Raw genomic sequence first — 89,582 nt, forward strand, 5'->3', positions numbered from 1 at the left:
ACGCCCACCTCCACCACTAAGCATGAACGTTGCAAGCACCGCTTGAGCCCGCCATGTAGTCGCAAGGTGTTCATGATCATGGGAGGGGGTACCGGTGGGGTATGGCGGCGTCGCGGCGACTACGTGAGTACCGGCAACGGCGCTCGTTCGGCACGACGCCCGAACCCCAGGGCGGTGACGAGCGCCACGCCACGACGGAAGCCAGCGGAAACCGGTTCGTCATCCAGGAGCATCACGCCAGCCGGCTGCACTGGGATCTGCGGCTCGAACATGACGGCGTGCTCATGTCGTGGGCGCTGCCGCGCGGCCTGCCCGACGACCCGGACCAGAACCGGCTCGCCATCCACACCGAGGATCATCCCGTCGAATATCTGACGTTCGAAGGCGAGATACCGCGCGGCGAGTACGGCGCCGGCACCATGACCATCTGGGATCGCGGCACGTACGTGGCCGAGAAGTTCGAGGACGACAAGCTCGTGGTCGAGTTGACCGGAGAACGCGTCCACGGCACGTACGCTCTGTTCCAAACCGAGAACAACTGGCTGATCCACCGGATGGACCGCCCGGAAGCGGGATCAGCGCCAGCACCGACGTCAGGAAACGAGCCCGTGCCCGATACCCGAACCGGCACCCGCGCCGACACGCATCCCGGCGCCCGCCCCGGCTCCATCGAGCCGATGAAAGCGGTACCGGCCGAATCATCCCAGCTCCCATCTGACGAGGACGCCTGGGCATTCGAGGTCAAGTGGGATGGTGTCCGGGCACTCGCCTTCCGGGCAGAAGGCTCGTTGCGGCTGATCAGCCGGACGGGCACGGACATCACGAAGCAGTACCCGGAGATCGCTCCACTCGCTCGCCAGCTCGGCGCGCGTCAGGTGGTGCTGGACGGTGAGCTCGTCGCGTTCGACGACAACGGACGGCCCAGCTTTCAGCATCTCCAGCCACGCATGAACGTCACCTCCGACGCCAAGATCCGCCAGCACCAGCGCACCCATCCCGTCACCTACATCATCTTCGATCTTTTGCACCTCGACGGTCGCTCCGTCATGGACCAGCCGTACACCGAGAGGCGGCGCGAGCTCGAAGAACTCGATCTCGACGAAGCGCACTGGCAGGTGCCCGGCTATCACCGCGGTGACGCCCGGGCACTGCTGGAGGCAACCCGCGAGCAAGGCATCGAGGGCCTGATCGCCAAGCGTCTCGACAGCCCCTACCGTCCGGGACGGCGCAGCGGCGACTGGCTGAAGGTGAAGAACGTGTACCGCCAGGAAATGGTGATCGGCGGGTGGACGGCCGGCACCGGCTCCCGCGAGGGGAGCATCGGTGCCCTGCTGATCGGCTACTACGACGATGACGGCACCGGCGACGGCGCTGCGAAGCTGCGCTACGCCGGCAAGGTCGGCACCGGTTTCGACAGCCGGACACTCCGGGACCTGCATCGACGCCTGAAGGGACGGGAACGCTCGGACAGCCCCTTCACCGGGCGCCAGCCACCGAAGGGGGCAGTGTTCGCCGAACCGGAGCTGGTCTGCGAGGTCGAGTTCCGGGAGTGGACTCGCTCCGGCACGGTACGCCAGGCGTCGTACCAGGGCCTGCGCGACGACAAACCGGCCCGCGAGGTGGTGCGCGAAACGCCGGCCGGGGCTGCCAGCGACACCGAGAGCAACAGCGACACGAAGAGCAACAGTGGCGCCGCGAGCAGCAGCGACAACAAGAGCAGCAGCGGCACCGGTCACGACGGCACCCGTGACCGGCTACCCGAAGGCACGGTCACCGTCGAGGGTCGCACGCTCAAGCTCACCAACCTCGACAAGATCTTTTATCCCGATGCCGGTGTGACCAAGGGCGATGTCATCGAGTACTACCGCGCGCTTGCCCCCGCTCTCCTCCCCCACCTGCGTGGCCGGCCGCTCACCATGAAGCGCTACCCCGACGGCGTGCGCGGCGAGAACTTCTTCGAGAAGCGCTGCCCTCAGTGGCGCCCCGATTGGGTCACCACCATCTCGATCTACAGCGACAGCCAGCGCGAGGAGATCGAGTACTGCGTCGTCGAGGATCTTCCCACCCTGCTCTGGACGGCCAATCTCGCCAGCCTGGAGCTGCACACCTTGCTGGCGACAGCGCAGCCGACGGCCCGATCCGGCGGGGGCGGCCGGAAACGATCCGGAACCGGCGACCCCGAGCGGCCCACCATGGTGGTCTTCGATCTCGATCCTGGCCAGGGCAGCGGCCTCGCCGATTGCGCCCGCGTGGCCACCTCGCTGCGTGACCTGTTTGACCATCTCGACCTCGAGGTGCTGGTGAAATCGTCGGGCTCGAAGGGCCTGCACCTCGCCATACCGCTGAACACGGATGTCACCTACGACGACACCAAGCCGTTCGCTCACGCCGTGGCGCAGCTGGCGGAGAAGGAGTGGCCCGACGACGTCGTCTCGCGCATGACCAAGTCCCGGCGCCGGGGCAAGGTCCTGGTGGACTGGAGCCAGAACTCGGGACACAAGACCACCGTCGCCCCCTTCTCGCTGCGGGCACGCGAACACCCGACCGTATCGGTACCGCTCTCGTGGCCGGAAGTCGAGGCCGTCGCCAGCAGCGACGCCGAGCCCGCCAGCCTGCTGCTCGACGTCGATCAGGTTCTCCAGCAGATCGACGAGCGCAGCGCGCTCTTCCAGCCGTTGCTCGAACGCCAGCAAAGCCTGCCGGATCTGTCATAACGTGTCGCAGCGGCCACGTCCGGGCACCATCCGTGATCTTTCTCCATGATCGTCGCATGGTCTGATCCGCCAGCGGGTATGACCGGGATATGCCGGAACTTCCGGATGTCGAAGGATTCCGCCGCGTTCTGGCCAAGGCAGGAGGACATCGCGTCGATCGTGTGGACGTCCTCGATGCCGGTGCAATACGCGGCACGAGCGCCGACACCCTGCGTGATGCCGTGCACGGTCACGCCTTCGGCACCGCCCGCCGGCACGGCAAGTGGCTAATCTGCCCGATTCACGTCCCCGGCAGGAAGCACCGCAAGGCCGACCCCAGCGTGATCTTCCACTTCGGCATGACCGGCGAGCTCACCTGGTCCCAGCACGACGACGGTGAGCGGCACCAGCATGATCGAGTCGCGTTCGTCACCGGCAGCGGCGAGCTGCGCTACCGGGACATGCGCAAGCTACACGGCATCCGCCTGGCCTCCGACGATCACGAGGTCGAGGTTCTCCTCGCCGGGCTGGGCCCGGACGCCGCCGATGCTTCCCGGGATCAGCTACGGGAGCGTGCCGGAAGCGGCCAACGGCGGATCAAGTCTGCCTTGATGGACCAGGCGACGATCGCCGGCCTGGGCAACCTGCTCGTCGACGAGATCCTGTGGCGAGTACACCTGCATCCGAGCACGCTGACCCGGGACCTGTCCGATCGGGATTGGCGCACCCTTCACCGCACCATGCACGCCACGCTGCGCAAGGCCATGTCGGCGGGACGAGTCCCCGATCATTCCTCGTGGCTGACCGGCCATCGCGATGATCGCGACGGCGCGTGTCCCCGGTGCGGTAATGTGCTGCGGCACACGCGGGTAGGGGGCCGCAACACGGCATGGTGCCCGTCCTGCCAGCCACCCGGGGATCACGACTGACGATTCGCCGGGAGGCTGCCAGGACCAGCTAAAGACCGTGACTCACCCCCGCAGAGCAGGTCACGTCCGCAACCGCGAGTGCAGCAGGTACGCTGAGGCGTCCGTCAGCGACGCCACCTGATCGACCACCACCCGCAGCCGGGCATCGTCGTCGGGTGCGTCCTTCCAATCCTCGCGGAACGTCGGCTCCAGGGCCTCGGGAGCACGGCCACGGAGCAACTCGACCAGTTCCTCGACCAGTGCACGCTGATCGCCGTAGGCCTCCGCACGGTCCCGCGCCGTCATGACGTACGTGGCGGCCAAGCCCTTGAGCACCGCCACTTCCAGCCGGGTTCCACGCGGGACGCACAGGTCGGCCGCATACCGGGTCAGCCGGCCGCCTCCGTAGGCTTCGTGCGTGAGCCGCTGGGCGTCCTCGCTGAACCGGCCGATGAGCTGGCTCGTCATGTCCTTCAAGGCCGCCAGCGCCGAGCGCCGTCCGTCGTAGACGTCGACCCAGAACGAGCAATGGCGCAGCCGGTCCAGGGTTTCGAGAATTTCGTCGATCTCGACGTCCGGCACATACCAGGAGCGGGTCAGCTCGGCGAACCGGCGCCGTTCCGAGGGGACGTCCAACACGCGCCACGGCTCCAGCCAGCCCCCGACGATGGCGTCCTCGACATCGTGCACGCAGTACGCGACGTCGTCGGCGAAATCCATGACCTGCGCCTCGAGGCAACGCTGTTCATCCCGTGCGCCGGCCCGCAACCATCCGAAGACGTCGGTGTCGTCCGCATACACGCCGAACTTGCGGGGGTGAGCGGGGCTGCGCGGCCAGGGATACTTGGTCGCCGCATCCAAGCTCGCGCGGGTCAGATTGAGCCCGGCCGGACGGCCATCCGGATGCGCCGCCTTCGCCTCCAGCCTGGTCAGCAGGCGCAAGGTCTGCGCGTTTCCCTCGAAGCCCCCGATGTCCTCGGCTATCTTGTCGAGTGCTTCCTCGCCGTTGTGCCCGAACGGAGGATGGCCGAGATCGTGGGCCAGGCATGCGGCATCCACGACGTCCGGGTCGCAGCCCAGAGCCTTGCCGAGCTCGCGCCCGACCTGGGCCACCTCCAGCGAATGGGTCAGCCGGTTACGCACGAAATCGTCGCTGCCCGGTGAGACGACCTGCGTCTTGGCGGCGAGACGGCGCAGCGACGCGGAGTGGAGCACGCGAGCACGATCACGCTCGAAGTCGGTGCGCGACGAGAGCTTTTCCGGCTCCGCAGCCCACCGTTCCCGGTCGGTGTCCTCATACCCACTCATCGATGCCGAGAGTATAGGCTTCGCCCGCCTGTGACACGTCCGGCCAGCACGCAACTGCGAGAATGTGGCGGTGGTGATCGGGAAATGAACGCGGGCCGCCGATACGGCATCATCGGTGCGGGCATCATCGGCGCGGCCGTGGCCCGCGCGATACTGCGCGACGACGACGCGGCGCAGGTCACCGTTCTCGAGAAGGAAACCGAGCCCGGGTTGCACCAGACCGGCCGCAACAGCGGCGTCGTCCACGCGGGCCTGTACTACACACCCGGCTCGGCCAAGGCCCGCTTCGCTCGCCGCGGCATCCCGATGTTGCGGGAGTACTGCGAGGAGCACGGGCTGGCGTACGACGAATGCGGCAAGGTCCTCGTCGCGCTCGACGAGCGCGACAGCCGCCGCCTCCGCGACATCGAAGCACGCGCCCACGCCAACGGCGTCCCCGGCGTGCGGTGGCTGACCGGTAGCCAGCTACCCGAGGTCGAGCCCCACGTGCGCGGTGTCGCCGGATTGCACTCTCCCACCACGGCCATCGTCGATTTCGCCGCCGTGACCCGGGCGATGCTCGACGAAGCGGTACGGGCGGGCGCGCGGGTTCGGACGGGCGTGGAGGTGACCGGCTTCGACCAGACGCACGACGAGGTACGTGTCCGGGCCGCGGCGGCACCGGCACGTCGCCGCCCGGGTAGCCCGATGCTCCCGAGCCATCCGGGTCGGAGCGGGGGCGACGCCCGGCGAGACGGCAACGACACCATCGCGGCGTTCGATCACGTGATCATCTGCGCCGGCTTGCACGCCGACCGGCTTGCCCGGCTCGCCGGCGACGACGAGTTCCCGCGCATCGTCCCGTTCCGCGGCGAGTTCGCGCTCCTCCGGCCCGAACGGCGGCACCTCGTGAACGCTCTGGTGTATCCGGTGCCCGATCCCCGCTATCCGTTCCTCGGTGTGCACTTCACGCCTCGCGTAGACGGTGAGGTGCTGGTCGGTCCCAACGCCGTGCTCGCCCTGGCTCGGGAGGGCTATCACCGGCGGGATCTCGACGTGCATCAGGCGCGCGAGCTGGTCGCCTGGCCGGGCTTCCGCCGCTTCGCCCGGGCCAACTGGCGCACGGGCGTGCGTGAGGTGTACGGCTCGCTCAACCGGCGGGCCTTCGCCCGAGCAGCGCGGCGCTACGTTCCAGACCTCCGTGCCGGCGATCTCGTCGCCACCCGGCCCGGCATCCGGGCCCAGGCGATGGATGCCGACGGCACGCTGGTCGACGACTTCCGGATCAACCAGCGCGGACGCATCCTGTGCGTGCGCAACGCGCCATCACCGGCGGCCACCGCCTCGCTGGCCATCGCCGACGACATCCTCGCCACCCTCACGCCCCGCTGATCATGAACACTAATCGAACTCATAGGTCGATTAGTGTTCATGATCAGCGAATGTGGAGCGGCGGGCTAGACGTAGTACGCGTATGCGGGAACGGTGAGGAACATCGGGTACTCCGGGCTGAGCGCCACGTACTCGAACAGCTCGCGGGCCTGCTCGATCCGCCGCTGCCGGGCACCATCATCGCCGGCCTCGGCCAGCAGTGCCTCGGTTTCCTCGGCAACGATCTCACCGACGAGGCGCGCCGTCACCAGCGTCCCGTCGTCAAGCGCGGCCTCGGAGTCGATCCACTGCCAGATCTGTGACCGCGAGATCTCCGCCGTCGCCGCGTCCTCCATCAGGCCGAAGATGCCGACGGCGCCCTGTCCGCCCAGCCACGCCTCCAGATAGCGCAGCGCGACGGAAACGTTCGTGCGCAGCCCGCGCTCGGTGATCCGGCCGGGCGTCGCATCCACCCGGAGCAGGTCGGCAGCGCGCACCTGGACGTCGGCCCGCTGGCGATCGAGCTGGTTCGAGCGCGTGCCGAGGACCTCGTCGAACACCTCGCGCACCGTCTCGACCATTCCCGGGTGCGCGACCCACGAGCCGTCGAACCCGTCTTCGGCCTCGCGGCGCTTGTCCTGGCGAACCTTGTCGAAGACCTCCTCGTTGACCTGCGAATCCTTGGAGGGGATGAAGGCGGCCATCCCCCCGATGGCGTGCGCGCCGCGCCGGTGGCAGGTGCGCACGAGCAGCTCGGTGTAGGCGCGCATGAACGGCACGGTCATCGTGACAGCGGCACGGTCGGGCAGCACGAACCGGCCACCACGATGCCGGAAATTCTTGATCAGGCTGAAGATGTAATCCCAGCGCCCCGCGTTCAGCCCGGCCGAGTGTTCGCGCAGTTCGTACAGGATCTCTTCCATCTCGAAGGCGGCAGTGATCGTCTCGATCAGCACGGTCGCGCGGATCGTGCCACGCGGCAGTCCGAGCGCCTCCTGGGCGTAGACGAACACGTCGTTCCACAGCCGGGCCTCGAGGTGGCTCTCCAGCTTGGGCAGGTAGAAGTACGGGCCGCTGCCACGGCGGACGAGCTCGTGCGCGTTGTGGAAGAAGTAGAGCCCGAAATCGACGAGCGCGGCGGCCATCGGGTCATGCGGCTCACGACCGACGGTGAGGTGCTTTTCCGTCAGGTGCCAGCCGCGCGGGCGCACGACGATCGTCGGCGTCTGTTCACCCAGCTCGTACCGCTTACCCTCCGGGCTCGTGTAGTCGATCGTGCGACGTATCGCGTCGTACAGGTTCGCCTGACCACCCACGACGTTGGTGAAGTGCGGCGTGTTGGCGTCCTCGAAATCGGCCAGCCACACCTGGGCCCCGGAGTTCAGCGCATTGATCGTCATCTTGCGGTCGGTCGGACCGGTGATCTCCACGCGCCGGTCCACCAGATCCGGTGCCGGAGCGGCCACCTGCCACCGGGGGTCGTCCCGGATCGCCCGCGTCTCGGGCAAGAAGTCGGGGTCGTGCCCGGACGCGATACGCTCCCGGCGGCGCTGGCGCATGGCCAGCAGGTCGGCCCGGCGCCCTGCGAACCGGGCGTGCAGATCGGCCAGGAACTGCAGCGCTTCGGGAGTGAGGATCTCGTCCTGGCGGGGAACGTCGGAACCACTGATCTGGACCTCGGCGGCCTGCGTCGTCGCCGTCATCTCGTCGTTCATCAATCCAGCGGACATCTCGTCTTCCTCTGAGGCTCGTTGGGGGACTCGGTATTCGTCGTGTTCGTCAGGGCTGTGATCAGCGGAACTGTTCCGACTCGGTCGAACCGCGCAGTGCGACGGTTTCGCCGGCCGGGTTGAGGGCCGTCGACACCATGTCGAAGTAGCCGGTTCCCACCTCACGCTGGTGCTTCACGCCCGTATACCCATATTCCTCGGCGGCGAACTCCTTCTCCTGCAACTCCACGTACGCCGTCATGCCGGACGTGGCGTAACGGCGCGCCAGTTCGAACATCCCGTAGTTCAGCTGGTGGAATCCCGCCAGCGTGATGAACTGGAAGCGATACCCCATGGCACCGAGTTCCCGCTGGAACCGGGCGATCGTGTCGTCGTCAAGATGCGCCTTCCAGTTGAACGATGGCGAGCAGTTGTACGCGAGCATCGTGTCCGGGTAGCGCTCGTGCACGGCCTCGGCCACCTTGCGGGCCAGTTCGAGGTCAGGCGTGCCCGTCTCGACCCAGACGAGATCGGCGTAAGGCGCGTACGCCAGAGCGCGGGCGATCACCGCGTCGGGTCCGGGCGTGACCCGGAAGTATCCCTCCGCACTGCGCTCGCCCGTCAGGAACTCCCGATCGCGCGGGTCGACGTCGCTGGTCAGCAGCTTCGCGGCGAGCGCGTCGGTGCGGGCGATGATGATCGTCGGAACATCCGCGACATCCGCCGCCAGCCGCGCGGCATTGAGCGTGCGGACGTGCTGCGACGTCGGGACCAGGACCTTGCCACCGAGGTGCCCGCACTTCTTCTCCGAAGCGAGCTGGTCCTCGTAGTGCACACCCGCCGCTCCGGCCGCGATGAGCGCCTTGGCCAGTTCGAACGCGTTGAGCGGGCCGCCGAAGCCCGCCTCGGCGTCGGCGACGATCGGAGCCAGCCAGTCGACGCCCGGATCGACACCCTCGGAGAACGTGATCTCGTCGGCGCGCAGCAGCGCGTTGTTGATCCTGCGGACGACTGTGGGGACCGAGTTCACCGGGTACAGGCTCTGGTCCGGATAGGTCTGCCCGGCGGTGTTGCCGTCGGCAGCCACTTGCCATCCGGAAAGGTAGATCGCCTCCAGCCCGGCGCGGACCATCTGCACCGCCTGATTGCCCGTGATGGCACCCAGAGCATGCACGTAGTCGCGGCTGTTCAGCAGCTCCCACAGGCGCTCGGCGCCCCGGCGCGCCAGCGTGTACTCCTCGCGGACAGTGCCCCGCAGCCGGACGACGTCCTCGGCCGTGTACGCGCGCTCCACGCCGCGCCACCGGGGGTTGCTCGCCCATTCCCGTTCAAGCCGGGCCGCTTCGTCGGCGATCCGTTCCGGTACGGTCGCGCCACCCGCGTCGTGACCGGCGTCGTTCGCGCGAGTGCCGCGAGGCGTTCGGGCCGTGCCGCCATCGTCCCTGTCGAGTGCCACCGTCATGTCTACTCCTCGTTCGGGATTGGACTGGATCGCCGGGGTCCGCGTTCTGCATCCCGAGGTTTGCCGACGATCCAGCCATCGAAGATTGCTCTTGATGACACAATGCAGGGGTTGAGAAGAGTTCTTCCACAGCTATAGTTGGTGAATTGTCGTAAAAATTCACTGAGGAGAAAGAATGGGCTTTCCCGACGGCGAGCTCGACCTCGCCACACTGGGCCAACGGATCCGCCACACGCGCAAGTCGAAAGGTATGACCCTCGGCGAACTGGCCACGACCGTCGACCGCGCGCCGTCGCTGCTGTCGCAGATCGAGAACGGCAAGCGCGAGCCCCGGCTCACCCTGATCCAATCACTCGCGTCGGCACTCGGTGTCGACGTCGCGCACCTCATCAAACCCGAGGCACCGTCACACCGGGCAGCACTCGAGATCGCACTCGCACGCGCACAGGAAAGCCCGCTCTATGCCACGCTCGGGCTGCCGCACGTCGGCCTGACCAGCAAGCTGCCCACCGACGCGTTGGAAGCGCTCGTCGGCTTGCACTCCGAACTCGAACGGCGGGCCACCGAGCAGGCGGCCACACCCGAGGAAGCGCGGCGCGCCAACGCCGAGCTCCGCCAGCAGATGCGCGACCGCAACAACTACTTCACCGAGCTCGAACGGACCGCTGCCTCGCTGTCGGAGGCCATCGGGCACAGCAGCGGACCGCTGACCGAACGTGGCATCAACGACCTCACGTCGCACCTGGGCTTCACGCTGCACCGCGCCGCCGATCTCCCGCGCGCCACCCGATCGATCACCGACCTGCGCAACCGGCGTATCTACCTGCCCATGCCCAGCCATACCAGCCACGACCCCCGCACTATCGTGCTGCAGACGCTGGCGCACTTCGCCCTCGGTCACCAGGAACCCGCCAACTACGCCGACTTCCTGCGGCAACGCGTAGAGGTCAACTACGTCGCGGCGGCGCTCCTCATGCCCGAGGTCGCCGCAGTCGACTTCCTGCAGCGCGCGAAGGCGGCGAAGACGCTGGCCATCGAGGACCTCCGGGATGTCTTTGCGGTGTCATACGAGATGGCCGCGCATCGCTTCACCAACCTGGCCACTCATCACCTGGACATTCCCGTGCATTTCATGCGGGTCGGCGAGGACGGCATCATCTACAAGGCGTATGAGAACGACGACGTCACGTTCCCCGCCGACGTCACGGGCGCGATCGAAGGGCAGATGGTGTGCCGATACTGGGCCGCCCGGGCCGTCTTCCACGCCGCCGACCGGTACGCGTCGCACTACCAGTACACGGACATGGGACGGGGCACCTACTGGTGCACGACACACGTGGAGCGCACCACGGCCGGCGATTTCGCGATCGACGTTGGCGTGCCGTACGCGCACGCGAAGTGGTTCCAGGGCCGCGAGACGACGAACCGGGCGACGTCGGCGTGTCCCGACCCGTCGTGCTGCCACCGCCCGCCCGTGAACCTGGCCGAGCGCTGGAGCGAGTACGCCTGGCCAAGCGCGCGGACGCACTCTCACCTGCTGGCCGCCTTACCGCCGGGCACCTTCCCCGGCGTCGACGACACCGACGTCTACACCTTCCTCGACCGCCACTCCCCCTCCTTGTCAGAATGATCATGTTTGGTACGTTTCCTCGGGCCATAACACGTCTGCAGGCGTGTCACGGCCCGAGGAAACGTACCAAACATGATCATTCTGATTGGGTCACATCGGGGTTGCGGTGACGACGACGTTCGACTCGAACGTGTCGCCGTCCCAGTCGTCACATGTCACGATCACGAGCCTGCCCTCACCATCCTGGCCGAAGAGCTCCTCAGCCCGGTCGGCAAGCTCGTCCGGATCGATCGACTCGACGACGCTCACCTGGTACACGAGGGTCGCGTCGCCGCTCACCATGATCGTGTCGCCCTCGTCGAGTCCGGCCACGCCGTCGAACACCGCTTCGCCCTCGTCCAGTGAGTGCCCGACCAGCAGCACCGTACCGTCGTCATCGCCGGGCGCGGCACCTTCGCTCCACCAGCCCGCCACCAGCGGATCATCCGGCGGCTCAAGCACGCGATCCTCGCTCTCGGCCGCGACGACGGGTGCCCGGACGCCCACGCCGGGAATCCACACCTGGTACAGGGGAATCGGGTCGTGATCTGGATCGTCGGGCTCATCGGCAGAACCGTCATCGTCTCGGGGCTCGTCGTCGCCCTGGTCGCGCTCCGATGCGCCGAAGGATCCCGACGACGAGTCGTCCTCGGCCAACATGTCACTGACTGCCCACGTGGTTCCGGTCACGATCGCCGCGGCCACGGCCACGCCTATGCTCAGCTTCACTGGACCGGACAACCTGCCCAGCGGGCCCAGCCGGCCCGACCAGCCCGGCCCGGTCGACCGGTCACCTCCATCCGGTCCACCGGCCTGCTGGCCGGGGCCGCCCCCGGCCTCCGGCTCAGTCATGCCTGCGCTGACGACGGGTGAACGTGGCCGCTCCTATCGCCACGGCGCCGACAGAACCGGCGGCGACCAGCACACCGGCACTGTGGCCACCATCCGTTTCCGCGAGCCCGGCCGGGATCTCGGTGGGTACCGGAACCGCAGACGTCTCCGGGTCCTCGCTCGGGGATTCGGTGGGCTCCGCGCTCTCCGTCGATTCCGGCGAGTCGGACACTTCCGGATCCTCCGGTTCATCCGTGTCGTCCGGCTCATCCGGCTCATCGGTCGGGTCGGGAGGATCGGTCGGGTCCGGAGGTTCTTGGGTCGGCGTGTCCGAACTCGTCGGCGTGGGCTCGGGCGGGCTTGTCGTCGGTTCGGGCGACGAGGTGGGCCCCAACGTCGGCTCGTCGTACGAGCCCAGCTGGCCACACGCGTACCAGTCGGTGATCTGTCGTTTGCCGCCCAGGAAGCCGCGGGGCGCCGTCATGTCCTCGTAGGGTCCACCCTCGTACACCTCGTAGTCCCCGCCGCCGCTCACGCCGACGGCGGAGATTCTCGCTACCTGCTCGCCGGGCGTGACATCGAGCTCTCGCTCGTCCGAAGACAGCCTCCCGTAGACGTGACCGGTGATGTCGCCGCCGTAGTCACCCTCAGCGCAGCTCGATGCCGCCGCCGCGGTGGACCGCCCGGGTATGTCGGTCACCGTGAGTACTGCAGACACGGCGACGACGGCTGCGGCACCGATCGCGGTACGAGCCGTAGCACGCATCGCTCCCTCCGGGGTCGAACAAGATCCCAAACGACGCGTAATGTACCCATGATCGAAACGAGGCGAAACATCCGATTCGGATGTTTCGCCTCGTTTCGAACTCCCGCCACGATCAGCAGCCCCCGGGGCATACGCTCAGACCGGCGAATCGCCAGGTTTTGTTGATCGTCAACGATCGCCGCCATGCACACATGCACGGCCGTCAACGATCACGTGGGCGTGCACCGCTCGCTCGTTCCAGGCGTCCTTCTCATCTAGGCGCCTTCTCGTCTAGGCATCCCTACTGGCTGTGGCTCCTGCGCTTCCGCCAGGTCCCGCGCTTGCCCCGGTTCCGGAGCTTCCGTCGGGTCCCGAGCCGGCCACGCTTGCACGGGCCGCTTCCAGACGCGCCACCGGCACCCGGAACGGTGAACACGACACGTAGTCCAGCAAGATCGACTCGAAGAAGTGGATCGACGCGGGGTCTCCACCGTGCTCCCCACAGATACCCACTTTCAGGTCCGGCCGGGTCTCCTTGCCTTCCCACGCTGCAATCGACACCAACCGGCCCACTCCTTCGGTGTCGATCGACTCGAACGGGCTCACACCGAACACGCCGCTCTCCAAGTAGGTCGGGAAGAACGTGGCCTCGACGTCGTCGCGGGAGAATCCCCACGTCGTCTGGGTCAGGTCGTTCGTGCCGAAGGAGAAGAACTCGGCAGCCTCGGCGATCTGGTGCGCCGTCATCGCCGACCTCGGCAGCTCGATCATGGTCCCGACCGGGATGGTGAGCTCGACACCGGTTTCCTTGCTGACCTGCGCGATCGTCTCCCCGGCCAGGTCACGCACCGCCTCCAGTTCCTGGACGGCAGCGACGAGTGGAACCATGATCTCCGGACGTGGCTCGCGACCCTGCTGGCGAAGCTCGGCCGCAGCCTCGGCGATCGCGCGTACCTGCAGCGTGAAGAGTTCGGGAATCACCAGCCCAAGCCGGACTCCCCGCATGCCCAACATCGGGTTCTGTTCGTGTAGCCGCTGGACTTCGCTCAGGAGTTCCGCCGCTGCGGCGTCCGGTTCACCGGTTGCCTCCGCGACGGCGACGCGCACCGACAGGTCGGTGAGATCGGGCAGGAACTCGTGCAACGGCGGATCCAGCAGCCGGATCGTCACCGGCAATCCGTCCATTGCGGCGAGAATGTCGGTGAAGTCTGCGCGTTGCAGCGGGCGCAGCTCGTCGAGTGCGGCCTGGCGGGTGTCGTCGTCACGAGCCAGGATGAGCCGCTCGACGATCCTGCGACGCGGCCCGAGGAACATGTGCTCGGTCCGGCACAACCCGATACCGCACGCACCGAGGCTGCGGGCACGGGCGGCGTCGTCCGGCGTGTCCGCGTTGGCTCGCACATCGAGCCGGCGACGACGATCGGCCTGGCGCATGACGCGCAAGACGGCGGAGACCACGTCGTCTCCGTCCTCCGTGGTCCGCACCCCATCCTCGGTCACCCCGTCGTCGGTCACCTCGTGCAAGGCGTCCACCACTGCCGACGGCACGACGGGAACCTCGCCGAGGAACACCTCGCCCGTACCGCCGTCGATGGAGATCACGTCACCCTCCTTGACCCGGGTGCCATCCGGCGTCGTGAACTCCTTGCGCCCGGGGTCGACACGCAACGCCTCGACGCCGGTGACGCAGGTGCGTCCCATGCCGCGCGCGACCACGGCGGCATGGCTAGTCTTGCCGCCCCGCGAGGTCAGGACGCCGCGCGCGGCGACCATGCCTCCGAGGTCGTCCGGGTTGGTCTCGCGGCGCACCAGGATCACGTCCTCGCCATCGCGCGCCCAGGCCACCGCCGTGGCCGAATCGAAGGCGGCCTTGCCGACGGCCGCGCCCGGGCTGGCCGCCATCCCTCCGGCCACGACCTCGCGGGGCGCCGCCGGGTCGAACTGCGGGAACATGAGCTGCGCGAGCTGCTCGCCGCGGACCCGTGACAGCATCTCGTCGTCGTCAATCAGCCCTTCGGACGCCAGCTGTGCCGCGATCCGGAACGCCGCGGCAGCGGTGCGCTTGCCGACCCGGGTCTGCAACATCCACAGCTTGCCGCGCTCGATGGTGAACTCGATGTCGCACAGATCCAGGTAATGCCGCTCCAGCGTGGCCATGATGTCCAGCAGCTGGTCGTACGATGCCTTGTCGATCCGTTCCAGTTCGGCCAGCGAGAGCGTGTTGCGGATGCCGGCGACGACGTCCTCACCCTGGGCGTTCGGGAGGTAGTCGCCGTAGACGCCCTGCGCGCCGGTGGCGGGATCGCGGGTGAAGGCGACACCGGTACCCGAGTCGGGGCCGAGGTTGCCGAACACCATCGTGCAGACATTCACCGCCGTACCCAGATCGTCCGGGATGCGCTCCTGGCGCCGGTACAGCCGGGCTCGCTCCGTGTTCCACGAGTCGAAGACGGCCCGGATGGCCAGATCGAGCTGCTGGCGCGGGTCTTGCGGGAAATCCCGCCCGGTCTCGGTGTACACGATGTGCTTGAACTCGTCGACGAGTCCGCGCAGGTCCGCTGCGTCGAGGTCGACGTCGCTATCGACCCGGCGGGACTTCTTGCACGCCTCCAGGCTTTCGTCGAACCGGCCGTCGTCGATACCCAGCACGGTCTTGCCGAACATCTGGACCAACCGCCGGTACGAATCCCAGGCGAACCGCTCGTCTCCGGACCGCGCCGCGAGACCGACGACCGACATGTCGTTCAAGCCGACGTTGAGCACGGTGTCCATCATTCCGGGCATCGAGAACTTGGCACCGGAACGTACCGACACCAGCAGCGGATCCTCCGGGTCACCGAGCCGCTTCCCGGTGCGTTCTTGCAAGTCGGCGAGGTGTGCGCCCACTTGCTGCGCCAGCCCGTCCGGTTCGCGTCCGGTCGTCAGGTAGTGCCGGCACGCGGTGGTAGCGATCGTGAACCCGGGCGGGACGGGCAGCCCGAGCCGGGTCATCTCGGCAAGGTTGGCGCCTTTACCCCCGAGAAGCTCTTTGTCTCTCGTGTTTCCCTCGGCGAAGTCGAATACGTACTGCTGCACGGGCCGGCCCTCCAGTCGTGACGGCGGTCATCCTGGGCTGTCGCATCGGGGACGTACATCGGCGCTGAGTACGAGCTGGTTGCTGGGGAGCCTAACTACCCGTCAGGACTTCGTGTGGCTGCCGAGATGGCAACGACTCGCCTGCTGAACCGGCAGCGGTACCGCTGTGCGAGACGACACCCGCGTGACCCGCGGGAACGCGGATCTGGCCCCGGAGAGTGGAGTGACGTAGAGCACAGAGCTAGGTACGTACTGGTACGTACCTGAGAAGGTGTCGCTTTATGCCTGGCATGCGCCTTGCAACACATACTGATCCCGCGCCACCACCCGTACCAGCCGCGCCCACCTCCCGTACCGGCGCCAGCACCAACTGCACCAGGCAAGCACCAGCCGCACCGGCTCCTCCGACAGCCGCACCAGCTCCCCCACCAGCCGCACCAGCTCCAACCGAACCAGCGAGCCGCCGGCCGTCAGCCGCCCGAGATACCCAACTCGGCCGCAGCCAGGCCAGCGGCGTCGCATTCGGTGTCGTCCAGCCAGCCCTCGGGAAGCACGACCTTGCGCGGGCTGCCCTGACGTCCACGCGCCACCCCGATCTCGGACTCGGGGAACGGCTGGTCCGGCTCCAGCTCCGCGAGCAGCGCGTCCAGCTGCGTCAGGCTCTCCACCATTCCCAGGGCGGCGCGTACCTGGCTGCCGACCACGAACCCCTTGAGATACCAGGACATGTGCTTGCGCATGTCACGCAGGCCACGGTCTTCGCCCATGAGCTCGGCCAGCAGCTCGGCGTGCCGGCGTATCATCGCCGCCACCTCACCCAGTGTTGGCAGCGGCGGCTGGGGCCGGCCGGCGAACAGCGCGGCCAGGTCGCGAAACAGCCACGGACGGCCCAGGCAACCACGCCCGACGACGACGCCATCGGCTCCGGTCGCCTCGACCATGCGCAGCGCGTCCGCCGCCTCCCAGATGTCGCCGTTACCGAGTACCGGGATACCGACGTGCTCGCTGAGGCGCGCGATCGACTCCCAGTCCGCCGAACCGGAATAGTGCTGCGCGGCGGTGCGTCCGTGCAGCGCGATCGCGGCGCAGCCGGCGTTCTCCGCGATCCGCCCAGCATCCAGGTACGTCAGGATGTCGTCGTCGATACCCTTGCGGGTCTTCATCGTCACCGGGATGCCGGAGGGCTCCGCCGCGTCGACGGCGGCACGCAGGATCCGGTCGAGCAGGCCCCGCTTGTACGGAAGCGCCGCTCCACCTCCCTTGCGGGTCACCTTCGGCACCGGGCAGCCGAAGTTGAGGTCCACGTGTGCGATGCCGTACTCGCCGGCCAGGAACCGCACCGCCTCACCCACGTAGTGGGGGTCGACGCCATACAACTGCACCGAGCGCACCGCCTCGGCGTCGGCGAACTCCAGCATGCCGAGGGCTTTATCGTCGCGCTCGACGATCCCGCGAGACGTGATCATCTCGCAGACGTAGAGACCTGCTCCCTGCTCGGCGCACAGCTGGCGAAACGCCGCGTTGGTCACGCCCGCCATGGGGGCGAGTACCACCGGCGGCTCGATGGTCAGGCCACCCAGCCGAAGCGCGTGCACATCCTGCTGCGGGGCAAGCATCACGTCGGTCACAAACCCATTATCCCGGCCGGGAGATGTCAGGTCAGATCCCGGCGGGTGAACACGACCGTTCCGATGATCACGACGGGGATCGTCACCAGCAGCGGCACGCCGATCGCCTCGAACGTCCACCCTTCACGCAGCGGCGACGGCGACAGGAACCAGTACCACGGCGAGATCCATCGCACGCTGTCGAGGAGGTCGACGAAGCTGGACAGGCCGTACACGACGTATGTCGCCGTGGCCAGTCCTGCCCCTGCCGCGATGGCCCACCCCTTGCTTCCGGTCGCCGCACCGCTCGCGTAGGTGATCGCGGTGAACAAGAGCGCGAGCAACAACGCGCCGACACCGGCAGCAATCATTTCTCCGACGCCGAGCTCGTCGAGCTCGAACGGCGAGCGGAACGCCACCAGCAAGGCGGTCGCGATCAGTGCCAGGCCGGCCAGCAACACGGCCGCGCCGGCGAAACGCTCCACACCGACGCGCCACCGATGCACGGGGTTGGCCAGCAACGATTCGAGCGTGCCCTCACGTTCCGACCCGGCGACGGCCCACGCCGCCACCGAAATGCCGAAGATCAGCAAGACGATGGGGAAGATGTTGGAGTGGAACTGGCTGTTGAGATAGCCAGCGGGACTGGTGATTCCATCCGTTGCCCCCATCATCTCCAGGACGCCTTCGGGCATCGACTCCATGAACTGGTCGAGCCCTTCGCCGGCGTCGCGCACGGCGGGGTAGCTGGCACCGGTGATGAGCGTCAGGGCGGCAACAGCCAGGGACCACCACAGCATGCCGCGGCGCCGCTCGCGCAGCATCTGGCGGAACACCAGCGGTCCCATCACGCCACCTCGCTGTCTTGACCATGAGTCGCCGGCCCGCCCGGGACCGCACGATCCGCAGCGGGCTCGTCGTCGGGATCCTGGTAGTAGCCGAAGAAGATGTCTTCGAGATCCTCGTCGTGGGTGACAACGCGCTCCACCCCGTGTCCGGCGACGGTGTCGATCAGTGGCGCGACGCTGCCGTCGACCACGATGTGCGCTGTTCGCCCGGTGATCTCCAGTGACGAGATCCCGTCCACGCCGTCGAACAGGCCCTCGGGAATGTCGTCGGCGAAGCGCAACTCCAGCCGCTGGCGAGCGATCTCGCGGATGTTCGCGATCGTGTCCTCGCGGACCAGAACTCCCCGGCGCAGGATCCCGATACGGTCCGCGATGTCCTCCACCTCCGGCAGCAGGTGAGACGAGAACAGTACGCCCGCGCCGTCCTCGCGCCGCTGCCGGACCAGCCCCAGCACGCTGCGCTGGAGCAGCGGGTCCAGGCCCGACGTCGGCTCGTCGAGCACGAGGACGTCCGGTTCGTGCATGAACGCCTGCACGATGGCGACCTTCTGCCGGTTCCCGGTGGACAGCTGGCCGATCTTGCGGGAGGGATCGAGGCTCAGCTGCTCGCACAGCTCGTTGATCTCGGCCCACGACGGCCCACCGCGCAGCCGCGCATACCAGGTCAACAGGGTCTGTACCCGCAGGTTGCGCTCGAACGTCACGTCACCCCCGACATAACCCACGCGGCGACGGATGTCGAGGTCACGCGGCTGCCCATCGAGCACCCGGACACGGCCGCGGCTCGGGTTGATGAATCCCATGAGCGAACGGATCGCCGTGGTCTTCCCGGCGCCGTTGGGGCCCAGCAGTCCATACACCTCGCCGGCACGCACGTGCAGATCCAGCGCGTCGACTGCCGTCAAGGCTCCGAATCGCTTCGTCAGGTGGTCGATCTCGATCAACGGCACCTCGTTCACGGGGCCTCCTCGATGTGGTCCGTTCCCGAACGATAGATCAACAGACCGGTAGCCGCTCGGCCAGGTACGCCTCTACTCGATCGATTCCTACCCGCTCCTGCTCCATCGAATCTCGCTCGCGGACCGTGACCGCATCATCTTCCAGCGAGTCGAAGTCGACCGTGACGCAGAACGGTGTCCCGACCTCGTCCTGGCGCCGGTACCGCCGGCCGATCGCACCCGCGTCGTCGAAATCCACGTTCCAGCGCGCCCGCAGCGCCGTCGCCAGTTCCAGCGCCCGCGGCGAGAGCTCCGGATTGCGTGAGAGAGGCAGCACCGCCGCCTTCACCGGTGCGAGCCGCGGGTCGAACCGCAGCACCGTACGCCGGTCGACACCACCCTTGGTATTGGGCGCCTGGTCCACCTTGTACGCATCGAGCAGGAATGCCAGCACCGACCGGGTCAGCCCGGCCGCCGGTTCGATGACGAAGGGCGTCCAGCGCGTTCCCTTCTCCTGGTCGTAATAGCTCAAGTCCAGGCCGGAGTGCTCGGCATGGGTGCTCAAATCGAAATCGGTGCGGTTGGCGATCCCCTCCAGCTCGGCGAAGTCCGCGTTGTCGAACTGGAACCGATACTCGATGTCCACCGTGCGCTTGGAATAGTGCGACAGCTTCTCCGCCGGATGCTCGTGAAGGCGCAGGTTCTCGGGAGACAGGCCGAGGTCGACGTACCAATCCCACCGCTGCTGGACCCAGTACTCGTGCCAGTCCTCGTCCGTTCCCGGCTCGACGAAGAACTCCATCTCCATCTGCTCGAACTCGCGCGTCCGGAAGATGAAGTTGCCCGGCGTGATCTCGTTGCGAAAGGACTTGCCGGTCTGTGCGATACCGAACGGGGGCTTCTTGCGAGCCGTCGTCATGACGTTCCCGACATTGGTGAAGATGCCCTGGGCGGTTTCCGGACGCAAGTAGTGCAAGCCTTCACCGGTTTCCACGGGACCGAGGAACGTCTTCAGCAGCCCGTTGAACATGCGCGGCTCGGTCCACGAGCTCTTCGCGCCGCAGACCGGGCACGGCACACTGTCCAGGCCGTTTTCCGGCTCGTGACCGGTGCGCTCGGCGAATTCATCTTCCAGCTCGTCGGCACGGAACCGCCGGTGACACGCCTGACACTCGACCAGGGGGTCGACGAAGGCTTCGACATGCCCCGAGGCGATCCACACGTCACGCGGGAGGATAACCGCGGAGTCGATACCGACGATGTCGCCGCGTTGCTGCACGATGGCCCGCCACCACTGGCGGCGGATGTTCTCCTTGAGCTCCACGCCGAGCGGGCCATAGTCCCAGGCCGATCTCGTGCCCCCGTAGATCTCGCCGGTGGGAAAGACGAAACCGCGCCTCTTGGCAAGAGAGACGACGGCCTCCACGGGCGACTCTGGCACGGGCATGTCACTCCATCTGGATCGCTGTCGACGAACGGGTCGGCCTATGAGGTTATCAACACGGACGCGCTGATCATTGACGATCCAACACATCATCGTGTATGTGATCGGCGGCCGCGGCCGGCGCAGTGCGCTTTCCGGTGGCGCTCGCCCCGGAACGACGCCGCCGGCGACCACCCTGCTGCGCTCCCGCTTCGTTGTGCCGGAACGCCAGCACCGCGAGTCCCGTCGTCACCGGAACGGCGGCGATGATGCCGAGACCCCCGACGAGCGCGCGAATCACCTCTTGCGCCACGGCTTCCGTCGTCAGTGTATCGGTCACGCCCTGACCGGCGACGCTGAACAACATGAGCAACGGCAGCGAGGCACCGACGTAGGCCAGCACCAGCGTGTTCACCGTCGCCGCGACGTGCTCGCGTCCCACCCGCATCCCGGCGGCGAACAGCTCCCTGCGGGTCGCGTCCGGGCGGGCAGCAGCCAGCTCTCCCACGGTCGCCGACTGGGTGACCGTGGTGTCATCCAGCACCCCAAGGGCACCGACAACCAGACCGGCCAGCAAGAGCCCGCGCACGTCGATCTCGGCATCGACCGTTCCCAGATACATCGCGGCGTCGTCGGCTAGGCCGGTGAACTGGCCCGCCGCCGTGAACACGGCGCCGAGCACACCTGTGAGGGTGAGACTGATCAACGTTCCGATCAGCGCCACCGAGGTACCGATCGAGAAGCCGTGCGACAGGTAGAGCGTCACGATCATGATCGCGGACGCGCCGACCACGGCGACCGGCAGCGGTTCCTGACCCTGCAGGAGCGCCGGGAGCAGGAAGAGCACGATGACCACGACGGAGACCGCCAGGCCGCCGAGGGCAGCCAGCCCCTTCCACCTGGACAGGAGGACGACGGCCAGCGCGAACAGGGCACCGAGCCAGACCAGCGGGACGCCGCGCTGGAAGTCGCTGATCTCGTAACGATCCTCCAGGGACAGATCTGGCGTCGCCGACAGCACGACCTGATCGCCGACCTCGAACTCCGGCGCCCCGTCACCGAACCACAACGGCACGACGGTCTCGACGCCCTCGTCCGGACCGGAGGTGATGACGACCTCGGCCTCCTGGCATTCGTTTCCGGGCCGTGCGCCGTCCTCCCCGGAGGATGCGCCGTCGTCTCCGGATTGCGCATCGCCGCCGGATTGCGCATCGCCGCCGCCCGGGGAACCCTGCCGGTCCTCGCACTCCCAGATGTCGATGATCTCCCCGTTGGTCCGCACTCCCGCGTCGATCCGGGCCGCCTCCCCCGACGGCCAGAGGACGATCATCCCGGCGATGGTGAGAACGACCAGCGGGACCAGGACCGACAAGACGGCATTTCGCACCCGGGGACTCGCCGGCGGCCCGCCGTGGTGCAGATGCGCGCCGGTCACCTACCGTCCCCCGCGTCGCGGCCATCGTCGCCGCCCGCTGGCTCCGGCCCGGCTCCCGCGTCAAGGTCGGTCGGCACGACCGGCGCAGCCGCCGACCCCAGGCCCACCTCGTCGGCATCGGCGGCACGGGAGTCGCCGACGTCGACGACGCCGCCGTCGGCGTCGAGCGTGGACACGAGCTCGAAGGCGGTGGGCTCATCGATGGCGCGGGACAACAGCGGGATGGCGTGCAGCTTGACGTCATACGACGACAGCGCGCGCCGGTACGATCCGACGTCGCGCCACTGGCTGCTAAGTACCCAGAGCGAGGGGTCGTCGGTGGCCCGGCCGAGCTGGCCGCCCTTCCAGCCGGGCTGCCCGGCCAAGGCCTGCAATGCCGAACGTGCTTGATCGCGGAAGGTGACGGCCTCCTCGCGTGGGACCCGGTACCGGGTGACGACGAGCATCATGGTCCTTTCACAATGGCGTGGCCGAGCATAGCCACCCACACCGTACGATGCATGAAGGCCGGAAATCACCAGCAGATGATAGGGACCATCGTGTCGAAGAACCGACGCCAGCGAAACAGCGCCCACCACCAACGTCCGGCTACTCCTCGTCCCCAACAGCAGCGGGCACCGCGCCAGAGCGCCTCGCGCCGGCCCGGACCCGCCCCGGTCGCGCACACCGGCTGGCGCGCCAGTCTCGAACGGGTGAGCTACCCCGTGCTGCTCGGGCTCACTCGCCTGCCCAAGTGGCTCCTCGGTGTGGTGACGGCGGGCCTGCTCCTGGGCGGGCTGCTCGCGCCGCCGCCCTGGGCGCCGCTGTTACTGGGATTCGTCATCGCCTTCCTGACGTGGCTGCTGGTCCTGGCCTGGCCTCGCCTGGGGCCGACGCCCAGGCTGATCCGGATGGCCGTCATCGGGGCGCTCGCAGCCGCCGTGATCGCGCAGTCTGCCGGAGTCTTGTGACCTCAGACGCGCTCGGTTCCGACTAGCTCTGGCCCGCACACTTGGGGCAGGTCCCGAAGATTTCCAGCGTGTGCGCGACGTCGACGTAGCCGTGTTCCTTCGCCACCGAGCTCGTCCAACGCTCGACCGCCGGACCGGCGATCTCTACCGTGGCCCCGCACGAGCGGCATACCAGGTGGTGGTGGTGCTCGTCGCGCGCACACTTGCGATACGCCGCCTCGCCTCCGCCGGTACGCAAGACGTCCACCCGGCCGTCGTCGGCGAGTGCCTGCAACGTGCGGTAGACCGTTGCCAGACCGACACTCGCGCCACGCGAGCGCAGGATGGAATGAAGTTCCTGCGCGCTGATGAAGTCGTCGGTTTCGTCGAGCACCTCGTCGACGGCTGCGCGCTGGCGTGTCCGGCGCTGTTCCTTGACCGGTTGTTCCCGTGCCGACACTGGCTGCGCCCGCCTCCCTGCTCGCACATCGTTGGTGTTCGAACTCCAGCCTAGCCTCGACCAGTGTGGTTCCCGTGTCCGACACAGGCAAGGACGCGCAGCCAGACGTCGTGCGGGTGCTTCGCCGGGTCGGAACCGCGCCGGGCTCGTGGGAGAGATATGAGGCCAGTTTTTGACAATGGTTGTCAGTTTACCTGAGAATCTCTCCCATGAGAACTCGCCTACCCGTCCGCTCGCTCGTCGTGCTCGCCGCATCCGGAATGGCCCTCACCGGCTGCGGCACAGATGGTGACTCCGAAGCCGCCTCGACCTCGAACGGTGATCCATTTGTCGTCGCAGGGTTCTACCCGCTGGCCTTCGCGGCCGAGCACGTCGCCGGCGAACACGGCTCCGTCGTGAACCTCACCCAACCCGGCGTCGATTCCCACGACCTCGAACTCACCGCTCAGCAAGTCGGCCACGTGTCCGACGCCGACCTGAACATATACCTCGACGGCTTCCAGCCCGCCGTCGATCAAGCGATCGAGCAGAACAGCTCGGCAGCCGTGATCGACGTCGCCGACCTCGTGGAGCTGCTTCCCGAGGACGGTGCGAGCGGCCACGACAGCCACGCAGATGACCACACGGACGAAGACGACGAGCACGAGCAAGATCATGATCACGACGAGGACGGCCATCACGACGACGAGAGCGACCACGAAGACGAGCAAGGGGATGATCACGGGGATGGCGAGCACGACCACGGCGACAGCCATGACCACAGCCACGACCACGGCGACGGCGACGGCGATCCACACCTGTGGCTGGACCCCACGAACATGGTGACGATCACGCGGTCCATCGCCGACGAGCTCGCCGAGATCGACCCCGACAACGCCGAGGACTACCAGAACAATGCCGACGAACTCGTCCAGGAGCTGGAGACGCTCGACGACGAGTTCCACGAGGGCCTCGCGCAATGCGAGCGCTCTCTCATCGTCGTCAGCCACGAAGCATTCGGCTACCTGACACACCGCTACGAGATGGAGCAGCTCGGCGTGGCAGGGCTAGACCCCGACTCCGAACCGTCTCCCGCCCGGGTGGCCGAGGTGCACGACACGATCGAGTCGAACGACATCACCACCGTCTTCTACGAGCCACTGACCAGCGCGGACATCGTCCAAACCGTCGCCGACGACCTCGGGCTCGAAACGGCCGTACTCGACCCAGTCGAGGGCCTGACCGACGAGACGAGCGACGAGGACTACCTCAGCTTGATGCGGCAGAATCTCGACGCGCTTCGAACCGCGAACGGCTGCACCTGACCGCTCCGCCTCGCAACGAGTAGCGTCTGCTTCTATGGACTGCAACGGCACGGCCACCTCGCGCGCCGAGGGAGACGTTGCGCGGGGAACGGGCATCAGACGATGCTCCGCGAGACGTCGTTTCCATGTGGGGGTGAAGGGCCGATGAACGCACCCGTGGTCGAGGCTCGTCACCTGACCGTCGAGCTGGGCGAGCGGCCCGTCTTGCACGAGGTCGACTTCCACGTGAACGAAGGCGAGGTCGTGACCTTGCTCGGCGCGAACGGTTCCGGCAAGTCGACACTCGTGCGTGCCGTCGCGGGCCTCGTTCCCGTCACCAGCGGCGAGATCACCCTGTTCGGGCAGCCTCAACGATCCTTTCGGGCGTGGAAACGCATCGGCTACGTGCCCCAGCGCCTGACCGCGACCGGAGGCGTCCCGGCCACAGTGCGGGAGGTCGTCAGTTCCGGGAGGCTCGCTCACCGGCGGCCCTTCCTGCCAGCGTCGCGGGCTGACCGCGACGCTGTCGAGTGGGCGATCGACCTGGTCGGGCTCAGCGACCGCATCAACGACGGCATCCAGACCCTGTCGGGCGGCCAGCAGCAGCGCGTGCTCATCGCACGGGCCGCCGCCGGCACCCCTGACCTCCTGGTGCTCGACGAGCCCAACGCGGGGCTCGACTGGCGCAGCCAGGAAGCGTTCGCGCGGTCACTGCGCACCTTCGTCGCCTCGGGCCGCACGGTCCTGGTGGTACTCCATGACATGGGCCCACTCGCACCGCTCGTGGACCGTGGCGTGGTACTGGACGCCGGACGCGTCACCCACGATGGGCCCCTACCGGTACCCGCCGGGGCGGCTGGCATGCCCGACGACCACCGCCACACCACGGGCGAGCAGACCGGTCCCTTCGGATGGATCTCGTGATCATGAATATCGTCACCGAGCTGTTGAGCTACGACTTCATGCGACGGGCCCTCATCGCGGCGCTGCTGACCGGCCTCGCCGCGCCCGCCGTCGGCGCCTACCTCGTCCATCGCAGGCTCGCGCTGATGGGCGACGGGATCGGGCACGTGGCACTCACCGGTGTCGCTGTCGGCCTGCTCACCGGATGGGCACCGGTCTGGACGGCGGTCGTGGTGGCGATCGCCGGGTCCATCACCATCGAGCTTGTCCGGGCGTACGGCAAGGCATCGGCCGACGTCGCCCTGGCCATGCTCTTCTACGGTGGGATCGCCGGCGGGGTCCTGCTGACCGGATTGGCCGGAAGCACCGCGGCGACACTCAACACGTACCTGTTCGGCTCGATCACCACCGTGTCACCCGCGGACCTGTGGGTCATCGGCATCCTCGCGGCGGTCGTCGCCGCGCTGGCCGTCGGTCTCGCGCCACAACTGTTCGCCATCTGCCAGGACGAGGAGTTCGCCCGGGCCACCGGCATGCCGGCTCGCCTCTACAGCATCCTCATCGCGGTCATGGCGGCCGTCACCGTTGCCGTGGCGATGCGCACCGTGGGACTCCTTCTGGTCAGCGCGCTCATGGTCGTTCCCGTCGCGACGGCGATGCAGCTCACCCGCGGCTTTCGCACCACGTTCCTCCTGGCGCTGACCTTGGGCGTGGTTCCATCACTGAGTGGCGTGGTGTTCGCGTTCCACGTCGACGTCGCGCCCGGCGCCAGCATCGTCGTGCTCGCGCTCGCGGGCTTCGTCCTGTCCTGGCCACTGGGCACGCTCGTACGCCGGATGCGCGCGAGGGAGGACGTCGCCGGGGAGGATCCACGCATCACCGGCGAGCACATACCGACCGAGGACCATCCGCACGAGCACGACGACGAATGCGGCCATCCGGCCGTGGTCCACGGCGACCACACCGACTACCTGCACGACGGGCATCTGCACGCGCCACACGGCAGGCACTACGACGAGCACTGACCTCGGCGCCTCGGTGGGATGCCGGCATCCGCGTCAACCATGTGGACGCCCGTTTGGCACATGATTCAGCTTGCGCTGTATAGTTCAGTCCATGCTGACGCTTGCTTCCCGGCTCGACGCCATGAACCGGCTCGGGCGGGCCCTGGCCGATCCCACCCGGTGTCAGATACTGCTCTCGCTGCTCGACGGCCCAGCCTATCCGGGTCAGTTGGCCAAAGACCTGGAACTGAGCCGCAGCAACGTGTCCAATCACCTGACCTGCCTGCGCGGATGCGGGATCGTCGTCGGCGTCCCGGAAGGACGCCAGATGCGCTACGAGATCGCCGATGCACACCTCTCCTCGGCACTTGCCGAACTGCTCGGCGTCGTCCTGGCAGTCGACACCGGTGACGAGTGCGCCGACGACCACGCACCGGACAGCATGACGGCGGTGGAGATTCCATGACCACCGACGGAGTCGTGACACCACAACGCGCCACGGTGCTGCGTCGCCGGGTCCGGCTGGTCGTCGCCGCCACCATCACGTACAACGTGATCGAGGCCGTTATCGCTATCACCGCCGGCAGCCTCGCGTCGTCGGGTGCCCTGATCGCCTTCGGGCTGGACTCCACCGTGGAAGTGGTCTCGGCCGGTGCCGTCGCCTGGCAGTTCTCCGGGCGAGACCACGAAGCGCGCGAGCGCGTCGCGCTTCGGATCGTGGCGTTCTCGTTCTTCGCCCTGGCCGCCTACGTGACGTTCGACACGCTGCGTGCTCTGATCGGCGCGAACGAGGCCGACCACAGCAGCATCGGCATCACGCTGGCCACCGTGAGCCTGCTCGTCATGCCGTTGCTCTCCTGGATCGAACGCCGCACCGGGCGCGAACTCGGCTCGGCCAGCGTCGTCGCCGACTCGAAACAGACCCTGATCTGCTCCTATCTTTCGGCTGTCCTGCTCGCCGGCCTGGTGCTGAACTCGACGCTCGGCTGGTGGTGGGCCGATCCGCTGGCCGCCCTCGTCATCGCCGGCTTCGCCGTCCGCGAAGGCATGGAAGCCTGGCGCGGCGACACCTGCGCAGCCCCGGTCGGGGCGCTCCTCACCGACCCGGAGACCGACCTCGACGACGAGTGCGGCGACGGATGCACCGGAGCGTGCTGCTCCACTACCACCGAGAACTGATCGTACCCGTAGCACCCCTAGCCTCCTCGACCACGGCCGCGACCGCCAGCAGGCGCTCTTCCGCGAACCAGGAGCCGACGAGCTGCAACGACGCGGGAAGCTCCCCATCGGCGCGCGGCACCGGAAGTGCCGCCGCCGGAAGGCCAGCGAGATTCAACGGCACGGTCAGGTACGTCATCCTCGGGTGCTCGTCGGCGCGTGGCGGAGCCGTGCGCAGGGTCGGCAGCGCCAGGACGTGGTGTTCGTCGAGCAGCCTGCCCAGGCGCTCGCGCACCACCCGGCCCACGCGGCGACTCCGCACGACATCGGCCGCCGCCAGAGCCTCACCCGCGGTGATGCTGCGCACGTGACGCTCCTCGATCCGGTCGGAACGTTCGAGCAGGTGGCGATGGGCCCAGTAGCCTTCCGCCGTCATGATGTCGTTGGCCGCGCCGATCCAGTCGTCCCACTCGCGAATGAACACGTCGACATACGTCACTCCCGCGGCCGCGAGAGCGGCGTCGATCGCGTCGTCGACGGCGGGGTCGATGTCGGGGATCCGCAGCCGCGCCGCCGTCCGCGGGACCTCACTCCGGGACGCGATCTGGAAACCGGGCTCCATCAGGCTCATGCCCAGCGCGAGCCCGGCGACGTCGCGCGCCAGCGGTCCCACGGTATCGAGAGTCCTGGAGAATTCGACGACACCGTGCGTGGGAATCCGGCCAGCCGTGGTCTTCAGACCGGCAATACCGCAGCACGCCGCCGGCACCCGGACCGATCCCCCGGTGTCCGTACCGTAGGCGACATCCGCCTCGCCCCGCGCCACCGCAACCGCCGAGCCGCTGGATGAACCACCAGGCAGCCGCTCGGGATCGAGCGGGTTCACGGGCGTGCCAGTCCACGCGTTGGTGCCGTCGATGCGCCGGCAGAGCTCGACGAGGTTGGTCTTGCCGACGATCCGCGCTCCCTGCTGGCGAGCCGTGGCCACCACGGGCGCGTCGAGGACGGCGGGTTGTGCGTCCTCCGCGACGGCCCGGCATCCCGCCGTCGTCGGCGTGCCGGCCACGTCGATGCAATCCTTCACGGCCAGGCGCGGCCCGATCCCGTGCCCGTGCCCGGCGGCATCGGCATCGGCATCGGCATCGGCATCGAGCCGCAGTATCCACGTCGCGTCTGTCATCACGCGCTCGATCCTGCCGCACGACCGAAACAGCCCACAACGGACGCCCTGGGCTCAACTTGTTGGGTCTGCGGAACGTCCAGAAGGCTATTCAGGGCTCTGGACGTTCCGCAGACCCAACAAGTGAGTCCCCGCGCACAGAAGGCGACCCGACCCGGAAGCTCAGACCGCAGGAGCGGCCGGATCGGCGCCGCCGTAGCGGCGGTCGCGCCGTGCGTAAGATTCGATGGCGCGCCAGAAGTCCCGGCGGTCGAAGTCCGGCCACAAGGTGTCGAGAAACACCATCTCGGCATAGGCCGACTGCCACAGCATGAAGTTCGACGTGCGCTGCTCCCCCGACGAACGGACGAACAGGTCGACGTCGGGAAGATCGGGATTGTAGAGATACTTCGCCAGCGTGCGATCACTCACCCGGTTCGGCTTGACCTTTCCGGCAGCGACATCGGCCGCCAGCGCGGCGGCAGCGTCACCGAGTTCAGCCCGGCCGCCATAGTTCACGCAAAACTGCAAGGTGATGACGTCGTTGTGCCGGGTACGCCGCTCGGCGTCGGCCAGCTCGTCGATCACACTCTTCCACAAGCGCGGCCTCCGGCCCGCCCACCGGACCCGCACACCCAACCCGTCGAGCTCGTCGCGACGCCGGTGGATCACATCGCGGTTGAAACCCATGAGGAAACGGACCTCGTCAGGCGAACGCCGCCAGTTCTCCGTCGAGAACGCGTACGCGGACAAACACGAGATCCCGAGCTCGATGGCGCCGTGGATGACATCCAGCAGCGCCGCCTCGCCTGCCTCGTGACCCTTCGTGCGAGGCAATCCACGGCTGTTAGCCCAGCGGCCATTGCCGTCCATCACCAGCGCCACGTGCCTCGGGAGCAGCTCCGCGGGAATCTCCGGCGGTCTCGCGCCCGACGGGTGCGGCGTCGGCACGTCATACTGCCGGCGACGGGTCATGCCTGTTCCACCTCCGCATCACCGATCTCGCGATACAGCCGCTCCACTTCGCTGGTCGCGCTCGGCTCCTCACGCACTCCGCCGCCACCCCTCGTCCCTCGAGCCACCGACTCCGCTTGCTCGTCGCCTCGCCGCTCCACGAACTGGAGGGACCGCAATCCCCGCTCCAGATGCCACTGCAAGAACGCGGCCGTGATCCCGCTCGCGTCGCGCCGCGCCCGCGCATCGCTGGCGTCGGCAACGGGCCAATCACCCGTCAACAACGCGCTCAGCAACGCCACCGCCTCCGGCGACGGGACGACCGTACCGGGCGGGCGGCACGCGGTGCACACCATGCCGCCCGCCTGGACGGAAAACAGCCGGTGCGGGCCGTCGGCCGCGCATCGCGCGCACTCCGCGAAACTCGGCGCGAACCCGGCGATAGACAGGCCCCGCAGCACGAACGCGTCGAGCACCAGGCCGGCATCGTGCTCACCATGCGCGAGCGCGCGCAGCGCTCCCAGAAGCAGCAGGTAATGTTGAAGCGCCGGCTCCCGCTCCTCCGCCGTGAGCCGTTCGGCGGTTTCGAGGACGGCCGTGCCGGCCGTGTAGCTGCCATAGTCCGCGCAGATGGTCCTGCCGAAGGGGTCGAGTGTCTCCACCTGGGTGACGACGTCGAGGGTACGGCCCGTGGCGAGCTGAAGGTCGACGTGCATGAACGGCTCGAGCCGCGCCCCGAACCGGCTGGACGTGCGACGTACACCCTTGCCGACGACACGTATCCGGCCGTGGGCCCGGGTCAGCACGGTGATGATGCGGTCGGCTTCGCCCAGCTTCTGAGTCCGCAGCACGATCCCCTCATCACGGTAGAGACTCACGTCTCCATTGTCCGCCACCGCACCAACACGCGCCGACGCCCCCACTCCCCGGCCCGGCCCGCCCCAACCGATGATCATGAACACTACTCGCTCTATACGAACGACTAGTGTTCATGATCATCGGAGAAAGGGGGAGGGGGCGGGGTGGGTCGTCAGCAGGCTTTGACCCAGGAGCACTCGACGTCGCCGGGCTGCTCGACGGGCGGGGCCGGAACGCTGAACGTCCCCGTCGACGTCTCGCCCTCGCCGCCGTGCTCGGCCAGCCGGACGGCGATCCGGTCCTCCAGATCGCTCGGCTTGCCACTCAGATAGTTGTTGAAGATGATCGAGAACACCAGCTCCTGATCATCAGCGGTAGTCACGTAGCCAGACAGGGCCGTGGCGCCGGTCAGCGTGCCCGTCTTGGCACGCACGTTTCCTTCGGCCGCCGTGCCGTCCATCCGGAACCGCAGCGTTCCACCCTCGAACCGCTCCTCGGCACCGGCGAGGGGCATCGACTCGTACCAGGCGTCGAACCACGGCTCGTCCTGGATGCCACGCAGGAGGGCGATGAGCTGGTTCGGCGGGACCCAGTTGCGCCGCGCCAGGCCGGACCCGTCGGCGATGGCCATGTCGGATGGATCGACGTCCCAGCCTTGCAGCGCCTCGCTCACGGCCTCACGCCCGGCCGCCCAGGTACCGGCGTCGGAGCGCTCGCGTCCCATCGCCTTCATCAAGACCTCGGCGTGGCCGTTGTTGCTGAGCTTCATGAACGGGATGAGCAGCTCGCTCAGGGTCATGGACTCGTGTGACGCGAGCACCTCGGCGCCGTCCGGCGTCTCGCCCACCTCGACGTCGCCACGCACCGCGACCCCGCGTTCCTCCAGAGCGTCGTGAAAGACGTGCGCGGCCAGCCCGGTCGGTTCCCACACGGAGCGCCAGACTCGCGCCTGGCCACCGTCGGTGGCGATGGTTCCGGTGATGCGGATGGTGTTGCTTCCGCGATCCCGGTTGATGCCGATCGAGCGGCCCGTGCCGGCTTCTGTCGTCTCCGCCTCGTTGATGATCTCGACGTAGTCGTTGTCCGGAATCACCGTGACCTCGGGCTCGTCGCCCACCGTGCTGCCCGGATCCACCTTGATGATGACCGTGCCGGCGTCGTAGTCCGTGTCCGGGGCGATGCTCAGGGCCGAGATCTGTGCGCTGTAGTAGTACTGTTCGTCGTCCCAGTCCCAGCCGAGCCCCAGCCGGACGTCGTCGAACCACGTGTCGTCGGCGACGACGGCGCCGTGGACGCGCTGGATTCCCGCGTCCGCGATCTCGTCAGCCAGCGCCTCGTAGTCTTCGGCCAGCATCGTCGGATCGCCGGTTCCACGCAGGTACAGATCACCCGCGAGCACCCGCCCCCGCTGCTGGGCATCGGATTCTACCGTGGTGGTGAACGTGTAGTCGGGGCCGAGCAGCTCCATGGCGGCTGCCGAGGTGACCATCTTCTGGTTCGACGCCGGCATCAGCCGGTTCTCACCGTCACGGTCGTACAGGACGTCACCGGTCTCGGCGTCAGCGACGACGACCGAGGCCTGGCTGCCATCCATTCGGGGATCGTCGAGAATCTCGTCGATGTCGGCCGCGAGGTCGCTTGCGGCTGGCTCGTCGAACTGCTCGTCGGCGGATGGAAAGGCCGAGGGAACGACGTTGAAGGCGGCGACGAGGCCGCCCGCGGCGAGTGTGGCAACTACACCCCTGATCGAGCCGCGCATGTAACTCCTCCGCTCTCCGGAATTGGTCTATTGAGGTCTAGACCTTTCTGGAATTCTTCCGGTCATGTCAAGATATGAGCGGAAAAATTCTCGGCATCTGAGCATCACGGACATCTACGACGCCCCCGACTATCACGCACGATCGCCTCGGTGGGGCACCCCCGCGCCACACCGGAGGACGTCCGGTGCAGCGTGCCACCGGGCGCCCTGCTACTACACTGCTGCCGCACGTGCCGGCATCCCGAGGCTCGCTCACCGCCAGCACGAACGGTGTATCCCGACAGTCCTGGAGTGCCCGCATGACTCGCATCCCACGCCCCACCCCTGACGAGCTCGATGAGCAGCAGAAACGCCTGCATGCGGCCGTCACCGGCGGCGATCGCGCGAACGGTCCGCAGCTCTTCCGCCTGGCCGACGACGACGGCCGGCTCGAGGGCCCGTTCAACGCGATGCTTCTCAACCCCGCCGTCGGCGATGCCCTGCAGCGCCTCGGCGCGGCGATCCGCTACGAAGGACGGCTCTCCGACCGCTGCCGGGAGATCGCGATCCTCGCCGTCGCCGCCCACTGGCAATCCGGGTTCGAGCAGCGCGCCCACGAACCGATCGGCGCCCACGTCGGGCTGGCCGCAACCGAACTGGATTCCCTGCGCAATGGCGATCCCGTCGAGCTCGACGACCCGGACGAGGCCGCGGTGCTCCGGACCACCCGCCACCTCCTCCAGCATCTCGACCTCGACGACGACGCGTATCGCGCGGCGGCCGAGGCTCTCGGCCACGACAAGCTCTTCGAGCTCACCACCCTGATCGGCTACTACTCCACGCTGGCCTTGCAGATGCGCGTGTTCGCCGTCCATTGACCACGACACACACGAGTTGCCCGTAGGGTGGAGACGAGCGGCCACGACGTGGACCGCGCTCAGCCGGCAAGAGGGAGCGAGATGCAAGCCCCGTCCGGAGTGGTGTTTCCCCGTAGCGCCGGGGACACCCGAAGCACATCCGCGTTCGGCCGTGCCGTCGTGGCCGACGCGCTCCGCGGTGCCGACCCCGTTGGTGCGCGCGCAGCCGAGCACGAGGCCAACTGGCGCGCGAACTACCTCGTCCACTTCCGCCGCCTCGTCGAAGCGGGGCTCACCTCCGCGGACGCCGCACGTCAGATCGCCGCGGACGGGCTGGCGTCGCTGCACGAGCGCATGCGCGTCGTCACCGGCGACGAGGAGACGAGCCTGGCGGCGGCGCTGGATCACAGTGCCGAGCCGCTGGAAACCGCCGTCGTCTCCGGCGAGGGAACACCGGAACGCGAGCTCGTCTTGCCCTACCGAGGCCAGCGCCTTCAGGGCGACGACCTGGCACGTCAGCTCGACACCTGGGTTCGCAGTGGCGTGATCGAGCCGTCGTGTGCGGAGGCCATCCGCACGGTCATGGCCAACCCGGACTGGCTCGATCTGTCCGACCTGCAGATCGTCATCTTCGGGGCAGGTGCGGAAATGGGCCCGGTGCGTTCCCTGCTGCGCTGGGGTGGCGACGTCACTGCCGTCGACCTCCCCCGGCCCGGGATCTGGAACGGCCTCATCGAGACAGCCCGGCGCTACGCCGGACGCCTGCACCTTCCGGTGCGTACCGGCGACGGCAAGCTGGAAGACCGGGCAGGGGCGGACCTGCTGCACGAGCTACCAGCGCTGGCCGGTTGGCTGTCGCGTCTCGACGGCCCGCTCGTGCTCGGCAACTACGCCTACGCTGACGGCGCCACCCACGTGCGCGTCGCGATGGCCGTTGACGCCCTCACCGACCGTCTCGCGCGGGAGCGGGGCGAGGCGACACTCTCGTTTCTCGCGACGCCCACGGACGTGTTCGCCGTACCGGCGGACGCGGTCGAGCACTCGGTCCACGCCTACGAGAAGCGGTCCAAGCTGAGCATGATCCGGCGCCCCCTGAAGATCGTGTCCGGGGGCCGGATGCTGCAACGCAACTACGCTCCCGGCGCCGATCCCGGCATCTGCGACAGCCTGGTTCCCCAGCAGGGACCGAACTATGCGCTGGCCAAACGGCTGCAGCGGTGGCGCGCGACGACCGCACACGCGCACGGCGCGACGGTGAGCCTGAACGTCGCACCACCCACGCGTACCCGATCGGTAACCAAGAATCGAGCGTTGTCCGCGGTTTATGCCGGCGCGCATCGCTTCGGTGTCGAGGTGTTCGAGCCCGGAACGGCCAACACCCTCATGGCCGCCCTCCTCGTGCACGACCTGCGACGTCCGGCGCAACCGCGGGAGCATCCCTGGCTGGACGAAGCCGCCCAGGCGGCACACGGCGGGCTGTGGCGCATCGCCTACGCACCCCGCAGTGCGCTCGGCCTGGCGGGAATCGTGGGCCTCACCGGTGCCCGCACCTGAGCCACCTCGGCAGCTTTCCGCTGGGCACCCGGTCCCCGGCTGTACACCACCGCCACCAGGATGCGACGATCACGCTCGAGGGTCACGGCCCGGGGAGGTTGCGATGGCTGTCCACGAGATCCGGATCGACCGGTCGAAGGCACTGGCAGAAGAACCGGCCACCGGTCACAACCGCTGGCATCCCGCCATTCCACCTGCCGTGCGCTGCGCCCCCGGAGATGAGGTCGTCCTGGAGACGCGCGACGCCTTTGACGGCCAGCTGACGCCCATCGACACTGCCGACGCCGTCGCCGCCGCTGACCTCACCCGGGTGCACCCGCTGACCGGGCCCGTGCACGTGGATGGCGCCGAACCTGGCGACCTGCTGGAGGTCGAAATCCTCGACGTCGAACCGGAGCAGTGGGGCTTCACCGTCCAGGTGCCCGGTTTCGGGTTCTTGCGTGACGAGTTCCCCGACCCGTTCAAGGTCGATTGGGAGCTCGCCGACGGGTGGGCGGTCTCCGAAGACCTCCCCGGCGTGCGCATCCCGGGAGCGCCGTTCATGGGCACCATCGGCCTGGCGCCGGGGCACCAACTGCTCGTGGACACCACGGCTCGCGAGCAAGAGCTGATCGACCGGGGCGGCATGGCCATGCCGCCGGCCCCAGAAGGGGCCGTACCCAGCGATCCGGAGATCGCGACCACGGCCCTGCGGACGGTGCCGCCCCGCGAGCAGGGTGGCAACATCGACATCAAGCAGCTCGGCGCCGGCACCCGGCTGTTCTTGCCGGTCGACACCCACGGGGGCCTCTTCTCGGCCGGTGACGCGCATTTCGCGCAGGGCGATTGTGAAGCGTGCGGGACCGCCATCGAGATGGGCGCCACGCTTCGCGTACGTTTCGACCTCCGCAAGGGGGAGGCGAGCGCGAAGGGAATTCGCGACCCTCAGTTCGCGCGTGAAGACTACTTCTTGCCCCCGCAGTACGCCGCGCCGCGCCGGTTCTTCGCCACCACCGGAATCTCGGTGACCCGGGACGGCCGGAACGACGGCGAGAACACCACGATCGCCGCCCGCAACGCCTTGCTGAACATGATCGATCATCTCGGTGAGCGCGGCTGGACCCGGCAGCAGGCCTACGCGATCTGCAGCGTCGCCGTCGATCTCAAGATCAGCCAGCTGGTCGACGTCCCGAACATGCTCGTCTCCGCGTTCCTGCCGGAGGACATCTTCACCGGCTGACGGGCCGGACGCCGCGCTGTCACACGTCGTTCGCGCGCCGGCCGGATAGCTGCTCGACTTGCAACAGGAGCGCCGAATGATCGAGGTCGCCGTGTCCCTGGGCGCGCAGCGAGGCGACGAGTGTCGCCGCGAGCGCACCGACGGGGATGGCCACGCCGGTCTCGCGCGCGGCCGCCGTGACGATCCCCAGGTCCTTGTGGTGCAGGTCGACCCGGAACCCCGGGGCGAAATTTCCCTCCAGCATCGCCGCACCCTTGCGCTCCAGGATGGCGTTGCCGGCCAGGCCGCCCGAAAGCACCTCGACGGCACGCTCCCGGTCGACACCGTGGGCGTCGAGGAACACGAGCGCCTCGGAGACCACTTCGAGGATGCCCGCGACCATCAGCTGGTTGGCGGCCTTCACCGTCTGTCCGCTGCCGGCGGGCCCGACGTGCACCACGGTGGTGCCCATGGCGTGCAGGATCGGTTTGACCGAGGTGAATGCGTGCTCGTCGCCGCCCACCATGATCGACAGCACGCCGTCTATCGCTCCCCGCTCACCCCCGCTCACCGGCGCATCGAGCACCCGGTTTCCCCGTTGCGCACCGGCCTCGGCCAGGCGGCGGGCGACGTCGGGCCGGATGGTGCTCATGTCGATCACGGTCGCTCCGGGTGACAGGTGCGCGAGTACGCCAGCCGAGTCACCATCGTCGCCACCTCCGGCCGCATCGTCACCGCGGGCGTCCTCGCCGGAGGCCTGGCCCAGCAGCACAGCCTCCACATCCGGCGAGTCCGGCAGCATCGTGATGACCACATCCGCACCGGCCGCTGCTTCCACCGCTGATCCGGCACGTCGCCCACCGGCGTCGACGAGCGGCTCGACCTTCGCCGGGCTGCGGTTGTATCCGACGACGTCAAAGCCAGCACGGACGAGGTTGGCGGCCATCGGGCCACCCATGACCCCGAGGCCGATGAAGCCGATCGTGGTGGTCATCGTGGGTTCCTCCGGTCAGGAATCGGGCATGCTCTGAACACGTTCCCGCGCCCGGGTGAGCATGGCGATCGGATCGGGATCGTCACCGAGATGTTCGAGAGCGATCCATCCGTCGTAGCCACCCGCACGCAGGTCGCCCACCCATGCTTGCAGGGGCAGCTCACCCGTCCCGGGCGCACCCCGGCCGGGCGCATCGGCCACCTGGACATGGGCGACGTGGTCCCGGTGATGCTCGATCGCCGCGGAAACGTCGTCGCCGTTGACCGCCAGGTGGTACATGTCGAGCAGGAGGCCGAGGTTGCTCACGCCGGTCTCCTCGCGCACCCGGCCGGTGACGGCGACGGCATCAGCGGCCGTGCGCAGTGGGTAGTGCTCGGCACCGCTCACCGGTTCGACGAGCACCGTGGCACCGATCGAGCTCAGCTCGCCGGCGGCGTAGGCGAGGTTTCGCACCCCCAACGTGTCCTGCTCCGCCGGGGACGCCGCCGGCTGGCGGTTTCCGTACAACGCGTTAAATACCTGGCATCCGAGTGCCGCACCGATCCGGCAGGCGGTCTCCACGCTGGCCCGCAGCTCGTCCTCGCGGCCCGGCCACGACATCACGCCCCGGTCTCCACCGGCCATGTCGCCCGCGAACAGGTTCAGCCCGGCCAGCTGCAATCCGGACTCGCCGACATTGTCGACGAAGCGCTCGACCTCGGACTCGTCGGGCGCCGCCGTGGTGAACGGCCACCAGAATTCCACGCCGTCGAAACCCGCGTCCCGCGCCAGGGTCAGGCGTTCGGGCAGCGGATATCCCTTCAACATGATCGAACAGTTCACGGCGTAGCGCGGCATCGTCGCCCTTCCCTGGTCCCGATCGTTCCAGCCTCGATCACGCTCGTACAGGCAGCTCCTGCGCTATGGCAGGACCAGCTGGCCGTCGACGCGCCGGGGGATGCCGGGCCCGGCGTCACGCAGCTCTTCCGGCAGTGCCGGCTCCGGGGCGTTCTGCCAGGCCACCGGACGCAGGAAACGCCGGACAGCGGTGGGGCCGACGGACGTGTGCAGCGTGTTGGTCGACGGCCACGGCCCGCCGTGCTGCTGTGCCCAGGTGACAGCGACGCCGGTGGGAAAGCCGTTGTAGATGAACCGCCCCGCCTTGTCCCGCAGGACGTGCACGGCGCGTTCCGGCAGCTCGGTCTCGTCCCGCCCGGTGTGCACCGAGGCAGTGAGCGACGCCGGCAGCGACGCGAGCGCCGATGTGAGCTCGTCGACGTCGCGGTAACGGGCGACGACCGTCACCGGCCCGAAGCACTCCTCCGTCACCTCCGGCTCCAGGCCAGCCGCGTCGGTGAATACGAGCTGCGGAATGGTCGCGAACCCCTGCGCCGGAAGCTCCGCGTCAAGTGCGACGACCTCGGTTCCTTCGACCGATCCCAGCCGCTCGATCCCGGCGCGGTACGAGGTGGCGATCCCCTCGTTGAGCATCCACTGCGGCCCGAGCTCGCGCAACGCCACGCGCATCGACTCGACCACGGCGTCACCATCGGCACCTGCCGGAACGAAGACAAGGCCGGGCTTGGTGCAGAACTGCCCGGATCCCAGCGTTGCCGAGCCGACGATGCCGCGCCCGATCTCGTCCGGGCGCTCGCTCGCGGCGTCGTGCGTGACGACGAGCGGGTTGAGACTGCTCATCTCGCCGTAGAACGGGATGGGCTCGGGACGGCGGTTGATGATGTCCATCAGAGCGCGCCCACCACTGAGCGAGCCGGTGAATCCCACGGCCCGGATCACCGGATGCGCCACCAGCGCCGCGCCGGCATCCAGACCGTGAACGAGCGAGACGGTGCCCTCGGGCGCGCCCGACTCCCGGGCGGCGCGCTGCAAGATCTCGCCACATATCACCGACGTCTCCGGATGCGAGCCATGCGCCTTGACGACGACGGGGCACCCCGCCGCCAGGGCCGACGCGGTGTCACCGCCGGGCACGGAGAACGCGAGGGGGAAGTTGCTGGCACCGAAGACGGCAACCGGGCCAGTGGGCACGAGCATGCGGCGGATATCCGGGCGCGGACCCATGGGCGTGTCACCGGCATGATCGATCATCGCCTCGACGTAGCTGCCCTCGTCCAGCACCTCCGCGAACAGCCGCAACTGGTAGCACGTCCGGGTCAGCTCGTTCCCCAGGCGCCCCTCCCCCAGAGCGGTCTCGCGGTCTCCCGTCGCGACGATTCGTTCCCGTTCCGCTTCGAGAGCGTCGGCCATTGCCCGCAGCATCGCCGCACGGCCCGCACGCCCCATCGCCTCCAACGCGGGAAACGCCGTCTGGGCCTGCTGGCAGATCCAGTCCACCTGCTCGGCCGCCGTCTCCTCGGCGACGGCACCGCCGGCGGATCCGGTCCGGGGGTCGATGCTGACCACGGTAGTCACGATTCTCCTCCACTGCCCGAACGAGTTCTCGTCGTCGGCCAGCCTAGTCTCCCCTTAACGATCACCGAACGGGGCCGGGGAGGGGCCGGCCGGTGCCGCAACGACACCTGCAGCGACGAACGCGAGTGGATCCGAGATCCACCTGGACTGTCCAGAGCGCGCCGCCGGCGGAGTCAGCCCGACGCGCGGTTGGCCGCGCTGACGATCGCCTTGAGCGACGCGGTGACGATGTTCGCATCGATACCGACGCCCCAGTAGACCTCGCCACCGACCGAGCATTCGACGTACGCGGCTGCTTTCGCGTCCGCGCCCGACGTCATCGCGTGCTCGGCATAGTCCAGGACACGTATCTCGTATCCCACACCGCGCAAGGCGTTGACGAACGCGTCGATCGGGCCGTCCCCGCTGCCTTTCAGGCTGCGCCGCTCGCCGCCGACGTAGATCCCCACCTCGAGCTCGTCTCGCTCGCCTGCCGCCGACGACGTGTGCACGGCGTTCAAGGTCAGTGGCGTGGTGCGTTCCAGATACTCGGCGGCGAAGATCTTGCCCATGGCCTCGGGATCGACCTCGCCGCCTTCGCCGTCCGTGTACTCCTGCACGACGTTGGAGAACTCCATCTGCAGCCGGCGCGGCAGATCCAGCTGGTGTTCGGACTTCATGACGTAGGCCACGCCGCCCTTGCCGGACTGCGAGTTCACCCGGATGACCGCCTCGTAGTTCCGGCCCACGTCCTTCGGGTCCACGGGCAGATACGGAACTTCCCAGCGGACATCGTCGACGGGCGTGCCCGCCTCCTTCGCTTCCCGTTCGAGCGCGTCCAGCCCCTTCTTGATGGCGTCCTGGTGGCTACCGGAGAACGCCGTGTAGACCAGATCTCCGCCCCACGGATGCCGCTCGGGTACGCGCAGCTGGTTGCAGTACTCCACGGCGCGGCGGATCTCGTCGATGTCGCTGAAGTCGATCTCGGGGTCGATGCCCTGCGTGAACAGGTTCATGCCGAGCGTGACGAGGCAAACGTTGCCGGTACGCTCGCCGTTGCCGAACAAGCAGCCCTCGATCCGTTCCGCGCCGGCCTGCAGCGCGAGCTCGGCGGCAGCGACACCGCACCCGCGATCGTTGTGCGGGTGCACGGAGAGGATCATCGACTCGCGATGGGGGAGGTTGCGATGCATCCACTCGATGGAATCCGCGTAGACGTTCGGCGTGGCCATCTCGACGGTGGCCGGCAAGTTCACGATCATCTTGCGATCCGGCGTGGGCTGTAGCACCTCGGCCACGGCGCCACAGATCTCCGCCGCGTAATCCAGCTCCGTACCGGTGTAGGACTCCGGCGAGTACTGCCAGTAGATCTCCGTGTCCGGAGTGATCGCCTCGGCGTACTTCCGGGCCGCGCGCGCCCCGTTGGTCGCGACGTCGGTGATGCCGTCGCGGTCCATGCCGAAGACCACGCGGCGCTGCACGACCGACGTCGAGTTGTAGATGTGCACGATGGCCTGCTTCGCCCCGCGCAGCGACTCGAACGTGCGCTCGATAAGATGGTCCCGGCACTGGGTCAGCACCTGGATGAAGACGTCGTCGGGGATCCGGTCGTTCTCGATGAGCTCGCGGACGAAGTCGTAGTCGGTCTGGCTCGCCGCCGGAAAGCCGACCTCGATCTGCTTGTACCCCATCCCGACCAGCAAGTCGAACATGCGGGACTTGCGGTCGGCGTCCATGGGATCGATCAACGCTTGATTGCCGTCACGGAGATCGACGGCGCACCACTGGGGAGCCGCCTCGATCCGTCGATCGGGCCAGGTGCGATCGGGAAGTTCGACGGTGATCTGCTCGTGGAACGGGCGGTAGCGATGCACCGGCAGGCCGGAGGGTTGTTGTCGAGGCGGCCAGGTTGCAGCGGTATGCACGGAATTCATGGAAAAAGACTCCTGTATGGGTGCGGGTCAACGATGGGCGCGACCGGCAGCGCAAGACCACCGCGGCGAGGAAGCCGGTCTAGCGGGCCTCACCGCGGCAGCTAAGAAGAAGGAGTCCAAAACGCCGCACGGAACAAGACTGTACGCCACGCCCCGGCCACGACGCGACCCACCTCCGGTAATCGCCGGGCAGGTGTCACCCGGCAGGGCCGACCAGCTGGGGCAGGAGTTCGCTGATCGGTTCCCGGAGCACCGCATCGGCCCGGCCGTCGTACGGGGTCGGCTGAGCGTTGATCACGATCAATCGCGCACCGGCCGCGAGCGCGTAATCGCACAGGCCGGCGGCCGGGTAGACCGAAAGCGAGGTGCCAAGGGCCAGGAACACATCGCAATCCCGGCTCGCCTCGGTGGCCGCTGCCAGCACCTCGGGATCGAGCATCTGGCCGAAGGAGATCGTCGCCGATTTCTGGATCCCGCCGCATTCCCGGCACGCCGGGTCCTCGTCACCGGCCCGGACCCGTTCGAGCACCTCCGGCATGGGAGTGCGCAGCCCGCAGGACAGGCACGCCACCCAGTGCACCGTGCCGTGAATCTCGATCACATTCTCCGGCGACGAACCCGCCGCCTGGTGCAAGCCGTCGATGTTCTGCGTGACGATGGCGCGCAGCCGGCCGGAGCGTTCGAGATCGACGAGTGCGTGGTGGCCGGCATTCGGTTCCGCGCTCCAGGCGGGGTGGTGGAGCCGCTCCTGCCAGGCGCGGCGGCGCACCTCGGGATCGGCGAGGTAGTTGTCGATGGTGAACATCGCCTGTGCCGCCGGGTCCTTCGTCCAGAGTCCTTGCGGACCCCGGAAGTCCGGGATACCCGACTCCGTGGAGATGCCCGCCCCCGTCAACACTGTCACCGTGTCGGCACTGGCCAGCCAGCGCCCGACAGCACGCGTCGTCGCCTCCTCCATGCCCCCAACGTACCTTTTCCGAATGATCATGTTTGGTACGTTTCCTCGGGCCGTAACACGTCTGCAGTCGTGGTATGGCCCGAGGAAACGTACCAAACATGATCATTCGGAAAACGGGTTACTGGGGGTTCGATTCGGGGTAGTAACGGTCGAGCATCGCCAGACCGATCGCCGCCCTGCGTACCCTCTCTCTGGCCGTGCTGATCGCCAGCTGTTCGAGATGGCCGCCGGACGGGTAGAGGTTCGGCGCATTGCGCACGGCGAACTTCACGTAGATCGGCGCGGCCACGCGCACCATCTCGGGCAATTCGTAATGCCGCACCGGCGCCCCGAAATCGTCGGCGCCTTCGATGTAGACGTCGAGCGGCACCGTCACCGCTTCACGGATCGCGGCGATGTCGGCCACTGGCAGATCAACCGGAAGGTTCAGGGTCGACGCGCCAATGTCCTGCAGCACACGTGCGGTCGCGGGATTGGCTACCGGCAACGTCACCGACACCTTCAGGACGAGGTCGGGCGGCAACTCGCCCGCGCTCTTCATCCGTGCGAGCACCCACAGCTGCCCGATGTCGGCCACGAGTACGCTGCGGACACCGAGTGCACATCCGCGCCGGACGTCCTCGATGCCGTAGACGAGCTGATCGGTACCGCGCAGGCTGGCACCCACCACACGGCCGGTCGCCGACGTGACTTGAGCGCCGACGTCCCACGCGGCACGCGGACCGGTGAAGAGCGACACCTCGATGTCGTGCTCGCGTCCGAGCTCGACCATGCGGGAGATCTCGGCGTCGGTGAGGAGCATGATGCCGCTGCCCTGGCTGACCCGGTGGACCCGGATACCGTGCTCGTCCGCCGCGTCGAGTACGGCCTCGAACGCTTGCGGGCCTTCCACAGACGGGATCTCGACGCGGAACCGGGCGCCGTCGTCGAACCGGCTCGCCGACGTGTCAGGCGCCGGCTGGTCACCCCTGGCGAGCCCGAGCGAGGCCAGGAACGATCTCGTGGCGTGCATGCCGCGGTCCCCCGTCATCGTGCCGGCCGCAGCCGGATGACGTTCCAGCTCACCGCCGGCAGGACGAGGGATGCGGTCCCGCCGTCAGCAGTGCTTTCCGCCCTTCGAGGGCTTACCCGATTCGGCTCGTCTCGTGTATTGGCCGCGTGGATGTCGCCGGCCAGCACGACGTGTTCGACGGCGCGAGCGTCCGAAAAGGCGCGGTGACCCACGGTCAGCTCGACCGGCTCGTCCGGGTGGCGGTTGACCGCAAAGACGACGATCTCGTCGGATTCGGGTTCGTGCGTCGCCACGGCGTGTACCACCGGTGTCTCGCCGAATCGTTCGTTGACGTAGGTGGGGCTCGACGGCTCGACCCGCAGGACCCGTCCCCGCGCCAGCTGAGCGGCGTGGCTGAACGGGTAGAACGTCGTTTGCCGCCAGGACGCACCGTTCGGCTCGGTGCGGATCGGCGCGATCGCGTTCACCAGCTGTGCCAGGCACGCGATCGCCACGCGATCGCTGTGCCGGAGCAACGCGATGAGCAGGCTTCCGACGACGACGGCGTCGGCGACGTTGTAGGTGTCCTCGATCAGCCGGGGCGCGATCGGCCAGCCGTCGGGAGGTCCCTGCTCGTGCCACGCGGTTTGGTACCAGACGTTCCACTCGTCGAAGGACAGGTTGATGCGCTTGGTGTTCCCCGTTCGCGCCCGGACGTGATCGGCGGTCGCGACGACGCTCTCGATGAAGTCCTCCATGTCGACGGCCGACGCGAGGAAGCTGCCGAGATCACCGTTGTGCTGCTGGTAGTACGCGTGCAGCGAGATGTAGTCGACGTGCTCGTAGGCATGTTCGAGCACGGTCGCCTCCCACGTGCCGAACGTCGGCATGCTCGAATGCGAGCTGCCGCAGGCGACGAGTTCGAGCGACGGGTCGATCATGCGCATCGCCCGCGCGGTCTCGGCCGCCAACCGGCCGTACTCCTCCGCGGTCTTGTGACCGATCTGCCATGGCCCGTCCAGCTCGTTCCCGAGGCACCACAGGCGCACGTCGAACGGCTTCTCGTAGCCGTGCGCGATGCGCAAATCCGACCAGTACGTTCCGCCCGGATGGTTACAGTACTCCAGCAGGTCACACGCCTCCTGAACGCCACGCGTGCCGAGATTGAGCGCCATCATCGGTTCGACACCCGCCCGTCGCGTCCACGTGGCGAACTCCCCAACTCCGAAGGCATTGGTCTCCCGCGAACGCCACGCCAGATCGAGCCGTTGCGGACGGGATTCCACCGGGCCGATGCCGTCTTCCCACCGGTACCCGGATACGAAGTTGCCACCGGGGTAGCGCACGACCGACACGCCCAGCTCGCGCGTCAGGTCGAGCACGTCGCGGCGGAAGCCGTCGCCGTCGGCGTTCTCGTGCTCCGGCTCGTAGATCCCGGTGTACACGCACCTGCCCAGATGCTCGGCGAACGAACCGAACATCCGCGGCGGCACATCGGCGACCTGAAAGTCGGGGTCGAGGGTGAGACTTGCTGTCAGCACGAGATGATCACTCCATTGTCGCGACGACGGGCCAGCCATCGGCCCAGTCCATGCTTCTGATCTGCATCCGGATGACGCCGTCCGCATCAGCGTCGTAGTAATGGTGAATCAGGTAGTGAATGCCGAATTCGACGTGCACATCCTGTCCACCGGGCCCGATCTGGTTGCCCTCGCTCTCCAGGATCACCGTCCCTCCGCCGTCCATGAGTGCAGTCCCGTCCCGATCGACGTACGGGCCGGTGACGGAGGTGGACCGGCCCACCGCGATCTTGTACGTACTGTCCGTGCCAGAGCAGCACTGGTCCCATGATGTCAGCAGGTAGTAGTAACGACCGCGACGGAAGATCGTCGGCGCCTCGATGGCGTTCGGCGGCACGCCGCGATCGGCCAGCGCGTGGAGGGGGCCGACGGGCTCGGTCATCGATGCGAGTTCTTGCAGTTTGATACCGCTCCAGTGGGAGCCGAACGCCATCCACCACGTGCCCTCGGCCCGGAACACGTGCGGGTCGATCGCGTTGAAATCGTCACCCTCCCGGGAGGTCACGACGGGGCCGTGGTCGACCCAGCTGTCCAGATCACCCGGATCCCGGGTCGAGGCAACACCGATCGCGGAGGTGTTCGAACCGAACGACGACACGGCGTAGTACAGGTAATATCGGCCTGCCCGCCGGACGACCTGCGGCGCCCACAGATGATTCGGCTCGTACTCGTGCACCCACTCGGGCACGGCGATCTCACCCATGGATTCCCACGGGCCGCCGAGCTCCGGGGAACGACGCACGAAGATCCCACCGGGATCCTCCGGATCACGCAAGATCCCGGTGGAGAAGACGTAGTACGTGTTGCGATCCTTGACGATCGCCGGATCGTGCACCGGATCGTCCACCTCGCCGGGCACGAAGTCACCGATATCGCCGGTCATCTCGAGGACGCCACGCGGCGGGCGCGGCGCCCGGGAATCGGGTTCTGCCTGGGCGAACCCCATCGTCGCCACCAGACATCCACCCAGCACCAGCACGCGTGCCGCACGCCATGCCCGGGCCCGGCGGCATGCCCATGCCACCGCTCGCCGAAACGCCGGAAGACCGTCCGTTCTGTCACGACCCGTCCACACGGTTTACTCCTCCCTGGTACGTGCTCACTTGGCGCCCGTACCGAACTGGCCCAGACCGTTGATGAACTGCTTGCGCATCAAGAAGAACAAGATCATTATTGGCACGACGGCGAGGACTGCTGCGGTCATGACGAGATCCCATCGGGGCCGGTAGAGGCCCACCAGCGTGGTGATGCCGACTGACAGCGGGAAGTTCGACTCGCTGCGCATGACGATGAGCGGCCACAGCAGATCGTTCCACTGTTCGAGCGAGAAGATGATCGCCAGCGTCGCCAGAGCCGGCTTGACCATCGGCACGACGATGCCGAAGAAGATCCGGTATTCCGAGGCACCGTCCACGCGGGCCGCATCGAACACTTCCTGTGGCAGGCCCAGCATGTACTGACGCATGTAGAAGAGCCCGAACGGATGCGCCAGCATCGGCAGGATCACACCCAGATGGGTGTCGATCAAGCTCAACTCGATCATGAGCAGGAAGAGCGGGATCAGCAGCAGGTGGAAGGGCAGCATCTGCGATGCCAGGATGCTGACGAAGATGGTATTCCGGAACGGAAACTCGATCTTGGCGAGCGCGTAGGCGGCCATGGTCACCACCACCATCGAGCCGATCGCCGAGCCCGCCGTGAGGATGATCGAGTTCATGAACCACGTGCCGATCGGCGTCTCCTGCGCCAGCGCCCGGAAGTTGTCGAGGGTCAGCGTCGAGGGAAAGAAGCTGCCGGCGTCGGCGAAGATCCGATTGGAGGGGCGCAGGGCACTGATGAACAGCCAGTAGAACGGGACAAGAAAGATCAGGGCGACGACGCCGACACCCGCCGTGGCCAGAACCTTCTTGTGTCCACCCGGAAACCGGCGCCGACGGCCGTCCGGATACAACGTGCCCGGCCACCGCTGCTCGACGCCGTCGTCCGGCGGCGACGGGTGGATCTGGACATCACGGGGAGCCGACGTGTCCACCTGCGTCTTGTTCTCGGGATTCACCAGCGCTCAATCCTTCTTGAAGAAGCCGAACAACTTCAGCACGACGATTGACAGGGCCATGATGATCAGCGCCAGCACGACACCGATCGCGGAGGCGTAGCCGAGCTGGAACGATGTGAAGGCCGTGCGATAGAGGTGGACGACGATGCTCAGGCCGCCCTGGCCCGGTCCGCCCCCGGTACCCCACAAGATCAGCGGCTCGACGAAGAGCTGGAATCCGCCGAACAAGGTGAGCACGGTCACGAAGAGGATGATCGGCTTGGACAGCGGCACGGACAGGTGCCAGAACTTGCGCACCGGTCCGGCCCCGTCGACGGACGCGGACTCGTACAGCTCGTTCGGAATGTTGGACAGACCGGTCGTGAAGTAGATGATGTTGATCCCGGTCCACCGCCAGGTCGCCATGATGATCATTGCCGGGACGGCCAGGTGGCGTGTCTCCAGCCACCCCTGTTCGGGAACGCCGAACAGGCCCAGGAAGCTGTTCAGCAGGCCGTTGGTGGCCAGCAGCAACGAGAAGACGACGCCGACGACGACCAGCGATGTCAGCACCGGCAGGAAAAACGCGGACCGGAACATCGCCTGCCGGGCCACCAGCTTCGAGCGCAGCACGGCCGCCAGGACGAACGGCAGCGGAATGAGGATCAGCAGCGTTCCAACGGTGTACAGCGCCGTGTTCTGCAATGCGGTCAGGAACGTGCTGTCGGTCAGGAGCCGGCGATAGTTGTCCAGGCCGGCCCATTCGCTCACGCCGATGCCCTCGATGTCCTGGAAGCTGAGCACCACGGCATAGCCGACCGCGTACACCCGGAACACCACGAACAGGGCGAGGAACGGCAGCAGGAAGACCGCAGCCACGACGGGCGGGCGGTGAAAGAACGGGGGTTTCGGCTTGCGGGCACCACTCCGTGCCGCCCGCGTCGTCGTCGCTATCGACATATCCGCACCTTCGTGACGTGGAGCCGAGTGATCGTCAGGCCGGGCGTGATCCCGGCATCAGTCCATCGCTTCGACTTCTTCCGTCGCCTTGCGCAGAGCCTCCTCCGGCGACGCGCCCTCTTCAACGACCTCATAGGCGACGGTCTCGCGTAGCTGGACGATGGCTTCCGGGTACCGCGGCCCGGTGTACTCGGGCGCGAGCCGGTCGAACATGTCCCTGAGGTTGGTCATCACCGGCTCACCACCGAACCAGGGGTCCGGCTCGGTGAGCGCCGGGTCGTCGTAGACATCGGTGCGGAACGGGTCGAAGCCGAGCTCGGTCCACAACGCCACCTGCGAGTCGTACTCCAGCTTGGCAAACTCCAGGAACTGCTTCGCCGCGTCGAGTTTGTCCTCGTCGATCTGCGTCGTGATCGCCGTGCCGGTGCCGCCGCCCATGGTGCTGATGAACTCACCGGACTCGAACTCGGGCAACGGGCGGATGAGCATGTTGCCCTCCGTCTCCGGCATGAAGTCCTTGAACCGCGTCACGTACCACTGCGGCATCCACACGGACGCGTAGGCACCGTCGTTGAGCGCCTCGTAATAGGAGGTCTCGTGGTGCATGCCACCTTCCGCGACCTCGGCGATCTCGTGTTCGTGGACCATGTCCGAGATCAGCTGCAGCGCTTCGACGTTCTCCGGGCTGTCGAGTATCAGCTCGTTGTTCTCGTTGTACGTGCCGCCGCCGTTCTGCAACATCAGTCCGAGCACCGAGAACCGGTCCGTCGTCTCGATCGACGTCATAGCGGCGTCGGTGTTCTCGACCACCTGCTCGCCGGCCTCTATATAGTCGTCCCACGTCACGATGGAGTCGACATCGACGCCAGCCTCCTCGAGGATCTCGTTGTTGTAATACATCACCCAGGTACCGAGGTGGTAGTCGATCCCGTACTCGACACCGTCCAGCTGATACGGGGCGGTGCGCTCCTCCACCAGCTGGTCGCGATGTTTGTCCACCAGGTCCGTCAGCGGATGCAGGGGGACGTCACCACGGAGGAATGTGGCGAAGCGCTGGATCTCGATGTCCACGATGTCCGGCGCGCCCGAACCCGATTGCAGGGCAATCAACAGCCGGTCGTGCATCTCCTCGAAGTCTGCCGTCGACGCGTCCAGGATGATGTTGTATTCCGAGTTCTGCTCGTTGAACTCCTCGGCTCGCGCCATCATGAAGTCCGTGTGCGCATCGACGAACGTCCAGAACTCCAGCTCGACGTCCTCGCCCTCGTGTTCGGGATCCGCCTCCATCGCCTGCCGCTCGGTGTCTTCGCCCTCTTCCAGCTCCGCGATACTGTTCCCGTCCTCACCGGCACATCCGGCAGCCACGAGCGCGAGAACGGCGAAGACGGGCACCGAACCGAGCCACGGCCGACGACTTCTTGTTAGCGCTAACATTTTGGGATCCTCTCGCCTCTCGACTGCCCCGCCGCTGTGTTTCGTCCGGCACCAGATTCTCGGCCGTTCCTGCTGACGACCTCGAAGAATGTGCCGGCACTTGGAGATCACGTCCGGGAGATGTGGACGATCTGGATGCTAGTTGTGATCCCAGTCACGGTCAAGGTATCAGATGAGTTTCTTTGCCAATCCGTAACAGTACCGAGGGAAATCGGGCCACATGCATGTCAGATACGACGTCTCGCAGCAATCAGGCAGCACGGTATTCTGTGTTGCGGACAATACTTATCAGATAAGTAGCCATCCAGGTGTTACTGAAAGCATGCCCCTCCCGCCGTCACCCGCGTCCTCGGGCCGCCTGAAAGGAGTGCCACCGCTGAACGCACACGAGCGTGTCGTCGACCACCTCGAACACTTGGTCTTCGGCGAACTCGCACCTGGCTCGCCCCTGCCATCCGAATCCCAGCTGGTCGAGCAGCTCGGAGTCAGCAGGCTCACCGTCCGCGAGGCCGTCAGATCGCTGCAAGCGCGTGGGTTGATCGAGGTCCATCGCGGCCGCCGGCCCGTGGTCGCCCGCCTGAACACATCCGCGATCACCGACTTCTTCGCCTCCAGCATCCGCCGCGATCCGCGCAGCGTCCTCGACCTGCTCGAAGTTCGCCGGGGCCTCGAAGTCCAGACCGCTACCCTGGCGGCTGGCCGGATGAACCGCACGGCTGCGACCTCGATGACAGAGAGCCTGGACGCGATGCACGCGTCCCTGGATGATCCGGACGCCTTCGATTCCGCCGACGTGCGCTTCCACGAGGCACTCGCCTCCGCGAGCGGGAATCAGGTCCTCACGTTCCTCATCGAGGCGATGGCATTACCGTTGCGGGAGAGCAGGAGGCAGAGTCGCCACGGTCACCTCGCCCGCGGCCGTCCGCTGGTCGCGATCATCGAGGAACACCGGCGCATCCTCGAATGCGTGCTGGACGGGGACGCCAAGGGCGCCGCCGAGGCCATGCAGGCACATCTCCGCCAAACCGAGCGATCGCTGCACATGACGCTGGATCTACCGCTCGCTGGCAACGGCAGCGAGCCCGGCCCGGCCGCGACCCCGCGGCCCTCGTCCGCTCCGGCGGACGAGCAGAACTGATGGCCGGGCCCGCACTGAGAGTCAGAAGCCGAGCCGGCCCAGCTTCTTGGGATCGCGCTGCCAATCCTTGGACACCTTGACATGAAGGTCGAGATAGACCGGCGTTCCCAGCAATCGCTCGATGTGCTTGCGTGCGGTCGTGCCGACCTCACGTAGCCGCGCGCCCTTGCGGCCGATCACGATCGACTTCTGGCTGTCACGTTCGACGAAGATGTTGACGTAGATGTCGAGCAGCGGCCGGTTCTCGGGCCGATCTTCGCGCGGCTGCATCTCCTCGACCACCACGGCAATCGAGTGGGGAAGCTCGTCGCGGACACCTTCGAGCGCCGATTCGCGGACCAGCTCCGCGATCAGTTTCTCCTCGGGCTCGTCCGTCAGCTCCCCCTCCGGATACAGCGGCGGACCGGCGGGCATCTGAGCCAGGAGGAGTTCGGTCAGCAAGCCGACCTGGGTACCGGTCGTCGCCGAGACGGGAACGATCTCCGCCCAGTCGATCTCGAGTTCGACGCCGAGATCGGCAACCGCGGCCAGATGCTCGGCGAGCCGGCTGTCGGATACCAGATCCATCTTGGTAGCGACCGCGATCCTCGGCGTCGACGTGATCCGCGCCAGCTCCGCTGCGATGTAGCGATCGCCGGGCCCAATGCGCTCGTCGGCCGGAAAGCACATCGCGATGGCGTCTACCTCGGCCCATGTCGTGCGCACGAGGTCGTTGAGCCGCTGTCCCAGCAGTGTCCGGGGACGATGAAGTCCAGGTGTGTCCACCAGGATGAGCTGGCCGTCGTCGCGATGGACGACACCGCGGATCGCGTGCCGCGTCGTTTGCGGCCGAGTCGAGGTGATCGCCACCTTCTGCCCGACGAGCGAGTTCATCAAGGTGGACTTGCCTGTATTCGGCCGCCCGACGAAGCAGGCGAACCCGGAGCGATACTCGGCCCCTTCTGGGCCGCCGTCGAGTTGAGTCACCCGTCGAGTATCCCAAACCACCCGCCCCCGTCCCCATGATCATGAACACTAACCGACCTCTGTGGTCGGTTAGTGTTCATGATCATCGGAGGGAGGGAGCGGGGTGGGGTCAGGCGGAACCGCGCTTGCGGAGCGCCTCATCCACGGCCGGATCGCCGAGCTGGCCGAGCCACTCGACCAGCTCCGGATAGGTCGCAGGATTTACCGCGATATGCGGACGCAACGACGGCTCCTTCGCGGCGATGTCGGCCAGGGTTTGCAACGGCGTGTTCGGATCTTCGGCCATGCTCGCCGTGTAGCCGGACGCGGTCACCGGTTCCGGCTCGGGAGCGGCCGGCGCGGACGGCTGCTGCTCGGTAGCCGGCACTGCCGTCGGTTCCTCTGCCAGCTCCGGCTCCACCTCGGCCATATTCGGATCCTCGCTCGGAAAGACCCGGGTGGAGTCGTCATCGTTGCCCGTGTCCGGGGTCTGCCCGGCGCCCGTATCGGGCTGAGCCGTGGCCGAGTCCTGCTGTGCCGCGGCCGCCCTGCTCTCTGCCGCCTGAGCAGCAGCCGGGGCCTGCGAGGAGGTCGCGCCCCGGGGTTCGGAATGCGTCGCCACACCGCCGGGCGTGCCCTGCCCGGCCGGAGCCGCCGCGGTCGCGGAGCCCTGGCCGACGGTGAACGCCCCGAGCTCGTCACGTACCGACTTCGGCGTGGTCAAGACGAGGGCGATCGCGATGGCGAACACGAACCAGGCGCTGATCGAGGTGGCCGCGAACCTCTCGATGAAGGCGGCATCGGAGGCGCCCAGCACGGCAGCACCGACGATACCCACGACCGCCAGCGCACCGGCTACACCCATGGCGACCGGACGTCCCGTCTGCGCATCGGCGGTCAAGGCGTTGCGCCCGACGAGAGCCACCGCCAGGGCGATGAGCCAGAGCACGAGCACCGTGATGTACGGGAACCGGGCGTCCTCGTTCTCGATCAGTTCGAAGGCGAACACGGCCACCCCCGCCACCGCTGTCACGATGGCGAGCTGGAAGATGCGGACGGGAACGCCGAGCCAGCGCGCGGCTCCACCGCTTCTGCCGATGAGCACATCCAGTCCGGGCGCCGCGGCAGCCACGGCCAGCGCCGGCCACACGAGGAATCCCGGTCCCATCAGCCGCTGGGACCACACGTCCCCGATCGTTTCTTCGGCGCCCAGCGACCAGAAGGCGGCGATCAACCCGACCACGCCCAGGACGACGGTCGCGTCACGCCACGCCGCGTCGTGGCGCATCACGCCCAGCACGGCAAGCACCGGCAGGCCCACGAAGAACAAGGTGACCAGCACGTAGACGATGATCTGGCTCCACTCGGCGAACTCGCCGGCGTCGATCAGGAAGATGATCGCGCTGATCAGCCCCAGCACGACGGCGACACCGGCCAGCGCGAGCGTCACGGTACGCCACAAGGCGCCATCGCCGGCGCCGTCCTGTTCGGACGAGCGCCCCTGCGCCGCCATCAGCACGCCGGCCAGACCGATCACCAGGCCCACGCCGATCCCATCTCCGGAATCGACGCCCGTCCCGAACGCGCCACCGGGACCACCGCCGTCGCCGAGATACGCCAGCACCAGCGTGACGAGAACGACGGCGACGTAGGGAACATTGGCAAGTAACCGGACCAGCCGCTGCTGCGCGGGCCGTATCGTGTCCGGCAGGACCGAAGCGGCGCGCAGGTACGGCAGGGACAACGAGATGATCGACAGCAAGGTCACGAGAATGACATAGACCTTGCCCGTCGCCTGATCCTCGAAGTCCCATGCCATGCCGAGCGGTACCAGCAGGAACAGCACCGACAGCACGTCACGCACGTAGTCGCCGATGGGGATGGCGGCGAACGGGTTGGCCGGACGTACCGCCGCGCCGGCCGCTGGCCGCGCTCCCCCTCCCTGCGGCGTTCCTTGCGGCGCCCCGCCCGGCGGACTGGTGGCCGTCTCAGGAGGGCTCGTCGGTTGTTGCGCCGATGGGCTCATCGGTTGGCCACAATTCGTGCAGTACGGCGTGCCCGTAGCACGCGCACCGCAATTGCCGCAGAAGTTCATCACTCAATCTCCAGTCCGGTTCCTTGACCTCATGCTCTCACCATGTCGTCGCAAGGCTCCGGGCCACACGCTAGAGCACGGTCGTCCTCATGAACAGTGCCCTGGCCGAGGAGCGATCAAACCCCCTCACGCCGGACGTGTCGCCACCAGAGAGCCATCCGGTGCCGCGACGAGGACCGGTGTTCCGGCCCCACCGAGGTCGCCCACCACCGCGACGTCGATATCGCCGGGGTCTGCCGTCGTGACAACGGCAGCCGCGTCCAATCCACGAGCTCCACTCGACACGGCCATGGCGACCGCCGCCTCGAGCGCGGAGAGCTTCAACGACGGCAAGCCTACCGACGAGGCCGCATACGTCCGGCCGTCGGGGTCACGTACTGCCGCACCATCTACAGTGCCGTTACGCGCTCGCAGGCTGCGGGCCAACGTTATGATCTTGGCGTCCTCGGGATCCATCGCGTCCTCGCTCACCGGACAGCTTTCCTTCCTCTCGCGCCATCGCCTGGTCGAGACACCGTTTACCGGGTCAGGCCCATCAACTCGAGCCGGCCACGTCTTGTGCGTCGGCAATCCGCCCGGGAAGCCGGCTGACTTTCACGGTACTGATCCGGTTGCGGCGTCCCGTCGTGTCCTCAGCCTCGAGATGTAGCTCTCCCACCTCGGTCTGGGCACCCGATATCGGGACCCGTCCCAGGTGCTTGGCCAGCAACCCACCGACCGTGTCGACGTCGTCGTCGCTGAGGTCAATGTCGAACAGCTCCCCGAGCTCATCGACCTGCAGCCGGGCACTCACCCGCACGGTGTCGTCGTCGAGCCACTCGATCGGTTCCTCCGTGGAGTCGTACTCGTCAGCGATCTCGCCGACGATCTCTTCGATGATGTCTTCGATCGTGACCAGACCAGCGGTTCCGCCGTACTCGTCGACCACCATGGCCACGTGAGTACGCCGGGCTTGCAGCTCACGCAGAAGATCATCGACGGGTTTGGAATCGGGCACGAAGAGTGCCGGGCGGGCGACGGAGTCCACCCGCTCGGTCGATTCTGCTTCCCGGTTCTCGTAGACGCGCTGCGCCACATCCTTCAAGTACACGATCCCGACGACGTCGTCGAGCCCGGTGGGTCCGACCACGGGAATCCTGCTGAACCCGCTGCGCAGAGCCAAGGTCTGGCATTGGCGAAGCGTCTTGTGCGCCTCGATGAAGACCATGTCGGTACGCGGCACCATGACCTCGCGGACCGTAGTGTCACCCAGCTCGAAGACCGAGTGGATCATCTCCCGCTCGCCGGACTCGATGATCTGACCGGCCTCCGCGAGATCGACCAGCTCGCGCAGCTCGGCTTCGGTGGCGAACGGTCCCTCACGGAATCCCTTCCCCGGCGTCAGCGCGTTGCCGAGGAGGATCAGCAGCTTCGGCAGCGGACCCAGCACCCGGGTAAGGGTCAACAACGGCCCCGACATGACGAGCGCCACGCTTTGCGCGTGCTGACGCCCCACGGTCCGCGGTGCCACACCGATCGCGACGAACGAGACGATCAGCATGGCCGCGGCCGCCACGACCACTCCTTGCCAGGCCGCGTCGAAGAACCCGACACATACGACCGTGACCACGGCAACAGCCAGAATCTCGGCCGCGATCCGCAAGAGCAATGCGGTGTTGAGTGCGGGTGCCGCGTCAGCCAGCAACGTGACCAGCGACCTCGCGCCGCGCCGGCCGTCCTTGGCCAAGTTCTTCGCACGTGATTGCGAAAAGGTGGTCAGCGCCGCTTCGGCCATTGCGAACACTCCAGCGACGAAGACCAGCACGACCGCCGCCACGAGCAACCAGGCGGTACCGTTCACCGCGAGCTACGTCTCCTGTTCACGCTGATTACGCCAGTCCCGCCACTCGGACAGCAGCTCCTTTTGCAGTCCGAACATCTCACGCTCCTCGTCCGGCTCGGCGTGATCGTATCCCAGCAGATGCAAGATGCCATGGGTGGTGAGCAGGTGCAGTTCCTCCTCCGTGCTGTGCCCCGCACCCCGTGCTTGCTCGGCGGCGACGTCCGGGCACAGGACGATGTCTCCGAGCAGTCCCGGCACCGGCTCTTCACCCTCGGACGGCGGGCGCAGCTCGTCCATGGGGAAGGACAGCACGTCGGTTGGCCCGGGCTCGTCCATCCACTGCACGTGTAGCTGCTCCATGGCACCGGGATCGACGAGGACGACGGCCAGGTCCGCCTCGGGATGGATACGCATCCGTTCGAGAACGAACCGCGCCAGATCAGAAAGTGCCTTGACGTCGACATCGGCACTGGTCTCGTTATTGACCTCGATGGTCACGAACGTCTCCCGGATGAGCGCTGATGATCCCGTCCGCGCGCTCCGGAGCGGGACGAACGGCTATCGGTATGCCCGGAATCGAACTTCGCGTACGCGTCCACGATGTCGCTGACCAAGCGGTGACGTACGACGTCGTGGCTGGACAGCCGGCAGAAGTGGACATCGTCGAGCTCGTTGAGGATGCCCTCCACCACGCGCAACCCGCTCGACGTTCCGGTGGGCAGGTCGATCTGCGTGACGTCGCCGGTGACCACCATCTTCGAACCGAACCCGAGTCTGGTGAGGAACATCTTCATCTGTTCCGGAGAGGTGTTCTGCGCCTCGTCCAAGATGATGAAGGCGTCGTTGACGGTGCGCCCTCGCATGTAGGCCAACGGAGCGACCTCGATGGTGCCCTCGGTCATCAGCCGCGGGATGGTCGACGGGTCCATCATGTCGTGCAGCGAGTCGTAGAGGGGCCGCAGGTACGGGTCGATCTTCTCGCTCAGCGATCCCGGCAAGAATCCGAGCCGCTCACCGGCCTCGACTGCCGGGCGGGTCAGGACGATGCGGTTGACCTGCTTGGCCTGGAGGGCCTGCACAGCCTTGGCCACGGCCAGATACGTCTTGCCGGTACCGGCCGGACCGATGCCGAACACGATGGTGTTCTGATCGATCGCGTCGACGTATCGTTTCTGGTTCAACGTCTTGGGGCGGATGGTGCGGCCGCGGTTGGACAGGATGTTGGCGGTCAGCACATCAGCGGGCCGCTCGGCCGTGCGGGACTGCAACATCGCCACGGTCCGCTCGACGGCTTCGGGACTGAGTCCTTGACCGGTCCGGATGACGGCTACCATCTCGTCGATGGCGCGCTGTGCTTCCGCGATCTGCTCGGAGTCACCACTGAATGTGATCTCGTTTCCGCGTACGTGGATATCGATGTCGGGAAACGACGATTCGACCACCCGGATGAGTTCGTCGCCAGATCCGAGCAAGCTCACCATCGGAATGCTCGTGGGAACGACGATCACGTGCTGGGCTTGTTCCGGCGCCCTGTCTACTTCGGTCATGGGTCGGCCCTGACGGGCCTCGATCACTCCACCCTCCGGTCTCGGCTGTCATCCCGGGTGCGGAATCCGGGAACCATCATCCTTGACGATGCGTCCATCGTACCCAGTAACACGGACAATCAGGAGTGCATTTCCGCTGCCAACCGCCCACTCAACCGGAACCCCAGCCGGCGCGTGGGCATCGGCTAGCCTGGTGGCCAGGCAAGTGCCCGCCCGCCGAGCACGTGAGCATGCGTGTGAAAGACGGACTGTCCTGCCTCGGCGCCGGTGTTGAACACCAGCCGGAACGACTCCAGGCCTTCCTCCTTGGCCACGGCGGCACCCTCGTTGATGATCTCTACCATGGCCGACGGGTCGTCGGCGGCCAGCGATGGGGCATCCTGGTGGTGTGCCTTCGGGATGACGAGAACGTGCGTGGGCGCCTGGGGCGAGATGTCCCGGAACGCCAACGTCCGCTGTGACTCCCGTACTACCGTCGCGGGGATATCGCCAGCAACGATCTTGCAGAACAAGCAGTCGGCATCAGTACTCACCCCGAAATGGTAGAGCGGCGATGCCCGCACGATCCACGATCCGTTCCGGCATCTTGTTTTCGGCGTCTTGTTTCGGCATCGGCGAGCCGGTAAACCTTTCTCGACCCCAACGCGTCGGTAGGAGTATGTGGTGGAAGACAGCGACCGCAGCGGCGGTTCGGCACCAGACACGGACGAAGCCCCCGTACCGGACGCAGACACGGCGATCACCCAGCTCTACGCGGTGCATTATGCCGGGCTGGTACGGCTCGCCGCCCTGCTCTTACGGGACGAGTCGGTTGCCGAGGAAGTCGTCCAGGACGCGTTCGTCGCGCTTCACCGTCGATGGCGCCGGCTACGCGATCCCGCGAAGGCACTCAGTTACCTGCGCACGTCGGTGGTCCGGGGCACCCGCTCGGTCCAGCGCAGGAAACAGGTCGCCAGGCGCTCCCCGCACGAGCTTCCACCGGATGCGCCCAGCGCAGAACACAGCGCCATGGCAGGAGCGGCCGGAAACGCCGTGGTGGAGGCACTGCGGGAGCTGCCGGCACGCCAACGCGAAGCGCTGGTCCTGCGCTACTACGGCGGCCTGTCCGAATCCGAGATCGCAACAGCCATGAAGATCAGCAACGGCGCGGTGAAGAGTCACACGTCGCGCGGCCTTGCCGCGCTACGACCCGTATTGGAGCCCTGGTCGTGACGGCGCCACGCGAGGGAGGTGTGCAGTGATGAACGAACAATGGTCCCCCGAGGAGCGAGCGTTGAGCTCGGCCCTGCACGAGACCGCCGACCAGGTCCAGCCGGGTCCTGACGGGCTGGCGCGGATCCGGCGCCGCACGGCGAGCGGAGTGCCGTGGTGGCGCAGCCCGGCCGTTCTCGGCGTTGCCGGTGGGATCGCCACCGCCACAGCCGTGGTGGCGATCGCGGTCAATGTCATGGGCCCGGGCGAGAGCGAGACGTCCGTCCAGCCAGCGACGACGCCCGAGGTCACCGAGACCGACGAGGGCACCGCCACCGAGCCACCCCCGTCCGAGGAGCCGTCTCCCGAGCAGGACGATCCGACCAGCGAGCCGACCGACGCTCCCGGCGATCACGAGGATCCGTCTGCCGAGCCGACGGAGGCCGCGGACGAGACCGGGCAGCCGCCCGGCGACGATTCGGCCGACGCCGACGTGACCGCCATGCCCGTCTACTTCGAAGTTGCGGAACGCCTCACCCGGGAATGGCAGTCACCACCCGCTGACCGGGACGTTCTGTTCAGCGCGGTGGACTATTCGCTGAACGCCGAAGCTCTCGACCCCCGGTACGACAGCCTGTGGGCGCCAGTCGAGGTGAACTCGGTGCAGGTCGTCGACGACGTCATCGAGGTGGACTTGCGCTCGCCCGTCGAACTCGCCGCCGGCTCTTCCCTGGCCGACGAGGCCGTGCAGCAGCTCGTGTACACGGCCACGGCGGCCGCGTCGGTGGCACGCGAAGACGTCGACGGTGCGCTGCCGGTCCAGCTCCTCGTCGACGGCACTCCCCCGGACACTCTGTTCGGCGAGCTCGACGCCACCGAACCGTTCACCCGGGCAGCTCAGGAGGATGTGCGGCACCTGGTGCAGATCGACAGTCCCGCCTACGGCGAGGAGGTCACCGCTCCGGTCAACGTCACCGGCGTCGCCGCCGTGTTCGAGGCCACCGTGCTCTGGGAACTGCGGCGCGACGGCGAGGTCGTCGATTCCGGGCATACGATGACCGAGGAGGCGTTCACCTTCTCGCCGTATCATTTCGCGTTCGACGATCTCGAACCTGGCACCTACGAGATCAGCCTCATGGAAGATGACCCTTCCGGAGGTGAAGGGCGCGAGCCGTACGTCGAGACCAAGCGGTTCACCGTCGTCGAACCCTGACGGTGGCGGCACGGTGGCCGCCGCCTACGCCCAGCGCTGGGTCCGCGACAGCAGGATCCCGGCGGCCACCGTGCCCGCAGTCGAGGTGCGCAAGACCGTCGGTCCGAGACGGGCGATGACGCCACCTGCCGTGCGAAGGCCGTCGAGCTCGTCCGGGGTCATGCCGCCTTCCGGCCCCACAGCCACGACGATCTCCCCGCCGTCGGGAAGATCGATGCCGGATAACGGGTGATCCCCGTCCTCGTGCAGGACGATGCCCAGGTCCGCGCTCCGCAGCCGGGCCGCCACCGCGGGCGTCGTCGCCAGCTCGGGCACCTCCGGCACCCATGCACGCCGCGCTTGTTTGGCCGCCTCCCGCACGGTGGCACGCCACCGGCGCAGGCCCTTGTCAGCGCGCTCGCCTTTCCACTGGACGATGCACCGTGCCGCGGCCCACGGGATGATCTCGTCGACGCCGACCTCGGTCATCGTCTCGACGGCCGTTTCTCCCCGATCGCCCTTGGCCAGCGCCTGCACGACCACGATCCGCGGCGATGGCGGCGGCACGTCGACCATCGAATCGACGGCACACGTCAGGCCGCTGCGGTCGGCAGCGCTGACGACACATCGCGCGACCCGGCCGCGACCATCGGTGAGGTCGATCCGCTCGCCCACGCCGATGCGGCGCACCACGGCGGCGTGCCGGCCCTCCTCGCCGTCCAGGCGTATCTCGTCCGCCGCGCTCAGCGCCGCGTGATCAGTGACGAATACCGGTACGGACACAGCACCGACCAACCTCTCGCGCCCCTGAACGTCCGGGCCGATGTCCGCGCATCTCCGGGCGTTCGAGGGCTCAACAGCTCAGCCCCGGCCGTCCTTGAAGGCGTCCCGGATGCGACTGAACAGGTTGCCCTGGCTGGCCACGGTGCCCGGCCCCGCCACGTGCTCTTCACCACGCAGCTTGGCGAGCTCGCGCAGCAGCTCTTCCTGGCGCGAATCGATCTTCGTGGGCGTCTCGACTTCGAGATGGATGATCAGATCTCCACGCCCGGTACCGCGCAGCCGCGGGACGCCCCGCGCGGACAAGCGGATCTTCTCGCCGGCCTGGGCACCTGGACGGACCTCGATGACCTCCTTGCTGTCCAAGGTCTCGAGCTCGACGTTGGTGCCGAGGGCGGCAGCCGTCATCGGAAGCTGCAATGTGCAGTGCAGGTTGTCACCATCGCGGGTGAACACCGGGTGGCGTTCGATCGCGATCTCGACGTAGAGGTCACCGGCAGGTCCGCCACCGGGACCGACCTCGCCGTGTCCCGACAGCTGGATGCGGGTTCCGTTGTCGACACCGGCGGGAATCTTCACGGTGAGCGTCCTGCGGGTACGAACCCTGCCGTCGCCGCCACACTCGGTGCACGGGTTCGGGTTGGTGGTACCGAATCCCTGGCACTGCGGGCACGGACGGGCCGTCATGATCTGGCCCATGAAGGAGCGCTGTACCTGCTTGATCTCGCCTTCTCCCCCACAGGTGACACAGGTACTGAGCTGCGCACCGGCAGCCGTGCCCTGGCCCGTACACGTCGTGCAGACCACAGCAGTATCGACCTGGAGCTCCTTGGTGGCACCGAACACGGCCTCGCGCAGTTCCACCTTCAGCCGCACGAGCGCGTCCTGGCCACGCCGCATGCGGCTGCGCGGTCCACGCGTCGCCGTGCCACCGAAGAAGGCATCCATGATGTCGGTGAACGAGAAGCCTCCACCGAACCCGCCGGCACTGGCGCCGGCTCCACCACCCGACGCGAGAGGATCACCGCCGAGGTCATACATCTCCCGCTTCTGCGGGTCGACGAGTACCTCGTAAGCGTTGGTGACCTGCTTGAACTTCTCCTGCGTCTCCGGATCGGGATTGACGTCAGGATGCAGCTTGCGTGCCAGCTTGCGGTAGGCCTTCTTGATGTCCTCCGTCGAGGCGTTCCGGGATACACCCAGGACCTCGTAGTAGTCGGTGGTCGACACCATCTATCCCCACAGATCCTTTAATTCGCGTCGAGTATCTGACTGACATAACGTGCAACAGCACCGACCGCCGCGATCGTTCCCGGATAGTCCATCCGGGTCGGGCCGAGAACGCCCATGCTGCCCACCGTCTCGTTGCCCGGACCGTAGCCGGTCGTGACAACGGACGTGGAGAACAAGCCCGACTGGGCGTTCTCCTCACCGATTCGGACCGTAACCGGCGATGTGCTCGTCGCCTGCCCCAGCAGTTTCAACAGTACGACCTGCTCCTCCAGGGCAGACAGCAACGGCTCGAGTTCCACGTCGAACTCTTGCCCGTAACGGGCGAGGTTCGCCGTTCCGGCGACCGCGACCCGCTCCTCGTGCCGTTCCACCAACGCTTCCAGCAATGACACTGCCACACCCGACACGACGGGCCGGTCCTCCGGTGCGAACTGTTCTGGCAGATCGCTGACCGTCGACGCGACGGATGTGAAGTCCAATCCCACCACCAGCTCGTTCAGCCGCGCCCGGAGATCTCCGAGCAAGCTGTCGTCTGGCTCCTGAGGCAGCTCGACCACGCGCTGCTCGACCCGGCCCGTGTTGGTGATCAGCACGATCAATACGCGCGCACCCGCCACCGGGACGAGCTCGACATGGCGGACCGTTGACCGGGTGAGCGACGGATACTGGACGACGGCGGCCTGCCGGGTGAGTTGCGCCAGCAACCGCACCGTCCGGGATATGACGTCGTCGAGATCGACCGCGCCATCGAGGAACGAACGGATCGCCCTGCGCTCCGCCGGAGACAGCGGCTTGACGGTGGAAAGGCGGTCAACGAACAGGCGATACCCCTTGTCCGTGGGAATCCTGCCCGCACTCGTATGCGGCTGGGCGATGTACCCTTCCTCCTCCAGAGTGGCCATATCGTTACGGATGGTTGCCGACGATACGCCCAAATGGTGCCGATCTACCAGCGCCTTCGAACCGACCGGCTCGTGTGTGTCGACGTAGTCCTCGACGATTGCCCGCAGGACTTCCAGCTTGCGGTCATCGATCGGCACGCCATGCACCTCCCTGGACACCACTGCAGCCTGTTGGCACTCACGCCTTCCAAGTGCCAATTCTACGTTGCTCGTCCAGTGCCGTCGCTCCCCTACGGCGACGCCTCACCCACTACCGCCCCACGACGTAGTAACGTCGCGGATTGTGACGCGAATTCCGGACCGTTACGGCCCCGACGTGCTGGCCCGCTCACCACACCCGAAACGCCCGACCAGCGTGGAAACAGCTGCCGAGCCCGGCCTCGTCGTCGAAGACGCACAGAGCGGCTTCTGCGGCGCGGTGGTCGAATGCGACAAACATGGTGTCACCCTCGAAGACCGGCACGGCAACCGCCGCGCCTTCCCGCTCGGACCGGGATTCTGGATCGACGGCAAGCCTGTCGCGCTGGTGCGGCCGAACCACCGGGCTCCCACCAAGCCCTCCCGCACGGCGTCCGGCTCACGCCCCGTCGAAAAGCAGCGCGCCCGGGTCGCCCGGGAAAGCCGGATCTACGTTGAAGGCAAGCACGACGCCGAACTGGTGGAAAAGATCTGGGGAGATGACCTGCGTGTCGAGGGCGTCGTCGTCGAGGAGCTCGGCGGTGCGGACGATCTGATGGAGATCGTCCGTGACTTTCGTCCCGACGCGACCCGCCGGCTCGGCGTCCTTCTCGACCACATGGTGGAGGGCACCAAGGAAGCCCGGATCGCCGGACAGGTGGCCGAGGGTCCCCTCGGTGACCACGTACTGATCGTCGGCCACCCGTATGTCGACATCTGGCAGGCGGTGCGGCCCTCGGTGCTCGGCATCGATGCCTGGCCCACCGTCCCCAGGGGAGTGCCCTGGAAAGAAGGGGTGATCGATGCACTCGGCTGGTCGGGAGATCCGCCCGCGGTATGGCGGCGGATCCGGGAGTCGGTGACCACCTACACCGATCTCGAACCCGCCTTCCTCGGCCGTGTCGAGGAGCTGATCGACTTCGTGACGGCCGCGGAATCGGCCTAGGTACGGCAGCCGCCGTCCTGGCCACCGTTCGGTTCGTGACGGTTCAGCCCAGATACGGGCCCGGAGGGTCAGCCCAGAAGATCCCGGACCACCGCGTCGGCCATGAGCCTGCCACGCAACGTCAACACCAGCCGGCCTTCCGACAGCGCGTCCGCGTCGGCGAGCCCTCCGTCAACCGCTCGCCAGGCCGCAGCCCAGCCGTCGTCGTCGAGCACCGCGCCGTCGAGACCGCCGGCCAGCCGCACTTCGAGGAGCACGCGTTCCATCTCGCGCGTGCGCGCATCGAGGATCTCGCGGGCATACGCGGGGCTCTGTCCCTCGGCCAGCCGCCGCGCCCACGACGCCGGATGTTTCAGATTCCACCACCGGGTCCCGCCCACATGGCTGTGCGCTCCCGGGCCGATGCCCCACCAGTCGGCACCGGTCCAATACAGCAAGTTGTGGGCACACCGCGCGTCCGGCGTCCGGGCCCAGTTGGACACCTCGTACCAGCTGAATCCCGCGGCCGTCAGGACGTCCTCTGCCAGGATGTACTTGTCGGCATGATCGTCGTCGTCCGGCATCGGAAGCTCGCCGCGCGCGATTCGCGCGGCCAGGCGCGTCCCCTCCTCCACGATCAAGGCATACGCACTCACATGATCCGGATCGGCACCGATCGCCGCCTCCAGGCTCGCCCGCCAATCGTCCTGGCTCTCGCCGGGCGTTCCATAGATCAAATCGAGGCTGACGTGTTCGAATCCGGCCGCCCGCGCCTCGCGCGCCGCCTGCTCTGCCCGGCCCGGCGTGTGCACGCGATCCAGGACCGCCAGAACGTGGGCCCGTACGCTCTGCATGCCGATCGAGATCCGGGTGAAGCCAGCTTCACGCAAGCCGGCGAGCACGTCCGGTGTCAAGGTCTCGGGATTCGCCTCCGTGGTGATCTCAGCGTCGGGGGCCAACCCGAACTCGGCGTCGATCGCCTTCAGCACCCGCCCCAGATCCGCTGGAGGCAGCAGCGTAGGGGTCCCGCCGCCGACGAACACGGTCGCGACGGGCATGTCGGCGCGCTCGACCGGTCCCGCGCCTGGCCAGGCGGGTCCGTGCATCACCCGCCTGGCCAGGCGCAGCTCGGAGATGGCGGCGTCGGCCCAGGACGACCGGGAGGCACCGGGAACGTCACCCAGCTCGGCCGCGGTGTAGGTGTTGAAGTCGCAGTAGCCGCATCGGGTCGTGCAGAACGGCACGTGCAGGTAGAGACCGAACGGGCGAGAACCGACGCCGGCCAGCGCCGACGCTGGTAGCGCGCCGTCGGACGGGACAGGCTCACCGGGCGGCAACGTCGAGGGCACACCTCATTCTCCCTCCCACACCCGCTGATCATGAACACTAGTCGACCTATGTGGTCGACTAGTGTTCATGATCAGCGGGTGTGGGAGCGGGGCAGGTCAGTCGTACATGCGGTCGAGGACGTCCATGTAGCGCTTCTCGACCGCCTTGCGCTTGACCTTCAAGCTCGGGGTCAGATCCCCGCTCTCGATGGTGAGGTCGTGCGGGAGGATCTCGAAGTTCTTGATTGTCTCCCAGCGGCCGAGCCGGGAGTTGAGCTCGTCGATCTGGCCCTGAACCAGCTCGCGGACCTGCGGCGTCTGCGTCAGCTCCGCGTATCCCATATCGCCGAGACCGTTGCTCTCGGCCCACTCACGGATCGCTTCCGGGTCCAGAGTGATCAGGGCGGTACAGTAGTTCCGGCCGTCACCGTGGACAACAATCTGGCTGGCCTGCGGGCTGACGGCCTTGAAGATCACCTCGATCTTCTGCGGCGCGATGTACTTGCCGCCCGAGGTCTTGATGAGATCCTTCTTCCGATCGGTGACGCGCAGGAAGCCGTTTTCGAGCGCACCGATGTCGCCAGTGTGGTACCAGCCGTCCTCGTCGATCGATTCGGCGGTCAGCTCGGGCATGTTGTGATACCCACGCATCACCGCTGGGCTGCGGACGAGGATCTCGCCGTCGTCGGCGATCTTCACCTCGGTACCGGGCAGCGGGGGTCCGACGGTGCCGAACCGGTTGTCATGGAGGCGGTTCACGAACACGGCCGCGCTGGTCTCGGTGAGCCCGTAGCCCTCCAGGATCAGCATGTCCGCAGCGTGGAACCACTCGGCGACCTCCTGGGAGAGTTTGGCCGAGCCGCTGATGAAGAACCGGATGCGGCCACCGAGCCGGGCTTTCACCTTGGAGAATACGAGCTTGTCAGCCAGCCGGAACTGGACCGCCAGCACCCCGCTGGGTTCCTTCCCCTCCTGGCGCAGCGCCGACACCTTGTGGCCCACGCCGAAGGCCCAGTCGAAGATCTTCTTCTTCAACCCGCCCTCTTCGGCGGCCGTCGTCGTCACCCGGGCCCGAACCTTCTCGAAGATCCGCGGCGCACCTGCCATGAATGTCGGTTTCACCACGCCGAGGTTCTCGACGATGCGGTCGAGATTGCCGTCTACTGCGGTGGCGAAGCCCACTCGAAGCTGGATGGCCTCCAGCGTCTTGCCGAAGACGTGTGACAACGGGAGCCACAGGTATTGGAGGTCGTCCGTGGAGAGGATGTTCACCGCGTCGACGGCCACGCCCTCATAAACCCAGTTGTCGTTGACGAGGAGCACGCCCTTGGGCCGGCCGCCCGTGCCAGAGGTGTAAACCAATGTTGCCAGCGTTTCGGGGCCGACGGCTTCCAAGGCGTCGTCGACGGCCGTCGGCTCCTGCTCCAGCCGCTCGCCTCCCCGCTGTTCGAGCTCGTCCAGCGAGATGACGACATCACCGTCGCCCGTGCCGTCCATGACGACGATCTTGACGAGATCGGGAAGCTGGGAACGCTGTTCCAGCACCTTCTTGACCTGCTCGTCATCCTCGGCGAAGACGACGCGCGCATTGGAATCGGACAGGATGTGCTCGACGTCCTCGGGGTTGGTGGACGGATAGACCGTCGTGGTCGCCGCGCCGATACAGTTGATCGCGAGATCCGCCAGGATCCATTCCACTCGCGTCGATGCCGCAATCGCAACGCGCTGCTCGAATTCGACACCCACGGAAAGCAGGCCAGCCGCTAGCCGCCACACCCGATCCTTCGTCTGCCGCCACGTCAGTGACGACCACCCGACTCCGTCGGGATACCGGTAGGCTTCCAGATCCGGCGTTGCCTCCACCCGCTCAAGGAACATCCGCCCGATGGACGGCGGACGATCTGTGACCTGATCGATGGTCTCCGCTGTGTCGGCTGTCATCACGTTCCTCCAAGAGCACCATCGCCGGTGGGCCACGCTTGCATCGTGACCGGGTGGTGGAAGATTACGACGGTATCAACCCTCACGAACAGTCTACGTCGGCAGTTGTGGTCATTTCGTGAGGCCAGGCGAGCAGGACCGGTCGAAACGAACCGGCAGAAGGGGGTTCAGAACGGGTACTGCCCGACGGCGCCCTGCGCGGTGATCCACCGGGTTTCGGTGAACGCATCCGTGTTGGCCGCCGCACCACCAAACCGGGCACCCGTCCCCGAGGCGCCGACGCCGCCGAACGGGGCCACCGCTTCGTCGTCGACGGTCTGGTCGTTGATGTGGACGATTCCGGTGGGAATCCGCTCGGCGAGCTCCATCGCCGCCATGACATCGCGGGTGAGGATACCTAGCGACAGGCCGTACTCGCTCCGTGCGGCGATGGTGGCGGCTTCGTCGGGTGTGGAGAACGGCACGACGGGAGCCACGGGGCCGAACACCTCCGCCGCGTACGCCGGGGTGTCGGTGGAGACGCCACCCAGCACGGTCGGCCGATAGAAGAGGCCCTCGTACGTCCCTCCGGCCGCCAGCCGCGCCCCGCCGTTCACGCTGGCTCGCACCAGCTCGTGAATCTTGTCTCGCTGACCAGCATCGATCACCGGTCCGACGGTAGCGTCCGGCATACTGTACGGGTCGGCTACCGTCATTCCGTCGGCCGCGTCCGCCAGCCGCGCGACGTACTCGTCGACGAGCCGCGCGTGCACGATGTGCCGTCCCGCTGTCATGCAGATCTGACCCTGGTGGAAGAAGGAGCCAAACGCACCCGCCGAGACCGCGCGGTCCAGATCGGCGTCGTCGAGCACGATCAACGCCGAGTTGCCACCGAGCTCCAGATGTGCCCGCTTGAGACCTCGCGCCGCCCGTTCCCCCACGGCACGTCCGGCCGCCGTGGAGCCGGTGAACGAGATCACGCGCACGTGGGGGTCATCGATCAAGGCCTCCCCTACCTCGACGCCTCCGGGAAGCACGTGCAACAGCCCGTCCGGCAAGCCCGCCTCCTCGAAGATCCGGGCGATGGTGACCCCACCGCACACGGCCGTCCGGGGATCGGGTTTCGCCAGCACGGCATTGCCCAGTGCCAGTGCCGGCGCGATCGACCGGATACCGAGGATGAGCGGGGCATTGAACGGAGCGATCACGCCGACGACCCCCGCCGGTACGCGGCGCGCCAGGCTGAGACGGTACTTCTCGCTCGGAAGGATCTCACCCATGGGTTGCGACGCCAGCGCCGCCGCCTCGTAACATTCCTGCGCGGCAACATGCGTCTCGAATCCGGCTTTGGCCCAGACCGACCCGGCCTCGCGCACGAGCCAGTCCTGGATCTCGGCCGCATGGTCCTCGAAGAGCCGTCCTGCCGCTCGCAGCACGGCCGCACGCTCTCCGAACGGCCGCCGGGCCCACTCTCGTTGCGCTTCGGCGGCGTTCTCCGCCGCCCAGGAGATGTCGTCGTTTCCGGCAATCCCGACGGCGCCGAGCTCGGCGCCGGTGGACGGTTCGACGACGCGTCGGCTCTCCGCTGCGGTGTTCCACCCGCCGGAGAACAACGCGGCCGACCAGAGTTTCGGTTCGAGCAGGACCATGGTTTCCTCCGTGCGTTCTGTCAGATGAGGGCCGAGCCGCCATCGATGTTGATCGTCTGTCCGGTGTGGACGTCGCTGCCGGATGGCCGGTGCAGCGTCCGGTGATCAGTGCTGCCGTGCCGTGCAGCGGCGCGCACACCGGTTACTGCCCCTTGGTGAGCCGCTCTTCCATGTCCTGCACGCCGAACTCCGCGTATTCGCGGGTCAGCTCGTCGATCTTCTCCTGCGTCACATCCCGGCCGATGTTCTCCACCAGCATGGTCTCCTCGAACAGGTTCTCCGCACGCCACTCCTGGAACTCCTCGTCCTCCTCGATCAGCGTCACGATCGAGTCGGCGAGCTTGTCGACGGTTTCCGGCGGGGTACCCGGCGTCGTTCCGATGGCCAGGCCGAGCTGGAAAATCCGGTCGCCAGAGAAGGTGACGTCGTACTCGTCCTCGACTTCGGCGAAGGTCTTGGCGTTCGGGAAGTCCGGATGCGGCTCGTCGCCGGCGATGAGCACCGGCGTGTATTCGTCCTCCTGGTCATAACGGACGAACTGGTTCACTTCCCGGCCGATGAAGTGCTGTTCTCCGGTGAGGACGCTGCTTTGTGCCTGGCCGGGATCGTAGCCAGGCGTGAAGATGAAATCCACGTCGAGCGCCTCGAACACGGTGAGCGCCACCGGGTTCACCGGGCTCTCGTAACCGCCGTCCCCGTACCGGACAGGCTCGGCGTCGAGCAGATCCTCGAATGTCTCGATCGGGCCGTTCGCGTCGACGTGGAATGCCCACGGACCTTCGGTCAGGGTGCCGAACCATTCAAACTCCTGCCAGCCCGGGTCGATCGTGCCCAGCTGGTCATGGATACCGAAGGTTCCCTCGACGCCGATGAACAGCGTGTGCCCGTCCGGGTCGGCGCCGGCCGCCTCGTGATAGGCAGCGGACTGATTGGCACCAGGTACGTTCTCGACGACGACATCTTCGCCCCAAAGTTCTTGCAACCGGGGCGCCAGGCCGCGCGCCATGAAATCCATCCCGGAACCAGGCTCGGATCCCACCAGGATCCGCACGGTATCCGTGGGGAACTCCGATGCGTCACCGTCCGCTCCCGACGCGCTGGGGACGTCCCCGTCGTCGGCACACGCGGTGAGTGCGAGGAGCACGGCCGCGCTCGACCCTGCCCCTGTCCGGATGAAACGACGTGTCCTCTGCATCGGCGAACTCCTATCCGTATCGTCTTCTCGCTGGCGTCTCCTGCTGGCCACAGGTGGAATGCGGATGTGCGGGTCAGAAGAGGGCAGGTAACCTCCCTCCGCCGAACAGATCGGGAACGACGGTCGGCACCACGCCGGTCCAGAACATCGTGGGTGCGCTGATCCCCAGAAGGAGCAGCAGTGCGGCAACGACGGTCGCGATCGCGACCGCTGCCGCGACCTGCCGGCGGTCAGAACGCCAGATATAGGCGGCGATCAGGACCGGGAAGGCGAGGAATCCGGCGATCAGGACCGCCACGGTGAACCCGGCCGCCCAGGCCAACACGCGCGCGTGTGACCGGACCGCTCGTGCCGACAGATCGACGGTGCCGTTGCCATGGACCGTCTCGCCGCCGCCGTCGATCTTCGCGATCACCGACCGCAAGCGCGGCGACAGCTCCGACACCAGAACGATCACCAGAAGGGCTGTCGTCGCGGCCGAAACCACGCCCGGGAACAGCCCCATATCGCCTTCGTAGCCCAAGGAGCCGAGGAGGAAGAACGCGCTGAGCACGAGCAGGCCGGCCGCGAAGATCGCCGCCGCCGGTATCCGTACCCGGGGAGCCTCCGCGCTCCCACCGGTCTCACCTTCGTGACCTGCCGTGCCACCGGAAAGACGTCCGTGCCCCTCCTGTCGTCCGTCCCGGGTGCCCGTAGCCGCCACCGCGACGGGCTCCTCCGTGCGTACATGCTCGGCGGAGCCCGCATGCTCGGCGGAGCCCGCATGCTCGGACGACTGTGCCGGCTCGTACGAGCCACCACCCAGCCGCATCTCCGCACGTCGCCGGTTGATCAGCCATGCCCCGGCGAACGAGACGACCATGATGGTGATGATCGTCCAGACGACTCCGCCTTCCACGAGACCGGCGTAGCTTCCTTGCGACATGACCAGTGTCTGCACGAACGCCCGTTCGGCCTCGATGCCCAGCAGGAATCCCAGCACCAAACTAATCACCGGATAGCTGAACTGCGTCATGCCGTACGCGAAGATCGCCGCTATGACCACGATGGTGGTGTCCCAGATGTTGTTCCGGAACAGGTACGAGCCGATCAGCGCGCACATGATGACGACCGGGACCAGGTAATAGCTCGGCACCGTGGTGATGCGGGAAATGAACGGACCCGTCATGACGCCGAAGACCGAGACGAGTATCTGCCCCAGCACCAGACCCAGGACGATGACCACGACCATGGGAAGCTCGTTGCTGAACAGCGGCTGCCCCAGCGCGACACCATGCATGAGCAACGCGCCGAGCAGCACGGCGGTGTTCGGATCGCCGGGGATACCGAACGCCAGTGTCGGCATGAGGGCGCCGCCGTCCTTGGCATCGTTCGCCGACTCCGAAGCGATAAGTCCTTCGGGTGTGCCCTGGCCGAATTCCTCGCCACGCTTCGACAGCTGCTTGGACATCAGATAGTTGACGAAGCTGGCCGTCGCCCCGCCCACGGCGGGAATGATTCCCAGCAGCACGCCGAGGACCGAGCCACGAACGGTGACGACACGGTGGCGCCACACGTCAGCCACGCCTTGCCGTGCCTGCGTAAAGAAACCGCTGGTGATGGCGCTGTGTCCGGGCGGTCCGGACTGCGCCACGGAGGTCTTGGCCCCGAGGAACACCATCGGGGCGACGGCGAACACGCCGACGAGGAGCGCGGCCATCGGCACGCCGTCGTACAGGAAGTCCATACCGCCGGTGAACCGCTCACCGGGAAACACGTAATTCCGCCCGATGAAGGCGATGAGCAGGCCGAAGCCGCCAGCGACCAGCCCCTTGATGGTATTGCCCTTGGCCGACAGGGAGATCATGGCGATACCGAACAGGACGAGCCAGAACGTCTCCCGCGCGCCGAAAGCCGTGATGATCTGGGAAATCACTGGAATCAGCAGGAAGAGGGTGAGCGCGCCCACGGTGCTGCCCACCAGACACGCCAGGCCGGAGATCAAGATCGCCCGCGCGGCCTCGCCACGCAACGCGAACGGATATCCGTCGAACGTGGTGCACACGTTCGCGGGCGTACCGGGGGTGTTGATCAAGATGGCCGGCAACGATCCCCCGAACGAGGCCGACGACATGATCGCGACGAAGAGCAGGATCGCGTACTGCGGATCGGCCCCGTAGGTGAACGGCAGCAGCAGGATCATCGCCTGGCTGGCTCCGAGCCCGGGAAGCATGCCGAAAGTCAGGCCAACGATGGCGCCAGCGATCAGCATCAGCACGCCGACGGGTGTGAAGACGGTGGAGGCGGCGTCAACGAGGGCGGCTGTCACCGGTCCGACACCTCAGTCAACGGTTCCGGCTTCGAGGCGTTGCTGGAGGTCGTCGACGCCGAACTCGGCATACTGCTCGGTGACCGCGGCGACCTTTTCCTGTGTCACCTCACGTCCGATCCGTTCGGCGAGCACGCTGCCCTCCATGTGGTTCTCCCGGATCCACTCCTGGAACTCCTCGTCCTCCTCGATCAGCGTGATCAGCGAGTCGGCGAGCTTGTCGACGATCTCGGGCGGGGTGCCGGGAGTCGTGCCGATGGGAAACCCGAGCTGGAAGATCTCGAGCTCGGGAATGGTGACGTCGTACTCTTCCTCGACGTCGGCCAGCGTCATCGCATCCGGCTGGAAGCGATTCTCCTCGTGCGAGAAGACAAGCAGCGCCCGGAACTCCTCGTCCGTCCCGCCCCGGAGCATCTGGGCGGCATCCCGGCCGACGATGTGCTGCTCGCCGGTGAGCACGCTCTGCTGCGCGTCGCCGGGATCGTAACCGGGGGTGAAGATGAAATCCTTGTCGAAGGCGTCGAAGAAGGTCAGCGCCACCGGATTGACGGGGCTCTCGTATCCGCTGTCGCCGTAACGAATGACGTCCAGCGCGAGGAGGTCGTCGAGACTTTCGATATCGCCGTCGGCGGCGGTGTAGAACGTCCACGGTTCTTCGAGAAGCGTGCCGAACCACTCGAACTCCTGCCAGCGCGGGTCGATGGTTCCGAGCTGATCGTGAATACCCATGGTTCCGTGGACCGTGATGAACAGCGTGTGCCCATCCGGATCGGCAGCGGCGACGTCGTGGTACCCGGCCGACTGATTCGCACCCGGCACGTTTTCCACGACCACGGATTCGTCCCACAGTTCCTGCAAGCGCGGCGCCAGACCGCGGGCCATCGTGTCCATCGTCGACCCGGGACCCGAGCCCACGACGATGCGGACAGTGCCGTTCGGGAAGTCCCCGGCCTCGCCGGAACCGCCGTCCGTGCCATCGGCGCCGGCGGGATCGCCGTTGTTCGAGGCCTCGCCGGCACTGTCATCGGCCTGTGCACACGCCGATATCACCACGAATGCGGCCACGATCGTTGCCGGGCCGGACAGGCGCGTCGTCATTGCGGAACCTCCTAGGGGTGGAACTCGGGATCGGGGGCGACCGAAACGTCCAGGAGCAAGGGATCGGTCCGTTCGGCCAGCTGCGGAACGACATCACCGAGCACCTGCGTCAGCTCGGAATAGGTGTCCAGGCGCAACGCCGGGCACCCGAACGAGCGGGCCATCCAGCTCATGTTGACGTCGGAGAAGTCCGGCCACGGCGGCTTCGTGTCGCCGTGGCCTTCCGCCAGCCGATCCATCACGGCATAGCGTCCGTTCGCGAGGATCACGAACAGCACGCCGACGCCGTACTGGGCGGCGCTCCACAGCGCCTGGATGCCGTAGATCGCCGAACCGTCGCCCACGACGGCGACGACGGGCCGATCGGGTCTGGCCATCCGAAGTCCCGTCGCGGCCGGCAAGGCGAAGCCAAGCCCGCCCATGGCGGCCGAGACGAAGCCCAACGGCCGGCGCGCCGGAAGCAGCCGGTGCAGCTCGGGCCGCGACGACGGCGTCTCCTCGACGACAATCGTCTCTGGTGACACGAGGCTCGCCAGCGCTGCCAGGACGTGCCCGGCACGCAAGGGCTCGCCACTGGCCGGCGGCGCGGGCCCGACTGCGGATTTGAACTCGGGTGCGGGCGTTGTCCGGGCGGGCACGCGCCGGGCCAGCCGTTCGCACGCCGCCGGCAGCGACGCGAGGATCACCTGGTCGGCCGGGCTGCGATGCGCTTCATCGGGATCGTCGATCACCACGGCCACGGCGGTGCCGGGTTCGACCAGCGGACCGGGCTCGAAGGGATATTGCCGGATGGCAGCGGCTCCAACGGTCACCACGACGTCGTGCTCCCGCAACGCGGCACGCAACCGGCTGCGATCTGCCGGCAGGACACCGGCGTACTGCGGATGATCTTGCGGGAATCCCGCTCGCGCACCGAAGGGCTCCTGCCAGACCGGACACCGCAATCGTTCGGCGAGCGCGACCAGAGCGTCCCAGGTGCGAGGCTCGTCCGAGCCGGCTCCCGACACCAGAACCGGTGTGCTGGCCGACGTCAGCATGTCCGCCACGGGCTCGATATCGGCCTCGTCGAGCCCGGCGGCACGGGTGATCGCGCGCGGAGCCGCCACCACCTCGCTGTCCGGCATCCCTTCCTGCCAATCACCCGACGGCACGATCACCAGGGCGGGTCCACGCCCGGTAACGGCCTCGTGCCAGCCCCGAGCGACGGCGCCCGGCACGTCCTGGGCCCGCGCGGGAGACTCGACCCAGACGGGGTAGTCGCCCGCGAGTCCGGTGAGCTTGCCGGTGAGGAACGGTTCGAGTGCGAGATGCCGCCGGTCTTGCTGGCCTACGAGCACGAGAAGCGGTGCGCGATTCACCCGGGCCGTAGCCAGTGCACCGACGGCATTGCCGAGGCCCGCGGTCGTGTGCAGCAGTGCTACGGCGGGTGCCCCGGTGGCGATCGCTTGCCCCGTGGCCAGGCCGACCACCGATCCTTCGTGCAGGGCAAGCACGAAGCGCAGGTCATCGGGAAAGTCCGCCAGGAACGATATCTCCGTCGATCCGGGATTCGCGTACAAGGTGGCCACGCCCAGCCGGCGCAGCGTTCCGATGGTGGCGTCACGCACACTCGTCATAGCCATCCGTTCGCATGATGAACACTTGTTATCTATATGAACGTAGCTGTGACGCTAGTGCGCTCCTCCCCGGGCGTCAACATCTGCAGATATCGAGGTGATTACGGAAACACCGGGAACAGTGGAGAATTCGGGCGTGACGCCGCGAAAGTTAAGGATCGCCGATGTGTTCGCTGAACGAACATGCGTTTGCTCAACGTACCAGGCAAGGCACGGCCAACCGGCCCTGAGCTCGCGCCAGGATGGCTACTTCTTGCTTGCCTTCCCGCCCGCGGAATCGGAGGAGAGCGCGGCGATGAACGCCTCTTGGGGCACCTCGACACGCCCCACCGTCTTCATCCGGCGCTTGCCTTCCTTCTGCCGCTCGATCAGCTTGCGCTTGCGGGTGATGTCACCGCCGTAGCACTTGGCCAGCACATCCTTGCGGATGGCGCGGATGTTCTCGCGGGCAATGATTCGCGAACCGACGGCAGCCTGGATGGGAACCTCGAACTGCTGCCTCGGGATCAGTTCCTTCAGCTTCGACGCCATCGCGACGCCATACGAGTACGCCTTGTCCTTGTGCACGATGGCGCTGAACGCATCGACGGGATCGCCGTTCAACAGGATGTCGACCTTGACGAGATCCGCCTCCGCGTCATCCGTAGGCTCGTAGTCGAGGCTCGCGTATCCGCGCGTGCGCGACTTCAGGGCGTCGAAGAAGTCGAACACGATCTCCGAGAGCGGCATGGTGTAGCGCAGCTCGACGCGATCCTCCGAGAGATAATCCATACCGCGCATCGACCCGCGCCGGGACTGGCAGAGTTCCATGATGGCGCCCACGAACTCGCTGGGTGCCAGGACCGTGGCCCGTACCATCGGTTCCCTGACGCTGGCGATCTTTCCCGTCGGGAACTCGCTCGGGTTCATCACCGCGTGGCGCTGCCCGTCCTCCATGAGCACGTCGTAGATGACGTTGGGTGCGGTGGAGATCAATTCGAGACCGAACTCCCGCTCCAGCCGTTCACGGATGATCTCCAGATGGAGCAGGCCCAGGAAGCCGCAGCGGAATCCGAAACCCAGCGCGCCCGACGTCTCCGGCTCGTACGTCAGCGAGGCGTCGTTGAGCTTCAGCTTGTCCAGCGCATCCCGCAAGTCGGAGTACTGCGAACCGTCCAGCGGGTACAGCCCGGAGAACACCATGGGCTTCGGCTCGCGATACCCCGGCAGCGGCTCCGTAGCCGGGCGCGCATTGAGGGTGACCGTATCCCCCACCTTCGACTGCCGGACGTCCTTCACGCCGGTGATGAGGTATCCGACCTCGCCCACACCGAGACCGGCAACCGGCTTCATCTCGGGCGAGATCACCCCGATTTCCAGGAGCTCGTGCGTGGCCTTCGTCGACATCATGAAGATGCGTTCCCGCGACGCCAGCGCACCGTCGACGACACGCACGTAGGTCACGACGCCCCGGTACGTGTCGTAGACGCTGTCGAAGATCATGGCCCGGGCCGGGGCGTCCGCGTCTCCCACCGGGGGTGGTACCTCGGACACGACGCGCTCCAGAAGCTCGGCGACGCCCTCCCCGGTCTTGCCGCTGACGCGGAGAATGTCGCCGGTATCGCAGCCGATCAGGTGAGCGAGCTCCGCCGCGTACTTGTCGGGCTGCGCCGCAGGAAGATCGATCTTGTTGAGCACGGGAATGATCTGAAGATCGTGGTCCAGCGCGAGGTAGAGGTTGGCCAGTGTCTGCGCCTCGATGCCCTGCGCGGCGTCAACGAGCAGGATGGTGCCCTCGCACGCCGCCAGACTCCGGCTGACCTCGTACGAGAAATCCACGTGTCCCGGAGTGTCGATGAGGTTCAGCACGTGTGTCGTGCCGGCATCCGGACCGGCGGACGGGGTGAACGGCAGCCGGACGGCCTGGCTCTTGATCGTGATGCCGCGTTCGCGCTCGAGGTCCATGCGGTCGAGGTACTGATCGCGCATGAGGCGCTCCTCGACGACGCCGGTCATCTGCAGCATCCGATCGGCCAAGGTGGACTTGCCATGGTCGATGTGCGCGATGATGCAGAAGTTGCGGATCAACGCAGGCGGCGTCGCGGCCGGGGCCGGCACGTCAGGAGTGTGAGGCACGCAGGTCTTCCTCGCGGATAGCGTCGGTCGGTCATGTCACGGGTTTCCCTCCCCATCATCCCATGCGAACCCTCCCGAACGCGTTGGCGGACCGGACTTGCAACCGACCTGCCGACCGGCCATAGTGATCTCTTGGTCCCCGAACGGGCCGGTTCGTGCCCGGTATCGGTACCGGCATGGTCAACGTTGTGCTGAGGAGCTTCTGTGCATCCCGCAACCCGCCCACGGATCCTCGTGGCCGGGATCGTCGTTCTCGTAGCGTCCGTCCTCGCAGCCCAGGTGGCCGCTCACGTGGCCGGGGCGCCGGTGGCCGTCGGTGCGAGCGAGCCCACCGGGACACCGGAGGAGCGTGAGCAGACACGCGTCGACGTCACCCGCTGGAAGGACCGGGAGGGCTGGCGCGCCGGCGAGGCGAAGGGAACGACCCCGCTTCCAGGTCGCGCCGGCATCATCATGACCTACCCGGCGGGAACCATCGACGACGCGGAATCCGACCGCACGAGCGGACTCGCCGAGTTACCTGGCACCACGGACACGTGGGAATACGCGACGTGGACGACACCGCTCACGGAGCTGCCTTTCGGGGCCACCGAGCTGATCGCTTCGTGGAACGCCTCGACACCCGGGCAATCGTGGCTCTCCGTGGACATGCAGGGCACCTACGGCGACGGCACCACCACGCCCTGGTACACGCTCGGCCACTGGACCGACAGCCCGGACAGCATCGATCGCACCAGCGTCGACGGTCAGGGCGACGGGCGGAGCCGGATCGACATCGACACGTTCACGATCGACTCGCCGGATGAGCCATCCGGCGGGAACCGGGGTGTCGAGACCGGGACAACCACGACGGCTACCGGGCAAGGCGAGCAGGATGGCCAGACGTTCCTGGAGGCCTACCAGCTACGGGTGACGATGTACCGTCCCGCGGGAAGTTCGACATTGCCGCGGGTGTGGATGCTCGGCGCGATGGCGTCGGACGTGCCCGCCCGTTCCGACGTCGAGCCGAGCTCCGGCGGCATCGCCTGGGGGCACGAGCTGGCGGTTCCCCGCCGCTCCACGGCTCCGCACCGCGACGAGCATCCCGGCTACCGCGGCACCCAGGCCTGGTCGGGCGCCGCGGCGGTCACCATGGTGATGGAGTACTTCGACGTCGTGCCCTCCCGCACCGAGATGTCGTGGATCGACGCCGGATACAAGGATCCGCAGGTCGCTCACGCTGCCCGCATGACGTGGGATCACGCGCTCGACGGCACCGGTAACTGGTCGTTCAACACCGCCTACGCCGCGTCGCTGCTGGGTCTGGACGCATTCGTGACCCGGCTCGGTTCGCTCGACGACGTCGAGGTGCTCATCGATGCCGGCGTCCCGGTCGTCACATCGGTGTCCTTCCGTGAGTCGGAGCTCGACGGCAGCGGATACAGCGCAGCGGGACATCTCATGGTCGTCACCGGGTTCACCGAGGACGGCGACGTCGTCGTCAACGACCCGCGGGCCCTGACGAATGCTTCTGCCCGTCGCGTCTACGATCGCCGGCAATTCGAACAGGTCTGGTTGCGTACCCGCAGGCAGCTCGCGGGCGGTGAGATGGCCTCCGGACCTGGCGGTATCGTGTACATCGTCAAGCCGCGCGAGCTCGATCTCCCGGAGGCGGACACCTTGGCCGCGGACTGGTAGCAGCCTGACTTGGTGGGTGGCGACACTCGCTGGTAAGATTACTCGCCGCGTGTCCGCCCAGGTCGTGGACACGTTCGTCGGCTTCGGTCCCGCGCGTACGTAGCCCATCATCGCGCATCCGGGAGTCGGCTTCCACACCGTCATGACCTGTCCGAACGAGGTAAAGGCACACGTTTCGTGGCGAACATCAAGTCCCAGAAGAAGCGCATCCTGACCAACGAGAAGGCGCGTCTGCGCAATAAGTCGGTCCGCTCGTCGCTGAAGACGGCCATTCGCCGGTTCCACGAGGCGGCCGACCGTGGAGACACCGAGAAGGCGACACTCGCCGCACGCGATGCGTGCCGCAAGCTGGACAAGGCGGCTTCCAAGGGCGTCATCCACAAGAACCAGGCAGCGAACCGCAAGTCTTCCATCGCGAAACGCGCCGAAAAGCTCTGAGCCCGTTCTGGTTCCACTCCGCTGCGAACCAGAACTCTCCCAGTAACGATCTGGGAGTCCACGACCAATCATCGGCTGGCCCGGCACGGCGTCGCTCACCGCACGGTGGGCGGCGCCGTGGCGTTTGCTCACCCGTGCCGGCGTCGACACGCAGCATCGCGCGTCGCTGGAGTCCAGAACGCGCCGATTGACGCTCGTCTCCCATGTTTTCTGCGTGACAAATGTCGACAATCAAACCGGCCGAGAAATATTCCTGATGTATTACTCTTCCCTTATCATTAATCACATACAGTCGCGCATTTCCGCCTCTCAATCGCCGGTGATAACAAGCGAAATGATCACGTAGCGTTGTTTATCGCCCACGGAGAGTTGCACGACGAAATGCCTGCGCACCTGACCGTCGGTGACCTTTTCTGACAGAAAGTCGCCTGTTGCCAATCGTCTTATTCTGGGCTATTGTTCTTTACGTCCGCAGCATTTCGGAGCTCAGATCCGTCCGGACATGGATCGGGTACGATCATCGCGGATGGAAGTTGCGAAAACAGCACACTTCCACCGTTGGTGGTTATCTTGAGATACTGCAGACTCACGGACTTTACCGTGACCCTCAGACCCGGTGCGGCTCCGCCCTACCCACCCCGCACCGAGATAGGGGGCGCGGTGCTGCTCGTCCGGGGATGAGCGCACCGCGCCCCGTCATACAGATGGCGGCAGGATCCAACGGGGGGCGGATCCTGCCGCCGTTGTGTGTGCATGCCGAATGTTGATGTCGAGTATGTCGGCGCGGGCGCCTGGTCGATCACTGACTATCTGCGCACTCATTCGGGCATTGGGGCTGGACAGCATAAATGTGAACAAGGATCTATCTCAACGCAAGGCCCCATTCCGTGATCATATAGTACTTTTCGGGCACTATAGGGCGTATGGAACACACTATCTACGCTGCATCGCCTCATCGCCCGAGCCCCGCCCTCGACCACGACGACCAGCTCTTCGGATTCCGCGACCGCGCCTCCGGTGCACGTATGGGGTTCTATCGCCCGTGTGATCGGTACGATCTCTGGCAGCAGTACGTAGTCGGCGCCACGCGCACGTACCGCCGATTCGGCGCCGAGAATGCCCTCACCCTGCCCACCACCACGCCCGAATCCATTACCCCCATCTTCGCCGTGGCCCACGACAACAACGACGACGTCGTCGCCGGCTGGTACGCCAACGGGCCCCTCGATGCCGTCTACGAAGCACACGCGCCCAGTGAGTTCCAGGCAGATCCGTTGGCCGCGACCCTGGTAGCCGAGTGGATTTCCCAAGCACTTCCGGACGGAGCCATCGAGCTCAAGGCAGGTTGGGTCGGGCACCATGCTCACAACAAGGGAGCATTGGCCGATCTCGTAGCCCGCTCGTTCGTCCACGCTCTCCGATTCCTCCGAGTTCGGTATGCTTTTGGCACCGTCGCTCAACACGCGGGACCTCGATGGTGTGGTGCCGGTGCCCGGCCAGTCGACGGCATCCCAGCCACCCCATACCCAGATGAGCGATATCTCACATCCTTTTACCAGTGGGATCTCCATACCGCCCACGCCCGCTCGGCGCCCGAGCAACAGCAGCTGTTCCTCAGTGACATAGAGATGGGCAGTCCGACCATGACCAGCGGAGTACGACAGTGACCACCCAGTTCGCCCCAGATCCGCACTCCTGGCACGTCACACTGGTCGAAAGCTCCGATGAACTCGACAGGCTGAAGAACGACCCGGGCATCGACGTCATCGACAGGCTCGATCAGCAATGGCGTGACCTTCAACACACGCTTCCCGCTCCGCCGGAAGCAGCGCTCACCGAGCCGTCGCGGTGGTACTTCTACCCGTGGCGGCGGACCATCGTTCACCTCCTCGGTCCGATCGGTTTCCAGACCCTTCGTTCGGATCGCAACCGGAACAAGATCACCGCCGAAGAGCAGCAGCGCTTGCGGCGGCTGAGCATCGGCGTTGTCGGGTTGAGTGTCGGACACGCCATCGCCCACACCCTGGCTCTGGAAGGCCTCTGCCGCGAGATCCGCCTGGCGGATTTCGACGAGATCGAGCTGTCGAACTTGAACCGGATTCCGGGAACCGTCTTCGACCTGGGAGTCAACAAGGCAATCGTGGCAGCGCGGCGGATCGCCGAGATCGACCCTTACATCGACGTGCACATCGAGCCGTCCGGGCTGAGCATCGAAACTGCCGACAGGTTCATGGACGGGCTCGACATCGTCATCGAAGAATGCGACTCGTTCGACGTCAAGCTCGCCACTCGCGAAGCCGCCCGGCGCCATCGATTGCCCCTCGTCATGGAGACCAGCGATCGCGGGCTGCTCGATGTCGAGCGTTACGATCTGGAACCCGAGCGGCCACTCTTCCACGGTCTCCTGGGCGATACGAAGCCCGCGGAGCTCATGGGGCTATCCACGCACGACAAGGTGCCCTATATCCTCAGAGTCCTGGAGCCACGAGAACTGTCAGCGATGATGGCGGCCTCGATGACGGAGGTCGACGAAACCCTCAGCACGTGGCCACAACTCGGAGGCGACATCAACCTCGGAGCCGCCACCGTCGCTGCGGCGGTGCGCAAGCTCGGTCTGGGCCAGCACGTGCCGTCCGGCCGCGTACGAATCGACCTCGGTGAACACCTCGACGCACTCACCCAGCCTCCCGTTCCTGCCACGCTCGATGTCGGCGAGCAGGCACCAACCGATCCGGAACCCGCGCCTGACGAGCCACGCCAGGCAGTGGTGCATGCGGCTCGCCTCGCACCATCGGGGGGCAACACGCAGCCATGGATCTTTGCCGCCGACGACGACGCCCTGGACATCCACCTCGATCCCGCGCAAACGTCCACTCTCGACGTGGCGTTCCGCGGCAGCTACGTCGCCATCGGCGCCGCCCTGTTCAACGCCCGGGTCGCCGCCGCGCGGCACGGCATACTCGGTGGCGCGGAGATCTTCCCGCGCGGCCTCGACCAGGGGCCCGTTGCCACGTTGCGGTTCACCGACGGCTCGGACCCAGAACTCGCGAGCTTGTACGAGCCAATGCTGTCCCGGGTCTCGAACCGGCGGCTGACCGAATACCGGCCGTTGCCCCACGGAGCACCCCAGGCACTCGCTGATGCCGCTCGGGCAGAAGGAGCGCACGCACACGTCGTCACCGACCGCGAGCGGCTCCGGGACCTGGCCGAGCTTTTCGGCGAGTCGGACCGATTGCGCTACCTGACTCCGCACCTGCACGAGGAACTGATGCGGGAGCTGCGGTGGCCCGGCTCGGAGAGCGTGGACTGGGGCCTGGATGTACGCACCCTCGAACTCGACCCCTCGGATCTCGCCAAGCTCGACGTCGCCCAGCGCGCGGACGTCATGTCCGTCCTTGCCGAGCAGGACCTCGGCAGGGCGCTCGGCGAATCGACTCGTGATCGCCTCCTCGGGTCGTCCGCCCTGCTCGTCGTCACGATCAACGACGCCGATCCCGGCGCTTACGTACGGGGCGGACAGGCCGTCGAACGCACCTGGATTCAGGCGGAACAGTTGGGATTGAGCGTCCAGGTGATCTCTCCCCTATTCATCTACGCGGTGAGTGATCACGACTATGAAGAACTCTCGGCACGGTATCGGGATCAGTTGCGAGAACTCCGTGAGAAATTCGACCATTTGACCGGTATCGATGACCAGACGATCGCTATCACAATGCGAATCGGATACGCTCCAGGAATTAGCGCTCGAAGCCAGCGCCTCCCTGCTGAGCGCACGGTCCGGATACGTTGATCTTGCGAAACGAGGATTGAGTTGGACCCGGAGACAATCCAGCCGCTGTTGAAATCGCTGGGCAAGGCCACAACTGCGCTGTCCGTCGATCTACTCGAAGTCAACGACGGCATACCACTAGTTTCGTGGGGCAGCGCCGCCGATGCCGGAGTTCGCGGTGAAGCACTGTCGACGATGCGCAACGCCATCCGGGAGGTAACGGCCAAAGCGGCCGCCCTGGATGGCACCGATCCGATCCAGGAAGCAGCGATCCCGGGTTTCAGCCTCCTGGCGCACGGGCTCTGGCGCAACGACTTCCGGGGCAGCCTATGTGTGGTGCGCGAGGGCCACGAGGCATGGACCGATAACGACCGCGCCCTGCTGGGTATGGCCACCGGCCTGTGCGGCTCGATCATCGAGGCAGGTCATGTCTCCGGCGAGCACGGCCGGCGGCTCGACCAGCTGGTCTCGTACGTCGCATCCGAACTCATGGGTGTCTCTGCCGCCGAGCTCTCCGAAACAACCCACCGCATCCTGGGCGAGCTCGGACTGTTCTTCAACGTCGACACCTGTTTCCTTCGGTACAACGATCCAGAACTACAGGCAAGCGTGCTGATCGACGAATGGCCACGCCGCGAGCATGTTCCAGATCCCGATCCGCTTGCCGTCGTGCCCTGGGATACGGACGACCCCATATTCGCCCGTGTCAAGGATCTCCGCGAGCCGTACTTCGTCCGTCCGGGCGATCATCAAGACATGTATCAGGCACGCGTGAGCGCGGCCTCCGGCGTGGAGCAGGTGTCAGCCGCGACCGTTCCGCTGATCCGTGACAACGAAACTCGCGGCGTGCTTGGCTTCATTCATTTCGGGGACAAGGAATGGTCGAACGCCGAGGTCGGGGCGCTCAAGGCGATCGCCTCGCTCCTCGTCCAGCTGGATGCCCGGGTATCAGCTGAAGAAGATCTTCACTATCAGGCTTATCACGACGAACTGACGGGCATGCCCAACCGGCGTGCCTTCGTCGAAGAACTCACATCTGTCTTCGAAGCCGACCCGAAGACACCCTTTTCGATCCTGTACATAGACATGGACCGCCTGAAGACGGTGAACGACGTCCTCGGGCACGCCGTCGGCGACCGGTTCATCGGAGCGGTCGCCAAGCGGTTGCGCGACTCGGTGCGCCCGGAAGACATCGTCGCCCGTCTTGCCGGCGACGAGTTCGTTGTCGTCTTGCGCGGCGTCCAGACCTCGCAGCACGCCGAACGCATCGCTCAACGGCTTCTCGACAAACTCAGCGAGCCGCTCGACATCGGCGGCCATGTCGTCAGCCGGAGCGCCTGCGTCGGAATCGCCATCAATGGCAGCTCTTCCAGAGCCAGCACGGTAGACGATCTTCTGGCGAACGCCGATGTCGCCCTGCTGGAAGCGAAGAAGCGTGGCGGGAACTCCGTCGTCTCGTTCAACGACGAGCTGCACGTGCGCCTGCTGAAACGAGCGGACCTGGAACTACGGCTGCGCACCGCCATCGGTGACGGCGAGATGCTGCTTTACTATCAACCCGAGTATGATCTTCGCAGTGGCGATATCACCGCGGCAGAGGCCCTGGTCCGGTGGCAGCATCCCGAGCGCGGCTTGATGCAAGCGGGCAAGTTCGTATCGGTCATCGAAGAGATCAACCTGTCGGCCGAGCTCGGCCGCTGGGTCCTGGACGAGGCGTGCCGGCAGCTCTCGGAGTGGAAGAAGTCCTCTCCTGTGGTACCACCCTCCATCCGGGTCAACATCTCTGCCGGTGAACTGATCAGTGCGGACTTCGTCAACTTCGTCGGTGCCCTGCTCAGCCGGTATGGCCACTTGCCACAAGAACTCGGGATCGAGATCACGGAAAGTACGGTCATGCGGGAAGTCGACGATGTTCTGATGACGCTGCACGGGCTTCGCCAGCTGGGCCTGACGGTAGCGATCGACGACTTCGGAACCGGCTATAGTTCACTATCGCACCTCAAGGAGTTGCCGGTCGACATCTTGAAGATCGACCGCAGCTTCATCTCGTCCCTCCATACGGACAAGAGCGACCGCGCGATCGTCTCGGCGATCGTCCGGCTCGCCGAGGCATTCAACCTGACCACTGTTGCGGAGGGCGTTGAAGACGCATCCACGGCGACCACATTGGTAGAACTGGGCTGCCGCCGAGTGCAGGGCTATCTGATCGCCAAACCACTCGCGGCGGACAACTTCATCACATGGCTAAGTGAACCGCGCGACTACCTCGGCGCACCCAATCCTCTCGCGTCAACATGAGATGGTCGTAACAATTCGCTACGGACGGTAAACTATGAGCAATCAGCGTGTCGGACAAACAGGGCCCTTGGCTCGGCTAGTAAAAGATGTGTTGAAATGTCGCCATCGGGGGACTCTACAGTGGTAGGGCGGCACAAGGGGAGTTCGATAATGAACGATGAAAAGCAGATGGATCCCGACGACAAAGACTTCGCCAAGGTAGTGGGCGCTCGTCTCCGGACTCTTCGGCAGCGCAAAAGACTGTCACTGAAGGCAGTCGAACAGAACTCCGGCGGTACGCTGCGCGCGGCCGTCGTGGGTTCCTATGAGCGGGGAGATCGCGCGGCATCGGTCCGACGGCTCGCCGAGCTCGCCGACTTCTATGATGTTCCCGTCGACTGGCTGGTTTCGGACAAGAACAACACCGAGCCGCCGCCACCTGGCGTTGAGAGCAAACTCGTCCTCGACCTCGTCGCGCTTCGCAATGCCCCGCCTGAGGCCGAGCAATTGATCAACTTCGTGTACGGCGTGCAGAAGAAGCGTGACGATTTCGGTAGTGAAGTACTCACCATTCGCGCCAACGACGTCTGGGTGATGTCCTCCGTCTACGGTCTCACGCCTTCCGAGCTTCGCGAGAAAATGATCAACTGGGGAGTACTCGTCCAGCGAGACAGAGCCTGAGCGAGATCCGATTGAATGGGGCTCCATACCAGATGGAGCCCCATTCAATCGTCTCGCCACCTAACCCGAGCGCGCTTCGTCAATCCGCACGAGTGCTGTGGTCAGCGCGTGCGTCGAATCGTTGACGCCACCTTTCACTGCAAGATCGGCGGACGCGACAGCGCGAATGGCCCGCGCCAGGCCGGCCGGGGTCCAGCCCCTCAGCTGACCTCGCAGAATGCGTATCTTCCAGGGTGGAACACCGAGATCACGAGCGAGATCGGCGTCGCGGACACCGCGCGGCGCTCCGGAGAGCCGGGCGAGCGTTCGCAGCGCCGTCGCCAGGGCGCCGATGACCAAGACCGGATCGGTCCCGGTCTGCAAGGCCCACCGCAGCTCCTCGATGGCGGCGCCGGTCTTGCCCTCGACGGCACGGTCCGCTACAACCCAGCCCTTGACATCAGCTCTGCCCTCGAAGTACGTCCCGACCAGCTGCTGGTCGACCACGCCGCTGGGAGCGTCCGACGCAAGTTGTGACGCTGCCGAGGCCAGCGTTCGCAAGTCTCCCCCGACAGCTTCCACCAGCTGCCGAGCGGCTGCCTCGTCGATGCGCCCACCGGCATGGTGGACCTCCGAGCGGACGAACGACACCTGATCGTCGGCCTTCGTCAGCCGTTCCGCCTTGACCTCGTGCACCCCGGCCTTGCGTAGCCGCTCCAACAGCTTCTTCGCCTTCACCCCGCCGGGATGGACCAGGACCAGATACATGTCGTCCACGGGCTCATGGGCAAAGGCCACGAGCGCATCGCCCACCGCATCGGGCACGTTCTGCACATCATGGATCACCAGAACCCGCGCTGTCGCGAAGAGCGATGGACTGGTGTGCTCGGCAAGCCCTCCTGCCGTCATCTCCGAGCCCGTCACTTCCGACACGTCGGCGTCGGGCTGTGCCCGGCGGGCCGCGCGTACCACCGCGGCCACGGCCCGCTCGGCAAGGAGCGTCTCCGGACCCACGACGAGGGTGACCGGGACGAGCGGATCGACGGTTCTGGCAGCCATATCGACTCCAGCATGCCACGTGGCCCGGCCATCGGAGTACCCAGCTCGGCCCTCGACGTTTCCGCAGCCAGTCCGAACTGATCATCGGCTGACAACACCCAGCCCGCCGCCGGTGCGCACCACCGCGAACGTGCCGTCTTCGTCGGTCCGGCGAACCTCAACACCCGCCCCCTCGAGCAGCGCCATGGTCTCGCCGGACGGGTGACCGTGGCGGTTCTCACCGACACCAACCAGCGCCAGGTCCATACCGAGATCGGCCAGCATCCGTTCATCCTGAAACTGAGACCCGTGGTGTGCGACCTTGAGGACGTCTGCCCGCAGGTTGGGCTCGGCGGCACGAAGCGCCCGCTGGGCCAGCGGCTCGATGTCACCGGTGAATAGGAGGGCTACCTCGTCGGCGCGGATGGCGAGCACCACGCTGGCGTTGTTGGCGTCCGATTCGGACGACGAGCGGATGATCCGGCGTGGCCACAACACCTCGGTTACGAGACGGTCCCCGATCTCATACCTCTCCCCCGCCCGCGCTACCTGGATCGGCACGTCCGCTTCGTCCATCCACCGCACCACCTGATCGGCCTGCGCCACCGGCTCGTCCAGCGGCGAGACGAGGACGCGGTCGACCTCGCGGCCCGAGAGCACACCGGGAACCCCCGCGACGTGATCGGCGTGATAATGCGTCAAGACCAGCAGTGGCACGTGGACGATTCCGAGCGAATCGAGACATCGCTGAATGAGCCGGGAGTCGGGTCCGGCGTCGATGACGACTGCCGAGCCCGGTCCGGCCCGTATCGCGAAGCCGTCTCCCTGCCCGACTTCGCACCCCGCCACCACCCATCCGGCCGGTGGCCAGCCCGGGCCGGGAAACGGGCGGAGCAGCGCGATGGCAACGATACCGGCCACGGCGACGCAGGCCACAGGTGTACGCAACACCAGGGGTATCAGTGCGACGGCAACTCCGGCGGCGAGGATGCCCGCGAGCGTACCGGCGGCGCCATCTGGCCATTCGACCTCCGCACCGGGGTGACCGGCGAACCACCGGGCAACGGTGACGATCCACCATGCTGGAAGGCCGCTCAGCCACGCCAGCATGCTCGCGACCCCCGGGATGGCGGCACTCGCCACGGTAGCCGCGACGCCGAGGACCATCGCCGGTGCGACAACGGGCGCCACCAGCATGTTGGCCGGCACCGACGCGACGCTGAACTGGCCGAATGCCGTCACGAGCAGTGGTGTGCACGCAACCTGAGCGGCCAGTGGCACTGCCAGGGCCAGGGCGAGCGGCCGGGGCAGCCGGCTCATCGACCGCTGCCAGGTGGGGACGAGGACGAGGATCCCGGCCGTCGCCGAGACCGACAAGGCGAACCCTACAGATCGCGCCAACCACGGATCGACCAGCACCAGGACGCACACTGCCGCGGCCAGGGCGCGAAACGTGCGTCGCCGCCCTGCCGCCAATATTCCTGCCACGGCAATGGTGCCCATGACCGAAGCGCGCAGCACGCTCGGATCGGGCCGCACCAGCACGACGAACCCCGCCACCGATAGGACTCCGACGACGGGCAGTCCGTACCCGCGCACGCCCGCCAGCCGCGCCGCACCCAGCACGGAGAGCAGGACGATGCTGACATGCGTCCCCGACACGGCCGTGAGGTGCGTGAGTCCGGTGACCCGCATGTCGTCCCGCAGGTCATCGCTCATCAGCGACTCGTCACCGACGACCATTCCGGGGATCAGCCCGCGGTGCGGTGCGGGCACGGCGTCCACCGCCTCCCGGAGACCAGAGCGCATGGGCTCGGTCATCCGGGCCACGAATCCGGGCCCGCCCACCAGCTCCGGCTCGCCGTCGACCTGCAGGAAGGCCGCCACGTCCCCGTTCGCCGGTGACAGCCGGCCCCGCGCCCGCAGGCGCTGCCCGGGAAGCAGGTCCGTCCAGGGAGCGCCCCGCGCCGCAAGGAACACCGCGGTGCGCACGTCGATCGTGGTCCCCCGTCCGGAGATCTGGTCGATACGCATCCGGATCAGTACACGTTCCGGGTCGTCGCCCGCCGTGCCAGTGGTGGGTTCGCTCCGCGGACGCCGCGCGTCACCTGCGATCACACCCTCGACCTCTACGTGCGCCTTCTCCTCCGCGAGCTGGGCTACCGGACCGTCTCGTACCGGCGTGGCACGCGAGGCACCCGCGACGATCCCGACGGCCACACAGGCCAGCGATATCGCCGCGATCAGCCGGCCGGCACGGCCCAGCCGCCACGCGACGAGCGACATGCACCCGCCGAGCAATACCCACGCCACCGCGGCACGTTCGAGGGGAAGGGACAGACCCGCCAGCACCCCGGCCCACAGCGCCAGCGCGATGGGAACGAGGCGAAGATCCGGCCGCTGCCTGCCGTCCCCAGCCACATCGCGGATCACACCGTCACCTGGGACTCGATATCGGCGAAGACGCTCGGGCCGATCCCGGAAACCTCGTGGAGCTCTTCGATGCTGCGAAACCGTCCGTGCTGCTCGCGCCAGGCGATGATGCGCTGTGCGATGGCCGGGCCGATGCCGGGCAGCGTCTGGAGCTCCTCGGAACCGGCGAGATTGAGGTCGATCAACGCGTTCGTGCCACCCACATCGCCGGCCTCAGGTGAATCGGCGCCACCGCCTGCGCGTGCTTCCTCCCCCACCAGGACCTGCTCGCCGTCTCCCACGATGCGCGCCAGATTCAACGGTGTGAGGTCGACATCGCCATCCACGCCACCGGCCGCGTCGATCGCGTCCACCACCCGCGATCCGGCAGGAAGCGTGACCACGCCCGGATTCGCGACGTCGCCGGCGACATGCACGACGAGCTCGTCGTCACCCGGCGATCCGGCATTCGACCCGGCGCTCGACTCGGTGCCCGGCCCCGGATCCGCTCCCGCGTTCGGCTCCCCGCCCGCTGCCGGAGGCGTGCCCTCCGTCGCCGCCTCGTCCCCGCGAGATACCGGCACGCCCGTGGCCACGGGCTCGGCCCGCACCGGCTCGACCTGCGGCCGTCCCAGCCAGTACACGAGGGCTGCGAGACCCAGCCCCAGCAGGAGTACGACCACGATCACGCTGGCGTGGGCACGCCCCAGCGTCGCCGGGCCATGCCGGCCGCCCACGGCCCATCGTGCCCAGGCGGCGCGCACGACGAGCGGCAACCGATCGGCAACCCCCGCCGCCGCTGGAGCGCGCATGCTCGATGCCTCGGTGGATCCGGCACCGGGCTGGTGCGCGGCACCGGGCT

The 89,582-nt window shown here is 67.0% G+C and carries 73 protein-coding genes; 23 read left to right on the forward strand and 50 right to left on the reverse strand.

What is annotated here, in order from left to right; genetic code table 11:
• The first annotated feature begins 101 nt into the window (after positions 1-101).
• Both ligD and DPM12_RS17750 read left to right on the forward strand, forming a co-directional pair.
• On the forward strand, positions 102-2,714 hold the full coding sequence (ligD, locus tag DPM12_RS17745; RefSeq protein ID WP_112259691.1) for a DNA ligase D: 2,613 nt from the start codon (positions 102-104) through the stop codon (positions 2,712-2,714).
• A gap of 89 nt (positions 2,715-2,803) precedes the next feature.
• Positions 2,804-3,622: an Fpg/Nei family DNA glycosylase gene (locus DPM12_RS17750; protein WP_112259692.1), complete on the forward strand. Its 819-nt coding sequence runs from the start codon at positions 2,804-2,806 to the stop codon at positions 3,620-3,622.
• A 60-nt stretch (positions 3,623-3,682) separates the two neighbouring features.
• On the opposite strand, the gene DPM12_RS17755 is transcribed toward DPM12_RS17750, so the two are convergent.
• Positions 3,683-4,909 (reverse strand): deoxyguanosinetriphosphate triphosphohydrolase, encoded by a 1,227-nt coding sequence (locus tag DPM12_RS17755; RefSeq protein ID WP_112259693.1) that lies wholly within the window; start codon positions 4,907-4,909, stop codon positions 3,683-3,685.
• Positions 4,910-4,993: 84 nt separating this feature from the next.
• Here DPM12_RS17755 and DPM12_RS17760 point away from each other — a divergent pair, with 84 nt between their 5' ends.
• Positions 4,994-6,280, forward strand: coding sequence for an FAD-dependent oxidoreductase (locus DPM12_RS17760; protein ID WP_112259694.1), 1,287 nt, complete (start codon positions 4,994-4,996; stop codon positions 6,278-6,280).
• A gap of 65 nt (positions 6,281-6,345) precedes the next feature.
• Here the strand turns inward: DPM12_RS17760 and aceB are convergent, their stop codons facing one another.
• Both aceB and aceA read right to left on the reverse strand, forming a co-directional pair.
• Positions 6,346-7,989, reverse strand: coding sequence for a malate synthase A (gene aceB, locus DPM12_RS17765; RefSeq protein ID WP_211659100.1), 1,644 nt, complete (start codon positions 7,987-7,989; stop codon positions 6,346-6,348).
• A 61-nt stretch (positions 7,990-8,050) separates the two neighbouring features.
• The gene (gene aceA, locus DPM12_RS17770) at positions 8,051-9,430 is read right to left on the reverse strand and encodes an isocitrate lyase (protein WP_112259695.1); all 1,380 of its coding nucleotides are present in this window, start codon (positions 9,428-9,430) and stop codon (positions 8,051-8,053) included.
• 175 nt (positions 9,431-9,605) lie between these two features.
• Here aceA and DPM12_RS17775 point away from each other — a divergent pair, with 175 nt between their 5' ends.
• The gene (locus DPM12_RS17775; RefSeq protein ID WP_112259696.1) at positions 9,606-11,060 is read left to right on the forward strand and encodes a helix-turn-helix transcriptional regulator; all 1,455 of its coding nucleotides are present in this window, start codon (positions 9,606-9,608) and stop codon (positions 11,058-11,060) included.
• A gap of 90 nt (positions 11,061-11,150) precedes the next feature.
• Here DPM12_RS17775 and DPM12_RS17780 read toward each other — a convergent pair whose 3' ends face one another.
• From DPM12_RS17780 to DPM12_RS17820, 9 genes are all read right to left on the reverse strand, one after another.
• Positions 11,151-11,891: a class F sortase gene (locus DPM12_RS17780; RefSeq protein ID WP_112259697.1), complete on the reverse strand. Its 741-nt coding sequence runs from the start codon at positions 11,889-11,891 to the stop codon at positions 11,151-11,153.
• Positions 11,884-12,636: a hypothetical protein gene (locus DPM12_RS17785; protein ID WP_112259698.1), complete on the reverse strand. Its 753-nt coding sequence runs from the start codon at positions 12,634-12,636 to the stop codon at positions 11,884-11,886. The genes DPM12_RS17780 and DPM12_RS17785 overlap by 8 nt, the downstream gene beginning before the upstream one ends.
• 270 nt (positions 12,637-12,906) lie before the next feature.
• Positions 12,907-15,690 (reverse strand): pyruvate, phosphate dikinase, encoded by a 2,784-nt coding sequence (gene ppdK, locus DPM12_RS17790; RefSeq protein WP_112259699.1) that lies wholly within the window; start codon positions 15,688-15,690, stop codon positions 12,907-12,909.
• Between the two features lie 470 nt (positions 15,691-16,160).
• Positions 16,161-17,306, reverse strand: a complete 1,146-nt coding sequence (gene dusB / locus DPM12_RS17795) for a tRNA dihydrouridine synthase DusB (RefSeq protein ID WP_112259750.1) — start codon at positions 17,304-17,306, stop codon at positions 16,161-16,163.
• A gap of 38 nt (positions 17,307-17,344) precedes the next feature.
• Positions 17,345-18,145, reverse strand: a complete 801-nt coding sequence (locus tag DPM12_RS17800; RefSeq protein WP_112259700.1) for an ABC transporter permease subunit — start codon at positions 18,143-18,145, stop codon at positions 17,345-17,347.
• Complete coding sequence (locus DPM12_RS17805; RefSeq protein ID WP_112259701.1) at positions 18,145-19,104, reverse strand: ABC transporter ATP-binding protein; 960 nt, start codon at positions 19,102-19,104, stop codon at positions 18,145-18,147. Before DPM12_RS17805 ends, DPM12_RS17800 begins: the two co-directional genes overlap by 1 nt.
• A 37-nt stretch (positions 19,105-19,141) precedes the next feature.
• Positions 19,142-20,530, reverse strand: coding sequence for a glycine--tRNA ligase (locus DPM12_RS17810; RefSeq protein ID WP_211659102.1), 1,389 nt, complete (start codon positions 20,528-20,530; stop codon positions 19,142-19,144).
• A gap of 67 nt (positions 20,531-20,597) precedes the next feature.
• Positions 20,598-21,941: a YibE/F family protein gene (locus DPM12_RS17815; protein WP_112259702.1), complete on the reverse strand. Its 1,344-nt coding sequence runs from the start codon at positions 21,939-21,941 to the stop codon at positions 20,598-20,600.
• The gene (locus DPM12_RS17820; protein ID WP_211659103.1) at positions 21,938-22,390 is read right to left on the reverse strand and encodes an antibiotic biosynthesis monooxygenase family protein; all 453 of its coding nucleotides are present in this window, start codon (positions 22,388-22,390) and stop codon (positions 21,938-21,940) included. Before DPM12_RS17820 ends, DPM12_RS17815 begins: the two co-directional genes overlap by 4 nt.
• A gap of 75 nt (positions 22,391-22,465) precedes the next feature.
• On the opposite strand from DPM12_RS17820, the gene DPM12_RS24365 reads away from it, so the two are divergent.
• The gene (locus tag DPM12_RS24365; protein WP_342778809.1) at positions 22,466-22,891 is read left to right on the forward strand and encodes a DUF6703 family protein; all 426 of its coding nucleotides are present in this window, start codon (positions 22,466-22,468) and stop codon (positions 22,889-22,891) included.
• A 22-nt stretch (positions 22,892-22,913) separates the two neighbouring features.
• Here DPM12_RS24365 and DPM12_RS23975 read toward each other — a convergent pair whose 3' ends face one another.
• Positions 22,914-23,330, reverse strand: a complete 417-nt coding sequence (locus DPM12_RS23975) for a Fur family transcriptional regulator (RefSeq protein WP_245951309.1) — start codon at positions 23,328-23,330, stop codon at positions 22,914-22,916.
• A 209-nt stretch (positions 23,331-23,539) separates the two neighbouring features.
• Between DPM12_RS23975 and DPM12_RS17835 the strand changes: the two genes are divergently transcribed.
• The 5 genes from DPM12_RS17835 to DPM12_RS17855 all read left to right on the forward strand — a co-directional run bounded on the left by DPM12_RS17835 (position 23,540) and on the right by DPM12_RS17855 (position 27,699).
• Entirely contained in the window at positions 23,540-24,634 is a 1,095-nt protein-coding gene (locus tag DPM12_RS17835; protein WP_112259704.1) for a metal ABC transporter substrate-binding protein, read from the forward strand.
• Between the two features lie 144 nt (positions 24,635-24,778).
• Positions 24,779-25,537, forward strand: coding sequence for a metal ABC transporter ATP-binding protein (locus tag DPM12_RS17840; RefSeq protein WP_112259705.1), 759 nt, complete (start codon positions 24,779-24,781; stop codon positions 25,535-25,537).
• A 2-nt stretch (positions 25,538-25,539) separates the two neighbouring features.
• Positions 25,540-26,541 (forward strand): metal ABC transporter permease, encoded by a 1,002-nt coding sequence (locus DPM12_RS17845; protein ID WP_112259754.1) that lies wholly within the window; start codon positions 25,540-25,542, stop codon positions 26,539-26,541.
• A gap of 91 nt (positions 26,542-26,632) precedes the next feature.
• Entirely contained in the window at positions 26,633-26,986 is a 354-nt protein-coding gene (cmtR, locus tag DPM12_RS17850) for a Cd(II)/Pb(II)-sensing metalloregulatory transcriptional regulator CmtR (protein ID WP_112259706.1), read from the forward strand.
• Positions 26,983-27,699 (forward strand): cation diffusion facilitator family transporter, encoded by a 717-nt coding sequence (locus DPM12_RS17855; RefSeq protein WP_112259707.1) that lies wholly within the window; start codon positions 26,983-26,985, stop codon positions 27,697-27,699. Before cmtR ends, DPM12_RS17855 begins: the two co-directional genes overlap by 4 nt.
• Here DPM12_RS17855 and DPM12_RS17860 read toward each other — a convergent pair.
• The 4 genes from DPM12_RS17860 to dacB all read right to left on the reverse strand — a co-directional run bounded on the left by DPM12_RS17860 (position 27,683) and on the right by dacB (position 32,408).
• The gene (locus tag DPM12_RS17860) at positions 27,683-28,891 is read right to left on the reverse strand and encodes an amidase (RefSeq protein WP_342778810.1); all 1,209 of its coding nucleotides are present in this window, start codon (positions 28,889-28,891) and stop codon (positions 27,683-27,685) included. The two genes, DPM12_RS17855 and DPM12_RS17860, sit on opposite strands and share 17 nt — an antisense overlap.
• A 129-nt stretch (positions 28,892-29,020) precedes the next feature.
• Positions 29,021-29,812, reverse strand: a complete 792-nt coding sequence (locus tag DPM12_RS17865) for an isoprenyl transferase (RefSeq protein ID WP_112259709.1) — start codon at positions 29,810-29,812, stop codon at positions 29,021-29,023.
• On the reverse strand, positions 29,809-30,669 hold the full coding sequence (recO, locus tag DPM12_RS17870; RefSeq protein ID WP_164465307.1) for a DNA repair protein RecO: 861 nt from the start codon (positions 30,667-30,669) through the stop codon (positions 29,809-29,811). Before recO ends, DPM12_RS17865 begins: the two co-directional genes overlap by 4 nt.
• Positions 30,670-30,821: 152 nt before the next feature.
• On the reverse strand, positions 30,822-32,408 hold the full coding sequence (gene dacB, locus DPM12_RS17875; RefSeq protein ID WP_112259710.1) for a D-alanyl-D-alanine carboxypeptidase/D-alanyl-D-alanine endopeptidase: 1,587 nt from the start codon (positions 32,406-32,408) through the stop codon (positions 30,822-30,824).
• Positions 32,409-32,707: 299 nt separating this feature from the next.
• On the opposite strand from dacB, the gene DPM12_RS17880 reads away from it, so the two are divergent.
• The 3 genes from DPM12_RS17880 (at position 32,708) to DPM12_RS17890 (ending at position 36,017) form a co-directional block, all read left to right on the forward strand.
• Positions 32,708-33,265: a carboxymuconolactone decarboxylase family protein gene (locus DPM12_RS17880; protein WP_112259711.1), complete on the forward strand. Its 558-nt coding sequence runs from the start codon at positions 32,708-32,710 to the stop codon at positions 33,263-33,265.
• A gap of 81 nt (positions 33,266-33,346) precedes the next feature.
• Positions 33,347-34,798, forward strand: a complete 1,452-nt coding sequence (locus DPM12_RS17885) for a hypothetical protein (RefSeq protein WP_112259712.1) — start codon at positions 33,347-33,349, stop codon at positions 34,796-34,798.
• A 103-nt stretch (positions 34,799-34,901) separates the two neighbouring features.
• A complete protein-coding gene (locus tag DPM12_RS17890) occupies positions 34,902-36,017 on the forward strand; it encodes an acetamidase/formamidase family protein (protein ID WP_112259713.1) in 1,116 nt (371 codons plus the stop codon).
• 19 nt (positions 36,018-36,036) lie between these two features.
• Here DPM12_RS17890 and DPM12_RS17895 read toward each other — a convergent pair whose 3' ends face one another.
• From DPM12_RS17895 to DPM12_RS17945, 11 genes are all read right to left on the reverse strand, one after another.
• Positions 36,037-36,990: an NAD(P)-dependent oxidoreductase gene (locus DPM12_RS17895; RefSeq protein WP_112259714.1), complete on the reverse strand. Its 954-nt coding sequence runs from the start codon at positions 36,988-36,990 to the stop codon at positions 36,037-36,039.
• Positions 36,991-37,005: 15 nt separating this feature from the next.
• Positions 37,006-37,827, reverse strand: a complete 822-nt coding sequence (locus tag DPM12_RS17900; RefSeq protein ID WP_112259715.1) for a hydroxypyruvate isomerase family protein — start codon at positions 37,825-37,827, stop codon at positions 37,006-37,008.
• 63 nt (positions 37,828-37,890) lie between these two features.
• The gene (locus DPM12_RS17905) at positions 37,891-39,402 is read right to left on the reverse strand and encodes an aldehyde dehydrogenase (NADP(+)) (RefSeq protein ID WP_112259716.1); all 1,512 of its coding nucleotides are present in this window, start codon (positions 39,400-39,402) and stop codon (positions 37,891-37,893) included.
• Positions 39,403-39,575: 173 nt separating this feature from the next.
• The gene (leuA, locus tag DPM12_RS17910; RefSeq protein WP_112259717.1) at positions 39,576-41,315 is read right to left on the reverse strand and encodes a 2-isopropylmalate synthase; all 1,740 of its coding nucleotides are present in this window, start codon (positions 41,313-41,315) and stop codon (positions 39,576-39,578) included.
• Positions 41,316-41,511: 196 nt separating this feature from the next.
• Entirely contained in the window at positions 41,512-42,273 is a 762-nt protein-coding gene (locus DPM12_RS17915) for an SIR2 family NAD-dependent protein deacylase (RefSeq protein ID WP_112259718.1), read from the reverse strand.
• 118 nt (positions 42,274-42,391) lie between these two features.
• Positions 42,392-43,285, reverse strand: coding sequence for a U32 family peptidase (locus DPM12_RS17920; RefSeq protein ID WP_112259719.1), 894 nt, complete (start codon positions 43,283-43,285; stop codon positions 42,392-42,394).
• 14 nt (positions 43,286-43,299) lie between these two features.
• Positions 43,300-44,844 (reverse strand): arabinosylfuranosidase ArfA, encoded by a 1,545-nt coding sequence (arfA, locus tag DPM12_RS17925; RefSeq protein ID WP_112259720.1) that lies wholly within the window; start codon positions 44,842-44,844, stop codon positions 43,300-43,302.
• Positions 44,813-45,919 carry an arabinan endo-1,5-alpha-L-arabinosidase gene (locus DPM12_RS17930; RefSeq protein WP_211659105.1) on the reverse strand — a complete coding sequence of 369 codons (1,107 nt, stop codon included), beginning with the start codon at positions 45,917-45,919 and terminating at the stop codon, positions 44,813-44,815. Before DPM12_RS17930 ends, arfA begins: the two co-directional genes overlap by 32 nt.
• A gap of 24 nt (positions 45,920-45,943) precedes the next feature.
• On the reverse strand, positions 45,944-46,900 hold the full coding sequence (locus DPM12_RS17935) for a carbohydrate ABC transporter permease (RefSeq protein WP_112259721.1): 957 nt from the start codon (positions 46,898-46,900) through the stop codon (positions 45,944-45,946).
• 6 nt (positions 46,901-46,906) lie between these two features.
• The gene (locus DPM12_RS17940) at positions 46,907-47,839 is read right to left on the reverse strand and encodes a carbohydrate ABC transporter permease (RefSeq protein WP_112259722.1); all 933 of its coding nucleotides are present in this window, start codon (positions 47,837-47,839) and stop codon (positions 46,907-46,909) included.
• Between the two features lie 57 nt (positions 47,840-47,896).
• A complete protein-coding gene (locus tag DPM12_RS17945; RefSeq protein ID WP_112259723.1) occupies positions 47,897-49,273 on the reverse strand; it encodes an ABC transporter substrate-binding protein in 1,377 nt (458 codons plus the stop codon).
• A gap of 367 nt (positions 49,274-49,640) precedes the next feature.
• On the opposite strand from DPM12_RS17945, the gene DPM12_RS17950 reads away from it, so the two are divergent.
• Entirely contained in the window at positions 49,641-50,411 is a 771-nt protein-coding gene (locus DPM12_RS17950; RefSeq protein WP_158542941.1) for a FadR/GntR family transcriptional regulator, read from the forward strand.
• 21 nt (positions 50,412-50,432) lie between these two features.
• Here DPM12_RS17950 and era read toward each other — a convergent pair whose 3' ends face one another.
• The 7 genes from era to DPM12_RS17985 form a co-directional block, all read right to left on the reverse strand.
• Positions 50,433-51,377 carry a GTPase Era gene (gene era / locus DPM12_RS17955; RefSeq protein WP_112259725.1) on the reverse strand — a complete coding sequence of 315 codons (945 nt, stop codon included), beginning with the start codon at positions 51,375-51,377 and terminating at the stop codon, positions 50,433-50,435.
• 109 nt (positions 51,378-51,486) lie between these two features.
• Positions 51,487-53,382 carry a DUF7937 domain-containing protein gene (locus DPM12_RS17960; protein ID WP_112259726.1) on the reverse strand — a complete coding sequence of 632 codons (1,896 nt, stop codon included), beginning with the start codon at positions 53,380-53,382 and terminating at the stop codon, positions 51,487-51,489.
• A gap of 195 nt (positions 53,383-53,577) precedes the next feature.
• The gene (locus DPM12_RS17965) at positions 53,578-53,907 is read right to left on the reverse strand and encodes a cytidine/deoxycytidylate deaminase family protein (RefSeq protein ID WP_112259757.1); all 330 of its coding nucleotides are present in this window, start codon (positions 53,905-53,907) and stop codon (positions 53,578-53,580) included.
• Between the two features lie 79 nt (positions 53,908-53,986).
• Positions 53,987-55,291 carry a hemolysin family protein gene (locus DPM12_RS17970; RefSeq protein WP_211659108.1) on the reverse strand — a complete coding sequence of 435 codons (1,305 nt, stop codon included), beginning with the start codon at positions 55,289-55,291 and terminating at the stop codon, positions 53,987-53,989.
• Positions 55,292-55,297: 6 nt separating this feature from the next.
• Positions 55,298-55,771 carry an rRNA maturation RNase YbeY gene (gene ybeY, locus DPM12_RS17975; protein ID WP_112259727.1) on the reverse strand — a complete coding sequence of 158 codons (474 nt, stop codon included), beginning with the start codon at positions 55,769-55,771 and terminating at the stop codon, positions 55,298-55,300.
• The gene (locus tag DPM12_RS17980; RefSeq protein WP_112259728.1) at positions 55,768-56,820 is read right to left on the reverse strand and encodes a PhoH family protein; all 1,053 of its coding nucleotides are present in this window, start codon (positions 56,818-56,820) and stop codon (positions 55,768-55,770) included. Before DPM12_RS17980 ends, ybeY begins: the two co-directional genes overlap by 4 nt.
• 185 nt (positions 56,821-57,005) lie before the next feature.
• Positions 57,006-57,353, reverse strand: coding sequence for a histidine triad nucleotide-binding protein (locus DPM12_RS17985; protein WP_112259759.1), 348 nt, complete (start codon positions 57,351-57,353; stop codon positions 57,006-57,008).
• 130 nt (positions 57,354-57,483) lie between these two features.
• Here DPM12_RS17985 and DPM12_RS17990 point away from each other — a divergent pair, with 130 nt between their 5' ends.
• The gene (locus DPM12_RS17990; protein WP_112259729.1) at positions 57,484-58,032 is read left to right on the forward strand and encodes a SigE family RNA polymerase sigma factor; all 549 of its coding nucleotides are present in this window, start codon (positions 57,484-57,486) and stop codon (positions 58,030-58,032) included.
• Positions 58,033-58,060: 28 nt separating this feature from the next.
• Positions 58,061-59,224 (forward strand): Gmad2 immunoglobulin-like domain-containing protein, encoded by a 1,164-nt coding sequence (locus DPM12_RS17995; RefSeq protein WP_112259730.1) that lies wholly within the window; start codon positions 58,061-58,063, stop codon positions 59,222-59,224.
• A gap of 24 nt (positions 59,225-59,248) precedes the next feature.
• Here DPM12_RS17995 and DPM12_RS18000 read toward each other — a convergent pair whose 3' ends face one another.
• From DPM12_RS18000 to hrcA, 3 genes are all read right to left on the reverse strand, one after another.
• Positions 59,249-59,986, reverse strand: a complete 738-nt coding sequence (locus tag DPM12_RS18000) for a 16S rRNA (uracil(1498)-N(3))-methyltransferase (RefSeq protein WP_112259731.1) — start codon at positions 59,984-59,986, stop codon at positions 59,249-59,251.
• Positions 59,987-60,064: 78 nt separating this feature from the next.
• Positions 60,065-61,216 (reverse strand): molecular chaperone DnaJ, encoded by a 1,152-nt coding sequence (dnaJ, locus tag DPM12_RS18005; RefSeq protein ID WP_112259732.1) that lies wholly within the window; start codon positions 61,214-61,216, stop codon positions 60,065-60,067.
• 17 nt (positions 61,217-61,233) lie between these two features.
• Entirely contained in the window at positions 61,234-62,256 is a 1,023-nt protein-coding gene (gene hrcA, locus DPM12_RS18010; protein WP_211659109.1) for a heat-inducible transcriptional repressor HrcA, read from the reverse strand.
• A 154-nt stretch (positions 62,257-62,410) separates the two neighbouring features.
• Here hrcA and DPM12_RS18015 point away from each other — a divergent pair, with 154 nt between their 5' ends.
• Complete coding sequence (locus DPM12_RS18015) at positions 62,411-63,241, forward strand: DUF3097 domain-containing protein (RefSeq protein WP_112259761.1); 831 nt, start codon at positions 62,411-62,413, stop codon at positions 63,239-63,241.
• Positions 63,242-63,309: 68 nt separating this feature from the next.
• Here DPM12_RS18015 and hemW read toward each other — a convergent pair whose 3' ends face one another.
• The 8 genes from hemW to lepA form a co-directional block, all read right to left on the reverse strand.
• The gene (gene hemW / locus DPM12_RS18020) at positions 63,310-64,569 is read right to left on the reverse strand and encodes a radical SAM family heme chaperone HemW (RefSeq protein WP_112259733.1); all 1,260 of its coding nucleotides are present in this window, start codon (positions 64,567-64,569) and stop codon (positions 63,310-63,312) included.
• Between the two features lie 96 nt (positions 64,570-64,665).
• Positions 64,666-66,489, reverse strand: a complete 1,824-nt coding sequence (locus DPM12_RS18025) for an AMP-dependent synthetase/ligase (RefSeq protein WP_112259734.1) — start codon at positions 66,487-66,489, stop codon at positions 64,666-64,668.
• Between the two features lie 167 nt (positions 66,490-66,656).
• Positions 66,657-68,117 carry a benzaldehyde dehydrogenase gene (locus DPM12_RS18030; RefSeq protein ID WP_112259735.1) on the reverse strand — a complete coding sequence of 487 codons (1,461 nt, stop codon included), beginning with the start codon at positions 68,115-68,117 and terminating at the stop codon, positions 66,657-66,659.
• Between the two features lie 142 nt (positions 68,118-68,259).
• Entirely contained in the window at positions 68,260-69,312 is a 1,053-nt protein-coding gene (locus DPM12_RS18035; protein WP_112259736.1) for a Bug family tripartite tricarboxylate transporter substrate binding protein, read from the reverse strand.
• A 73-nt stretch (positions 69,313-69,385) separates the two neighbouring features.
• Positions 69,386-71,620, reverse strand: a complete 2,235-nt coding sequence (locus DPM12_RS18040) for a tripartite tricarboxylate transporter permease (RefSeq protein ID WP_112259737.1) — start codon at positions 71,618-71,620, stop codon at positions 69,386-69,388.
• A gap of 12 nt (positions 71,621-71,632) precedes the next feature.
• Positions 71,633-72,718 (reverse strand): Bug family tripartite tricarboxylate transporter substrate binding protein, encoded by a 1,086-nt coding sequence (locus DPM12_RS18045; RefSeq protein ID WP_112259738.1) that lies wholly within the window; start codon positions 72,716-72,718, stop codon positions 71,633-71,635.
• 11 nt (positions 72,719-72,729) lie between these two features.
• The gene (locus tag DPM12_RS18050) at positions 72,730-74,334 is read right to left on the reverse strand and encodes a thiamine pyrophosphate-dependent enzyme (RefSeq protein ID WP_112259739.1); all 1,605 of its coding nucleotides are present in this window, start codon (positions 74,332-74,334) and stop codon (positions 72,730-72,732) included.
• A gap of 246 nt (positions 74,335-74,580) precedes the next feature.
• Positions 74,581-76,449 (reverse strand): translation elongation factor 4, encoded by a 1,869-nt coding sequence (lepA, locus tag DPM12_RS18055; RefSeq protein WP_112259740.1) that lies wholly within the window; start codon positions 76,447-76,449, stop codon positions 74,581-74,583.
• A 204-nt stretch (positions 76,450-76,653) separates the two neighbouring features.
• Here lepA and DPM12_RS18060 point away from each other — a divergent pair, with 204 nt between their 5' ends.
• Both DPM12_RS18060 and rpsT read left to right on the forward strand, forming a co-directional pair.
• Positions 76,654-78,126 carry a peptidase C39 family protein gene (locus tag DPM12_RS18060; protein ID WP_112259741.1) on the forward strand — a complete coding sequence of 491 codons (1,473 nt, stop codon included), beginning with the start codon at positions 76,654-76,656 and terminating at the stop codon, positions 78,124-78,126.
• A gap of 177 nt (positions 78,127-78,303) precedes the next feature.
• The gene (gene rpsT, locus DPM12_RS18065; protein ID WP_112259742.1) at positions 78,304-78,564 is read left to right on the forward strand and encodes a 30S ribosomal protein S20; all 261 of its coding nucleotides are present in this window, start codon (positions 78,304-78,306) and stop codon (positions 78,562-78,564) included.
• A gap of 309 nt (positions 78,565-78,873) precedes the next feature.
• Here rpsT and DPM12_RS24170 read toward each other — a convergent pair whose 3' ends face one another.
• Complete coding sequence (locus tag DPM12_RS24170; RefSeq protein WP_281269670.1) at positions 78,874-79,002, reverse strand: hypothetical protein; 129 nt, start codon at positions 79,000-79,002, stop codon at positions 78,874-78,876.
• A gap of 485 nt (positions 79,003-79,487) precedes the next feature.
• Here DPM12_RS24170 and DPM12_RS18070 point away from each other — a divergent pair, with 485 nt between their 5' ends.
• The 4 genes from DPM12_RS18070 to DPM12_RS18085 all read left to right on the forward strand — a co-directional run bounded on the left by DPM12_RS18070 (position 79,488) and on the right by DPM12_RS18085 (position 85,291).
• On the forward strand, positions 79,488-80,231 hold the full coding sequence (locus DPM12_RS18070; protein WP_112259743.1) for a hypothetical protein: 744 nt from the start codon (positions 79,488-79,490) through the stop codon (positions 80,229-80,231).
• Positions 80,228-82,354, forward strand: a complete 2,127-nt coding sequence (locus DPM12_RS18075; RefSeq protein ID WP_112259744.1) for an Rv1355c family protein — start codon at positions 80,228-80,230, stop codon at positions 82,352-82,354. Before DPM12_RS18070 ends, DPM12_RS18075 begins: the two co-directional genes overlap by 4 nt.
• A 21-nt stretch (positions 82,355-82,375) precedes the next feature.
• The gene (locus DPM12_RS18080) at positions 82,376-84,631 is read left to right on the forward strand and encodes a putative bifunctional diguanylate cyclase/phosphodiesterase (protein WP_112259745.1); all 2,256 of its coding nucleotides are present in this window, start codon (positions 82,376-82,378) and stop codon (positions 84,629-84,631) included.
• A gap of 168 nt (positions 84,632-84,799) precedes the next feature.
• A complete protein-coding gene (locus DPM12_RS18085) occupies positions 84,800-85,291 on the forward strand; it encodes a transcriptional regulator (RefSeq protein WP_112259746.1) in 492 nt (163 codons plus the stop codon).
• Between the two features lie 60 nt (positions 85,292-85,351).
• On the opposite strand, the gene holA is transcribed toward DPM12_RS18085, so the two are convergent.
• The 3 genes from holA to DPM12_RS18100 form a co-directional block, all read right to left on the reverse strand.
• Entirely contained in the window at positions 85,352-86,329 is a 978-nt protein-coding gene (gene holA, locus DPM12_RS18090) for a DNA polymerase III subunit delta (protein WP_112259747.1), read from the reverse strand.
• 81 nt (positions 86,330-86,410) lie between these two features.
• Entirely contained in the window at positions 86,411-88,741 is a 2,331-nt protein-coding gene (locus DPM12_RS18095) for a ComEC/Rec2 family competence protein (protein ID WP_112259748.1), read from the reverse strand.
• Positions 88,738-89,582 (reverse strand): helix-hairpin-helix domain-containing protein (locus tag DPM12_RS18100; protein ID WP_112259762.1); only part of this gene is annotated, 845 nt, incomplete at its 5' end. The genes DPM12_RS18095 and DPM12_RS18100, both read right to left, overlap by 4 nt.

Origin of the sequence: Phytoactinopolyspora halophila (assembly GCF_003287285.1) — a bacterium.
In the GTDB taxonomy this organism is placed as follows: Bacteria; Actinomycetota; Actinomycetes; order Jiangellales; family Jiangellaceae; genus Phytoactinopolyspora_A; species Phytoactinopolyspora_A halophila.

Excerpts from the sequence above, each read along its gene's own strand:
- DPM12_RS17750 (WP_112259692.1), top strand. The coding sequence starts at position 2,804 with ATGCCGGAACTTCCGGATGTCGAAGGATTCCGCCGCGTTCTGGCCAAG.
- dnaJ (WP_112259732.1), bottom strand. The coding sequence starts at position 61,216 with ATGGTGTCGACCACCGACTACTACGAGGTCCTGGGTGTATCCCGGAAC.
- DPM12_RS17845 (WP_112259754.1), top strand. The coding sequence starts at position 25,540 with ATGAATATCGTCACCGAGCTGTTGAGCTACGACTTCATGCGACGGGCC.
- DPM12_RS18045 (WP_112259738.1), bottom strand. The coding sequence starts at position 72,718 with ATGACGACGCGCCTGTCCGGCCCGGCAACGATCGTGGCCGCATTCGTG.
- DPM12_RS24365 (WP_342778809.1), top strand. The coding sequence starts at position 22,466 with ATGATAGGGACCATCGTGTCGAAGAACCGACGCCAGCGAAACAGCGCC.
- dusB (WP_112259750.1), bottom strand. The coding sequence starts at position 17,306 with ATGCTTGCCCCGCAGCAGGATGTGCACGCGCTTCGGCTGGGTGGCCTG.
- DPM12_RS18025 (WP_112259734.1), bottom strand. The coding sequence starts at position 66,489 with ATGACAGCCGACACAGCGGAGACCATCGATCAGGTCACAGATCGTCCG.
- cmtR (WP_112259706.1), top strand. The coding sequence starts at position 26,633 with ATGCTGACGCTTGCTTCCCGGCTCGACGCCATGAACCGGCTCGGGCGG.
- DPM12_RS18050 (WP_112259739.1), bottom strand. The coding sequence starts at position 74,334 with ATGACGAGTGTGCGTGACGCCACCATCGGAACGCTGCGCCGGCTGGGC.
- DPM12_RS17780 (WP_112259697.1), bottom strand. The coding sequence starts at position 11,891 with ATGACTGAGCCGGAGGCCGGGGGCGGCCCCGGCCAGCAGGCCGGTGGA.
- DPM12_RS17890 (WP_112259713.1), top strand. The coding sequence starts at position 34,902 with ATGGCTGTCCACGAGATCCGGATCGACCGGTCGAAGGCACTGGCAGAA.
- dacB (WP_112259710.1), bottom strand. The coding sequence starts at position 32,408 with ATGCGCGGCTCGATCAGGGGTGTAGTTGCCACACTCGCCGCGGGCGGC.
- ligD (WP_112259691.1), top strand. The coding sequence starts at position 102 with ATGGCGGCGTCGCGGCGACTACGTGAGTACCGGCAACGGCGCTCGTTC.
- leuA (WP_112259717.1), bottom strand. The coding sequence starts at position 41,315 with ATGAATTCCGTGCATACCGCTGCAACCTGGCCGCCTCGACAACAACCC.
- DPM12_RS17980 (WP_112259728.1), bottom strand. The coding sequence starts at position 56,820 with ATGACCGAAGTAGACAGGGCGCCGGAACAAGCCCAGCACGTGATCGTC.
- DPM12_RS17840 (WP_112259705.1), top strand. The coding sequence starts at position 24,779 with ATGAACGCACCCGTGGTCGAGGCTCGTCACCTGACCGTCGAGCTGGGC.
- DPM12_RS17965 (WP_112259757.1), bottom strand. The coding sequence starts at position 53,907 with ATGGATCCCGAGGACGCCAAGATCATAACGTTGGCCCGCAGCCTGCGA.
- DPM12_RS17755 (WP_112259693.1), bottom strand. The coding sequence starts at position 4,909 with ATGAGTGGGTATGAGGACACCGACCGGGAACGGTGGGCTGCGGAGCCG.
- DPM12_RS17900 (WP_112259715.1), bottom strand. The coding sequence starts at position 37,827 with ATGCCGCGCTACGCCGTGAACTGTTCGATCATGTTGAAGGGATATCCG.
- DPM12_RS17895 (WP_112259714.1), bottom strand. The coding sequence starts at position 36,990 with ATGACCACCACGATCGGCTTCATCGGCCTCGGGGTCATGGGTGGCCCG.
- arfA (WP_112259720.1), bottom strand. The coding sequence starts at position 44,844 with ATGGCTGGCCCGTCGTCGCGACAATGGAGTGATCATCTCGTGCTGACA.
- DPM12_RS18085 (WP_112259746.1), top strand. The coding sequence starts at position 84,800 with ATGGATCCCGACGACAAAGACTTCGCCAAGGTAGTGGGCGCTCGTCTC.
- DPM12_RS17775 (WP_112259696.1), top strand. The coding sequence starts at position 9,606 with ATGGGCTTTCCCGACGGCGAGCTCGACCTCGCCACACTGGGCCAACGG.
- DPM12_RS17760 (WP_112259694.1), top strand. The coding sequence starts at position 4,994 with ATGAACGCGGGCCGCCGATACGGCATCATCGGTGCGGGCATCATCGGC.
- DPM12_RS17785 (WP_112259698.1), bottom strand. The coding sequence starts at position 12,636 with ATGCGTGCTACGGCTCGTACCGCGATCGGTGCCGCAGCCGTCGTCGCC.
- DPM12_RS17810 (WP_211659102.1), bottom strand. The coding sequence starts at position 20,530 with ATGCCCGTGCCAGAGTCGCCCGTGGAGGCCGTCGTCTCTCTTGCCAAG.
- DPM12_RS17820 (WP_211659103.1), bottom strand. The coding sequence starts at position 22,390 with ATGATGCTCGTCGTCACCCGGTACCGGGTCCCACGCGAGGAGGCCGTC.
- holA (WP_112259747.1), bottom strand. The coding sequence starts at position 86,329 with ATGGCTGCCAGAACCGTCGATCCGCTCGTCCCGGTCACCCTCGTCGTG.
- DPM12_RS17995 (WP_112259730.1), top strand. The coding sequence starts at position 58,061 with ATGAACGAACAATGGTCCCCCGAGGAGCGAGCGTTGAGCTCGGCCCTG.
- DPM12_RS17800 (WP_112259700.1), bottom strand. The coding sequence starts at position 18,145 with ATGGGACCGCTGGTGTTCCGCCAGATGCTGCGCGAGCGGCGCCGCGGC.
- DPM12_RS17960 (WP_112259726.1), bottom strand. The coding sequence starts at position 53,382 with ATGAGCCCATCGGCGCAACAACCGACGAGCCCTCCTGAGACGGCCACC.
- DPM12_RS18035 (WP_112259736.1), bottom strand. The coding sequence starts at position 69,312 with ATGCAGAGGACACGTCGTTTCATCCGGACAGGGGCAGGGTCGAGCGCG.
- DPM12_RS17920 (WP_112259719.1), bottom strand. The coding sequence starts at position 43,285 with ATGCACGCCACGAGATCGTTCCTGGCCTCGCTCGGGCTCGCCAGGGGT.
- DPM12_RS17865 (WP_112259709.1), bottom strand. The coding sequence starts at position 29,812 with ATGACCCGTCGCCGGCAGTATGACGTGCCGACGCCGCACCCGTCGGGC.
- DPM12_RS17885 (WP_112259712.1), top strand. The coding sequence starts at position 33,347 with ATGCAAGCCCCGTCCGGAGTGGTGTTTCCCCGTAGCGCCGGGGACACC.
- DPM12_RS17915 (WP_112259718.1), bottom strand. The coding sequence starts at position 42,273 with ATGGAGGAGGCGACGACGCGTGCTGTCGGGCGCTGGCTGGCCAGTGCC.
- aceB (WP_211659100.1), bottom strand. The coding sequence starts at position 7,989 with ATGTCCGCTGGATTGATGAACGACGAGATGACGGCGACGACGCAGGCC.
- DPM12_RS17835 (WP_112259704.1), top strand. The coding sequence starts at position 23,540 with ATGAGAACTCGCCTACCCGTCCGCTCGCTCGTCGTGCTCGCCGCATCC.
- DPM12_RS17855 (WP_112259707.1), top strand. The coding sequence starts at position 26,983 with ATGACCACCGACGGAGTCGTGACACCACAACGCGCCACGGTGCTGCGT.
- DPM12_RS17940 (WP_112259722.1), bottom strand. The coding sequence starts at position 47,839 with ATGTCGATAGCGACGACGACGCGGGCGGCACGGAGTGGTGCCCGCAAG.
- aceA (WP_112259695.1), bottom strand. The coding sequence starts at position 9,430 with ATGACGGTGGCACTCGACAGGGACGATGGCGGCACGGCCCGAACGCCT.
- DPM12_RS17880 (WP_112259711.1), top strand. The coding sequence starts at position 32,708 with ATGACTCGCATCCCACGCCCCACCCCTGACGAGCTCGATGAGCAGCAG.
- DPM12_RS18030 (WP_112259735.1), bottom strand. The coding sequence starts at position 68,117 with ATGGTCCTGCTCGAACCGAAACTCTGGTCGGCCGCGTTGTTCTCCGGC.
- DPM12_RS17945 (WP_112259723.1), bottom strand. The coding sequence starts at position 49,273 with ATGTTAGCGCTAACAAGAAGTCGTCGGCCGTGGCTCGGTTCGGTGCCC.
- DPM12_RS18070 (WP_112259743.1), top strand. The coding sequence starts at position 79,488 with ATGGAACACACTATCTACGCTGCATCGCCTCATCGCCCGAGCCCCGCC.